The sequence below is a fragment of the Enterobacter cloacae complex sp. CARB60 genome, assembly GCF_036487345.1.
GTDB classification, from domain to species: Bacteria; Pseudomonadota; Gammaproteobacteria; order Enterobacterales; family Enterobacteriaceae; genus Enterobacter; species Enterobacter asburiae_D.
In genome coordinates, this window is sequence record NZ_JAZKLC010000002.1 from 4,069,553 (window position 1) to 4,182,314 (window position 112,762).

Consider the following 112,762-nt stretch of genomic DNA (forward strand, 5'->3'; position numbering starts at 1 on the left):
CAGCCTGGAGAGCCGGGAAGCCGTGGGGGAGATGCTGTTTGCGCTGATCAAAACGCACTTCGCAGAGCTGATGGCCGCCCGCTATCTGGCGCTGTCGTTCGAGCTCGACGAGCTGCATCCGACGCTCAATTACAAACAGAACAACGTGCACGCGTTGTTTACGTAGCCGTCTGCTCGCCCGGTGGCGCTTCGCTTACCGGGCCTACAACGGCCCCGAACGTAGGCCGGGTAAGCGAAGCGCCACCCGGCAACAGCAGCGCCAAACCGTAGGCCGGGTAAGCGCAGCGCCACCCGGCAACAGCAGCGCCAAACCGTAGGCCGGGTAAGCGCAGCGCCACCCGGCAACAGCAGCACCAAACCGTAGGCCGGGTAAGCGCAGCGCCACCCGGCAACAGCAGCACCAAACCGTAGGCCGGGTAAGCGAAGCGCCACCCGGCAAGAACAGGATATCGCCATGCTCGACAAACATACCCATACCCTGATCGCCCATCGTCTGCATCAGGCGGAACAATCCCGGGAGCAGATCCGCGCGATCTCGCTGGACTACCCGACGATCACCATCGACGACGCCTACGCCGTCCAGCGCGAATGGGTCAGCCTGAAAATCGCCGAAGGCCGCGTGCTGAAGGGCCACAAGATCGGCCTCACCTCCAAAGCGATGCAGGCCAGCTCGCAGATTAGCGAACCGGACTACGGCGCGCTGCTGGACGACATGTTCTTCCACGACGGCAGCGATATTCCCGTCGACCGCTTCATCGTTCCGCGCATCGAAGTGGAGCTGGCGTTCGTGCTGGCAAAGCCGCTGCGCGGCCCGAACTGCACGATCTTCGACGTCTACAACGCGACGGACTACGTCATCCCCGCGCTGGAGCTGATCGACGCCCGCTGCCACAACGTTGACCCGGAAACCCAGCGCCCGCGCAAGGTGTTCGACACCATCTCCGATAACGCCGCCAACGCGGGGGTGATCCTCGGCGGCCGTCCGATTAAGCCCGACGCGCTGGATCTGCGCTGGATCTCCGCCCTGCTCTACCGCAACGGCGTGATCGAAGAGACCGGCGTTGCCGCAGGCGTGCTTAACCACCCGGCGAACGGCGTGGCGTGGCTGGCGAACAAGCTCGCCCCGTACGACGTACAGCTTGAGCCCGGCCAGATCGTTCTCGGCGGCTCGTTTACCCGCCCGGTGCCCGCCAGCAGAGGCGACACCTTCCACGTGGACTACGGCAGCATGGGCTCCATCAGCTGCCGCTTTGTTTAGGAGAGGACCATGCAAAACGCATTCAAAGCGGCGCTGCAGGCGGGCCGCCCGCAAATCGGCTTATGGCTGGGGCTGACCAGCAGCTACAGCGCCGAGCTGCTGGCGGGGGCAGGCTTCGACTGGCTGCTGATCGACGGCGAGCACGCGCCGAACAGCGTGCAAACCGTCTTAACCCAATTACAGGCCATCGCGCCGTACGCCAGCCAGCCGGTGGTGCGTCCGTCGTGGAACGACCCGGTGCAGATCAAACAGCTGCTGGACGTGGGCGCGCAAACCCTGCTGGTGCCGATGGTGCAAAACGCCGACGAAGCGCGGCTGGCGGTACGTTCCACCCGCTACCCGCCTGCGGGCATTCGCGGCGTCGGCAGCGCCCTGGCGCGCGCGTCGCGCTGGAACCGCATCCCGGATTACCTGCAGCAGGCTAACGACGCCATGTGCGTGCTGGTGCAGATCGAAACCCGCGAGGCGCTGAAAAACCTGCCGCAGATCCTGGACGTGGAAGGCGTCGACGGCGTGTTTATCGGCCCGGCGGATCTGAGCGCCGACATGGGCTTGGCCGGCAATCCGCAGCACCCGGAGGTGCAGGCAGCCATCGAGCAGGCGATCGCGCAGATCCGCGCCGCCGGTAAAGCCCCCGGCATCCTGATGGCGAACGAGCCGCTGGCGAAACGCTACCTTGAACTCGGCGCGCTGTTTGTCGCCGTCGGCGTCGACACCACCCTGCTCGCCCGCGGCGCGGAAGCGCTGGCAGCGCGTTTTATCGAACAACCGGTTACGTCAGTTAATAACAATAAATCCGTCTACTAAACGTAAGATCTGGAGCGCACCATGACGACCTCTACCCTGCAAACCCATGATAATAAAGCTGTTGAACATCGCGCCATTAACAAGCTGTTCCGACGCCTGATTGTCTTTCTCTTTATCCTGTTTGTCTTTTCGTTTCTCGATCGCATCAACATCGGCTTTGCCGGGCTGACGATGGGCAAAGATCTGGGTCTTACGTCGACCATGTTTGGCCTGGCCGCGACGCTGTTTTACGTCACCTACGTGCTGTGCGGGATCCCGAGCAACATCATGCTGGCGAAAATCGGCGCGCGGCGCTGGATCGCCGGGATCATGGTGGTGTGGGGCATCGCCTCCACCTGTACCATGTTCGCCACCAGCCCGCACACGCTCTATGTTTTACGCATGCTGGTGGGCATTGCGGAAGCGGGCTTCCTGCCGGGGATCCTGGTCTATCTCACCTGGTGGTTCCCGGCCTATCACCGCGCCCGCGCCAACGCGCTGTTTATGATCGCCATGCCGGTGACCATGATGCTCGGCTCGATCCTCTCCGGCTACATTCTGGCGATGGACGGGCTGTGGAACCTGAAGGGCTGGCAGTGGCTGTTCCTGCTGGAGGGGCTGCCGTCGGTGGTGCTCGGCGTGGTGACCTGGTTCTACCTCAACGACACGCCGGATCAGGCCACCTGGCTGGACGATGACGAAAAGCAGGCGCTGAAAACGATGATCGCCCGCGAGCAGGAGGTCGCTATTGCCCAATCCGTCACGCCGCGATCGACGCTGCGCGAAGTGCTGACCCCGGCGGTGCTGCTCTACACGCTGGCCTACTTCTGCCTGACCAACACGCTCAGCGCCATCAACATCTGGACGCCGCAGATCCTGCAAAGCTTTAACACGGGGAGCAGCAATATCGTCATCGGCCTGCTGGCGGCGATCCCGCAGTTTTGCACCATTCTCGGGATGATCTGGTGGAGCCGACGCTCCGACAGGCTGAAAGAGCGAAAAAAGCACACCATCCTGCCGTACCTGTTCGCCGCGGCGGGATGGATGCTGGCCTCGGCCACCGATCACAGCCTGATCCAGCTGCTTGGCATCATCATGGCCTCAACCGGATCGTTTACCGCCATGGCGATATTCTGGACCACGCCGGATCGGGTGATTAGCCTGCAGTCCCGCGCGGTGGCGCTGGCGGTGATCAACGCCATCGGCAACGTCGGATCCGCTGTCAGCCCATTGCTGATTGGGATCCTGCGCGACGCGACCGGCAGCTTCAGCTCCGGCCTATGGTTTGTGGCCGGTCTGCTGGTGGTCGGCGCGCTGGTGCTGACGCGCATTCCGATGACGCAGCGGGATCAACAGAGGAACGAGCATGTGCCAGAGCCCTATCGCCAACATTGATATCAGCAAGGAGTACGACGAAAGTCTGGGCACCGACGACGTGCACTACCAGTCGTTCGCCCGCATGGCGGCCTTTTTTGGCCGCGACATGCAGGCGCATCGTCACGACCAGTATTTTCAGATGCACTTTCTCGATACCGGGCAGATTGAACTCCAGCTCGACGATCACCGCTACTCGGTGCAGGCCCCGCTGTTCGTCCTTACTCCGCCGTCGGTGCCGCACGCGTTTATCACCGAATCCGACAGCGACGGGCACGTGCTGACGGTGCGCGAGGATCTGATCTGGCCGCTGCTGGAGGTGCTCTACCCCGGCACGCGGGAAGCGTTTGGCCTGCAGGGGATCTGCCTCTCGCTGGCCGACAGGCCGGACGAGCTGGCGGCGCTGAAGCACTACTGGCAGCTGATTGCCCGGGAATCGACGGAACAGCTGCCGGGGCGCGAGCATACCCTGGCCCTGCTGGCCCAGGCGGTCTTTACCCTGCTGCTGCGCAACGCGAAGCTCGACGACCACGCTTCGGGCGGTATGCGCGGCGAGCTGAAGCTGTTCCAGCGCTTTACCCAGCTGATAGATGCCCACTACCACCAGCACTGGACGGTGCCCGAATACGCCAGCGAGCTGCACCTGACCGAATCCCGCCTGACCGATATCTGCCGCCGCTTCGCCAACCGCCCGCCGAAGCGGCTGATCTTCGACCGGCAGCTGCGCGAGGCCAGACGGCTGCTGCTGTTTTCCGACAGCGCGGTCAGCGAGATTGCCTGGCAGCTGGGGTTTAAGGATCCGGCCTATTTTGCCCGATTTTTTAACCGCTTAGTGGGGTGCTCGCCGAGCGCGTACCGGGCGCAGAAAGTACCGGTTTCCTGAACGCATCACGTTTCGTAGGGCGGGTAAGCGCAGCGCCACCCGCCGAAAAGCCGCACAGATCACAAATCCCAATCCCGCCCGAAAAGTACCCGTCGTTGTCCCAAACGTCCCTTCACGTTCCGCCCCTCTCAGGCTTCAATTAAACAACAAAAACAAAACATAAATTTAACAACACAATTCCGATACGAGGTCCCTATGAAGCCTGAAGATTTCCGCGCTGATGCCAAACGTCCGTTAACCGGCGAAGAGTATTTAAAGAGCCTGCAGGACGGTCGTGAGATTTATATCTACGGCGAGCGCGTCAAAGACGTCACCACCCATCCGGCGTTTCGCAACGCGGCGGCCTCCATCGCGCAGATGTACGACGCGCTGCACAAGCCAGACATGCAGGACACGCTGTGCTGGGGCACCGACACCGGCAGCGGCGGCTATACCCACAAGTTCTTCCGCGTGGCGAAAAGCGCCGACGACCTGCGCCAGCAGCGCGACGCCATCGCCGAGTGGTCGCGCCTGAGCTACGGCTGGATGGGCCGCACGCCGGACTACAAAGCCGCGTTCGGCTGCGCGCTCGGCGCCAACCCGGCCTTCTACGGCCAGTTCGAGCAGAACGCCCGCAACTGGTACACCCGCATTCAGGAAACCGGCCTGTACTTCAACCACGCCATCGTTAACCCGCCGATCGACCGCCACAAGCCGGCGGACGAGGTGAAAGACGTCTACATCAAGCTGGAGAAAGAGACCGACGCCGGGATCATCGTCAGCGGCGCGAAAGTGGTGGCAACCAACTCGGCGCTGACTCACTACAACATGATCGGCTTCGGCTCCGCGCAGGTGATGGGCGAAAACCCGGACTTCGCGCTGATGTTCGTCGCGCCGATGGACGCCGAGGGCGTGAAGCTGATCTCCCGCGCCTCTTACGAGATGGTGGCAGGCGCAACCGGATCCCCGTACGACTACCCGCTCTCCAGCCGCTTCGACGAGAACGACGCGATCCTGGTGATGGATCACGTGCTGATCCCGTGGGAAAACGTGCTGATCTACCGCGATTTCGACCGCTGCCGTCGCTGGACGATGGAAGGCGGATTTGCCCGCATGTACCCGCTGCAGGCCTGCGTGCGCCTGGCGGTGAAGCTCGACTTCATCACCGCCCTGCTGAAGAAATCCCTGGAGTGCACCGGCACCCTGGAGTTCCGCGGCGTGCAGGCGGATCTCGGTGAAGTGGTGGCCTGGCGCAACATGTTCTGGGCGCTGAGCGACTCTATGTGTTCCGAAGCCACCCCGTGGGTCAACGGCGCGTATCTTCCGGATCACGCCGCGCTGCAAACCTACCGCGTGATGGCGCCGATGGCCTACGCGAAGATCAAGAACATCATCGAGCGTAACGTGACGTCCGGACTGATTTACCTGCCGTCCAGCGCCCGGGATCTGAACAACCCGCAGATCGACCAGTATCTGGCGAAATACGTGCGCGGCTCCAACGGCATGGATCACGTTGAACGCATCAAGATTTTGAAGCTGATGTGGGATGCCATCGGCAGCGAGTTTGGCGGTCGCCATGAACTGTATGAGATCAACTACTCCGGCAGCCAGGATGAGATCCGCCTGCAGTGTCTGCGTCAGGCGCAGAGCTCCGGCAACATGGACAAGATGATGGCGATGGTCGACCGCTGCATGTCCGAATACGACCAACACGGCTGGACGGTGCCGCACCTGCACAACAACAGCGATATCAACATGCTGGATAAGCTGCTGAAATAGCGCAGCGGGAGGTTGCAATGCATTTAGATGAACAATGCCTGCGTTTTCGCGACGCAATGAGTAGCCTGTCGGCGGCGGTCAATGTGATCACCACCGAGGGCGAGGCGGGCCGCTGCGGCATTACCGCCACCGCCGTCTGTTCGGTGACTGACACCCCGCCGTCGGTCATGGTGTGCATCAACGCCAACAGCGCCATGAACCCGGTATTTCAGGGCAACGGCAGGCTGTGCGTTAACGTGCTGAACCACGAGCAGGAGATCATGGCTCGCCATTTCGCCGGGATGACCGGTATGACGATGGAGGAGCGCTTTACCCTCTCCTGCTGGCAGAAAGGTCCGCTGGCGCAGCCGGTGCTGAAAGGCGCGCTGGCCAGCCTGGAAGGGGAGATAAGCCAGGTGCAAACCATCGGCACGCATCTTGTTTATCTCGTTGAAATTAAAAACATCATCCTCAGTGAAGAGGGCCACGGCCTGATCTACTTTAAGCGCCGTTTCCACCCGGTCATGCTGGAGGCGGAAGCCGCCGTGTGATGCCCCCCGCGCTGGCCTTTTTCTTCGGCCAGCGCCGCTTTCTACAAAAATTCCTAAGGTTTCCGCTAAATCACGCCGTTATATAACCATAAGAGAAATTTTCTGTGACTGAATACTGACACCGCCTGTCAGTGCACCCGCATCATTCAGCGCATACCTAAATATACAGGATGACCTTATGGCTAAAACGACGCGGAGCCGCTCGGCTGAACGTCTGGTCGATATTCTGGTTGAGCTACATTTAAACGGTGTGGTAAACCGCAGTGCGCTAATGGAAAAATTTAAAATTACCGAGCGTACCGTCTACCGGGATTTAAATGCCCTCTCTCCCATTGTTGAACATACCGGTAACGGGCTATATCGACTGATCCATTCTGCACAATCGCCCGGTGGACAAGGCTTACATCACAACACCCTTGCTAACTTCCTGAATGCCGACAGCTTTTTCCCTGAAAGAAATACGGAATTCTGGCAGAAGCTTGAAACGCGCGTAGACGAAAACCATATTCTTATTCTTGCGAATGAAGCCGAACACACGGTACAGCGTGATATTCGCCGTCATTTAACGAAAATCGAGAGTTCGATTAAAAACCATAATGTTTGTCAGATTGTTTATAAGGGAAAAACCCGGCTGATTAATCCCTATAAACTCATTAACAAAAAAAATATATGGTATTTACAAGCCACCGAAAATAGCCGTCTGAAATCCTTCTCATTGAGCCAGATTAGCTGGTTTGATATTCAGAAAACGACCTTCACCCCGGAAGAAAATGTCCTTGAGCTGCTGGAAAAAAGTCTCGACCCTTGGGTATCTGAAAATACTTTCGCGGTGAAAATATTCATCAAGGATAATATTTCGCATTACTTCCTTCGCCGCGATCTTCTGCCGGAACAAGAGCTGCTGGAGGAGCAACAGGGTGGCGTCACGCTGCGCTGCCAGGCGGCGCACGAGAACCAGATCCTGCCGCTGCTGTTCTACTGGCTGCCCCATATTCAGATTCTGGAGCCGAGCTGGCTTAAGGAAAAACTGATCGGAACGCTGGAGAACTATCTGGCGGTGGAACGCAACCCGAATAACCAAGTGATCTCAATCACATAATTTCGTCCCTTTGCGGCGAGCCGGAACCGCTCGTCGCCCCCTTTGACCGCTCACCCGGTACTTTCAACCACTCACTCATTTACCGTCCTTTACACGCGCGAGGATCTGGCACGATCGCTCCAGCATTAATCAATACCTCCTCACAACGAACCCTGACCCTTTTTTCTTTACATAAAAAACCAGGTCTTACTATGGATACTAAAAAACTACTGAAGCACGTGCCCTGGGCCTTACTCGGGATCCTCGGCGCTTTTTGTCTGGCGGTTGTCGCATTACGCCGGGGCGAACACGTAAGCGCCCTGTGGATCGTGGTCGCGTCCGTTTCCGTCTATCTTGTTGCTTATCGCTACTACAGCTTGTACATCGCGCAGAAGGTCATGAAGCTCGACCCGACGCGTGCCACCCCGGCGGTCATTAACAATGACGGCCTGAACTACGTGCCAACCAACCGCTACGTGCTGTTTGGTCACCACTTTGCCGCTATCGCCGGTGCAGGCCCGCTGGTCGGCCCGGTGCTGGCCGCGCAGATGGGCTACCTGCCGGGTACCCTGTGGCTGCTCGCGGGCGTAGTGCTGGCGGGTGCGGTGCAGGACTTTATGGTGCTGTTTATCTCTTCTCGCCGTAACGGCGCCTCTCTGGGTGAGATGGTCAAAGAAGAGATGGGCCGCGTGCCGGGGACTATCGCCCTGTTCGGCTGCTTCCTGATCATGATCATCATCCTCGCGGTGCTGGCCCTGATCGTGGTGAAAGCGCTGGCCGAAAGCCCGTGGGGCGTCTTCACCGTCTGCTCTACCGTGCCGATTGCGCTGTTCATGGGGATCTACATGCGATTCCTGCGTCCGGGCCGCGTGGGTGAAGTGTCGGTGATTGGTATCGTGCTGCTGGTAGCCTCTATCTACTTCGGCGGCGTGATTGCGCACGACCCGTACTGGGGCCCGGCGCTGACCTTCAAGGACACCACCATCACCTTCGCGCTGATTGGCTATGCGTTTATTTCCGCGCTGCTGCCGGTCTGGCTGATTCTGGCCCCGCGCGACTACCTGGCGACCTTCCTTAAAATCGGCGTTATCGTCGGTCTGGCGATCGGCATCCTGGTGATTAACCCGGATCTGAAAATGCCTGCGGTAACGCAGTACATCGACGGCACCGGCCCGCTGTGGAAAGGCGCCCTGTTCCCGTTCCTGTTCATCACCATCGCCTGCGGTGCGGTCTCCGGCTTCCACGCCCTGATTGCGTCCGGTACTACGCCTAAGCTGCTGGCGAACGAGAAAGACGCGCGTCTGATCGGTTACGGTGCGATGCTGATGGAGTCCTTCGTAGCGATCATGGCGCTGGTTGCAGCCTCCATCATCGAACCGGGTCTGTACTTCGCGATGAACACCCCGCCGGCGGGCCTCGGCATTACCATGCCAAACCTGCACGAGATGGGCGGTGACAACGCGGCGCTGATTATGGCGCAGCTGAAGGACGCGAGCGCACACGCGGCGGCGACCGTCAGCTCCTGGGGCTTCGTGATTTCGCCTGAGCAGATCATGCAGACCGCGAAGGACATCGGCGAACCGTCCGTGCTGAACCGCGCAGGTGGTGCACCGACGCTGGCCGTAGGTATCGCACACGTGTTCCACAAAGTGCTGCCGTGGGCGGACATGGGCTTCTGGTACCACTTCGGTATTCTGTTCGAAGCGCTGTTCATCCTGACCGCGCTGGACGCCGGTACCCGTGCGGGCCGCTTCATGCTGCAGGACCTGCTCGGTAACTTCGTGCCGTTCCTGAAGAAAACCGACTCTCTGGTCGCCGGTATTCTCGGTACCGCGGGCTGCGTCGGCCTGTGGGGCTACCTGCTGTATCAGGGCGTTGTCGACCCGCTCGGCGGCGTGAAGAGCCTGTGGCCGCTGTTCGGTATCTCTAACCAGATGCTCGCAGCCGTTGCTCTGGTGCTCGGTACCGTGGTCCTCGTGAAGATGAAACGCACCAAATACATCTGGGTAACGGTTGTTCCTGCGCTGTGGCTGCTGCTCTGCACCACCTGGGCGCTTGGCCTGAAGCTGTTCAGCGCCAACCCGCAGCTGGAAGGCTTCTTCTTCATGGCTAACCAGTATAAAGAGAAGATTGCCGCAGGCGGCGCGGATCTGACCGCGCAGCAGATTGCCAACATGAACCATATCGTGGTGAACAACTACACCAACGCGGGTCTGAGCATTCTGTTCCTGGTGGTGGTGTACAGCATCATCTTCTACGGCATCAAAACCTGGATGAACGTGCGCAACGCCGACGGCCGTACGGATAAAGAAACCCCGTACGTACCGGTGCCGGAAGGCGGCGTGAAGACCTCTTCACACCATTAAAAAAATGGCGGGTGGCGCTACGCTGACCCGCCCTACACAGAAACTGTAGGCCCGGTAAGCGTAGTGCCACCGGGCTTTTTCTGTCTGGAACCCACAATGTTTGGTAACTTAGGCGAAGCAAAAAAATACCTCGGTCAGGCGGCGAAAATGCTGATTGGCATTCCGGACTATGACAACTACGTTGAGCATATGAAGACCAACCATCCGGATAAGCCGTACATGACCTACACCGAATTCTTCCGCGAGCGTCAGGAAGCGCGCTACGGCGGAAGTGGAGAAGGCGGCGTCCGCTGCTGCTAAAGGAGAGACCATGACCCCGATTGCCGTTACCCTGCTGACCGGTTTCCTCGGCGCCGGTAAAACCACCCTGCTGCGCCACATCCTGAATGAACAGCACGGCTTCAAAATCGCCGTTATCGAAAACGAATTCGGTGAGGTCTCGGTAGACGATCAGCTGATTGGCGATCGCGCGACCCAGATCAAAACCCTCACCAACGGCTGCATCTGCTGCACCCGCTCTAACGAGCTGGAAGACGCCCTGCTGGACCTGCTCGACAGCCGCGACCGCGGCGAGATCGACTTTGACCGTCTGGTGATCGAGTGCACCGGCATGGCCGACCCCGGCCCGATTATTCAGACCTTTTTCTCGCACGAGATCCTCTGCCAGCGCTACCTGCTCGACGGCGTGATTGCACTGGTGGATGCGGTCCACGCCGACGATCAGATGAACCAGTTCACCATCGCCCAGTCTCAGGTGGGCTATGCCGACCGCATCCTGCTGACCAAAACCGACGTGGCGGGCGAAAGCGTTAAGCTGCGCGAACGCCTGACCCGCATTAACTCCCGTGCGCCGATATTCACGGTGACGCACGGCGACATCGATCTGTCTCAGCTGTTCAACACCAACGGCTTTATGCTGGAAGAAAACGTCACCGCAAAACCGCGCTTCCACTTTATGGGAGATAAGCAAAACGACGTGGCGTCGATTGTGGTCGAACTGGACTACCCGGTGGACATCGGCGAGGTTTCGCGCGTGATGGAAAACCTGCTGCTGTCGTTTGCCGACAAGCTGCTGCGCTACAAAGGGATGCTGTGGATTGACGGCGAGCCGAACCGCCTGCTGTTCCAGGGCGTGCAGCGCCTGTACAGCGCCGACTGGGACAGACCCTGGGGCGATGAAGCGCCGCGCAGCGTGATGGTGTTTATAGGTATCCAACTCCCGGAAGAAGAAATTCGAGCAGCGTTTGCGGGGTTGAAGAAATAACCGCCATGCATCCCCTCTCCCCTATGGGGAGAGGGTTAGGGTGAGGGGTAAACCTATTTCACCGCGTCCGGCAGCGTCACAATCCACAGCTCGCTGTCTGACTCCGGCTTCTTCAGCGGCTTCACGCTGAGCGTGGTCTCAACCGGTTTATCATCAAGCGTCAACTTGCCTTCCGCGTTCACCCGATAATCCTTGAGCTTCTTGCCCTCGACCGGGTTTTGCATCGCCACCTTCACGCCAAAGTCGTTATCGTTCGCCACCGCAAGCCGTTTGCTGTCGATTAGCGCCAGCCCTTCGGCCTTCTCCTGCTGCCAGCCCAGCGCGCGCAGGTCGACGACCTGCGTTTTAGCAGCAAGCGTTATGCCGCGCTGCGCCAGGGTTTTCTCATCATCAAACTCCGGGTATTCGCCCGGCTTGTCGAAGGCGGAAAGGTCGCTCGCCTTGCTGAGATCTACCTTGTAAATCAGGTTGCGCATGCCGTCGTTTTTATCGCTTCCCTGCTCAATCAGCAGGATGTGCTGGTCATCGAGCGCCACGATGTCGCCGATTTTGGCGTCGCTGTTTTTGCCGTAGGCCGCGCTGTCGATTGGGTAACCGTACATCGCGGTTTTGCCGGTCGCCGGGTCGAAGCTCACCAGACGCGTAAACAGCGCCTGCTTTTTGCTCTTACCGTCGATATCCAGCGTGCTTTGCACGGCGGCGATAATCCGCCCGTCCGGCATCCGGGTCAGGCCTTCAAAGCCCCGATTCGCCTGGCGCCATTTGATAATGTTTGGCAGACCGCCCGCGATGGATTTCTCCCCTTCCGCCGCCTGCGGCCCGTGGATCGCCAGGATCTTCCCTTTACCGTCGACGTTAATCAGGAACGGGCCATACTCGTCGCACAGCCAGTAGCCGCCTTTGCCGTCCGGCGTGATGCCTTCCGTGTCCAGCCCGCGGTTGTCGCCCTTCAGAATTTTTAGCGTGTCGCTGAACGCCACTTCATTGGTGGAGCCAATCACGCCGCTTTGCAGCGGCAGGCCGTTAATCTCGCCTTTATCGTCATGCAGCGGGCGGGCATCCGTTGCCTCTGCTTTGCCGTTCTGAACGCGGATGGTCATCAGCAGCGGCGCAAAATCTGGCGTGACAAATATTTTGGCTTCGTTTTTACCCATTTTTGGCGCATCGGCGTTTGGACCGCGATCGGTCACGGTCGCAAAGGTCAGGGCGTCGCCCTGCTTGCCCGTAAACAGCAGGCCAGAACCGATTCCCACGGGCAGTCCATTCGGAAACGCGCTGGCATACGCGCCGCTGTTGCTCACGTGGGAGCCTTCAGGGAAGCTGACGACGTAGCGCTCAGCAGTAGGCTGCGCCGCCAGGCCAGAGAAAGAGAGCGCACAACCGATTAGCACAGGAATAATTTTTCTTTTCATATTGTTAGCATCCAGTTAGTGAAGCCAACAACGTAAAGAATAAACGTGTCAGAAAAATGACATGAAAAGGAAACCGACCTGCACGATTGAACGTATATTCATCACTCGAAATGTAAGGCTTTGTTGTTTTGTGTGACAGGTGAAACATTTTTGGAAATTATTAGAAACCCAATTAATTCATCTCAAATCACTTTCCCCGCCTCGTTCAGTTTATGTTTAGTCAAAAAACTAAACCGTTCCTAAACGCCAAAACATCACCCGTTGACACCCCGACAATCAAACACCACCGCAACAACCTCAATAAAAAATTTAACAATATCAGTATAAAAACGCGATTTACATCACATTTGCAGTCATAAACCTCGCTTGTTAAGGTGTCCTCAGATTAATTTGATGACGAGGAAATACTCATGAAAAAACTTAACATTCTTATCCTTTCTGCTTTGACCGCGGTATCTGGCTCCGCTCTGGCCATGGGCGGCAGCATCGAGCAGGGTAAAAACTTCACCAACCTGAATGTGGAAATGGGTAAATCCTCATCTGGCCTGTATACCGAAGGTAACTGGCTCAAAAATACCGATGACGGCACCCAGACCGGTGGCGTGGGCGCCGGTTACAACCTGGAAGTTGGCCCGGTGATGCTGAATGCGGGCGCGAAAGCCATCTACATCGGCCCGAAAAAAGGCGATAACGGCGTAGCGTTCCCAATCGGTGGCGGCGTGAATGTTGCCCTGACCGACAGCATTAACGTATTCGGCGAAGGATACGTTGCACCAGACGGCCTGAACAACAGCGTGAAAAACTACGTTGAAGCCAACGGCGGCGTCAGCTGGACCCCAATCAAACCTGTGACCCTGAAAGTGGGTTACCGCCACGTGAGCGTTGATGGCAAAGACGGTCGTCCAAACCACACGCTGATTGACGGTGCGTACGTGGGCGGCGGCGTGAGCTTCTAAGGTTCCAATACTGACCAAAAAAAACCTGCCAGATGGCAGGTTTTTTTATGACGGCAATTACTTACGCACCACCACCAGCTTCTGGTTCACAAACTCTTTGATCCCCAGATCCGACAGCTCGCGTCCGTAGCCGGAGCGCTTCACGCCGCCGAACGGCAGTTCTGCCGCGGTATCCGTCAGCCAGTTGATGTAGACCATCCCGGTCTCAATCCGCGAGGCCATTTTCTTCGCGCGCTCGATATTCTGACTGAACACCGCGCCGCCCAAGCCGTAGTGGGAGTCGTTCGCCAGCGCGACCGCCTCGTCATCGTTTTTCACCACATACATCTGCGCCACCGGGCCGAAGAACTCCTCGAAGTACGCCGGGTTATCCCGCGAGATATTCGTCAGGATCGTCGGTTCGAAGAAACTCCCGTCGCGCTGTACAGGCTTGCCGCCATAGTGCAGCGTCGCACCGTTTTTCACCGCCTCGTTAACCTGTTTGGTCAGCGTTTCGAGCGCATCTTTGGACGACAGCGGCCCCAGCGTGGTGCTTTCGTCCAGCGGATCGCCAATCTTCACCTGCTTAAATGCCTCGGTGAATTTACTCAGGAAGGCATCCGCAATCTTTTCATGCAGAATAAAGCGCTTCGCCGCGGTGCAGACCTGTCCGGCGTTGTTGAGTCGCGCATTCACGCCGATCTTCACGGCTTTGTCCAGGTCCGCATCGTCCAGCACCACGAACACGTCGTTACCGCCCAGCTCCAGCGTAGATTTCTTGATGTGCTTCGCCGCCTGCGCGGCCACCACGCTGCCCGCTTTTTCGGAGCCGGTCAGCGCCGCCCCCTGCACGCGATCGTCGGCAATAATGTTCGCCACCTGATCCGAAGAGATAAACAGGTTGGTCCATGCCCCTTCCGGCGCGCCCGCCTCGCGTACCAGATGGGCAAAGGTTTCCGCGCAGTGCGGCACGATGCTGGCATGCTTGGCGATCACCGGGTTACCCGCCGCCAGGTTCGGCGCCAGGACGCGCATCAACTGGTAATACGGGAAGTTCCACGGCTCGACGGCCATCAGCACGCCGATGGGGTGATGCTCCACCCACGCTTCCCCGAGCTCAGAGTCGTACTTCACCGGGGCCAGGAACCGCTTCGCGTTGTCGGCGTAGTAGCGGGCGATTTGCGCGCAAAGCTTCACCTCGCCGCGGCTCTGTTCGATGAGCTTTCCCATCTCCTGGCTGGCGATTTTAGCCAGATCCTCCACGCGCTCGTCGATCAGGTCGGCGAGCTTATGCAGCACCGGCAGACGCTGGCTGATGTCGCCTTTTGCCCAGTCTGAATGATAAAGCGCATCGGCTGCCTTGAGCGCCGCTTCGATATCCGCGTCGGTATGTGAGGGGTATTCTTTGATGAGCTGGTTAGTGGCAGGATTTACTGTCTGATAAGCCATGTCGAATCTCCTTGTTTTACCGCTTAGGGTATTAAGGGTAGTCAACATGACTGGCTCTGGGCGTAAAGTTGGGTATATCCGGAAGGTTCTTAATGAAGCGCTGCCGGACGGTTCGCTGACGTGGTATAAAAAACCTTCAGAAGGAGCGCCCATGACCGATACCCGACACGTCCGGCAGACATTTCACCGCGCCTCAGGCCTTGAGCTGCGCAGCACCTGGAAGAGCACGCAGGCGTACAAACGCCATAGTCACCCTCAGCTCTCCATCGGCGCGATTGTGGAGGGCCAGACCTGCTGCGTGTGTCACGACAGAGAGTACATCCTTAACCCCGGGGACCTCATCGTGATCCCGGCCTGTGCGCCGCACAGCTGCAACCCCGTCGCCGGGCAACCGCGCAGCTACCATATGCTCTATATCGACACCGAGCTTCCGCTGGCGCTACAGGTGATTCGTAGCCCTGATCTGTTTGCCCACTACCTGGAGGTTGTCGAGACAATGTCTCCGGCGTCTGTGGACACACTGCTTTCTGTCCTTCCCCGCGGTGCGGATAGCGCAGACGCGCTTCGCTCAACCAGCCAGCAGGTTCAGGAGGCGTTTCTTTCCGATCTCACCTGCCCGCCTTCCCTCGACGAGCTTGCCCAACGCTTCTCGCTGCGCAAGGAGACGCTGATCCGCACATTCAGGCAGGACACCGGCCTGACGCCGGGCAGCTTCCTCAATATCTCCCGCGTGGAATACGCCAAAGCGCGGCTGCGCGCCGGGGATAATATTGCAGACGTCGGCTACCAGAGCGGCTTTGCAGACCAGAGCCATTTTCATAAGACCTTCGTGAGCTATACCGCCGCCACGCCGCGCCAGTACGCCACGGGCCGATCAATATCAGACAATAAATAGGTTCTGCAGCGCCGTACTCTGACCTCGGATTGTTAACCGAGGTCGCTATGGAACTGTTCTTTCCTTCCGCTTTTCTCGCCCTGGCGCTGGCGCATTTTGTTGCCCTGTTAAGCCCGGGCCCGGATTTCTTCCTGCTGGTGGGCTACGCCGCGCGCTATCGGCTGCGCGGCAGCGCCGGGCTGTGCCTCGGCATCGCCGCGGGTAACGCACTCTATATTGTTCTGGTCATTATCGGCTGGAGCGCTCTGCGCCAGTTTTCGTGGCTGTTTACGCTTATAGAGCTTTGCGGGGCCCTATATCTGCTGTGGATCGGCTCGCATCTGGTGCGCAGCCGACCTCAGGCTTTGGCGCTGAATGAAACTCACCAGCGCTTCCCTTCGCTGCGCAAGCAGATCCTGCTGGGGATCGGTTCGGCGCTGTTAAACCCGAAGAACGCGCTGTTCTATCTGGCGCTGATGACGGCATTGCTGGGGCCGGACGTGACGCTGCTTCAACAGGCGACCTGCGGCGTCTGGATGGTGATGATGGTGCTGGCGTGGGATCTGGCGCTGGTGTCGCTGATGGGGTTACGAGCGGTTCAACAGAAGCTTAGCCGTTCGCTGTGGTGGATTGAGCGCACGGCGGGAGTGGTGCTGATGGGGTTTGGGGGATGGGTGCTGTGGCGGCTACTGGAAATTATACGCTGAGATAGCGGGCAGCCTGACGCCGCCCGTTGCTTATTTTTTATTTTGATCGCGCAGCATTGCTTCACGCAAAATGGCATTGAGCCTCGTCTGGTAACCTTTTCCAGGCCGTTTAAGCCACTCCATCACGTCAGCGTCGATACGTACAGATGCCTGAGTTTTGAGTGGCCGATAGAACTTCCCTCGCACCGCCCCTGACCACTGTTCATCCCCCGTAGCAGGAATATCGCTGTAATCAATCTCTGCTTCCGATTTTTCGGCAAGTGCTTTGAGCTCAGCCTCACGACGAGCACTAACCTCAGGCGCACTACCGCGTTTATGTTTAACCATGCTCATAACGGCTCCTCTCTTTACGGTCCGCCTTTCGTGCGCTAATGATTCGAATGACTTCGTCACCACTTTCAAAACGTACCGTGTGTGCGACCATAATGACAATTAGACCATGTACAAGGCCAATGGTCTGCCAACGAAACTCTCCATTTTCATGACGATCCTGCAGAGATAAATGGTAAGGATCGTCAAACACCAGAACAGCCTCTTCAAAGCGGATCCCATGCTTAATGAGATTACTTTTCGCTTTGTTGGTATCCCATTCAAACTCCGTTGGCATAGTGTACCCTTCCCTTATTGTATATACAAAAAAGCATATACAAAACGTTCGTAAATTGAACCGGTCGACATCGTTCAATTTCATTTTCTGAAGGCGCATTCCAGAATGCTGAAACGCGAAGGTCCTTCTCCTTCTTTGCACTTTTCCCCCGCTTCCCTCTATCCTTAACCCATGGAAAAACATACCGAACTCAAACGCGCCAAGCTGCTGGCGCTGTCGCTGCTGCTGGTTGCCGCCGCGGCGTTTATCACCACCCTGTTCCTGCCGCAGACCTTCTGGGTGCGCGGCGTGAAGGCCATTGCCGAGGCGGCGATGGTCGGCGCGCTGGCGGACTGGTTCGCCGTGGTTGCGCTGTTCCGCCGGGTGCCCATTCCGTTTATCTCGCGCCATACCGCGATTATTCCGCGCAATAAAGATCGGATCGGCGACAATCTCGGCCAGTTTGTGCAGGAGAAGTTTCTTGATACTCAGTCGCTGGTGGCGCTAATCCGCCGCTACGAGCCCGCGCAGATGATTGGCACCTGGTTCAGCCAGCCCGACAACGCCCAGCGCGTCGGGCAGCATTTGATTCAGGTGATGAGCGGTTTTCTCGAACTCACGGACGACGGGCGCATTCAGCGGCTGCTCAAACGGGCGGTGCACAAGGCGATTGATAAGGTCGATTTCACCGAAACCAGCGCCGTGATGCTGGAGAGCATGACCAAAAACAACCGCCACCAGGTGCTGCTGGACGCCATCATCAACCGCCTGATTACCCTGATTCAGCGGGAAAGTACGCGGGAGTTTATCTCCGATCAGATTGTCCACTGGCTGAAGACCGAACACCCGCGCAAAGCGATGGTGCTGCCCACCGAGTGGCTGGGCGATCAAAGCGCGGAGATGGTGTCGAACGCGGTGAACACGCTGCTGGACGACATCAGCCACGACCGCACGCACCAGATCCGCCAGGCGTTCGACCGCGCCACGCTGAAGCTTATCGACAACCTGAAAAACGATCCGGAAATGGCGGCGAAAGCCGACAACATCAAGCACTACCTGAAAAACGATGAGGCATTTAACCGCTATCTGGGAGAGATGTGGGCCGATCTGCGCCAGTGGCTGAAGGCGGATATGCAAAGCGAGGATTCACGCGTGAAGCAACGCATCGCCAACGCCGGGCTGTGGTTTGGCGAAACGCTGTCTAACGACGCCAGCCTGCGGGCGTCGCTGAACGAGCATCTTGAGCAGGCCGCGCACCGCCTCGCACCGGATTTTGCCGCGTTCCTGACCCGCCACATCAGCGACACGGTCAAAAGCTGGGACGCCAAAGACATGTCCCGCCAGATTGAGCTTAACATCGGTAAAGATCTGCAGTTCATCCGCGTCAACGGCACGCTGGTCGGTGGGACGATTGGCCTGATCCTGTTTTTACTCTCGCAACTGCCTGCCGTGCTGGGGCATTAATCTACTTTAGGCGGCGCGATGACGTAGCGCGTCGCCTCGAAGCGGTTCAGGATCAGGTGCACCAGGAAGACCATCGTCAGCGTTGCGACCAGCGAAAAGGTGACGGAGGTGATGCGATAGAGATCGCTGAACACCAGGTCAGTGTCCGGGTGCATGTTCTGCCCGAACATAATGCCGATGGTGGTAATACTGGAAAACCCCACTCCCGCACCCACCTTTTCCATCACGTGCAGGCGCGCGCCAAACGCCAGCCCAAGGCCGATCAGCGGCATCATCAATAGCATATGGCTGCTGTGATCGTAGAGGATCAGCTGCACCACCAGAATATAGAGACAGCCCAGCACCACGCCGACCACGCGCCAGATAGAGCTCATCACCGAACCGCGATAGTGCATCGGGAACAGGATCAAAATCCCCGCCATCAGCGCCGAAAGCGAATCGCTTAAGTCGCTAATCTGGAACACCACGAAAATCAGCGTCGCGACGGTACCGGAGAGCAGCGACTCGTGGCGCACCCGGGCGTCGTCTTTCTCAATCAGCGGCGGCGGCTTGCGGGGCTCTACGTCCGGCAGGAGATAGTTCATCAGCGCGCTCAGGCACACCGCCATCACGCTCGCTTCGATGTTGGAAAACAGCAGCGTGTGCCAGCTGGTAGTGGGGTAGCTCATAAAGTTGAGCATCACGCTCTGGCACACCACGCCCATTGAGCCAAACAGGAACAGCGGCCCCTTGCTCATAAAGCGAAAGCGCATCACGTACAGGGCAAACACCACCAGCGTCATGATGACCGGCCATTGCGACAGATAGCCGATGATGAAGATCATTTCAACGCAGTTTAGCGCGGCACTAAAGATAAACTGCTTCGCCACGTGGCGATTAAATACCGGCACTAGCGACAGCAGCATGATCGGGTAGACCACGAAAAACACGCCGTAGCTGGTGTTGTAAAAGCTGGAGATGCTCAGCGCAATCATCCCGGCAAAGACGATGCGCAGGGTCTGGCGAAAGTCATTTGCCGTGTAAACGATGTTGCCGTGGGGGGTAAAGACCCTCGCCAGGGTGCTAATAGACATCGAACTAATAAACATAGTGAAGCAGGCTCACCAGGTGGATCTGCATCCCGGAGAAGAAGCGCGCAAACGGCCCTTCGCTGTTGTAGAGCTGCACGGTCGCGCGCGCGCCGGTAGGCAGATGCTTCGGCAATTCTTCGTCCAGCGCCACGTGGATGCGCATGCGTTGGGCATCACGCACCCAGCGGTTGGAGGTTTCCGGCTCGGACAGCTGGCCGTTAACGGCCTCCTGACCCGCCAGTATCCCCGCATCGCTGCTGGTCACGTGGGCGCGGAAAACGTGCCCCGGGAAGGCGTCAAACACCACGGCGGCGTCGGTGCCCTGATGGGTGTGGCGCAGGCTCTTCTCACGGAAATCGGCGACGATATCGGTCTGGTTGTTCACCAGCGCCAGCGCGGCTGAACCTGAGGAGGCGTAAAAGCCGGGGCTTAACTGCAGGTTACTGACCGTGCCGTCCGCCTGGGCGTAGACCTTCGTCCAGCCGAGGTTGAGTTCCGCTTCATCCAGCGCGTTACGGTATTTTTGCAGCGTCACGTTGCGGTGCTCGTCCCGCTCGCCGCGCTGAATGCGCAGGTTATGGATATTGGCCTGGATGGAGCTGACGGACTGCTCGCTGCTCTGCCAGGTGGTGCGAACCTTATCCAGATCCGACTGCGAAACGTTCTGCAACGTGCTCAGCTTCTGGTAGCGGTCGAAGGTCACTTTGTCGTTGCGCGCGGTCAGCACGGCGGTTTTCAGGCTGGCCTGCGCGGCGGCGATCTGCGCATCCAGCTGTTCGTTGGAAAGGCGTGCCTGCTCAAGCGCAATTTGCGCCGCTTCCACTTTATTGCGAAACGGCGTGTCGTCGAGCTCAAACAGCAGATCGCCTTTCTTCACCTGGCTGTTGTTGTGGACGTGTACCGCCGCCACATAGCCGGAGACGCGCGGAGAAACCGGCGTCACCACGCGCATCACGGTGGAGTCCGGCGTCAGCGGGATCCAGATATCCGCGACAATAAAGTAGACAAACATCAGCAGGAAAGAGGCAATACTCACCCTTACCCAGCGGGCAAACTTTTGTTCAGGAGTCATTATTTTTCGGTCTTGTTATCTTCTTCGCGGATTGTCCGCAAATTGCAGGCGATTTGATTCAGGGTGGCGCTGAAAATGTCGATATGTTCCGGCGCGATGTTTTGCGATACGCGCGCCTGATAGGTCTCAATCACCTGAGTGAGCCGTTTTAATATGGCTTTTCCCTCAGGCGTCAGCGTCAGAAGCCGGATGCGCTTGTCATAAGGCGATACGGCGCGCAGCAGGTAACCCTGCTTTTCCAGCTGTGTGAGGGTGCGCATCAGCGGCGGCAGTTCAATGCCCTGCACCTCCGCCAGCTCACTCATCGAGACGTTATCCCCGAGCTGATGCAGCTGCATCATCACCGTCCAGCTCGACTGGGTTAACCCGGTATCGAGAATGGCATCGTCAATGACGGCACGCCACTGGCGCACGATCATCGCCATCCGCATACCCATCGGCCTGCGGCAGAACAGTTCTTCTTCACTCATGGGGGAAACCTCTCGTCACACGCGGCCAAGATAATAGTTATCAGGATAAGTATCAAGAAACGAGAGGTAAAAGCGCAGGAATTGCGAAAGGGGTTACGGGAGGCGATTTACACGTAGGCCCGGTAAGCGCAGCGCCACCGGGCTTTTTTTAGCGGCTAAAAAGTCTCTGAACGGCACTTTTCCCGGAAGCCGTCACCACCACCTCCCTGTACCCCGCCACCCGCTGGATCCAGCCTTTACTTTCCAGATAAATCAACAGCGCCGCGCCGGCCTCGCCGCCAAGATGAAACCGCCGCTCGCTCCAGTCCAGACAGGCGCAGCAGGCCTTACGACGGGGGTGAGGCGTTAGCGGAATACCGAGCTTCAGGAACTGCTCGCGGCCATACGGCGTGAGCGCTGAACCGTCTACCTCCAGCCACGCTTCCGCCTGCATGAAATCATAGATTTGTACCGCGACCGTTCCGGCAAGATGGTCGTAGCAGGTTCGCGCTTCGCGCATGGCTTTCGGCGCGGTGGTTTCCGGCGGGGTGATGCGGCTCCAGGAGAGCCCCATCATCTGCTCGACCAGCGCCGCCACGTCATGCCCGGCAAGGCGATAGTAACGATGCCGTCCCTGAGACAGGCAGGTAATCAGTTGCCCTTCCACCAGCCGGGCGAGATGCCCGCTGGCGGTCGACGGCGCAACGTCTGCCGCCGCGCTCAGCTCGGTAGCGGTCCACGCCCGCCCGTCCATCAGCGCGCACAGCATCTTCACGCGCGACGGATCGGCCATTGCCGCCGCCACCGCCGCAACGGCCTGCTCCAGCGCCGCGCTGTTATCAGGGGGTAAGCTCGTCTTTAGCATTCGTCGCCCAGGGTCTGGTTATCTCTGCGGCCAGCTTATCATTATCTGTCGGCAGAATAAGGTGAACGTCATACATCCGCGTGCCTTTCGGTTTCGGAGCTGTACTCCCGCACCAGCTGCGCCACCCGAATACGGTAGAAAGAAAAAATCGACTCCCGCCCTTCGGCCTGCGCGGCCTGATGGAAGACGTTCTGCTTCCAGCGGCGGACGGCCTCTTCATCCCGCCACCAGGAAAGGGAAAGGATTTTGCCGTCGGTGGTCAGGCTCTGAAAACGTTCGATATCAATAAAGCCGTCGATGTCCGCCAGTAGAGGCTTGAGTTCGGCGGCGAGCTGCAGATAGCGCGCCTGATGCGCGGGCTCCGCCTGGGCTTCGAAAATGACTGCAATCATGGGTGTCTCTCCGTTGTGAGGTTGAGGAGAGAATGCAGGAGGAAAAAGCACAATGCTTCGGTAAGGAGCGAAGTGTTGTGCCGGATGGCGCTACGCTCAACTTCTCGTTGCATTCCGGTGATGACGCACCTATGATTAATGTACGGATAAATGCCGTACATTAGTTTTACAGGTAAAACGAGGCGTTAAGCCAGGATAAAGATTGAGAATGAAACCATGTCAGCACTGAAGAAACAGCGCATCGATCTCCGGTTAACCGAAGATGACAAAAACATGATCGAAGAAGCGGCGGCAATGACAAACCAGTCGATTTCACAATTCATGGTCAGCACAGCCTCTGAACGCGCAGCAGAGGTAATTGACCAGCACCGCCGCCTGGTCCTTAGCGAGGCATCCTGGAATACGGTGATGGATGCCATCAGCAATCCGCCTGCGCCAAATGACCGCCTGAAGCGAGCGGCTAAGCGTCTCCTGGATATGGAGTAAAACGTGAACGACGTGAAGATAGGGATTTTTTCAGAAGACGTTGAGTACGACCTAAGCCAGTTCGACTGTGGAGAAGAGAGCCTTAACACTTTCCTGACGGAACACCTGAAACGCCAGCATCGTGGAAAGTTTTTGCGGGGTTATGTCCTCACCACACGAGAGCCAAAACCGCGTATTCTGGGCTATTACACGCTCTCCGGAAGCTGTTTTGAAAAGGCTTACCTGCCCTCTAAAACTCAGCAAAAACGTATTCCTTATAAAAATGTGCCGAGCGTCACCCTTGGCCGTCTGGCGATTGATAAACATATTCAGGGGCAAGGCTACGGAGAATTACTCGTTATTCATGCCATGAGGACCGTTTATTTGGCCTCCTTTGCCGTCGGCATTCACGGCTTGTTTGTCGAAGCACTCAACCATAAAGCCAAAGATTTTTACCTCAAAATGGGGTTCATACCGCTCCTGGCCGAGAATGAATTCACCCTGTTCTTGCCGACGAAAACCTTTGAGAGCGTGTTTGAAGAGTAATCCAGCACGTAACGCCCCGGCTAGCGGGGCGTACTTTACCTTCAGCGGTCTTAACCCAGAATCGACCTCGGCTCCATAAATGCCCGAATCCCCCACTCGCCCATCTCGCGCCCCACGCCGGAGTGCTTAAACCCGCCGAACGGCGCTTTCGGTTCATGGGCAAGCGTGTTCACCAGCACGCGACCGGAAACAATCTGCTGCGCCACGCGTCGCGCGCGGTTCGCATCGCCGCCCAGCACCATCGCGCTCAGTCCGAATTCTGTGTCATTGGCAATGGCGATAGCCTCCGCCTCGTCACGATAGGGGATCGCGCACAGCACCGGGCCGAAAATCTCGTCACGGGCAACCGCCATCTGGTTGTTCGCGTCGGCAAACAGCGTCGGGCGCACAAACCAGCCGTCTCGCGTCCCGTCCGGTCTCCCTTCTCCACCCGCCAGCAGACGCGCCCCCTCTTCGATGCCTTTACGGATATAGCCCTGCACCCGCTGCCACTGCTTTTCGCTGACCATCGGGCCGACGTCCGTCGCGCTATCGCGCGGGTCGCCGGATTTCACCGCCGACACGGCCTGCGCCAGCGCGGTTTCGATCTCCGCCTTACGCGCCTGCGGCACCAGAATGCGCGTTCCGGCCACGCATGCCTGCCCGCTGTTCATAAACCCGGCCTGAATCACCAATGGGATCGCCTGCGCCAGATCCACATCATCCAGCAGGATCGTCGGCGATTTGCCGCCTAACTCCAGGGTCACGCGCTTAAAGCTCTCCGCCGCGTTGCGCAGGATCGCCTTACCGGTATTCGTGGAGCCGGTAAACGAGATTTTTGCCACGTCCGGATGGCGGCTGATGGTCTCACCTACCGTCTCGCCGCGCCCGGTGACGATGTTAAACACGCCCGGCGGCAGCGCGGCATCGCGCAGCGCTTCGGTGACAATCCGGGTTTGCAGGGCGCTCATTTCGCTCGGCTTGATGACTGCCGTACAGCCCGCAGCCAGCGCGGCCGCCAGCTTGCCGCAGATAAACCCCGCGTCGCTGTTCCACGGCGTAATCAGCCCCGCTACGCCAAGCGGCGTCATCTGCACCGTTGCCGCGCCTGCGGGGGTGACGAACTCAAACGCCTCCAGCGCCTCAATGGCCTGAGCAATCACCTCCGCCGGATAGCTGGCCATCCACGCCGAGCGCGAGGCGGGAGCGCCGTACTCTTCAACGATCGCGTCCAGCAGATCGTCGTGGCGAGCGGCCACGGCGGCGTGCATTCGTTTTAGCGCGGCGATGCGTTCCTGCTTTGTGGTCTGCGACCACGCCGGAAACGCCGCTTTTGCCGCCGCAATGGCGCGCTCTGCGTCAATTTCATCCGCCAGACGAACCTGGCCGATGACCTGCGCCGTCGCCGGGTTGTACAAATCAAACCACTCGGTGCCGTGTGGAGTAACAAATTCGCCGTTAATAAAGATCTGTTCGATGGTGTGCATATAAACCTCCTCAGGCTGTGTGAGCACAGTCTGGCACGGCTTCTCCGTTGCGATAATCCACGCTATGCTGCAAGGGTTGTTTCGATTTTCAGGATAATCTATGCATCGTTCAGGTCTGACAGAGCTGGAAGTGGTGATGGCGGTAGTGCGGCGCGGCAGCTTTCGCGCCGCAGCGCAGGAGCTGGGCATGTCCGCCACGGCGGTAAGCAACGCCATCGCCGGGCTGGAGAGCCGCCTTGATACCCGCCTCTTTAACCGCACCACCCGCAGCGTGGCGCTCACCGACGCCGGACAGCGCTACGTGGCGCGTATCGGCCCGGCCCTGCAGGAGATCCGTCTCGCCAGCGAGGAGATCCACAGCGACACCGGAGAACTTACCGGCACGCTGCGTCTGAACGTGCCGAACCATATCGGCACCCTGTTTCTGGACCAGCTGCTGATCGACTTTATGATCCGCTACCCGAAAATGCGCGTAGAGACCGTCAGCGAAGCGCGAATGATCGACATCGTCGCGGAAGGCTTTGACGCGGGGATCCGCCTTGAGGAGTCCGTGCCGCAGGACATGATTGCCGTGCCGCTGACCGGGGATATCCGCCAGCTGGTCACCGCCACGCCGGAGTATTTTGCACGTCACGGCATTCCGCAGACGCCGGACGATCTGCTTTCACATCAGGGGATCGGCATGCGCATGGCCCACGGCGGGATCTACCGCTGGGAGCTGGCGCGTCGGGGGGAAACGTACGCCCTTGCCGTGCCGCCGCGCTTTGCAACGTCCGATCTTTTTGCCTCGATCCGCGCCGTGAAGGCGGGATTAGGGGTGGGATTTTTGCCGGAACTGTATATCCGGGAAGAGCTTGAGCGGGGAGAACTGGTGAGCGTCTTAGACGACTGGGCGCAGCCTTTTGCCGGGCTGCGCCTGTATTACCCCGGCCATCGCCACGTTCCGCCAGGGCTACGGGCGCTGGTGGCGACGATCCGCGAGCGCGGGATTATTCCAGGTTAGCCTTATTCAGCCCGTAAGCCGCGTCCAGCGAGCCGGGTTCCATGCGGGAGGTGATCCCCAGGCGGTTCCAGGCGTTGATCGCCACGATGGCGAAGTTCAGCTCCGAAATTTCCACGTCGGAGAAGTGCTCCGCCACGCTGCGGTAGAGCGCGTCGCTCACGCCGTGAACGCCAATCTGGGTCAGCGCTTCGGTGAAGGCCAGCGCGGCTTTCTCACGGGCGCTGAACAGCGGGGACTCGCGCCAGGCCGCCAGATGGTACAGGCGCAGCTCGCGCTCGCCGGCGATTTTGGCCTCTTTCGAGTGCATATCCAGGCAGAAGGTACAGCCGTTCAGCTGCGATACGCGAATGTCGATCAGGTGCTTCAGCGCCGGGTCGATGGAGGTTTTTGCCACTTCCATACTCAGGGCGGACAGGGCGTTGGCGAGGGCAGGTGTAACTTTATGGTGGTTAACGCGGGTGCTCATTGTCTTTCCTCTAATTTACACGGTATGTGTCATGCGATGAGGCAAATCTACGCCGTTCATGACATAGTAAAAAGATACAAAAAGCGTGAAACGAGGTAGGACATGAAGCCGGGCTATCACGAGATTTATTCCCGCTATCGCGACAACATCACGCGCGGCGTGCTGAAGCCGGGCGATAAGGTGCCTGCCATCCGCGTGCTGGCGGAAGAGCTGAAGGTGGCGCGTAAAACCGTCGAAACGGCGTATGCCATTCTGACGGGCGAAGGGTATCTGGTGAGCCAGGGCGCGCGCGGCACCCGGGTCAACCCGGATTTACTGCTGCCGGATAAGACTGCCCCTGCGGAACAGCCCACCGGCGCGCTCCCGGCATCGCTCATCAGCCAGCGCGAGCGGGCGGGGTTTCTGCGCCCCGGCATCCCCGCCCTCGACAGCTTCCCGTACAAAAAATGGCTGCTGCTGGCAGGCCAGGCGACGCGCGCCATGCGTCAGGAGGAGATGCTCAATCCGCCCGTCCCGGGCTGGTATCCGCTGCGCCAGGCCATCGCCCGCTATCTCAATATCTCACGCGGGCTGTCCTGCAGCGCCGAACAGGTGCTGATCACCAGCGGCTACAGCGGCAGCCTGCGGCTGATCCTCGACACGCTTGCCAGCCGCAGCGACAAGGTGGTGTTTGAAGATCCGGGCTATTTTATGGGCCAGCAGCTGCTCAAGCGGATCGTGCCGCGCCTGCACACGGTGCCGGTCGACCGTTCAGGTATCGACACGGACTACCTGCTTCGTCACCATCGCGACGCGCGTTTTGCCATCGTCACTCCGTCGCACCAGAGCCCGCTGGCGGTCACCCTCTCCCTGCCGCGCAAGCAGCAGCTGCTCGACTGGGCCAGCCAGAACGAGGCGTGGATCATTGAAGACGATTACGACGGGGAGTTTCACTACACCCGCAAGGTGCTGCCGTCGCTGAAAAGCCTCGACCAACACGACCGGGTGATTTTTATGGGCACCTTCAGTAAAACCATCATGCCGTCGCTGCGCATGGGCTACGTGGTGATGCCCGCCAGCACCGTCGGGGCCTTTACCGACTGCGCGGACATTACCACCAGCGGCCAGCCGGTGCTGACGCAAAAGATCCTCACCGCGTTTCTCAACGAAGGGCATTTTTTCCGTCACCTGAAAAAGATGCGCACGCTGTATCAGACCCGCCGCGACTGGATGATTGCCGCCCTGCGAGAGGTGTATGGCGATCTGTTTTTCACCGAGCAAAACGACGGCGGGATGCATGTTGTGGCGTTTCTGACCAGAGGAAGCTGTGACCGGGAAGTGGCGCGCTGCTGGCAGGAACAGCAGCTGCAGGTGAATGCGCTTTCGGAGTGGTATCGCGGGTCGGGCAAACGCTACGGGCTGGTGATGGGCTATAACAACGTGCGGTCGTATCAGGAGGCGGTGGATTTGCTGGAAAGGCCGAAGCGGCAGACGCTTGGGCTGTTGAGCTGAAAATAGCCGGGTGGCGGCTACGCCTTACCCGGCCTACGGTTTAAATATCATTGCGGGATAAACCAACGTCCTTGAGCTGCTCGTCGCTCATCTGGCTCAGAATGCGGCGGGTACGGTTGATGCGATACCAGTTGCAGATCGTTTTGCCGATCCAGACAAACACGACGAACGGACGTTTTGAACGATTCTCATAGAATTCCATGATGCTCTCCTCACTGTACCAGTGGGGTTATCATCCTGGAAATCGGTCTGTGCAATACAGACTCAAAAACAACTTTTGTTTAACATACAGATCCGCTAAAACAGTATCTGCATGCCAATTTTTACGGCAATCTGTACTGGTTTTACAATCTGTATGGTGAAAACAAAGGATACAGCATGACGCGCTATCAACATCTCGCCAACCTTCTGGCAGAACGCATTGAACAAGGGCTGTATCGCAGCGGCGAACGTTTGCCGTCGGTACGCGCGCTGAGCCAGGAGCACGGCGTGAGTATCAGCACCATACAGCAGGCCTATCAGATCCTCGAAAACCTCCAGCTGATCACCCCTCAGCCGCGCTCCGGCTATTTTGTTTCGCAGCGCAAAGCCCAGCCGCCCGTCCCGGCCATGACGCGCCCGGTGCAGCGCCCCGTCGATGTGACCCAGTGGGATGAGGTGATGATGCTGCTGGACGCCCGCGCCGACAAAGAGATGATCTCCTTTGGCGGCGGCTCGCCGGATATTAACCAGCCGAGCCTGAAGCCCCTGTGGCGCGAGATGAGCCGCATCGCGCAGCATAATCCTGCCGAGATGCTGAGCTACGACGTGCTCGACGGCCGCCTGGAGCTGCGCGAGCAGATCGCCCGCCTGATGCTGGACGGCGGCTCGACGGTGGCAGCGAACGAGATTGTCATCACCAACGGCTGCCACGGCGCGCTGTCGATCGCCCTGCTCTCGGTGTGCAAGCCGGGGGATATCGTGGCGGTGGAGTCGCCGTCGTTTCACGGCACCATGCAGATGCTGCGCGGGTTTGACATCAAGGCGATTGAAATTCCCACCGATCCCGAGACCGGGATCAGCATCGAGGCGTTAGAGCTGGCGCTGGAGCAGTGGCCGATCAAGGCGGTGATCCTGGTGCCCAACTGCAATAACCCGCTCGGGTTTATCATGCCGGAGGCGCGGAAAAAGCAGGTTTTAGCCCTCGCCCAGCGGCACGATATCGTGATCGTGGAGGATGACATTTACGGCGAGCTGGCGGCGGAGTACCCGCGCCCGCGCACCATTCATTCGATGGATATCGACGGCCGCGTGATCCTATGCAGCTCGTTTACCAAAACCGTGGCGCCGGGCCTGCGCGTCGGCTGGATTGTGCCGGGGCGCTATTACGACCGGGTGATGCACATGAAATACGCCGCGGGCGGGTTTAACGTTCCGGGCACGCAGATGGCGGTGGCGGCGTTTATTCGCGACGGCCATTATCATCGTCACGTGCGCCGTATGCGCCAGATTTATCAGCAGAATATGGAAACCTACACCTGCTGGGTGCGGCAGTATTTTCCGGCAGAGATTTGCGTCACGCGCCCGCAGGGCAGCTTCCTGCTGTGGATTGAGCTGCCGGAGAAGGTCGACATGGTGTGCGTCAGCAAGCAGCTGTGTCGGCTGAAGATCCAGGCCGCGGCCGGGTCGCTGTTCTCCGCCTCCGGGAAGTACCGCAACTGTCTGCGGATCAACGTGGCGCTGCCGCCGACGGATAAAAATCGCGAGGCGTTGAAGAAGATTGGCGAGGCAATTGTGATTGCGATGGAGGGGTAGTGTTTTGCCGGGTGGCGGCTTCGCCTTACCCGGCCTACGTTCTTGCCGTTGTAGGCCCGGTAAGCGCAGCGCCACCGGGCAACAGGCCGCACTACTCGTCGAAGTACCAGTACCCCTGGTTAATCAGCCCGGTGAGCTCTTCAACAAACGCCGGGTTATTCAGCGCATCGCCCAGCTCGGCCTGGCCGAGTTCGGTGTAGCGGCACAGCGCATCCGCCGCCTTCGCGTCTACCGTCTCCAGCTGTTCGCTGTTGATGAAGAAGCTGCCGTTAACGTTCAGCACGCGCAGGCCGCTCAGGCGGGACAGCGTTTCGCCGCCCTGCAGCGCGTCCAGCACCTCTTCCGGCGCGTACGGCGGCTCGGCGGTGGCGATATCCAGCTCGTGGCGCGGCGTGGAAACAAAGCTGCCGAACCATTTTGTGAAATCTTCCGGCTTGCCGATCATGTCGATCATCATCTGACGAATGCGATCGAGCTCGTACTGCTCCACGCGGCCCGGGTGTTCGCGACAGGTCAGATCCGGATCGCTGTAGTGCTCGCCGCCCAGATCGTTTTCCAGCGCGTAATCGGCGAAGCTGCTGATCAGATCGCGACCGTTCGGCCCGCGGAAGCCGACGGAGTAGTTGAGCGCCGTCTCATGGGTAAAGCCGTCGTGCGGGAATCCAGGCGGGATGTAGAGGATATCGCCCGGGGCCAGATCTTCGTCGATGATCGGCTCAAACGGATCCACATGCAGCAGCGCCGGATGCGGGCAGAACTGACGCATCGGCAGCTTGTCGCCCACGCGCCAGCGGCGGCTGCCCATTCCCTGAATGATAAACACGTCATACTGATCGATATGCGGACCCACGCCGCCGCCCGGCACGGAGAAGGAGATCATCAGGTCATCCAGACGCCAGTCCGGCAGGACGCGGAACGGACGCACCAGCTCCGCGGCGGGCATATGCCAGTGATTCACCGCCTGCGCCAGCAGCGACCAGCCGGTTTCGCCCAGATCGTCAAAGTGCTCAAACGGACCATTGCTGGCCTGCCATTTGCCGTTGAAATGGCTCACCAGACGGCTATCGACTTCCGGCTCCATCGCCAGCCCTGCCAGCTCGTCCGGGGTAATCGGGTCGACAAAATTCGGGAAGGCATTTTTCAGCACTACGGGTTGTTTTTGCCAGTATTTCTCAAGAAATTCCGGCCAGTTCAGGTTCAGTTGATACGCCATGGGTAGCACCAGTGAGAGGGGAAACAGGCGCGATTATAGAAGAGACGGTACGAGGGGAACTTGTCATGGGTCAAACGAGGGCGTGTAGGTCGGGTAAGGCGAAGCCGCCACCCGACACGTACACGACGTAAATCTTAATCCAGCTTCAGCTCGTCATAATGGGTAATCAGTTTACCCACGATGCCGTAGTCCAGCGCTTCTGCCGGGGACATCCAGAAGTTGCGATCGGTGTCTTTTTTCACTTTTTCCAGCGGCTGGCCGGTGGCGTCGGCGATCAGCTTGTTCACGCGATCCAGCATGCGGATGATCTCGCGCGCTTCGATCTCAATATCCGTTGCCTGACCGCGCACGCCGCCCAGCGGCTGGTGGATCATAAAGCGGGTATTTGGCAGCGAGTAGCGGTGCTCTTTCTTCGCTGCCAGGAAGATGGTGATCCCGGCGCTCGCCACCCAGCCGGTGCCGATAACGTGCACTTCCGGACGGATGAACTTGATGAAGTCGTGGATGGTATCGCCCGCTTCCACGTGGCCGCCCTGGCTGTTGATGTACAGCTTGATCGGATCGTTGCTGACGCTTTGCAGCAGGATCATCTGGGTGATGACCTTCTGCGCCAGCTCCTGGTTGATCTCACCGGAGATCACAATCGAACGGGACTCCAGCAGTTTTTGCTGCAGAGCGCCCGCGCCGTTTGACCCTTCCGCTTTATCCTTGTCGCTTTCTTTCAGTGTGTAGTGCATTGTTATTTCCTCAGCTTGTAGCGCTCAAAACCAGAGTGTAGCCTGTTTTACCGATCAAAGTCCTCACAGACAAATAACGAGGGAGCATATGAATATTGCCCATGTCGCACTCTGGACCCGCAGCCTGAACGCACAGGTTCAGTTCTGGGAAACGGTTTTTAATGGCCGCAGCAACGAACGCTACGTCAGTAAAAATCGTCCCGGTTTCGAATCACACTTTATTACGCTGGATAACGGGCCGACCATCGAGCTGATGACGCTGCCGGATCTGCCCGACGCCCCTGCGCACCCGGAGTTTATCGGCTGGGCGCATATCGCCATCAACGTTGGCAGCAGGGCGCAGGTCGACAGCATGGCCGAGCGGGCGCAGGCAAACGGCACGCTGCTCAGCGCCCCACGCATGACCGGGGACGGCTTCTATGAAGCGGTCATAGCGGATCCGGACGGCAACCGCATCGAGCTTGTGGGTGCATAAAATCAGCGTTTCGCTGCTTAACCGCCCCGGCCACGTATCGCTATACTTCATCTTCATACGGTTATCATATTGTGAAATGATAATGATAGTTAATGTGTTAAGATGAAAGTCAGCATAAACAGTCCCTTACGTAACGGTCGGGATTGTTTGCATCCTCGACATGTAAATCAGCACCGGGGCGGTGAATGGAACACATTGTGTATGTGGTTGATGACGATGACGCCGTCAGGCAGTCCGTGATCGGACTGCTGGACTCGGCAGACCTGAACGCCGTCGGCTTTTCATCGGCAGAAGCGTTTCTTCAACACCGCTTTGAGGAGCTACCGTCGTGCGTGGTCCTCGATATGCAAATGCCCGCCATCTCGGGCTTTGAGGTGGCTGACGCGCTCAAGGACAGCGGGCGCGAGATCCCGATTATTTTTCTTACCGGCCACGGCACTATCCCGATGTCGGTGCGCGCCATTAAAGGCGGTGCGTACGAATTTCTCACCAAGCCCGTCGAATCCACCGCGCTTATCGACGCCATCGAGTCCGCGCTTCAGCTGGCGGAACACAACGCCGCGCGCAATAAAGAGCACTACGCCCTGAAGCAGCGCCATCTGTCCCTCACCCCGCGCGAACACGAGGTGCTGACGCTGGCGATAACCGGCATGCTGAACAAGCAGATTGCCGCCGAACTGGGCGTCAGCGAAATCACGGTTAAGGTGCACCGCCGCCGCGTGATGGAGAAAATGCAGGTGCGCTCCGTGGCGGAGCTGGTCAGGGCCGTTGAGCGTCTGACCAATAGCCTGCCCGCAGAGTAACCTTTACCCTTCCTGCGCCGCCAGCGGCAGCGCAAACGCAAACACCGTGCCGTACGGCTCCCGGCGGCGCGCGCTCAGCTTCCCGCAGTGGCGCTCGATGATGCTGGCGCTGATGGTCAGCCCCATCCCCATCCCCTGCGCCTTGGTGGAGTAGAACGAGTCAAAAATCTGCTCCAGCCGCTCGGGCTCAATGCCGCTCCCGGTATCGGCGATCTCGACGATCACTTTCCCGTCCGCGTTGGCGGTGCTGAGGGTAATGGTGCTGGCGCGATCCTTCACCTCGGCCATCGCCTCTACCGCATTCATCACCAGATTGAGCAGCACCTGCTGGATCTGCACGCTATCGCCGGTGATAAAGCTGTCCTGCGCCCTTAACAGGTAATCAACGCTAATGTGTCTCTGCTCCAGCTCGCTGCGCGAAAGCGTGATGATATGGTGGATCAGGTAGTGCATGTCGATGCGCGAGAAGGTGGGATCCTGCTTGCGCGTCAGGGACTGGATGCTGCGAATGATCTCCCCCGCCCGCGCGCCTTCCGCGGCGATCTCCTCCAGCCCTTCGCGCACTTTATCCAGCCGGGCGGGCTCGCGGCTGAGCCAGCGCAGGCTCGCCCCGGCGTTCGAGACGATCGACATCAGCGGCTGGTTGATCTCGTGGGCGATGGAGGAGGTCAGCTGCCCGACGGTGGTGGCCCGGGACACCCGCGCCAGATCCGCCTGCGCGACCCGCATGGCATCCTCCGCGGCGCGCTGGCTGGTGATGTCGGTAATGATGCCGTAATACTCGTTCACCTCGCTGCCCACGCCCACCGGATCGCCAATCCCGAGGAGGTAGCGCGTTGAGCCGTCGGTACGCTTAACCCGAAACTCCGCGCGCATGGAGAGCCCGTCGCGCACGCTCCGGGTGACGATGGCGCTGATGCGAGCGTAATCATCCTCATGGACGAAGGTTAAAAACTCCGCCATGGAGATCATCTTTTGCTGCTCGGGCAGGCCGAGAATGCGGGCATACTCTTCCGAGACAAACATCAGATCCTGCTCCAGCTCCCAGCGCCAGCTGCCGGTGTGGCTGATCTGCTCGCCGAGCATCAGCGAGGTCTGGCTGGATCGCAGCTCTTTCTCCACCCGTCGGCGCTGGATGTTCTCCGCCAGCAGCTCGGCGTACAGGCGCGCCGTCTCCAGGGATACCGCGGCCTGCGCGCCCAGCAGGCTCACCACGCGCGAGTGCTCGGCGGTGAAGACCTCCGGCATCAGGCGGTTTTCCAGGTAGAGCACGCCCACCAGCCGCGCCTGTTTGAACATCGGAACGCACATGACCGCCGCCCCCGAGGTCACCAGATAGGGGTCCTGGCTGAAGGGATGGAACTCCTCCGGCCTGCCGGTGCGGATCTCCTGTCCGGTACGGATCACCGCCGCCAGCACCGACAGCGGCAGGTCGGTCGCCGTCGGCACGTCTTTCAGGATCCGCACCCGCACGCCCTCGGTGCTGGTCCAGGCGCTGGCCTCAATTTCCGGGATGAGGTTATCGCTCACGCGCAGCAGCAGGCCGCGCTGCGCCCCGGCGCGTTCGAGCAGGATCGTCATCAGGTTTTCGATTAAGCGCTCAAGGTTAATCTCTTCCGACAGCGCGCGGGAGGCTTTGATCACGCTTTGCAGATCGCGGATGGTCTCGTTCTGGGCGAACGCCACCGTGTCGTAGGCGCTGGCCTGCCCGGAGGCCAGCAGATGCGGGAAATCCTGCTCCAGCTGGCGCACCTTGGCCTGCGCCCCCGCGCGTCCCCAGGCGGCAATCGAGCCGCGGAAGTGGGCGTCAGAGGCGGTCGGGTAGCCGCAGGCCAGCGCGAAGCGCCCCGCCAGCTCGTGGGCCAGAGCGTTAATCGGGTTAAACCCGCCCTCGCGGGAGAGCCGGACCGCCTTCTCATACTGCTCGAGCGCAATGCTGTTCATCCCGTCCAGACGCACGATTTCGGCGTAGATCAGCGCCTCTTTATCCGCGAACGTGCCCGGATTAATGCGCGCCCAGAGGGCAATTTTGTCGTAGTGGGCGTGAATGCTGCGACGGTGGTTCGCCGAGAAGGTCTCCGGCGTCAGCTGACGGGACAGCGCCAGGGCGCTGTAGAGATGGTAATCCAGCAGATGGATATGCCCCGGCGCGGACCACGCGTACCAGCCCGCCATCTCAAGATCAGCCTGCGCGTCGGCATATTCGCCGCAGGTAAAGTGCGCCATGCCGCGATACAGCCAGTACCAGAACAGCATGGTGGCGTTCTTCTCCGGCGCCTGCTCCGGCGACGCGGGAAGCAGCGCCTCCGGCAACACCTGCGATGCCGTCCAGGTGCCGATGACCGGCGTGCGCAGGAACTCGACGTAGCCGCGCTGGACCATCAGAATGGTTTCCACGTCCTGGAAGTGGGTTTTACGCACGAACGCCAGGCCGCGATCGATGCTGGTCAGCACCCCGTCCAGGTGATCGCCCCGCGAGAGGAAGTTAATCACCTGATGGCAGGCCGCAAAGCAGGCCATCGTCATATCCCCGTGGGTCACCGCCGAGGTGAAGCAGGCCTTCGCGCACTCGATGGTAAACGATAAAGGCTGGGTCCAGACGCTGAGCTGGTCGAGCGGCAGCAGGGTTTTGGCTTCAAACGCGTCGTAGCCGTGGCGATTGACCAGCTCGCGGGCCAGGGTGCCGTACTGGAACCCGAGGCGGTACTCGGCGTAGCGGTGGCCAATCAGCACGCCAAACCAGGCCATCGCGGTGGTGGACGCGCCGGTAATGCCGTGGTCGAGGGTCAGGTGCATCATGCGGCAAAGCAGCAAAAAGTGCAGGCGCGGGCAGATGAAGCTGGCGCAGATGCTGGCGCTGTAGAGCAGGTTCATCACCGCTTCGGTTTCCGGGTTATCCATCCGCGACGGCTGGGCAAACAGGTTTTGCGGCGCGTCGGCCGTGCGGTTGCAAAACAGCGCCCAGGCCTCGTCGCAGTCGGCATCTTCCGGATAGCGGCTAATCTGGATCCCGAAAATCCCCAGCCAGCAGAGCGCCGCCTCCAGCGCCAGGCGGCTGTCCGACTGGCGAATGTACACCTCCACCAGCAGGTTGGCCGCCAGCGCCTTTTCGGTCAGCCCGCCGGGGCAGCCGAGAATGGCGTCACACAGCTCGCGGGTGCGCTCCAGATGGCCCAGCGCAAACTCGCAGCCCGCCTCTTCGATGTCGAGCATAAAGTCCGATACCGTCCCGGCGTTGCCCAGCGCTCTGGCGGTCTGGATATAGCCGAGCGCCGAAAGATAATCTCCCGAACGCTTCGCGCGTCGCGCGGCCAGCAGGCTCAGCTCGCGGAACATCTGCCGCTGCGGCGCGGGCTGGATGCTGTCCAGCGCGGCCGTGACGTGGTGAACGGCGCGGAACAGCAGCTCGTTCCCTGCCGCCTGACGCGCGGCGTCGGCCAGCAGGCTGGCGGTGGTCAGGTGAATATGGCTTTTCTCATGCCGTTCGAGCAGCGCAAAGGCCGCCTCCTGCACCCGGTCGTGGGTGAAGGCGTACTTTTTTTCCGTCAGCACGATGAGCTGGGCCATCACCGCCGGGTGCAGCGCATAGCGCATTTCCGCCATCGATATGCCGACCACGCGGCAGATCATCTCCATCTCGCCCGTCCCGCCGAGGCAGGCGATGCTGCCCAGCAGCCGGCGCGTCTCGTCGGGCAGCTCTTCAAGCTGCTCCAGCACCAGGGTGACGACGTTTTCGGTGTAATGCCTGGCGCGGATCGCCTGCAGATCGTAGTGCCACTTGTCCTGATATTTGTTGTGCACCACCAGGCCGTCATCAACGATGCGGCGGAAAAACTCATGCACAAAGAGCGGGTTGCCGCCCGTCTTCTCGTGGATCAGCGTGGCGAGGTCGGTCGTCGCCGCGCTGCGGGTGCGAAATACCGTCGCCAGCCAGCGCGCCACCGCTTTCACGGAAAGCGCCTGCGGGACAATCTCGCTCGCGTTTTGCGCCGCTTCCGGCAGGCTCGCCAGCAGCGCCTGCAGGGCGGCGTCGGATACGGTGCTGATATCCCGGTGGGCCGCGACGACCAGCAGCGGAACAGCGGCGCAGTTCATCAGCAGATATTTAAGCGTTTGCAGGCTGGCGGCGTCGCTCCACTGGAGATCGTCGAGCACCAGCACCAGCGGGCAGCCCTGCGAGGCAAAGGTTTTTACCAGCGCCAGCACCATATGGCTGAAGCGCGCCCGGGCATCAATGGAAAACGTATCCGCCGAGAAGCGCGGCTTGCTCTCCAGCAGCAGGCCCAGCTCGGGCACCAGGCTGACGGCCAGCGCCTCGTGCCCCTCCAGGGCGCGTGAGAGGCGGATTTTCCACTTCGCCACGTCCTCTGCGGGCAGCCCCAGCAGGTGCAGCGTCAGGGTGCGGAACGCGGAGCTTAATACGCCGTAGGGCAGCGACGGTGAAAACTGATCGACTTTGCCCACCGCCAGCAGCACCGTACGCTGCTGCAGCGTTTTGAGCGCCGTCGCGATAATTGAGGATTTGCCGATCCCCGACGGCCCACCGATCGTCACCAGCTCCGGCACCAGGTTCTGCCCCACCCGCTCAAACGCGGCAATGACGTCGTTCGCCTGCGGATGCGTCGCGAACAGGGAGTCCGCCAGATGGATCGCCGGGGTGCGGTCCTGCTGGCCGGGCGTAAAGGCGGCAATCTCGCCCTCGCAGGTCAGCGTCGCCTGACAGCGGCGGAGGTCGGCAATCAGCCCGTCGACCGTCTGGTAGCGGTTATCGGGGTGCTTTTCCAGCAGCTTCAGGATGATCGTCGACAGCATTCCCGGCACGTCCGGGCGGATCGCGTCCGGGGCCAGCGGCGCCGAGGCAATATGGTAGTGCGCCCAGTTGGCCCGATCGTCCTCCCCCAGCTCAAACGGCAGGCGTCCGGTCAGGAGTTCATACAGCACCATGCCGAGGCTGTAGAGATCGCTGCGGCCGTCAACGGGGCGCTGGGTGCGGGTGGTGTGCTCCGGCGACATATACGCGGGCGTACCGCCTGAAACGGGAAGCCGGGTCTGGGAGACGGCTTCGGAGAGACTGCTGGAAAGGCCAAAGCTGCCCAGACGGCAGGTGACATCGTGATGAACAAAAATACTGCCGGGCTTGATATCGCCGTGGATCAGGTTTTGCAGATGCATCTGGCGCAGGGGAACGCAGATCTGGATCGCCATCTCGATAAAGCGCGCGATCCCCGAGATCGCCCTGCCCGCGCGCCGCGCCAGCAGCTCAAACGCAAACGGGGCATACACCAGCGCGAAGCGCCCCCGATACTGGGTAGAGGCAACGGCGCGAATGGCCCAGCTGTCCAGCAGCACGTCGCGCAGCGCAAACTCGTTTTTAAGCAGCCGGGTGGCCCGCTCTTCCTCTTCGTCGCTCACCGCGGTGGCGATAATGAACGAGCCTCCGGAATGGGGATGTCGCGCGTGCATCCAGGCGATACCGCCCTCCTGTGCCAGCACGGTAAAAATCACATCCTCTTTAAGGACAAAAACCCGCCCCTGGTGAAGATTCCCCGGGGCGGGCCAGAATGCAGGCTGCTCGTGTTCGTTCATCCGCGATCCTTATTGTCGGCGGGCCAGCTCCCGCTGAATATGCTCCAGCAGAATATCGATGTTAATGGGCTTACGCAAAAATGCAGCGGCGCCCAGACTGAGAGCGTACCGCTGCATATTTTCATCAGCATGACCGGAGATAAAGAGCACGGGCGGCGGCGGTACGGCCAGCAGCCGCAGCTTGTCAAACAGCTCCAGGCCGCTCATGCCCCGCAGCTTGATATCGGTGATCACCAGCGCCGCGCCGGACAGGGCGAAAGGATGGCTCAGAAATACCTCTGCCGAATCAAACGTATCGGTCGAATAGCCTTCCGACTCCAGGAGATTACTCAGCCCGCTGCGGACGGAACGTTCGTCATCAATGATGGCAATGCGCCACGGCAGCGTCATGCTGTCTTTCCTCTAACAAATCATTAAACGTCGCGATCGTCCTTCGCGGGCGCAGGGGGCGCCGTGCCGCTGATTTTCGGCACGCATTCGTGACGAAACCAGGCGAGGGTAAGCGGTTCGCGACTCAGTAAACGCCGACCCACCGGGATGAGCTGTTCGCCCACCAGCATGCCAAACAGGCCAAGCAGGGCGACAACCGGCGGCGCCGGGGAATGGACGTCGAGCAGAGCGTAAATTACCCCAGCAGCCACGCCGCACACCAGCGAAATTATCCATGCTTTCATGACGACGCTCCCGTCTGCGAGTTGGCCTGCGGAACGGTCACATGAGGAGGGGGCGCGGCGTCGCGGGATAACAGATGGCGCGTCGCCTGTTCACCCGCCAGCATCCCGAGCAGGCCAATCAGCGCCAGCGCGGGCGGCGCGGGGGAGCGCACCTTCAGCACGGCATACATCAGGCCAATCAACACGGCTGCGGCAAGGGATATCAGCCCAGTACTCATTGTGAACTCCAGAGAAAGAGGCGGCGGCGAGCCGGATGAGGGACCAGCCCGCCAGCGGAACTTAGCGAGCCGGGACCGGCGCTAGGGTGCGGTGCTCGCTCTTCTGGCGAGACGGCGCTTTGTGCACCATGGTGTAGGCGTAATCCACGCCCATGCCGTACGCGCCGGAGTGCTCGCGCACGATATCCATCACCGCGGTGTAGGTATCTTTACGCGCCCAGTCGCGCTGCCACTCCAGCATCACCTGCTGCCAGGTCACCGGGATCACGCCCGCCTGGATCATGCGCTGCATCGCGTAGTCGTGGGCTTCTTTGGAGGTGCCGCCGGACGCGTCCGCCACCATATAAATTTCGTAGTCGCCTTCCAGCATCGCGCACAGGGCAAAGCTGTTGTTGCACACTTCGGTCCACAGGCCGGCAACCACCACCTTCTTCTTGCCGTTGGCCTTCAGCGCGTCGCGCACCTTCTGGTCGTCCCAGGAGTTCATGGAGGTACGCTCCAGGATGTCCTGGCCCGGGAACACGTCCAGCAGCTCCGGATAGGTGTTACCGGAGAAGCTTTCGGTCTCAACGGTGGTGATGATGGTCGGGATGTTGAACACTTTGGCCGCTTTCGCCAGCGCCACGGTGTTGTTTTTCAGCACCTGGCGGTCAATAGACTGCACGCCAAACGCCATCTGAGGCTGGTGATCGATAAAGATTACCTGACAGTTCGCAGGGGTTAACACTTCGAGCTTTGAAGAGGTCATAGCATTTTCCAGTGGTTAAGGGTGAAATCGCCGCGAGCGCCGCGACGATAAAATCACTCTCATCCTGCGGTTTTCCGTCCCTGGGCGTAATTATCTCTTCGTATAGTTAACCTTAGGTATAGTTATACTTTGGTATACCTATCCTATTGTATAACTGGATCTTTGCCGAAACCGGTTCCCATAATCCTGACCATTCCCCTCTCAGTCAGGAGCAGTTTATGGTTACCCTCGGTAAAGCCGATCTCATTCTGGTTAACGGCCAGTTTCACACCGTCGATCGCGAAAACCCCGTCGCGGAAGCCGTTGCCGTGCGCGACGGAAAATTTCTGGAAGTGGGTACCGTCGCCGAGGTGATGCAACACCACTGCGACGGCACCAAAGTGGTGGATTTGAAAGGCCACACCGCCATCCCCGGCCTGAACGACTCGCACCTGCACCTGATCCGCGGCGGGCTGAACTACAACCTCGAGCTGCGCTGGGAGGGCGTGCCGTCCCTGGCCGACGCCCTGCGGATGCTGAAAGAGCAGGCCCTGCGCACGCCATCGCCCCAGTGGGTGCGCGTGGTGGGCGGCTGGACCGAGTTCCAGTTCGCCGAGCGCCGCATGCCGACCCTGGACGAAATCAACGACGCCGCGCCGGACACCCCGGTCTTCATCCTGCACCTGTACGACCGCGCCCTGCTCAACCGCGCCGCGCTGAAGGTGGTCGGCTACACCAAAGACACGCCGAACCCGCCGGGCGGGGAGATCCAGCGCGACGCCAACGGCAACCCGACCGGGATGCTGATTGCCCGTCCGAACGCCATGATCCTCTACGCCACGCTGGCGAAAGGGCCGAAGCTGCCGCTGGAGCAGCAGGTCAACTCCACGCGCCAGTTCATGCGCGAGCTGAACCGCCTGGGGCTGACCAGCGCCATCGACGCGGGCGGCGGCTTCCAGAACTACCCGGAAGATTACAAGGTGATTGCCGAACTGCACGAGAAAAAGCAGATGACCATCCGCATCGCCTACAACCTGTTTACCCAGCGTCCGGGTCACGAGCTGGAAGACTTTGAAAAATGGACCGACATGCTCACGCCGGGCCAGGGCAGCGACTTCTTCCGCCACAACGGCGCGGGCGAGATGCTGGTCTTCTCCGCCGCCGATTTTGAAGACTTCCTCGAGCCGCGCCCGGACCTCGCGCCGGGCATGGAGGACGAGCTGGAGCGCGTGGTGCGCCATCTGGTGGAGCACCGCTGGCCGTTCCGCCTGCACGCCACCTATAACGAATCCATCAGCCGCATGCTGGACGTGTTCGAGAAGGTGAACCGCGACATTCCGTTCAACGGCCTGCACTGGTTCTTCGACCATGCGGAAACCGTCACCCAGGCCAACATCGACCGCATCAAAGAACTGGGCGGCGGCATTGCCGTCCAGCACCGCATGGCCTTCCAGGGGGAATACTTTGCCGAGCGCTACGGCATCGAAGCCACCCGCCACACGCCGCCGGTGGCGAAAATGCTCGAGACCGGCGTGCCGGTGGGCTTAGGGACGGACGCCACCCGCGTGGCGAGCTACAACCCGTGGACCGCGCTCTACTGGCTGGTCTCCGGCCGCACCGTCGGCGGGATGCAGATGTACGACCACAGCGCCCGTCTGGACCGCGATACCGCCCTGATGCTCTGGACCCAGGGCAGCGCGTGGTTCTCCAGCGAGCAGAACCAGAAGGGGCAGATCAAGATCGGCCAGCTTGCCGATCTGGCGGTGCTGAGCAAAGACTACTTCCGCGTGCCGGAAGAGGAGATCAAGGGCATCGAGTCCGTCCTAACGGTGGTCAACGGCGACATCGTTTACGCCGCAGGCAGCTTTGGCCCGCTCGCGCCGCCTTCCATTCCGGTTCTGCCCGAGTGGTCGCCGGTGGTCAAGGTGCCGGGCCACTACCGCAGCGCGCCGCCGCAGGCCGCACGCGTCGGCATGAGCGCCGTCCACCACTGCAGCGGCCCGTGCGGGGTTCACAGCCACCAGCATGATTTCGCCCGCACGTCAGAGATGCCGGTGTCCGACGATAACGCTTTCTGGGGGGCGCTGGGCTGCAGCTGCTTTGCATTCTGATGAAAAACACTTTTACCCCGCCCCGGGTCGACCTGGGGCTGTTCTTCCTGCGCCTGACCGGCAGCCTGCTGCTGCTGTACGTGCACGGCCTGCCGAAGGTGCTGCACTTCAGCGAAGAGCTGACGCGCATTGAGGATCCGTTCGGCTTCGGGCCTTACGCCAGCCTGATCCCGGCGATTGTCGCCGAAGTGGTTTGCCCGCTGTTTATCATTGCGGGCGTGTACACCCGCCTGGCGTGCCTGCCGATTATCGCCGTGCTGCTGGTGGCGATGCTGGCGGTCCACCCCAACTGGTCGATTGCCGAAGGGCAGTTTGGCTGGCTGCTGCTGATTATCTTCACCACCCTTGCCCTCACCGGGCCGGGCCAGTGGCGGCTGCAGCGTAAGGCAGCGGAGAGGTTCGCATGACCCAGGTTAACGACGTTCGCGACGCACACGTCGAGACGACGCCCGCATCGACGGTTTCGCCCTGGCAGCCGCTGAGCCAGCCGGTGTTCCGCATGCTGTGGATCGCCACGGTGGTCTCTAACGTCGGCTCATGGATGAGCGACGTCGGCATCAACTGGAGCATGCTGACCCTGAGCGCCGACCCTTTAGATATCGCGCTGGTGCAGGCGGCCAGCAGCCTGCCGATGTTCCTCTTCGCCCTGCCGTCCGGGGTGATGGCGGACATCGTCGACCGACGTAAATACCTGCTCTTCTCCCAGCTGTGGGTGTTCATCGCCGCCGCCGGGCTGACGGTGCTCTCCTTCACCGGACACGTTACCCCCGCCGTTCTGCTGGTGGCGACGTTCCTGCTGAGCGTGGGCGCGGCGATGAGCTCGCCGCCGTTCCAGGCCGTGGTGCCCGATCTGGTGAGCAAGCCGGAGCTGGGCGCCGCCGTGGCGCTGAACTCGCTGGGGGTAAACATCAGCCGGGCGATTGGCCCCGCGCTGGGCGGTTTCCTGCTGTCGCTCGCCGGACCGTGGATGGTGTTTGCCCTCAACGCGCTGTCCGTGGTCGGCGTGGCGTGGGTGCTGTGGCGCTGGCGTCCGGCGCCGTCCGTGCAGCGTCTGCCGCCGGAGCACTTCTTCTCCGCGGTGCGCTCCGGGATTCGCTACGTGCACGCCGCGCCGGTGCTGCGCAACGTGCTGGTGCGCACCGTGGCCTTCTTCGTTTTCGGCAGCGCGGGCTGGGCGCTTCTGCCGCTGGTGGCGCGCCGCGAGCTGGGCCTGGGCCCGGCGGGCTACGGCGTGATGCTGGCGTGCATTGGCCTGGGGGCGATTGCCGGGGCTATCCTGCTGCCGCGCCTGCGCCAGCGGCTGAACGCCGACCGCCTGATGGTGGCCGCCAGCCTGACGTTTGCCCTCACCATGCTGGCGCTGGCGTTCGTGCGCCACGTCTGGCTGCTCAACCTGTTTGAGTTTTTCACCGGCTTCGCGTGGATTGCGGTGCTCTCCACCCTTAATCTCGGCGCGCAGCGCAGCGCCGCCCGCTGGGTGAAGGCCCGCGCGCTGGCGGTCTACCTGACGGTGTTCTTCGGCTCGATGACCGCAGCAGCGCCATCTGGGGGCAGATCGCTTCCCGGTTCGGCACCCCGACCTCGCTGGTGGTCGCCACCCTGGGGATGGTGCTGGCGAGCGCGACGGTGTTCCGCTGGAAGCTGGGAAAAGATCCGGACCTGAACCTCGACCTCAGCGGCCAGCCGCTGGACGGCGTGGAGATTGACCTGCCGAACGAGCGCGGCCCGGTGCTGGTGTCGCACGAGTACATCATCGACCCGCAGAACACCAAGGCCTTCCTGGAGGCGGTTCACGAGCTGCGCCGGGTACGCCGCCGCGCCGGGGCGATGAGCTGGGCGGTGTACGAGGATATTGAGCGTCCCGGCCTGTTTATCGAGACCTTCCTGATGGGCTCGTGGATTGAGCATCTGCGCCAGCAGGAGCGCCACACCATGAATGACCTCCTGCTGCAGAGCCGCGTTCTGGCTTTTCATCAGGGCACAACATCACCGGCTATTCGCTACCTGGTCGCGCCGGTATAACCCTAACCATCACCTGCACAGGAACACACTATGGCAACGTTTAAGGCAAAAGACGGCACGCAGATTTACTACAAGGACGGCGGCGCGGGCAAACCGGTTCTCTTCAGCCACGGCTGGCCGCTGGACGGCGACATGTGGGACAGCCAGCTGAACTACCTGGCGGAGCGCGGCTTCCGCGCCATCGCCTTTGACCGTCGCGGGTTTGGCCGCTCGGATCAGCCGTGGAACGGCTACGACTACGACACCTTTGCGTCCGACATCAACGACCTGATTACCACCCTGGACCTGCAGGACGTGACGCTGGTGGGCTTCTCCATGGGCGGCGGCGACGTGACGCGCTACATCAACAACTACGGCAGCGCGCGCGTGGCCGGTCTGGCGCTGCTGGGCGCGGTGACGCCGATCTTCGGTAAATCCGATACCTTCCCGCAGGGCGTGGATCAGAGCGTGTTCGACGGCATTCGCGACGGGCTGCGTAAAGATCGCGCCCAGTTCATCAGCGACTTCGCGACGCCGTTCTACGGCATCAACGCCGGGCAGACCGTCTCTGCCGGTGCGCTGACCCAGACGCTGAACATCGCCCTGCTGGCGTCGCTGAAGGGCACCATCGACTGCGTGACCGCGTTCGGCGAAACCGACTTCCGCCCGGATATGGCGAAAATCGACGTGCCGACGCTGGTGATCCACGGCAGCAACGACCAGATCGTGCCGTTTGAAACCACCGGCAAGCTGGCGGCAGAGATGATCAAAAACGCCACGCTGAAGGTGTACGACAACGCGCCGCACGGCTTCGCGCTGACCCACCAGGACCAGCTCAACGAAGACCTGCTGGCGTTTGTGAAGTCGCTGTAAGTTCCCTGGGCTGACGCCAGAAGGCGTCAGCCTGAATATGCACTTCCGGACATACCAAATTTGAGCGTAGAACTCCCTCTCCCTTGTGACTAGTATTCCTTCATTTCAAAGGGAGACTACATAAGATGAATATCCAGTTTCATAAGCGGCTAACTCGAAAGTTTATCATCGCTATTTTAACATCCTCTTCATTTGTCACAGCCTGTACATTTAGCGTTATATGGTTCTATCTTGCGAATATTGACCGGCTTGATATTTTATATGATGCATTGAGCGTGAGTAGTGCAGTAGGAATAATATTTGGGTTTACCCTTGTCTCACTACTTGGCTTCAGCCTTGTCATTTTTATCTCATCTTTCCTTGCTTACTTAATTTACACCGCACATGAGAAAGAGTTTGTTAAATACGAAGGTTTGACACATAGCTTTACCTCAGTCTGTTTTGGTAATAGCGTTGTGATGTGCGTTGTGCTTATCGGAGCGTTCTGCTTACAATTTTTTCTGCATGTAAATGGTTTTATCGTTCTTGCCTTAGCGATAGCAATAATACTGGCCGCATCGTATGGCTTATGCTACAAGCTTATGTTCAACGTTCAGTCATATAAGGATGTTGATGATACGCGTGATGTAAAATATTTGCAGAAAAACGCCGTCAGGAACTGGCTGCCTCTATTATTGATTGCCCCTGCTTTTACACAAATCTTCCCACTCATTTTTATCGCGGGTCAGCTAGATTTTAACGAAGAAAGTAATACGTTCTTACAGGTTATCATTTTCCTTGCACTCTCGGTCGCGATGATTATTGTGGGTATCTTCCCAGGAATGATCCTGATAAACGAAAAGAAAAATAAAAATTTATTGCAAATAATCATTTATACACTAATCATTATTCCTGTCAGCATGCTTGTCCTGACAATGATTTTCCGCCCCACCCCCAATATGATCATTAACATGACCATGAACCTTTCCGGCATTAGCGACTGGCGCACACATCAATATTACATAGATACTCACACTCACCCGCCAGCGATGTTTGATGGTTTAACATGGAACACACGTTACTATAAAGATATCCCTTCGAGATTCTTTATCACCGGCGTAAACATTTTCTCGCTTGGAAACATTCAGCTTATTTGCCCTACGCAAATCAATCATGCCAGATCGCTGAGCCTGAAAACTACGCCAGACAACTTTGACGAATATGACCTTCGCATAAAACGGTTAAAAAACACCGCTATGAAATGTATCCCGTTTAAGAAGGATGAGATACACCAATGGGATTCGCCTATAGCTGAACCTGTTTATTTTCAGAAAATTAAATCTACCGGTGATAGCCTTTTATTAAAGTTGCTTCATGATATCAAGTAGCTTTTTAAGAAACGCCCGCAGCGCGGGCGCTACTTAATCAATTCACCGTAAGCGGAGGATCATGCTTCTGCCCGGGCTCAACGCGTTATGGCCAAATTCGACGTGACGACGCTGGTGATTCACGGCAGCAACGACCAGATCGTGCCGTTTGAAACCACCGGCAAGCTGGCGGCAGAGACGATCAAAAACGCCACGCTGAAGGTGTACGATAACGCGCCGCACTGCTTCGCGCTGACCCACCAGGACCAGCTCAACGAAGATCTGCTGGCGTTTGTGAAGTCGCTGTAAGTCATTACGCGAAGCCTGATGGCGCTTCGCTTATCAGGCCTACAAGGGCTGATTTTGTAGGCCGGGTAAGGCGCAGCCGCCACCCGGCGCTTTCGCAGACGCGTTCCGCTCCGCCAGCAGCCGACAAATCTCCGCATGCTTCTCCTCGGTAAAGGTAAAGCGCGACATAAACACGATGCGGATCAGCGACCCAATCGCCGGCAGCAGGCAAATCCCGAAGAACAGCCCCGACAGCACGCCTTCGCTCTGGATTTGCGCCTGCGGCACGTAGCCAATCATCGTCAGAAACACCCCGATTAACCCGCCGCCCACCGCCACCGACATCTTGCCGGTAAAGGTCTGCCCGGAGAAGGTGATCGCCGCGCAGCGCTTGTTCGTGTGGTACTCCGCGTACTCGATGGTGTCGGCAATCATCGACGAGGTGAGGATGTTGGTCATCATCACGAACAGCGTGCTCAGGCCGAGCAGAATAAACAGCATCGTCACCTGCTGATACCCGACAAACCACATCACCACGCGCACCGCCACGTCCAGCCCGCAGAGGATCATAAACAGCTTCCGCTTCTGCATCCGCCGCGTCAGCATCGGCGCGACCAGGCACAGCACCGCCGCCACGATCCCCATCACGCCAATCGCCATCTGCATGCTGCCGTCGCCCAGGTTGTTGATAAAGAAGTAGATATACAGTCCGCCCGCCACGTTATGGAACACGCAGAAAAAGAACGACAGCAGGACGATAAACAGCGGCTTGTTCTGACGTAGGTTGTGGAAGGTATCGCGGATGGTCACCTTTTCCGGGCTCGGCGGCACGCGCTCTTTGATCTGCATAAAGCCGTTGAGCATCAGCGGCAGGCCCACCAGCATCATCACCAGCGCCGCCATAAAGTAGCCTTTATCGTTGCTGTACTGGGCGAAGAACGCCGCCAGCTTCGGGAAGAAGATGTTGGCGCAGGCGATCCCCGCGTTGACCCCGAGCATCGCCGCCGTCACCGCGCGGGTGCGCTGGGCGGAGTCGTTGGTCATCACCGACGACATCGACCAGAACGGGATATCGGAGATGGCGTACAGCGTCCCCCACAGGATGTAAGTCACCCCGGCGTAGAGGATTTTGGTGGTCATGTCCGCTTCGATTTTATAGAACGACAGCAGCGTGACGCCGGTGATCAGCAGCGGCGCGATCAGCAAAAAGTGGCGAAACTTGCCGAACCGGCTGTTAATGGTGTCCATAATGCTGGCAAACAGCGGATCGTGAACCGCGTCCCACGCGCGGGCAATCAGGAAGATGGTGCTCGCCGCTAGCGCAGAGATCCCCAGCACGTCGGTATAAAAATAGTTAATAAACGAACCCACTAAACCAAAGCTAAAACACTGACCTAAACCATAGCCAAAATAAGACCACAACTCGCGAGACGGTATTTTCATTGTCGTTGCCATTGTTATATGCCTGCCTGGTTGCCCGGCGGTGGTCCGCCGGGTCGATATTATTAGCCCTTAACTTTCGGGGCGATCTTGCGCAGCTGCTGCATTAATGCGATTTCACGGCGCGAGAACGGAATGCCGTTCTCCTCGAACACGTCGTGGAACCACAGGCGGCAGTAGTCCGTGGACTCCTTCATCACCACCGGCCACGGCAGCCACGTCTGGGTTTTCCCGCGCACCAGCCCCCACTGGTACGGCGCGACCTTCGCCGCGTACATCAGCGGGAGCTGCTCTTCGATGGTGCTGCCCACGTGGCGCGCCAGCCATTCGGTGCAGAACAGCGGACGACCGAGCTTTTGCAGCTGCTGGATAATCGCCGTCATGCGCCCCGTGTGGGTGTAGGCGTGGAAGCTCACCACGTCCGAGAGCGCCAGCGCGGTCTGGTCCAGCGGGTGCTGGAAGAACGTCTCGCCCTCCTCTTCCGGCGGCAGACGCCACGCGCAGACGGTGAGCGGCTGGGTCGGGTCTTCTTCGCGCACCCACCGGAACGCCAGCTTCATCAGCGCGTGCGCGCAGGTCTCCAGCTTCGCGTCGTACTGCACCTCCTGCGTGCCGGTTGCGAAAATGCCGCGGTTGCCCGGCTCGTTATAAAGATCCCACAGCAGCACGCGCTTATCGCCGCGGAACTGGCGGACAACGTCGCGGATATAGCGCTCAATGTCTCCCCAGCAGTCGGGATCGCACACCTTGTTGCGCCCCGGGCTCGCCGCCGCCTGGCTATTGTGCTTGCCCGGCACCGGCGACTTCTGCGGGCCGAGGTACGGCTCGTCGCCGGAGAAGCCGCAGTCGTCCATCAGGGTCAGCATGGTGCTGAACCCGCGGCCGTCGGCAATCGTCAGAAACCGGTCGATGCGCGCCATCAGCCCGTCGCGGTCGTGCTCCCAGACGATAAACGGCAGGTTGATGCGCAGGGTGTTGTAGCCCGCCTCCGCCGCCCAGCCCAGCTCGCGCTCGATGGTTGCAGCATCGAAGGTCTCTGCCTGCCAGATATCGGTCCAGTTCACCGCCGTCGACGGCAGATAGTTAAACCCGCACAGCCAGCCTTTTTGCTCATACCACGCCTGTACTTGCTCCCTGCTCCACTGCTCTTTCATTACGCGTCCTCTTACTGATAATATTTAGCTAATAAATATTAGTTGCGGGATAAATGCGCAAATCACGGCGTTTAGAAAAGCGATGCCCCTCACAAAGTTCACGCTTCGATGAATGAGAAACGTGATCGACGGCGCTAAAGCGCGCGGTTAGGGTATGATGCGAAGTCGCGAAAGGGAGAGGACGGATGAAGCGAAAAACGAAAGTGACGATGAACGATATTGCGCGGGCGGCGGGCGTGTCGCAGGCGACGGTATCGCTGGTGCTTAACCAGTCCCGCAACATCAAGCTCAGCGACGATACCCGCCAGCGGGTGATTGGCGTTGCCACCGAGCTCGGCTACGACCGCCTCCCCGCCGTTCACGCCCCGCGCAACCAGGAAGAGATCGCCCTGCTGGTCAGCTCCATGCAGAGCTTCGACCCCTTTATCGACGCCATCAGCCAGGCGCGGGAAGCGGCGTGGCGCAACGAGACCCTGCTCACCGTCTACGACTACGGCGACGACATCGAGCTGGCGCTGAACATCATCCGCCAGCTGGAGAAGCGCAACTGCATCGGGATTATTCTCGCCTCTCCGGTCACCACGCTGGTGGACATGACGGCATTCCAGGACTGCACCCGCATTCCGCTGGTGCTGCTCAACCAGCGCGACCCCGGCTCGCCGCTGCTGCCGTCGTTTATCCCAGACGACTACGCCAACGCCTTCCAGGTCACTAAACACCTCATCGCCTGCGGGGCCACGCGCATCGCCCACATCACCGGGGAGAGCTGGATGGAGGCCTCGCGCCAGCGTCTGGCGGGCTACCAGGCGGCATTACAACAGGCCGGACTCGCGTGCGACGACGGCCTGGTGCGCCAGACCAACTGGCAGTTCAGCGAGTCCTTTACCGCGACGGCTTCCCTGCTGGAACTGGCCGAGCGCCCGGACGCCATCTTCTGCGCCAGCGACTGGCTGGCGATTGGCTGCTATCAGGCGCTGGCGGTGAACGGCGTGCGCATCCCGCAGGACATGCTGCTGGCGGGCTACGACGACCAGAAGATCTCCGAGCAGCTCACCCCGCCGCTGACCAGTATCCAGCTGCCCTACAGCGAGCTGGGACGGCTGGCGGTGGAGTACCTGTGCAATCAGGAAGATGCCGCCACGCACGTGACGCTGGCGGGCAGGCTGAAGGTGCGCGCCTCAAGCCTCGTCTGAGGTAAACACCATGCCCGCGTAGGGCTTCTCGCGACACGCCGCCAGCCGCGCGGCGAGGCTGCCCACGTGCAGCTCCAGCTTGTGCCCGTCCGGGTCGAGAAAATAGAACGACGCCCCCTCGCTTTTGTTCTGCTTCCAGACGGTGACGCCCGCCTGCTCGAGCCTTTGCGAGAACGGTTCAAAATCCGCTTCCGCCACGGTAAACGCGTAGTGGGTGTAGTCGCTCTCCTGCGGCGGCACGTGCTGGCGCGCCTCGTCGTACGACAGGCAGACCCACAGATCGCCGCAGGTGAGATAGGCCCCGGTATTCCAGCGGGCGTGCAGCGTCAGGCCCAGCAGCTCGTGCCAGAAGGTGACGCTTTTTTGCAGGTCGCTGACCGCGAGGGTCAGGTGGTTGAGTGATTGCAGCATGACGTGCCCTTTTGTTTTTCGCGCCGGACGTGATACGGTAAAGAGATGAACATAAACCACGCCGTGCTCACCGTAAACCGCTGGTGGCTGCCTTCTTAAAGGCGGCACGGAGTAGTTTTCCCCATTTTCAGATAGCCGCCGAAAGGCGGCTTTCACATTTTTAAGACCCCTTTCGGCAACTGCACATTAAGGAGTCTTTATGAACGCACCCACCATCCTCACCGGCGACCGCCCAACCGGCCCGCTGCACCTTGGCCACTTCGTCGGATCGCTGCGTCAGCGCGTGGCGCTCCAGCAAACGCACAACCAGTTTGTGCTGATTGCCGACCTGCAGGGGCTGACCGACAACGGCAGCAACCCGCAGAAGATCCGCGACAACATCCCCGAAGTACTGGCCGACTACCTCGCCGCCGGCATCGACCCGAACCTGACCACGATCTGCCTGCAGTCCGCCCTGCCCGCCCTCGCCGAGCTGACGATGCTGTATATGAACATCGTCACCGTCGCCCGCGTGGAGCGTAACCCGACGGTGAAAAACGAGATTGCGCAGAAGGGCTTTGCCCGCTCGCTGCCGGTCGGATTTATGGCCTACCCCATCAGCCAGGCGGCGGACATCACCGCGTTCAAGGCCGAGTGCGTGCCCGTCGGCGACGACCAGCTGCCGATGATTGAGCAGACCAACGAGATTGTGCACAAGATGAACAGCCTGCTGCCCGCCCCGGTGCTGCGCCACTGCAAGGCGATGCTGAGCGACACCAGCCGCCTGCTCGGCATCGACGGCAGCGCCAAGATGTCGAAATCGCTCGGCAACACGCTGCACCTTTCGGCCAGCGAAGAGACGATTCACCGTGCGGTCAGCGCCATGTACACCGACCCGAACCACCTGAAGGTGAGCGACCCGGGGCAGATTGAGGGGAACGTGGTGTTTACCTACCTCGACGCGTTTCATCCGGACAAGGAGAAAGTGGCGGCGATGAAGGCGCACTATCAGGCGGGCGGGCTGGGTGACCGGGTTTGCAAGAACGAGCTGGAGGGGTGTTTGCAGGAACTGATTGCGCCGATGCGGGAGCGGAGGGCGATGTATATGCAGGATAAGGGAGAGTTGATGGCGATGCTGAAGCGCGGGACCGAGCGGGCGCAGGGGGTGACGCAGGAGACGTTGAGGGAGGTGAAGGTTGGGCTGGGGGTGCCGGTGTTTTGAACGCAGATTAAATAATAATCCCGGCGCAGGGCCGGGATATTTATCAGGCGTTGCGCTTAATCACCGGAATATCGCCGGTGTCATTTAACGCGCCCGGAAACGTTTTTAACCACTGTGCGACTTTCTGTTTATTTATATTCACCACGCTCATCCCTTCCAGGCATCCCCATAATTCTCTTGTATGCTGCGGCGTAATCACGATGCAGTCTTTCATGGCGCGGATTTTTACCGGCATACCGTTGATAAAGCCTGCACGGGTTAACCAGTCGCCGCCCAGCAGAAGGTATTTCATGTCTATGCGTGCATACAGTTCGCAGCAGGCGGCGCTGTCCTGCGGCGTTTCCGCGCGGGGATGGACGGGGGCCACATTGGTCTGGTTGCCGTGAAGACGGCGGGCGCTGTTTTTGCGTACCAGCTCGCGGTTTTCAATCATGCCGGTGAAAGCGTCTGATTCTGTTTTGCAAACAGTAAACTCTGGCTTAAAATTCGTCGCAGCCATTTTCAACTCCCTATAAGTTGTTGGTGGTTAGCGGTATGGGGGTGTTGCAGCACCTTCATATCGCGAATTCCTCGTTAAATTTTCTCTGATACTTCCTTTCGCCGGTTGGCGTAATTTCTGGTGACCATTATACAGGGCTGAATATAAATACAGCGGTTTGGTGTGGGGTAAATTTGGAATTTGCGAGGGGGATTCAGGAAATAGAGTTCTTTGCGGTAAGGTCATGTTTTTGTTGATTGCGGGTTGATTGGTCTGGGTTTTGCGAGCATCATCGCAATTATTTACTTTCTTCCGTAACGCGATGGCTTCCAGCAAAACTCTCGAACTGGCGATTGCCGACATCACCATCTGGCGCAAAGGCGAACAGCGTGCGCCGCATAAGCCTTTATTGCTTCTGTACGTGCTGGCTAACTATCAGCAGGGGCATGCGCGATTGTTTGATTACGGTACTGAGGTCCACGAACAGTTGCTTAGCCTGCTAGAACGCTTTGGCCCACAGAGGAAGGCGCATTACCCAAATATGCCCTTCTGGCGGCTCAAAGGGGACGGATTTTGGGATCTGAAGAATACAGAGTTTTGTTCGACCACTGGCAGTAAGCAGCCGCCCGTTAAAGAACTTGTGGAACATAACGTCGCAGGCGGGTTTGATGAAGAACACTTTGCGCTGCTGAATAAGAACAAAAATCTGATCGGTTCGCTGGCGCAGCAGATCCTTGAAGCGCATTTTCCTGATATTATTCAGGAAGATATCGCTGATGAGATGGGTTTTGATATCCAGCAGATCCGTAAGGTTCGCGATCCGCTGTTCCGTCAGCAGGTGCTGCGTGCTTATAACTACGAGTGCGCAATCTGCGGATTCAATATGCGGCATGATAATGCCACCGTTGGACTTGAAGCCGCGCATATTAAATGGAAGCAGTTTGGTGGACCGTGTGAGATCCCGAACGGACTGGCGCTATGTGCAATTCATCATAAGGCGTTTGATAAGGGGTCAATTGGGCTGGATGAGAGTATGCGGGTGCTGGTGTCCGAGGCGGTGAATGGGGGCGGGATTGTTGGGCAGCTGTTCTGGGATTTTGCCGGGAAGCAGATTGCGTTGCCGATGGTGGAAGGGAACTATCCAAGGGAGGGGTTTGTGGAGTGGCATCGGACGGAGGTTTTTAGGGGGTGAGTGCGAAGGCCGGACTCGAACCGGCACGTATTTCTACGGTCGTTCGCTTGCCTGGCAAGCTCCTGTAATGCTTTGAATCAACTGCAAAAACAGGGAAAGACTTCGACATTTCACACTATTCAAAATCAAGTGCAAAAGCCCTGACAAAATAGCTGGGGTTTGCATGATTTACAAGAGAGATCGTTACTTAGTTTTAGATCCATGCGGAAACTATCTGGTGAGGATCGCCATACCAAAGTACATGCGTCACCTGTTCGGAGGACGACATAACTACGTGAAGAGCACAGGGACACGCGATGTGCGCGAAGCCCGTCTTTTTCGTGATGCGGTTGCTCTGGAGTGGTTTAAGATTCGTAACCTGATAAAGCCGCAGCGTGATCGAGGCTCGAAGGTAGAGCAAATCCTCAATGAACTACGTCAAGTTGGTACGTATGCACATGAAGCGCCGGAGCCATTAAGCGCCCCTGTAATGAGTTGCCCTTCCCTCTTGAGGATGCGGGATCAGTACATTCTCCAGTTCAGCGAGAAGCGCAAGCTCACCACCCTATCGAAGACAAACAAAGCCGTAGAAGTGCTCTTAGAACATCTGAAAAAGCGCGATGTTCAGCTTCGTGACATTAACAGAACCACCGTTACAGGCTGGCTTGATAAGCTCAAGACGGAGAAAGCACCACAGACCATACAAAACTACGTCAGTGCATTGGCTCAGATCTGGGATTTGGCTCGTAACAGATATCACGATGCACCACAGGAAAACATCTGGCGTGGTCATGCACTGGAAGCCAAAAGTAGCAAGGTGAGCTATGAGGTGTTTGAACCTGGAGAATTGGCGAAGGTATTCGCTGTAATGGCAGATGATGAAGAGATGCTGAATGTAACACTGATCGGCATGTATAGCGGTATGCGTCTTAATGAAATCTGTTCACTACGAGCAGCCAACATTAAGGAGATCGAGGGGGTGCTCTGCTTCGAAGTTACCGAAGGTAAAACCAAATCAGCAGCCCGTATTATTCCGGTGCATAGCCTGATCACTCCGTTGGTATTGTCGCTACGTGAGAAGCCTCACGACGGCTTTTTATTCTATCGTGCGTCAATCACTGACCGTGCAGACGGAAAGCGCTCTACGTGGCATTCACAGCGTTTTACGAGGGCTAAACGAAAGGCTTTAGGCGAAGCGGGATCAGAGTTGAAAGTTTTCCACAGTTTACGCCACCAAGTGGCGCAAACACTCGATAGAAATCAAGTTGTTGAGGATAGAATTGCGCTGCTACTCGGTCATGAGCGTGGAAGTACAGAAAGTTTCAAGACGTACAGCAAGAATGCTGCCTCTCCTGTTGAGCTACAGGAGTACATCGAATTGCTACGCTATCCAGAGATTGAGAACCAATGAAAAAAGGGGGCGCAAGCCCCTTATTTTTTCTTAAACTCCGTAGTAACCGTATCACCCTCGGTTTTCTTAGGTGCATTGTTCACTACTTTCTGTTTCACCGTACCGCCTACAGATTTATTTCCCTGCGTTTTAGTTGCAATCACATTAACCGTAGCTTTACTGACAAGCCTGATCTGTTCAAATTCAAGATCGAATTGCATTGCGTATTCAGATTTATAATCGTAGGAGATGCCGGAGAGAATAACATTCTCGTACACTTTATGTTCTGTCACTAATGTGATGGGCTGACGACTGTCAAATATTTGATCGAGATAGGTGATAGCTTGTGATATTCGCGTACCATTAACACCAGCACTGTATAATAAATCCCTCTCAAGTCTGATCGGAGTTTCCGTGATTACTCCAGACATTTTGAATGTATTATTCTTAATCTGAACGTGGTCGCTCACCTCAGCCCCGCTCTCAACGGGATAACTGGTAATATCAGCCTGTCTACGAACTCCCGTATCTGTCACAGCATCAAAAACTATCGCCTGATAGTTACGAATATAGTTATCAGAGGCTGGGTTATATACCGATGCAAGAATGGTGAATCCGTTTTCACCTTTGGTACGGGTAGCGCTGCTGTTATTACTGTTCTGAGTTGAATTGATTCGGGAGGAATCGCCCCCGATTGTTAAACTTCCTGGTGTTGCCATTTTATTTTATTCCTTACGAAGAGGGGCATTAGCCCCCCGCCCCTTGTCCAGATGAAACAGCCAGCACCATACGCTGATTGTTATCATTGATACGCTGATCAACGGTAGCATTAAGCATGTTTCCAAACGTTGGATCAGGAGAAATAGTTAGATGGATAAGCCCTTCCGGTAGCTGATTCTGCAACACTACAGGCTGCATGATCGGCGTACTGGCTGGCTTAGCTGGCGCTGCTGCACTCTGTTTCAACATTGAGACAGGAGAATAATCACCGTTGGCGCTCTGTGCGTAGCTGCTCACGTCTTTAGCGTCGCTTGTGCCGTTCCACCAATCATGGAATGTATCGAATATGTTCGGCTCATGTGTGCCGTCTGATTTAGGCTGGCTGGCTCCGTAAGCGTTAGCCACAGGATTACTTCCAGGCAGTGCAGGTGCTGAGGTAGTGCCGTAATGCTGACTAACGGCCTCTTTAGAGGTGTTATCCCCATTGAGTAGGTTTAGCTTGCCTGTGATCCAGTTGGTTAGCTTCATCAAGCCGGATACAAGGTCACCGGCTGCTGCCCCTGCTCCCTTGAAGAAGGGTAACGCCTCCTGCATAGCTTCCTTAAACTCTCGCATGGTTTCAGGGTCAATCTCTGACATAAACCCTTCGAAGAATGCCAGCTTTTGGCTATCGGAGAGAATGCTAAGTTCCTGGTTAAACTTACGGTAGGCCACAAGCTGATCCTGCTGTGCTTCATCCAGCCACTGCCCGTTACGCTTGAGCACGTCCACCTGATCAGTGATCGCTTTTCCTTGATTAGAAAATGCCTTGTGATACAAGCCTAAATCGTCTGCAAGGTCTTCCAGGTTATGAAGGATTTGCTCTTGTGAATACCCTTTCCCCTGCATGGTGTTGGTGTAAGCAGAAACGAAGCCAAACGGGTTTGATTGAAAGCCTTTCAGGGCTTCTTTAGTGAATCCCATGTTCAGGGCTGTATCCACAGCAGCGTTACCGCCTTTCCATTTTCCAGACTTCTTATCAAAGGTGCTGTTGGTGTAACTGTCTGCCAGCTTTTCTGAAATGTCCTTTCCGTTATCCAATAGCTTACGCTGTCCTTGCAGCCCCATCCCGCTATCGATCCCGTTAGCCGTGGCATACTGAGAAAGCGCCTGTAACACGTTATAATCCACCCCGCCCAATCTGGCACGCTGCACAATCTCGCTACGCTCTTCCTGTGCTGTAACAGCCTCTTTGCCCCATGAATAAGCGCCATAAGCCGCCGCCCCGATACCAGCGCCAGCAAGCGCACCAGTGCCTAAGCCCATCAGAGAGCCAGAGATAGCCCCTGTAGCCTTACCACCGCCACCAAGAGCGTTAGCCCCTCCCGCCTTTGCTGCTGCCCTACGCTCTGCGTTAATGCGTCTGTAGCTCTGCTGCAAGCGCTTAATCTCGCTGTTCTGGCGTTGTAGAGAGATAGTTCCTGCTGCATAAGCCTTAGTGATCCGTGACGCTGCCTATTAGACGTCAACTAGTTTTGCCGACTGGCGCCAACTACTCTGGCCGCATCCATTGAGCGAGGTTTTAAGCCACGCTGGTTACTGCCTTCGATGTCTTCTTCCGGTAACTTTCTCCTTTTAGCTCGAACATATATCCGTGATGGATCAGCCTGTCCGCTGCCGCCACCGCCATCGTTTCATCCACGAAGATGCTGCCCCACGTGCTGAACGGATGATTGCTGGTTATGACCAGACTGCCGCGCTCATAACGATGGGCGATCAGCTCGAACAGCACACCCGTTTCCGCGTTGTCGCGTTTGACATACCCGAGGTCGTCTATCACTATCACCCGGTAGCGATCCAGTTTCAGCAGAAGCTCGTTCAGTTTCAGTTGTGTCCGCGCTTTTCGCAGCTCCTGCAGCAGCTCTCCGGCACTGTAGAACCGGGCCCGGTAGCCCAGTCCTACAACGCCATCCACGATCGCTGCCGCCAGATGGCTTTTCCCCAGGCCGCTGGCACCGAACAACAGGACATTTTCTCCGGCATCAACCCAGTCTGTCGTTTCGCAGAGCTGCCGGAACTGAGCGTTATTCAGTTCCGGCACCTGGCTGAAGTCATACTCACCCAGCGTTTTCGCCACCGGCAACCGGGCTTCCTTTTTATAGCGGCGCAGTTTTTCGCTCTCGCGCCACAGGAGTTCTTCATTGCACAGCGTCAGCAGATAGCGTGACGGGGTCCAGCCCTCTGCCAGAGCCCGTTTCTCCAGCGCATGCCATTCAGCGCTGACGCGGGTCAGACGCAGTTTGCGCAGACTACGCTCAAGGTGGTGGATATTGCTCACTGCAGACCTCCTTTGCCGCGCAACAGCTGTTCATAACTACTCAGGTTGTGCTGAACCACACTGACTGTCGGCAGCTCCTTTTCCTTTATCCCCAGGAACCGCATCAGGCGGTGCAGATCCAGCTCACCCGGGGTATTCAGCATCTGTTCCATCCCCCGTGCCACGATCGAGATATCGTCATAGCCCGCCGCCAGTTTCAGGGCGTGTACCATCAGGCGACCAGCCATCTCTGGCTCCAGATGATTGCACAGGCGACGCCACAGTTTTCGCCATTCATCGTCCGGCAGGATGTCATTTCTCAGCGTGGCATGGCAGAACGCACCAGGCTTTTTCGCCAGACTGTCGATCACATGCCGGAAGTCGATGCACCTGGCCCGGGTTTTCCCTTTTTCTGGCCTGACGCGGGCGCAGCTCATCACTTCACTGCTACCCACGTAACAGCTCAGGCGATCATCCCACAAGCGGACGCGTAACAGCTGACCGACAAGTCTGGAAGGGACGCTGTAGACGACGTGCCTGACGTTGATGGTACTGCTGCTACTGACCCTCACCGTCAGTTCGTCATAGTCGGCGCTGCGACGCAGCGGCAGTGGTTTCAGATGGGGGCGCTCTTCTTTCACCAGATCCTGGTTGTTGCGGTTGTGGCGCATGACCTGCTGAGTGATGAAGGCCTGGTATTCTTCCACGGTGCTGAAGTCGTTACTGCCCCTAAGCATCAGCGCCTGGCGGATCCGTCTTTTCAGATGCCCGTGGGCGCTTTCAACTGAACCATTTTCGTGGCCACGACCGGCGTTATTGTGCACGCCCTGCATACCGTAGTGCTGGCAGAGGGCAGCATAGCGCTCAGTCAGCTCGCGGCGACCGTCTTCACCCTGGTGTTTCCATGCTGCCCGCAGGCTGTCCGTTTTATGCTCTGTTGGTACGCCACCCAGTTGCCCGAGGGCTTCCTGCAGGCCTTCAGCCAGGGCAGAGAAGCTCTCACCACCCAGTACAACCCGCATCCAGCTCCAGTGGCTCCACTCCAGGCGGAAGTGATACAGCTTATGCGTCAATAACTTGCCACCGATGGTGACAACTACACCTTTCAGCTCGGTAAAGTCCGACAGGCCGCGCAGGCCAGGCTGATGAAGTTGCCGGAACATCACTTCCTGCTCGGCACCATACTGCAGCTTCCACTCGCGCACCCGCCGTTGCATCGTCCTGCGAAGGCTGCTGGGGTACTGACCGGGATATTTATCCTGCAGCATTTCCAGCAGGGTCGTGGGCATCAGAGCAGGTCTTTCCTTCAACAGGGGAACAAGCTCGCTGTCCCAGACGGCCTCAAGCGGATCTTTACGTGTCCGCCAGTGACGATTACCGGTTTTAGACCACTGATCTTTTTCGATCCTGCGACCTGAGCGAACAGAGATACCGGCCTTCATGGCCGAGATATGCTGGGTTACACCTTTTTTACGCTGAGTCATGTAATAACTGACCTGATGAGTATTGAGCGTCACGCCATTTCCTGTGGGATCATGAACATGGTGCTCAGATTACAAAATCGGCCAGAATAATCAGCGCTAACCGGACTGAGTTATTGTCGCCTAATACGCTGCCAGTGCTGCCTGTGTAAGCTCAACATTGGTAAGGTGCTGCATTGATTTAAAGCTGCTGGCTGTATCTAAGAGCTTCAACTCAGCCCGTTCACGACGAGCCGCCGAACGTGCGGCCTCTTTCGCTGCCTGAGCCTCTACACGGGCTTGCGCCTTAGCTGCCCTTGCCTTTTCTCGTTCATCGCTATTACGTGGCTTAGAGGCTTTCTTATTCAGCTTGTCTAATTCTCTCTCAGCAGATTTAAGCCCCTGGCTGAATCTCTTCATGTTCAACGTAGGGTCTTTAATGCCTTTGGCTTTCTTCTGAATTTGATCGAAAGCGTCCATAGCTTCCTTCATTGAATTACGATCAACGCTGAATGTCACCGTGTTATTAATTTTACTGGTCTGAATTTCAAGCATGATTATTCACCGCCTTTCTTTTCGTTCACAAGATAATTAAGTGCATCTGATACACTCATTCCTTTGAAAATAAGTTGTCTTAAATGTGAATAGCTCACATCAAGCGCTCTCGATACGGCTGCTAAATTCAGTAGTTGCTCGGCATTTGTATCATTTAGTTGTAAATGCAAGCCTCGACTCTTTAGGATAAGTTCCAATTTCATCTTTCCTCATTCTGGAAATAAAAAAAGGGCGGGAACACTGGGGAGATTTGCGCTCTCTTAGTTCCCAACGTTCACACGCCCTATTCAAAAGTTCTTCTTTATTTCAGACGTGAAGAGCTAACGTCTATCGCTCGTTATTCGGAAACGCTACCGAAGATGATCGCTTGTGGAATATTCACAATTGGCAGATAACTGCATTCAGTTGCGATCTCTGGGAATCCCCAACGCTGATCAACAATTACATACTGATGATATAGCTCTGCGCCTTTGCCTTGTGTCGCATGGCGAACACCAACACCAGAGTGAAGAACGTAGGCATTAGACTGTTCAGACATAACAGGAAGACTCACAAAGCCATCAACCCCGATTTTGTCAGTGATCAGTGAGTAGCCCGTCACATCAATCACCGTTACGCCGTTTAGCGTCCAGGTTTCGAAAGCAGGGTTTGCACCTTTAGTGCGGGTGTAGAAGTTGTCTCCCTGCTCCAGAGGGAGCGTATACACCATGAAGTCTCTCACTGATGGGTGATAGCGTAGCGCTACGGCTGCTTTACCGGAGGCCAGGATCACTACGCCCTGTTTAGCCTGTGCCAGTCCTGAGCCAAGTTTCACATTCTGAATTCGCCCAATCTCGCTTAGTTGCTGGAACACGTTAGCACCTGCGCTGATATCCATCGTGTATGTGGTTTTGCTACCACCTGCAAGGAAATCTAAATTACCCTGTCCGGCGTATTGTGACTGCACACGAAGCCCTAACAGCGCCTCTACAAGGTCAACCTCTACGGTGTTGCTCACCTGTGCGTACTGTGCATCGCTGAAATCAGAAATAGCCAGGGTGATTTGATCAGCAGTGTCTACTGTTCCACGCGCTTTATACTGCTCAAGGTCGCGAGAGGTGACGGAGTTAAGGGAGTTAGTATATTTAAGCTGATACAGCACATTGCTGAATTCTGGACGTTCTGCACTGTTCCAATCGCTTTGAGCGTAGGGCATCTTTTCAGGTGCAACGAGATTTTTCACATCGGTGATTTTCTCAAGAGCGATTGTATTGACGTCGTGGTTCTCAATTTTAAATAACCCAAGATTAGTTACAATCTGGTTTAGTTGAGTAGAGAATGTAAACGGGCTGGCAAAATCGTACATGTTGCCAGAAAATAGATCTGAATAAGCCATTCTTATTATTATCCTTAATTAGGTTGTGCGTAGGGCTACTGTGTCGTAGTCAGTGAAAGTAAAGCCAAGAGTTGCTAATTGCGCTTGAGCCAGAGATTTATCCAGACTTCCAAATTCAATGCCAACCAGGGCTAAAATAGTATGCTCTGGAGAAGCTACAATAAACGCCTTATCGCCAGCGCGTGCAGGTTCTACGACAACATACGCAATATTGCCAGGAGCAGTAGCTTTCTTGCCTGTAGCGTCTACAAGATCACCTACGATAAGGGAATCTGGGATTCCTGTAGCTGTCTTGATCAGCTTATCCTGCATAATTGCATTAGATACGTAAGCCACCACTTTATAACGGGCGTGACTGTTATTCCCGTTCAGAGTTTGAAATGTTCCAAATTGCATTGGTTATTTTCCTTTTGCTATTGCTTTTAGTTTTAATCGTTCCTCAAGCCCTGATGATGGGTGAGAACCTTCTTTTGATTTGGTGATAATGGCGGTAGGCCAGAATTTCTCTGTAGCCTCTCGAATCTCTTCGAAACTTACGCCTAATACATAAGCCGCTTGTTTCATCATCTTTTCAGAGAGAATAAGAGAAGCACCTTTGTGTGTTATTACACGATCATAATTCATAAGGAACATGAGATTTCCTTCGTATTGTTACTGCGTTCATTAATAACGGAAGTGTTACATGCAGATTGTTAAAAAGGGGCAATTAAGCCCCTGGAGAGTATGCCCCTTGTTAGAAAGCATTGTTTAACGTCATCGTTTGGGAGGATTATGAAGTTAAAGAATGGATTCTTGAAAAAATGAAGGGCGCAACTGTTACGAATAACAGCAGTAGGATCGCCCGTCATTGCTCCCACTTCAAAACAGAAGCCCTTCTGTCATGGCGAGAAGTGGGAATGGAATCTCAATATCACCACTGGAATAGTAATAAGAGATTGCCAGCCTGAACGTAACTACCGCTGACGGCGTTTATTCAGTCTGACTACATTCATCCTAACGGAATGAATGAGCAAAGAGCGAATGCTCTTTCTGAAAAAGTCGGAGATGCGCGGTGATTGCGATGCAATACCAACACAACGAGATATTACATCCCGCGCATTCCTTCGGAACTAAACAAGACAAAAAGGAAGACGAAAAAACCAACACTTTTCAGAAATAGCATTCAGAGGGAGAGAATGCCGCTATGGGAACGGCATTCTCAAGGAGTGCGTATTGACATACGAGGGTGATTCGAATACTTACCCTATACTTTCATAGTAACATAAAAGTTATGCACATGTCAAGCATTTTATGCACTATTAGTGAATATTTATTCACTCTAAATCATGCCATAAACCTTGGCAAGGTCGAGGCTAAGCTCTCCGAGTTCAGCGGTGATGTATTGCAAAGAGCAAGCAAGCTCCTCAAGGTCATTAGCTACACGCCACGCCTCTTCTGGTGTGATCGTACTGCCGTCACGCTGCACCAAACGAGCTACAGACGTTTGCAGATGTTCAAGGGCAGTAATTGCCTGTTCAGCTCCTCCCAACGCTTCCAGAAGCGCGGAGCGCGTTCTCTCACGCCACGCTGCATTAACAAGCTGTAAGGTTGGTAAATGCCAGTTGTCGTGGAAGGAGTTAATTAGGGTGTTCACGGTGTCCATAGTTTTATTATTCATTGTTTTCCTTGTCGTCAAAGAGAATATCAAAGTCTTGTGTGTGCTGGGATAGTCCCCAGGTTTGACAATACCCAACATAATCAGCGTAATGTTCAAATCCTGCTATTTGCCATTTCTTGAGATGGCTACTATCTATAATATATTCGCGTCTGCATCGTGGTTTGTAATAAACGTTATCCGTTGACGATAGAACATCCTGCAATAGATCAAACTCTAATCCAGTTGGTACTACTGCGGGATATTCTTTAATAGTTGTCACCATCTCACCAGGAATAGACTCTCGTGCGAGGTCTTGTAGAGAAGAGGTGTATTTACGTTTGCTGATGCGTGTTGCTTGTTCTATCCGTTTAATTGGATTTCGTTCTTTTCGTCCCATTCATTCCTCGTAGAGGGGAAACTCCTTGTCTGGTTAAGACGTAAACGCCATAGAATATGGTGAACCACCATAAAGCAGTAATCATAAAGTTTCCCGATTGTGTGTTTTAGAAATTAGTGTAGATAAATTCTACATTGTCTCGTTCGATGTGTTTCAGCGTGAAGGATAGATAATGGCTTTCATCGTCTATCTCAATCACACCAATGTTGCGCAGCGCACGAAGCCAGAATCTGATCCCGTTATCACTTACACCGGATTTATCAGATAGCTCTCCGTAAGAAATTTTAATTTTTCTGCCTTTCCAGAACCAGACAAGTGCATAATAAACACCCTTCCCACTATCGTTGATCTGTATCTGGTTTGTGTTGTTCAGTTTTATATATTGTATCAATTAGGTCTCCTGATTAGTTCCAGTTTCGTTTGATTGTTGCTATTCCAACATTCATAACTTCTTGAGTTTGTTTCTGAGTAAGCCCACTGGCTTTATGTTTCTGCACTTCGGCGCGGGTGTTGTCGCCTTTCCTTGTATCGCGTCTCTTTCTCACTTTCCCAAATTTCAGACATTCAATCTTTGCACCAGGGAAATAATGCTCTTTGATGTATTCAGCAGTTGCCAGATCCGGCACTACGAACGCCAGAGGGTGATCAGTGTCAGCATTACGGATAGATGTACGGCTAATAAACTGGTAGCACCGTTCATAGTTCATCGCGGCGCGTTGCTTCTGTTCAAATTCTTCAACATCCCATCCGTTAATCTCCGCATACTGCCGCCATTTACCCTGGAAATCTCGATCAAGATTACTACATCCGAGAAATACAGCATTGTGTATGTGCTGGTAATGGTTCAGTCCATAGGAAGCCATTGAAACACGGATACCACGGGAAGCATCGGTAAGAATTTCATCCCCTATCGTAGTAAACTGACACAGGGATTTATCTCTGTTAGTGGCAAAGATGAATTCACCAGGCACGCGCTGGATGATTTCCTGGAGATGTTCATGAAAAACTTTCTGTAATGCTGTCAAGGTGCATCTGTTTTCACATACGGCGACCAGGGAGATCGGTACATGTTTATGTTTACATCTTTCAAGTGGCGGCTGTAAATCTTCACCAGCTTCCTCAACTTCGTATTTCGCCAGATGTTCAGCAGCCCAGACAAACAAACTTCGAGAAGAGCCAGCACCTAAGAGTGTAAGTTGTTCAGCCCATTCTACCGATCTGATAATTGGTGAAGCAGTGAAAGCAAACAGGTGTTTATTCTCTTCGTAGAGAAGTCCAGCACCTTGCATTATCGCCCAGAGCAGGCGCTTTAACTCAGCACCATTCGCCTCTGTTTCGTGCCAGTATGCGTAGAAATCTTCACGCTTATCCTCTCGAAGGAATAACAATCCGTCCCGCTCTTCCAGCATATCCAAGAATGGGAAATTTTGTTCCGTCCGATTTGTATGCTGCACTTTGATGTAAGCGCCAAACATTGCATCAGGGATTTCATCAACAAAGATAGTGAAACCACGGAGAAGGTTTTGAAGTTCCGTTTCAAGCGCTGCGCGATAGCAGTAATGAATGAAACATTGATGTGTGCAGATAATCACCGAATGCTGGAAATCGTATTCCAGGGTGGAAATTAGGTGTCTTACCGCTTCTGTTTCGGTGTCTACGTGATAACTCTTCACCCTTCGGTTTTCAAGTTCTTCCTTCACTTGATTACATAAATCATGTGTTGGCATCACGAGAAGATAACGAGGGGGAATTGCTTCGGAATTTGCTAATAAACTTGACTTGATGTAGTGCTGTAACGTGGTGGACTTTCCAGATCCGCAAATTGCATCAACGAAGGTTATTACTTTTCTTCTTTGGTTCATTGGTTTCCTCTTGTTGTAGGATAGTGTGTTTGACAATGGAGTTAACCAGGGCCGGAATACTTACGCCTTTAATTGTGGCGGCTTCACGGAGTGCCTCGTAAACTTCTGGACTAAAACGAATGTTCATCATTGGTTAATTTCCTTACGGTGTTGGTCATAACGGGCGAGAGCGTCAGCGAACATTTTCATTCGGTCTGTATACTCCCTCGATTTTGCTGCTTGCATGGATGCGTAAATAACGTGGCGTTTCACCTTACCACTCACCAGATCATTAAAAACCTGGTCACTGCTGAAATACTTCAATAACGGCCTCCTTCGGATTTTGGATGCAAAAAGCCCCAGGCAGTTACCCCGCCCAGGGCCAAAAGTTTCAGAAGGTTTTCTCCCCTTCATACTTACCATAATACACTATTTTAATAACGTTTGTCAACCCCTACCACGAAATTAATCTGCTGTCAACAATTTTTTATAATAGGATAAGACGGCTTCTCAAGGGAGGGTATCATTTCCGGCTCTTCATGCGAGTGAGCCGATCTTATGGCTACGCCATTTGCACAATCAAGCTGATTACGAGGGTATCACGTAAGAGGGGGTATCATTTTAAATGATAAGCCCTTTTACATTTATTTTGATACCTTCGGAAAGTGTAGGCTCACAATGAACCAGCAATCAGCGGGTGAATGTCGCATGAAAAAGTATCTGCTCATGATCATCTTGCACAATGATGTATGTTCGAGGAATACGAGAACATAAGAGAGATAATTAATAACCTTAATTTAATTAAGGGTATTTAGTAGTTGGTTTCTGTCAGTGAGTGAAGCGAACATGACAAGTTATCTCTAACAGGAGAAACACTTCTCATCAATAACTCTATGCAAAGGTAACTCTCCTGTGTAGCTATCTTCCATGCGCTGATCACGCGCATATCAAATTGTACATTCCACTTTATGGAGAATTAACCCTACATCCCTCGTTTCACTCATGATTGCGTGTTAATCGCGAATACTCGCCTCCATAGCGCCGGAAATTTCCCCGTTATATCCACGGTAAATCCCTGCTTAATCTACCTTAAATGACAGGTAAAGATTGCCGTTGTTACAGGGGTAAAGTTACCGTAGTGAGCAAATAGTAACTATCACTCACTTTGCGTAAAGCCTTGCGCCATGCGGCTCACAGCGATCATTGTCCACAATGAGCACTTTCATGACAGGTGCCATGTGCCGAACGAGTTTTTCATTTTATTGTTATAATATAACAATTCGATTTTTTCCATGCAAAACCCGCCAATTGGTTAGCATTCTAATCATTTCTTGGTGCAATCAATTCATATGAGAATCATTATCATCTACGGTACAATATCTCTACCTCAAGGTTCTGTAGAAATGTGAGGTAGAATACCTAACCTATTGTTTTAATTATCACTCTACGCTTTATCTTCGCCCTTCGCCTCTCTGGTATTCAATGAATCTGCATAAACCGTGCATAACGTCGCCAGTATTTGGCAACATTCAAACATCTATTTAGACTTGCCAACATCATGATTTTGTTAATGATATTCCGTATTTGTGCGAGTTTTGAACAGGGAGCCGTGCTTATTCGCGTTCAGTAGTGCTGGAAATGGCGCAACCTTCCACCACCCCTTCAAAAAATGTGAGATTGAATAGTTGTAACTTACTGAAAATGATCATAATCTTATTTCACAGTTTCAAGATTGACGGAGATCAGCAGATGGCGACCACGAAGATAATCACACAGGCAGAAGCATTTAAGCTGGTTAGCTGGCTTGAGTGTCATAACAAACAGCTATTCGCAGACGTAGCGATCACTATGGCCTCTTTATGCTTACGTGTCGGGGATACGGTGAATTTGAAGTTCAACCAGTTCAAGGAGGGAAACACGCTGGAAGTGTTGGAGAGTAAGACAGGTAAGAAGAAGGAGATCATCGTCCCTACAAAGGTGTGGGAGATCGTAGAACGCCGCCGTCAGGCATTCCCGAAAGACGAATACGTTTTCACGTCACACAGCAACCGTGCATCAGGAAAAACCCCTGTGAGTCGTGAGCAAGTGAACCGTGAGATCAAACAGGCTGCGGAGAATGTCGGGATTAAAGGAACGGTAGGCTGTCACAGCTTTAGGAAATTTTCTGCAACGGCGGTCTATGAGAAGTCTAACGGAAATCTGGCGTTAGCCATGAAGACGCTGAACCATTCAGATCCTAAAGTCACCATGAACTATTTGAAGATTGACGTTAAGAGCGTGGGCGCTGCCCTTGCAAACATTTGGGAGTGATCAACTTGAAACGCTTGCTTTTGCTGTCGCTGGTAATGCTGCCAGCCCTGGCGACTCACGCCGGACAAATTACCCTGATCCTTAGTGATGAACAGGAGACAGACAACACGAGGATTTGCATCTATTCCAATGCCAATTACACGGAGACAGCGACGATTAGAAAGGCGCAGCAATGCCGCTACACAATGACCTTTGAAGAAGAATAATGATTTAGTACTTCTCTTCGTTCATCAAACTTCTCAGATAACGCAGCTCATTTGCAAAACTTCCGGCCTCTCTAACGTCTGACTCTAACGCCTCAATTTCTTTTTCGCTTTCAGCATCATCAAATACAGCAGACGCATGAATAGCTGTTTTGTACAAAGTACATGCTGAAATAATGGCTAAATCAAGGAGAGGTTCTCCTACATAAGCATCACCTGGTTTTTTATTTCTTACTTCGCCGTTCCAGCTTGGGTTTCTTAAGAAACAAGGGTTTGTTTCAAATGGCATAAGATAACCGTGCATAAGGCTATTTCTGTAGTTGGACAAATCAATGGCAGTTAATGAAGCGGCTTGTAATACCGAGTTGCATTTTTCGCTTAACTTCGCATTCCCAGCACCAAAGGCATTGAACATACCCTCAGCATTCAATTTCTCTGTAAAAGGTCTTACACCCTGCACATCAGTTTCAGTTAATGTCCAAACTGCTCGCTCAAGTGTCGTTTCAAACAACCCATACTGAACCACAAATGCTCCAATTTTCATCAAACGGTCTGGAGTAAGATGTAAAGCGAAAAGTCGCCCCATAACTAAAGCGGATCTCTCTTCATAATTGTTAGGCATTTAAGGTACTCGTAACTCATTGCTATCGGTGGAAATAGCATAATAGATAATGATCATAACGGATAGCGCCGTATCGGTTTGCACTCAGAAGAAATAACTGAAAAGGGGCTTACGCCCCTGAATTCAAAATTTTAGCCACTCGCTTCAGGCGTCATGTTTTAAAGATTAGTAGTATCGCTCACTACCCTACTGTTTGGAATGTAACGAACAACTGTTTGGGCCATGATCCCAGAAATGACCATCTTACTTAACTCAACCGTAGTGTCAGGAAGTTTCCAGGTTGCTTTATCTGAATCTGAAAACTCAGGTTTCCCATACTTCTGAGTTAACAATTGACTCAATGTGTCAAATTGACTCGCAGCGATACCTTCATTTTTTTTCTCATTACTGGCTACATTCGTTTGTACAAGACGATCTGCGCTATTAAAAAGGAATGTGACAGTATAAAGACCGCTACCGATCGATACATTATCAATCCGCACTTTCCCAAAATTATCCTTATACTTCTCTGGTGAGATCAGATGTGCGCCATTGCCCTGAGCCGCAACAACTTCTGACGGATTCATGTCCCATTTAGTATTTCCATAACCAATACCCTTAGCGAATGAGAGCAGAGGTAAAGTTAGAATCACGAAAGCCATTAGTAATTTTTTCATTCCATCCCCACGAATTGAGTTTATTAATTGTGAACCAGTTTACAATTATCCCATTGCTCGGTGCTTCTTGCGATGCGGTCACTAATTGCAAAGTTTCCCAGCGACGGATCATAGGCGTACACCTTGCTTTTATCATCTGCCATCATCAACTTACCGTTAGTTTTCAGCTTTGGTGAGATCAGGTATGTACCGTTTAAACGGTTAGCTTTGAAGCTATCGACATACAACGTTACCTCTGCACTACCCAGCACACGTAAAGCACCTATTCTACCATTCTGTACTGCTGCAATAGCGTACTGACAGAGATAGGTTTTCGCAGTTGAAGCTGTGTTTTTTCCCTCAACCTTCGCTGATGGGGAAGGGGGAGAGGATTTAGGGATTGAACTATGAAGAGAAGATGACGGGTAAGAGTAAGAATAATTTTTATAAGCCGATGAGGTACTTGATCCAATCCGACACGTTTTTCCAACCGCAATGCACGAATTACCGCATGGTATACCTTTCTTGCAGTTCTTCGCGTATGCAGAGAACGACAACCCAGCTAATAGAAATGTACCAATGGTTATCCTAACCAACGAAGACCAGCCCATAAACCACCCTTCTTTTAAGATTTTCCCTACATGATACCATACTTAAATTAAGGGAATAGCAGCCAATAAGCCCGTTGGTGGTAAGACAACACGCGGAGCCGTTAGGCGACAACATCAGGGTATGTCAAACAGTGAAGTTTATCAGGATGACCATGTACCCGAAGGAGCGAGGCCGAACCGCTGGCAGAGCCGGATCTGTAGCTACCGGAGCATCACCACCATAAACCTGTTTATTCCCTGCAACGTCATCTCGACGTGTGGCATGTGGGAGCATCGGCAAAAAATGCGCTTCACTGTAAGCGTTTGGTATGGAGTTTAGAGACGGCGGCACGTCTTCCAGCTTCAAAGGGAAAAGCGATACGAGGTTGAGCCTGGGAACTACTCGCCACTATGTGCTAACATACCAAAGCCATTAACATTCACAGTGGCTTTTGTACTTGATGAGTAACTGACATTTCTTACATGCAAATGAGGCGGGTTATTGACACTAACTCATTGATTTATAAGAAAATAAAGTGATTGGTGCCGAAGGCCGGACTCGAACCGGCACGTATTTCTACGGTTGATTTTGAATCAACTGCGTCTACCGATTTCGCCACTTCGGCACTGAAGGGGATGCGGAAACGTTGTGGATTATACCTGTCGCGCGCCGCCATGCAAGCGACGACGCGCTAAACCCGCGCTAAGTGCCCAAAAAACCAGCGCCCTTCGTCACTCCAGCTCGGACACCGCCAGACGAATCACCCCCGCCGCCTTCTGCTCCGGCAGCGCCAGCACCTTCGCCCACATCTCCTGCACCATATCGCAGGAAAGCTTCTCTTTGCCCGCCGCCTTCTCCGGCATCTGCAGCAGCTGGATGTCCTCGCCGTACTTATCGGCAAGCGCCTTCATAATCGGCCGCACGTCCTCGACAGCCGCCTCGCGTTCGGCCGGGGTCACGGTGTGGCGGTTTTTGCCGTAGGCCGCGCGCATCATGTCGGCGTCGGCCTGCATGCGCCGCGCCATCAGGTCTTTATCCAGCATGCGCATCGGGTTCACGCCGCCCTTCACCGTCGGGTAGAGGAAGCGGAAGCAGGCGTCGTCGCTCACCTTCTGAATGGCGGCGGTCTGCTCCATGTTGATGGTCATGTAGTTCACCACGTTGGCGTCCGGGGCGTTCTGCAGGCGCGACGTCTGCAGATGCAGGATCTGCGGCTGGATGGTGTCGATAATTTGCTGCTCCGGCTCGCCCGCTTTTTGCAGGGCAGCCATCTGGTCGAGGATGCGCTGATGCAGCGCGGGCTCCTGCTCCTTAATCACCTGCCAGGCGGGCATCGCGTTAAGGGCGGAATCCATCTGCCGTTCCGGAGCGCGCTGCCTGTCGAAGAACACCCAGAACGCCACGGCGGCGGCCACCACAACAACCATCACGGTACGGGTCCACGTTTTATTCATCTCGCATCCTTATCCTTGAGTTGTGCCGGTTTACACCGGCACGCCGCTGTGGAAGCGAAACTCGTGGTCCGGTGTCGAGATAAGTGTGGCTTCAATTTCGCCAAAAAGCTGTATGCGCGGTGAGATATCGTCGTCGCTCACCTGCTGGGCCAGCGTCAGGTAGTCCTGATAATGGCGCGCTTCCGAGCGCAGCAGCGAGAGATAGAACTTCTGCAGGTCGTCGTCGAGGAACGGGGCCAGCGCGGCGAAGCGTTCGCAGGAGCGGGCTTCGATGTAGGCACCGCAGATGAGCTTGTCGATCAGCGTCAGCGGCTCGTGGGTGCGCACTTCCTTCAGCATCCCTTTGGCGTAGCGGCTGGCGGTGATTTTGACGTACGGAATGTCGCGGGACTGCATCGCCTCGCGCACCTGCCAGAAGTGGTGCAGCTCCTCTTTGATCAGCAGGACCATGCTGTCGATGAGCGCCTGTCCCCACGGGTCGTCGGTTTTGGGCATCACGCTTTTGCCAATCTGCTTATGCAGGGCGATGAAGTCCGGCTCCGGGCCGTCGCGGAAGGTGAACTGTTCGTAGGGTTTGAGCCAGTCGAGCAGCGCGTCGGCACCGCTTTCGTCGGCGACGTATTTACGCACCAGCAGCAGCGCGGTCTGGGCGGCCTTGAGCTCGCACACCATGTGGTCGGTGAGCAGCAGCGGCAGGTTCGCCGGGTCGCGGGCTTTATCAATCCATGCTTGCGGGGTCGGGCACTTAAGGAAGTTGAGTACGGGGGCGAGTATCTGCGGGTAATCCATGGTTCTGCCTTGAAAAAGCGGTGGCGCGCGCCACCGCCTGAAACGCTTAGTGACGCACGCCGTCGTCGTCTTCGTCGACGTAATCTTCGTCGTCGCCTTCTTCGCCGTCTTCACCGTTCGGATCTTCGAAGTAGGTTCCCCAGCCGTCGTATTCCACTTCAAACTTCTCGGCCAGGTTCATCAGCTGTTCTACCTGCGCGTCGATCAGCTCCGCCTTCAGCGCGCCTTCGCTCAGGATGTCGCAGCAGATGACGGTGTCGCCCTCTTCCACTTCCAGCTCTTCCGGCTCGGTCACTTCGTAACCCAGCTTGAAGGCTTCCACGGCCAGTTTTTCCAGCGCCTCGAAATCGTCAGCAGAGAAATGGTGCTCGATGGTGTACAGCGCGTCCGGATCGCTACCGTCTTCCAGCAGTTCTTCAATAATAAGACGCGTCTCTTCGCGTTGCTCTTCCAGGTGTTCCGGGTTTGCCATGGCTCAATCCTCTTTAAAGTGCGGCAGATACTTCTATTTTCACACACGGACGGGTTTGCCTCCACCTTTGTAAGAAAGAATTGTGAAACGGGGTTGCAAATGAATAATTACACATATAAAGTGAATTTTAATTCAATAAGTGGCGTTCGCCATGCGAGGATAAAATGTCCGATTTATACAAGAAACACTTTCTGAAATTGCTCGACTTTACCCCTGCACAGTTCACTTCTCTGCTGACCCTTGCCGCACAGCTCAAAGCCGATAAAAAAAATGGCAAGGAAGTACAGAAACTTACCGGTAAAAACATCGCGCTCATCTTCGAAAAAGACTCGACCCGTACACGTTGCTCTTTCGAAGTTGCCGCATTTGACCAAGGCGCGCGCGTCACCTATTTAGGGCCGAGCGGCAGCCAGATTGGGCATAAAGAGTCAATTAAGGACACCGCGCGGGTTCTCGGGCGGATGTATGACGGCATTCAGTACCGCGGCCACGGCCAGGAAGTGGTCGAGACACTGGCGCAGTATGCGGGCGTGCCGGTGTGGAACGGGCTGACCAACGAGTTCCACCCGACCCAGCTGCTGGCGGACCTGCTGACCATGCAGGAGCACCTGCCGGGCAAGGCGTTTAACGAGATGACGCTGGTGTACGCGGGCGACGCGCGCAACAACATGGGCAACTCGATGCTGGAAGCGGCGGCGCTGACCGGGCTGGATCTGCGCCTGGTGGCTCCAAAAGCCTGCTGGCCGGAAGAGAGCCTGGTCGCGGAGTGCAGCGCGCTGGCGGAGAAGCACGGCGGGAAGATCACGCTGACGGAAGACGTGGCGGCAGGCGTGAAGGGCGCGGACTTTATCTATACCGACGTCTGGGTGTCGATGGGCGAAGCCAAAGAGAAGTGGGCGGAGCGGATTGCGCTGCTGCGCGGGTATCAGGTGAATGCCCGGATGATGGCGCTCACCGGCAACCCGGACGTGAAGTTCCTGCACTGTCTGCCGGCGTTCCATGACGACCAGACCACGCTCGGCAAGCAGATGGCGAAGGAGTTCGATCTGCACGGCGGGATGGAAGTGACGGACGAGGTGTTTGAGTCGGCGGCGAGCATCGTGTTCGACCAGGCGGAAAACCGGATGCATACGATTAAGGCGGTGATGGTGGCGACGCTTGGGGAGTGATGGACTCCTCTGCGGGCTGGTGCCCTCACCCTAACCCTCTCCCACGGGGAGAGGGGACTTTTACACCCTCTCCCTTTAATGAGGGGAAATTACTCAACCAGCATTTTAACAACCACTTTCCTGACCTGCGCCGGTGCCCCCACCGCGCACAGCGGCTTGTGCACTTCACCCGGCCAGAACACCACAAAATCCCCTTCGCTCAGCATCACGGTTTTCTCCTGCTCGCCTTCCGGCAGGAACGCGATGTCTTTGTCCGCCAGCCAGTCGGTGTCCGGCACGCCGTGCGGCAGGGTGCTGAAGGTCATCCCTTCCTGGCCCTTCATCACGATCTGAATATCCAGATAGCGCGCGTGGTACTCGGCGCGGCGCTCGGCAAACGGCTGGGTCACGTCTTCAGAGACCAGATAAAACAGGCTGTTGCCGTTGATGTCGTGTTTCCCGAGCGGCGAGGCGTCGGTGACGTGGGCTTTAACGTGCTCAATGGCCTGGCGCAGATCGTCAGGCAGCCAGGACTGCAGATGGTGGATATTGCCGATAATCATGTTTCAATCCTCAATATAAAACGATGTTTCATTTTTCATCTTTTATACGAGAATCCCGGCTGCCATACCAGCCCTTTTTCGAAGAGGTTTGCGCGAGCGCATGTTTATCGGGAAAGGTGTTAATTCTCTGTTAATCCTGCCCAGGCATTTATGCAGGGGTTATGCATAACCTCGATCCGCGCTTATCGCACGGCTGTTCTAACCTCTTGATCATGCTCTCTAATTAACAAAAACCGTTGCCGTCTCACACTTTGCTGTTTTGATAATTTGCTCTAAAAAACCATAATTATTTATTGATTGTTCTTAAGTCAAAAATAGTTAATTACGTTAATTGCATAGCCATTCTTTCTCATTATTTTTATCATTTAAAATCAATCACATAACAAGATATTTCAAAAGATTAAAATCTACAAAATAATAACAACCTCAAATAATGCCACCGGATCCTGCTTAGCTATTCATCCCTCAATAATATGAAATTAATCATTATCTGATGCGAATCATGCAAATGAAAACAAACCCCTGAATATCCGGTTTCGCGTGAGCAACATCACAATACGGGTTATTTAACTGCCTAGTATGAATCACGAAATCAATTGAGCTTAGCCGCCATGCAATTAAATACATCACATGGCGCATGCCCTTTTTATTCTGAAAAACAGTTAAAGGAATAATTATGGAAAAGCATTACGTCGGTTCTGAAATTGGTCAATTACGTAGCGTTATGCTGCACCGCCCAAATTTAAGTCTGAAACGCTTAACGCCATCAAACTGTCAGGAGCTGCTTTTCGATGACGTGCTCTCGGTTGAGCGGGCGGGTGAGGAGCATGACATCTTCGCCAACACGCTGCGCGAGCAGGGTGTGGAAGTCCTGCTGTTGACCGACCTTCTTACACAAACCCTTGATATTGCAGAAGCGAAAGCCTGGCTGCTGGATACGCAAATCTCCGACTATCGCCTCGGCCCGACCTTTGCCGGCGACGTGCGCGGCTGGCTTGCGGATATGCCGCATCGCGAACTGGCGCGCAGATTAAGCGGCGGATTAACCTACGGTGAAATTCCGGCGGCCATTAAAAATATGGTGGTGGATACCCACACGGCGAATGATTTTATTATGAAGCCGCTGCCGAACCATTTATTTACCCGCGATACCTCGTGCTGGATTTATAACGGCGTCTCTATTAACCCGATGGCGAAAGCTGCGCGCCAGCGTGAAACCAATAACCTGCGGGCAATATATCGCTGGCACCCGGCGTTTGCCGACGGCGATTTTATTAAGTATTTCGGCGACGAGAATATTAATTACGACCACGCCACCTTAGAAGGCGGCGACGTATTGGTGATTGGACGCGGAGCGGTACTGATCGGCATGTCCGAGCGCACGACGCCGCAGGGCGTGGAGTTTCTCGCCAACAGCCTGTTCAAACACCGTCAGGCCGAGCGCGTGATCGCCGTTGAGCTGCCAAAACACCGCTCCTGCATGCACCTCGACACCGTCATGACCCACATCGACGTGGACACCTTCTCCGTTTATCCGGAAGTGGTGCGCAAGGACGCCCAGTGCTGGACGCTCACCCCGGACGGACGCGGCGGCCTGCTGCGCACCCAGGAAACCGACCTGCTGCACGCCATTGAGAAAGCCCTCGGCATTAACCAGGTGCGCCTGATCACCACCGGCGGCGACGCCTTTGAAGCGGAACGCGAGCAGTGGAACGACGCCAACAACGTGCTGACCATTCGCCCGGGCGTGGTGATCGGGTACGAGCGCAACGTCTGGACCAACGAGAAGTACGACAAAGCGGGCATCACCGTGCTGCCCATCCCTGGCGACGAACTCGGACGCGGCCGCGGCGGCGCGCGCTGCATGAGCTGCCCGCTGGAACGTGACGGAATTTAAAGGAGCCATCATGGAACGAAAACCCACTCTGGTTGTGGCCCTTGGCGGCAACGCGCTGCTCAAGCGCGGCGAGCCGCTGGAAGCGGAGATCCAGCGCCAGAACATCGAGCAGGCAGCCCGCACCATCGCCGGGCTGACGGCGCAGTGGCGCGTGGTGCTGGTGCACGGCAACGGGCCGCAGGTCGGGCTGCTGGCGCTGCAGAACAGCGCCTACGACAAAGTGACGCCCTACCCGCTGGACGTTCTCGGCGCCGAAAGCCAGGGAATGATCGGCTACATGCTCCAGCAGGCGCTGAAAAACAACCTGCCGCAGCGCGAGGTGAGCGTCCTGCTCACGCAGGTGGAAGTGGACGCCGCCGACCCGGCATTCAGCAACCCGACCAAGTACATCGGCCCGGTGTACAGCGAAGCCCAGGCGAAAAGCCTGGCCGCGGAAAAAGGCTGGGTGTTTAAGGCCGACGGGAGCTACGTCCGCCGCGTGGTGCCGTCGCCGCAGCCGAAGCGCATCGTCGAGAGCGACGCCATCACCGCGCTGATTCAGCGTGACCACCTGGTGATCTGCAACGGCGGCGGCGGCGTGCCGGTAGTGGAAAACGCCAACGGCTATCGCGGGATTGAGGCGGTGATCGACAAAGACCTCTCCGCCGCCCTGCTGGCGAGGCAGATCGAGGCCGACGCCCTGCTGATTTTGACCGACGCCGACGCGGTGTACCTCGACTGGGGCAAGCCGACCCAGCGCCCGCTGGCGCAGGTCACGCCGGAGCTGCTCAGAGGCATGCAGTTCGACGCCGGATCGATGGGGCCGAAAGTGGCCGCCTGCCGCGAGTTTGTTGAAGCCTGCAACGGCATTGCCGGGATCGGCGCGCTGGCCGACGGCGCGGAGATCCTGGCAGGCGAGAAAGGCACGTTGATTCGCAATTGAGCACACTCTCCCCTCACCCTAACCCTCTCCCCAAAGGGGAGAGGGGACTTGAAACACCCTCTCCCCTTTGGGGAGAGGGCTGGGGTGAGGGGTAAGGTTTTAGACACTAATTTTAAAAAGGATTTCCCACATGACCATCAACCTGAAAAACCGCAACTTCCTGAAACTGCTGGACTACACCCCGGAGGAGATCCAGTACCTGATCGACCTCGCCATCGAGCTGAAGGCCGCCAAAAAAGCCGGGCGTGAGAAGCAAACCCTGGTCGGGAAAAACATCGCCCTGATCTTTGAAAAAACCTCCACCCGCACCCGCTGCGCCTTCGAAGTGGGCGCGTTCGACCAGGGCGCGCAGGTCACCTACCTCGGCCCAAGCGGATCGCAGATTGGCCATAAAGAGTCGATGAAAGACACCGCCCGCGTGCTGGGCCGCATGTATGACGGCATCGAATACCGCGGCTACGGCCAGGCTATCGTCGAAGAGCTGGGCGAATACGCGGGCGTGCCGGTCTGGAATGGCCTGACCGACGAGTTCCACCCGACGCAAATCCTCGCCGACCTGATGACCATGCTGGAGCACGCGCCGGGCAAAACCCTGCCGGAGCTGAGCTTTGCCTACCTGGGCGATGCGCGCAACAACATGGGCAACTCGCTGATGGTCGGCGCGGCCAAGATGGGGATGGATATCCGCCTCGTCGCGCCGAAATCCTTCTGGCCGGAAGCCGGGCTGGTTGAGCAGTGCCGCGCCATCGCGAAAGAGACGGGCGCGCGCATTACCCTCACCGACGACGTGGAAGAAGGCGTGCGGGGCACCGATTTCCTCTACACCGACGTGTGGGTCTCCATGGGCGAGCCGAAGGAAGCCTGGGCCGAGCGCGTCAGCCTGATGAAGCCGTATCAAATCAACGCGGACGTGATGAAGGCCACCGGCAACCCGAACGTCAAGTTCATGCACTGCCTGCCGGCGTTCCACAACGAGCACACCAAAGTGGGCCGCGAGATCGAGATGGCGTACGGCCTGAAGGGGCTGGAGGTGACGGAAGAGGTCTTCGAATCACCGAACTCCATCGTCTTTGACGAAGCAGAGAACCGCATGCACACCATCAAAGCGGTCATGGTGGCGACACTCGGCGACTAATCACCGCCCGGCGCGCCACGGGTGCGCCGGGTTAAGGAGCACATCATGGGCAAGTTTAAGTTTCCCTCCGCTTACACCATTCTCTTTTTTCTGATTGCCGTTGTGGCGGCGCTGAGCTGGGTCGTCCCTGCCGGTCAGTACCAGATGGCGATGAACGAAACCCTCGGTAAAGAGGTCCCGATTGCCGGAACGTACGCCCACGTGGCGGCGCATCCGCAGGGGCTGGTTTCCGTCCTGATGGCGCCCATCGCCGGGCTGTACGATCCGGTCTCCGGCCAGGCCGGGGCGATCGACGTGGCGCTGTTTATCCTGATCATCGGGGGATTTCTCGGGATCGTCACCAAAACCGGGGCGATTGACGCCGGGATCGAGCGCGTCACCACCCGGCTGCGCGGGCGCGAGGAGTGGATGATCCCGATCCTGATGGCGCTGTTTGCCGCAGGCGGCACGATTTACGGCATGGCCGAAGAGTCGCTGCCGTTCTACACCCTGCTGGTACCGGTGATGCTGGCCGCGCGCTTCGATCCGGTTGTCGCCGCCTCCACCGTGCTGCTCGGGGCGGGGATCGGCACGCTCGGCTCTACCATCAACCCGTTCGCCACGGTGATCGCCGCCAACGCCGCCGGGATCCCCTTCACCAACGGTATCGCCCTGCGCGTGGCGCTGCTGGTCATCGGCTGGATCATCTGCGTGGCGTGGGTGATGCGCTACGCCCGCAAGGTGCGCCAGGATCCGTCGCTGTCGATCGTGGCGGATAAGCAGGAAGAGAACCGCGCCCACTTCCTCGGCAACAAGGGCGAACAGTCGCTGGAATTTACCCCGGTGCGCAAAATCATCCTGGTGATTTTCGCCCTCGCCTTCGCGGTGATGATCTACGGCGTGGCGGTGCTGGGCTGGTGGATGGCGGAGATCTCGGCGGTGTTTCTCGCCAGCGCGATTATCGTCGGCCTGATTGCCCGCATGAGCGAAGAGGAGCTGACGTCGACGTTTATCAACGGCGCGCGAGATTTGCTGGGCGTCGCGCTGATTATCGGCATCGCGCGCGGTATCGTAGTGATCATGGATAAGGGCATGATTACCCACACCATTTTGCACAGCGCGGAAGGACTGGTCAGCGGGTTGTCCACGGTGGCGTTCATCAACGTGATGTACTGGCTGGAGGTCGTGCTGTCGTTTCTTGTGCCTTCTTCGTCCGGCCTGGCCGTTCTGACGATGCCGATCATGGCGCCGCTTGCCGATTTCGCTAACGTCAACCGCGACCTGGTGGTTACGGCTTACCAGTCGGCCTCCGGCATCGTTAACCTGGTCACTCCCACCTCTGCCGTCGTGATGGGCGGTCTGGCTATCGCCCGCGTGCCCTACGTGCGTTATCTGAAATGGGTGGCGCCGCTGCTGGGGATATTAACGGTGGTGATTATGGCGGCGTTAAGCCTGGGGGCGTTGTTGTGATGTTTTGAAGTTGTAGGCCCGGTAAGCGTAGCGCCACCGGGCGTTTTGTTTCAGCCACTTACATGGGAAATAGTTATGACGGAATATGGTGATTACTCTCCAAAAGAACAGCTTCAGCTGACGGTCTGCCAGCGTCTGATCGCAGAAAAGAGTTATCTCTCTCAGGAGGAGATCCGCCGGGATTTGCAGGAGCGTGGTTTTGAGACCATCAGCCAGTCCACCGTTTCACGTCTGCTTAAATTGCTCGGTGTCATAAAAATTCGAAATGCCAAAGGGCTAAAGATTTATTCGCTGAATCCCCAGTTGCGCCCTGCCCCCGACGCCGCGCGTACCGTGTCCGAAATGGTGGTCAGCGTCGAGCACAATAGCGAGTTTATCCTTGTTCATACCGTCGCCGGATATGGCCGCGCGGTGGCGCGTATTCTGGATTATCACCAGCTACCGGAAATTTTAGGCGTGGTGGCTGGCAGCAGTATCGTCTGGGTCGCGCCCCGGGTCGTGAAGCGCACCGCGCTGGTGCATAAGCAAATTAATTATTTACTCAGAACGCATTAATATTCATAAAGAACCGTTTGCATTGAGTAAAGCGTGCATTAAATCGCTTGATCCGAAAAGCGAGCTGCGTATAATGCCCGACAATTTGCCGGGAGGAAGCATGGTCAAGCGTGTACGACATAACGTCTTACCGCGTCTGAAATCAGACGCTGGCCTGCCGTTTTTCTTCCCGTTGCTAAACCTATTCCCAGAGCCCCTCATTTGAGGGGCTTTTTTTTGCCCGGCGTCAGGAGATAAACATGAATCCGCTTTATCAAAAACACATCATTTCCATAAACGACCTCAGCCGCGAAGAGCTGGAACTGGTTCTGGAAACCGCGGCAAAACTGAAGGCCAATCCGCAACCGGAGCTGCTGAAGCACAAGGTGATTGCGAGCTGCTTCTTCGAAGCCTCGACCCGCACCCGCCTCTCCTTTGAGACCTCCATGCACCGCCTGGGCGCGAGCGTGGTGGGCTTCTCGGACAGCAGCAACACGTCGCTGGGTAAAAAAGGCGAGACCCTGGCGGATACCATTTCAGTGATCAGCACCTACGTCGACGCGATTGTGATGCGTCACCCGCAGGAGGGCGCGGCGCGTCTGGCGACCGAGTTTTCCGGCGGCATTCCGGTACTGAACGCCGGTGACGGTGCCAACCAGCATCCGACGCAGACCCTGCTGGATCTGTTCACCATTCAGGAGACGCAGGGCAAGCTTGAGAACCTGAATATCGCCATGGTCGGCGACCTGAAATATGGCCGCACCGTCCACTCCCTGACCCAGGCGCTGGCGAAATTTAACGGCAACCGCTTCTTCTTCATCGCGCCTGACGCGCTGGCGATGCCGCAGTACATTCTCGACATGCTGGACGAAAAAGGCATTCAGTGGAGCCTGCACGCCAGCATCGAAGAGGTGGTGGGCAACGTGGATATTCTCTACATGACCCGCGTGCAGAAAGAGCGTCTGGACCCGTCCGAATACGCCAACGTGAAGGCGCAGTTCGTGCTGCGCGCCAGCGACCTTGAGGGCGCGCGCGACAACATGAAGGTGCTGCATCCGCTGCCGCGCATTGATGAGATCGCCACAGACGTGGATAAAACGCCGCACGCCTGGTACTTCCAGCAGGCCGGAAACGGCATCTTCGCCCGCCAGGCGTTACTGGCACTGGTTCTGAATCGCGAATTGGCACTGTAAGGGGAAACGACCATGACACACGATAACAAACTCCAGGTTGAAGCCATCAAGCGTGGCACCGTGATTGACCACATCCCTGCGCAGGTGGGCTTTAAGCTGCTGACGCTGTTCAAACTGACCGAAACCGACCAGCGCATCACCATCGGCCTGAACCTGCCGTCAGGCGAAATGGGCCGCAAGGACCTGATTAAAATCGAGAACACCTTCCTGACCGACGAGCAGGTTAACCAGCTGTCGCTGTACGCGCCGGACGCCACCGTCAACCGCATCGACGAGTATGAAGTGGTTGGCAAATCCCGCCCGAGCCTGCCGGATCGCATCGAAAGCGTGCTGGTCTGCCCGAACAGCAACTGCATCAGCCATGCTGAGCCGGTTTCCTCCAGCTTTGCAGTGAAAAAACGCGCCGATGACATCGCGCTCAAATGCAAATACTGCGAAAAAGAGTTTTCTCATTATGTGGTGCTGGCCAACTAATTGAGGTTGGTAAAGGATCCCGGCCTCCCTATAATGGCCGGGACTCTTAAATCAGCTGTTATTCTGGAGAAATCATGACCAAAGTACTCGCGACGGAAAATGCACCAGCGGCTATCGGCCCATACGTTCAGGGCGTTGATCTGGGCAGCATGATCATCACCTCTGGCCAGATCCCGGTGAACCCAAAAACCGGTGAAGTACCGGCCGACGTGGCGGCACAGGCGCGTCAGTCGCTGGAAAACGTGCAGGCGATCGTGGAATCCGCGGGCCTGAAAGTGGGCGACATCGTGAAAACCACCGTTTTCGTGAAGGATCTGAACGATTTCGCGACCGTGAACGCCACCTACGAAGCGTTCTTCACCGAGCATAATGCCACCTTCCCGGCGCGCTCCTGCGTGGAAGTAGCCCGTCTGCCAAAAGACGTGAAAATTGAAATCGAAGCGATTGCCGTACGTCGTTAATCTGTTTCAGTAAATACAGGGCAGCTCAGGCTGCCTTTTATTTCGCCTATTTTTATCCTCGCGATAAAATGACCTTCCCCCCGTCCATAAATACACTCACGCGGTATATTGATTATTATGGACAGAGAATGAAACTTTCAAAAATTGCGCTGGCGATAGCGGCATTGACCGTTACCTCTTCCGCACTGGCCCATGGCTATATTGAATCTCCAGCCAGCCGCGCCTATATGTGCAAGCTCGGCCAAAATATCGATTGTGGTTTAGTACAGTACGAACCGCAGAGTGTAGAAAAAAGTTCCGGTTTCCCGGCTGGCGCTATGCCGCCGGATGGACAACTCGCCAGTGCCGGCATTGCCCAGTATTCTCAACTGGATAAACAGAGCCTGAATGCCTGGACAAAAACGCCGATGACGGCAGGGCCGCATCAATTTGTCTGGCACCATACCGCCCCACACAAAACCGCCAACTGGCGTTATTACATCACAAAGCAAAACTGGGATCCGAATAAACCCCTGACCCGCGCTCAGTTTGAATCTACCCCATTCTGTACTGTAAACGGGAATGGCCTTGCCCCCGCGATGACGCAGTCCATGAATTGTAATGTTCCTGAACGCACCGGATATCAGGTCATTTATGGCGTGTGGGAAATTGCCGATACGGCAAACAGTTTCTATCAGGCTATTGATGTTGATTTTGGTAATAGCGCAAGCACCTCGACTGACGAGGCAACAGCGGGCGTATCGGAATGGAGCAAAATGATCTCCGGCCAAATCGCGGGCAATAACCTCCATACGGGCGACAAAATCATTGCACGCTTCTTCGACGCTAACGGGGAAGTTGCCGCCCTGCGTACCGAGTTGACCATCGGCTCGGCTACCCAAGGGGATGCAAACCAGTGGTCATACGATCTGGCGCAGAAGATCAACGCCGAGCACAGCGACGTTCGCGTCGGGGTGAAGGATGAAGCGGGTGAAATCAACCCGGTTCACGGCGCGAACAGCGTATTCGTGAAGGACGGCAGCACGCTGCAGTCCGTCGCGATATCGTATGAAGAGCAGAAAGCGGAAGTGAATGAAACGATTGCCGTTTCTAACCTGCAGTACAGCAAAATCGAACATGACAGCGCGACCGTGACGTTCCACGTGAGCACCAAAGGCGACGTGAATATGGAAGCACACGTGATGAACCACAGCGGTGCGGAAAAAGGCTATCTGAAACAGGATATGAACAACGCCAGCCAGGACGTGACCATAACCCTGAATGACGTGACGCCGGGCCACCACATGCTGAAATACTACGCCACCAACAAAGACGGCACCCTGTTTGCCCAGGACGTGCTGAACCTGATGCTGGAAGGCGAAGCGGCGGCGGACAACGCCGGTCAGCATGACTATATCTTCCCGGACAATGTCGCGTCTTACAAAGCAGGTACCGTAGTGTTACAGCCTAAAGACGGTAAGACCTACGAGTGTAAACCTTTCCCGTACAGCGGCTACTGCATGCAGTACAGCAGAACGTCTACCCAGTTTGAGCCTGGGGTTGGCGCACACTGGAAAGAGGCGTGGGTGTTCAAGAACTGAGTTGCCTTTACGCCTGGCGGCACTTCGTTTGCCGGGCCTACACGTCACGTAGGCCCGGTAAGCGTAGTGTATGACCGGATACATAGGTGACAGATCAGACCGGGAACATAGGTAACACTTTTTAGTCTATCCGGAGCACACTCTGGGTTTTTCGGTCATAGTACGCAAGCGTTATTCCGTTAAAGATGATGGCCTCAAGGCCATCATCTTGTTCTTCCAGCATGATGTACTCATCAGTCAGCGCTTCACTCAGGAACACCGTCCCCTTTTTCCCCATATAGAGTGTCCCCCTCGATTTCACCCTGTAGACCGTCCCTCCTTCCGGATAAACATATTCAGGAACCCTGCCATCCCAGTGACGGCCTGAGGGTTTCCATACCGTTCCAGGCGTTGCACCCGCCAGGGCTTCATGCGGCCTTTCGTGGTTAAACTCTTCCCGGTAGTCACTGAACCACCGCTGTTGTTCTTCCATCGTCATGAAGGTGTTGCCCTGTTTCACTGCACTTTTCAGCGAGCGGTGCATTCGCTCATGACGGCCGTTTTCTTCCGGATGCCCCTTTCTGATACGTTCCGGTCTGATGCCCAGCTTTATCAGCCAGACGGCAAGGCGACTTAACCCGGCGATACCTGTTCCCGCGAACGGCTGACCGTTATCCGTTCTCAGGACTTCCGGCAGACCGTACTCCAGGAATGCATCCGTCAGGCACTGCCTGACGAAGGGCTCGCTCTCCCGGTCCGTTCCCCGGCAGCTCAGAAGATACCGGCTGTGATTGTCGGTCAGGGTGAAGGGATGGCAGTACTCTCTGCTCAGCAGCCTGAACTTGCCTTTAAAATCAGCGCTCCAGACCTGATTGTTCTCACTGATGGTGGTCAGGGGCTGGCGATTACCCGGGGTTCTGCGTTTTCGCTTTTTATCCGGAACCAGGCCTTCACGCTTGAGGATATCGCCGATAGTGCTGGCAGCAGGGACGGTAAAATCGACGTGATGATTGAGCAGCCACATCCGCAGTTTTTTGGGGCCCCAGTCAGGGTGTTTTTGACGCAGGGCAGTCAGGTGTCCGGCGATATCATCAGTAACCGTCCGGGAGTGGGAGTGTGGCGCGCGCGACCGGTCAGAGAGAGATGACAGGTCAGAGGGGTCAAAACGCTGAAGCCATTTATAGCCGGTTTTACGGCTGATACCAAAAAGACGGCAAAGAGCGGAGAAGGAGTCCGTACCTGCATGGCAGGCACGGATAAAATCAAGGCGTTGCATAGGTCGGGTCTCAGTCCAGGGCATAGCGAGTCTCCTCTTCTATGCCAGTTATAACTGTTACCCATGTATCCGGTCTAAAGTGTTACCCATGTTTCCGGTTCATACCGTAGCGCCACCGGGCGCTTTTGTTACTGATTCCGCGTCGCGCGCAGCAGCGTCTCCAGCGGATAGACTGCCGCAATCACCACCTCGTCCTGAACCTTCGCCGCGTTATCCAGCTCGCTCTGAATCGAGGCGATCTCTTTGTCATCCAGCGTGCCCTGGCGCGCCACCAGATCCGTCAGCCGCAGGCCAATCGAGGCCAGCTTATCGACCTCCTGAATCACCGGCTTCATCGCCTTCAGCTGATAGCTGTTTTCGCTTAGCGCCAGCGCGTCGCTGGTGTTGCTCTGCCAGCGGTTAAAGACGTGGCGCAGCGCGTCGGCGCTTTCCGTGTCTTCCGCATCGCTCACCAGGCGGTCCGCCCATTTGTGCATCTGGCGCACGGTGGCGCTTTCGGCGTTCAGCGCATCCGCGAAGCGGTTGAGCGGCTCGAACTGATGATAATTTCCGGCCTGGAACTTCAGGTGCTGACGGGTGTAATACTGCGCAGGCTCCACCGCCTGAGCGAGGATTTGCAGCGGCAGCGTGTCGGCATTCCCGGCGAGGCGCGTGAACTGTACCTGCTGCTGGGTATGCTGCTGCAGCCCGACCGACACCGTTGACCAGCTGTCCATCGCCTGCAGGCGGGTGTACATGTTGTCGACGTCGTTGACGTCCTTCGCGGACCATAAGCGTTCCGCCACCGCAAAGGCGCGCGGCCACAGGCGGATATCCAGCACCGGCGCGACCACGTTCTCCGCCCACAGCGCGGCCTCACCGCCGAGCAGGTTGGCCTGATTCGCCACGTCCGGCACGACCGGCGGAATGCCTTTCGGCACCTCGTCCAGACGCGTGCCGCTAATCGGGTAGCGGGTGTTCCCCACCAGGAAATAGCCGGTGAGCTTATCGTTATCGACGGAAACCACCGGGCGCGTCTCGCCCATCCAGGTGTCGACGCTAAACGTGACCTGATTGTCGTCACGCCATTCAATATCCTGCACCGCGCGGCGGGATTTCCCGGCAAAATCAATAAATCCGCGCCAGCCGGCATCCCCTTTCACCAGCGTGAAGCTCCCCTCCACCGGCTTGCCCTTCAGGCGCGGCATAGTGAAGGCCCAGCTCTGGGCGCTGTCGGTGTCTGCAATCACATCCACGCCGTTCAGCCCCTGCGGGACGATTTCGTTGCGGTAGTGATAGGCGGTGGACTGGGGCTGGTCGAGATAGAAGCCCGTCGAGAGAATCCCTTTGTAGCCGTTCTGCGCCACCTGTCCCAGCGCGTCCTGCCCCTGCCAGGACTGGATCAGAATGCTTTTCGGCAGGTCAGGATGGTAGATCTCATCCCAGCCGACCATCTGCCGGCGGTGTTTCTCGAGGATCGTCTCCAGCTTGCGGTTGAAATAGGCCTGCAGCGCGTGGCTGTCCGCCAGCCTGTTATCGCGCATGAAATTCTGGATCGCGGCGTTCGCTTTCCACTGGCTGTCGTCCACCTCGTCACCGCCGATATGCAAGTACGGATCGGGGAAGATCGCCGCCAGTTCGCTGACCATCGCGTCGGCGAAGGCGTAGGTTGCGTCTTTGGTCGGATCCAGCACCGGCTTCAGCACGCCCCAGTGGCGCTCCATTGCGTACGGCCCCGGGGCGCTCATCAGCTCCGGATAGGCCACGGCAATCGCCGAGGCGTGACCCGGCATGTCGATCTCCGGCACCACGCGAATGCCGCGCTCGGCGGCGTAACGCACCACCTCACGCATCTGTTCAGGGGTGTAGAACAGCCCGTCGCTGGCAAGCTGCGTCAGCTTAGGGTAGCGCTTCGAGCTGAAGCGCCAGCCCTGATCGTCGGTCAGGTGCCAGTGCAGGACGTTGAGCTTTGCCGCGGCCATGCCGTCGATTTGACGTTTGATATCCGGCAGCGGGATAAAGTGGCGCGCCGAATCGAGCAGAAGCCCGCGCCACGGGAAGCGCGGCGAATCTTCAATGGTGACCCACGGCAGCGAGGTATTTTCCGCTCCGTTCTGCATCAGCTGGAGCAGCGTTTCCATGGCGCGCAGCGCGCCGAAGCGGGTGTTGGCGGAGATATCGACGCCGTTGGCGTCCACCGTGAGCCTATAGCTTTCATCGCTGTCCGGCAGCGGCTGCGGTTTTACCTTTTTGGCAATCGCGATGCGGATGGTCGGTTTGTCTGGCTTTTCAGCCTGAGGCTGCAGCGTCCAGCCGGTTTGCAGGGCAATGCGCTGGCGCAGGCGGTTGACCGCGTCGCCGAGATCGTCCCCGCTGACGCTGACAGAGATTTTATCGTTAAGCACCAGCGCGCCCTGGGTCGTCGGGCGCTCGACCTTGGCAGGCCAGGGCATTAAGGGGAGATCGCCTGCCGGGGCGGCGAAGGCAGAGGCGCCGAGCATTAGCCCGGCGGTTAAGAGACTGTACCGTAACATGAATGTTCCTTATCTGACGGGCCAAATAAAGGCAAAACATTCTGTTAACATGCGCTCAATTTGTCGTCAAGCGAATGCGCCGACGGAGATCACAGGTTGTTGAATTTGGGAGGAAAGCTAGTGCCGGGTGGCGGCTTCGCCTTACCCGGCCTACATTCTGATCGTAGGCCCGGTAAGCGCAGCGCCACCGGGCTTGCCGTTACTGCCACCCGTACCGGCGCGCATAGAATCCTTTCACCATCTGCGTCAGCACCATATAGCCCGCGAGGATCGCCACCAGCCACGGGAAGTAGCTCAGCGGCAGCGCCTGCAGCTGCAGGTAGCCTGCCAGCGGGGAGAACGGCAGCGCGATGCCGAGCGCCATCACAATCCCCGTCATCACAATCAGCGGCCACGCGGCGCGGCTCTGGATGAACGGAATGCGGCGGGTGCGGATCATGTGCACAATCAGCGTCTGCGACAGCAGACCTACCACGAACCAGCCGGACTGGAACAGCGTCTGGTGTTCCGGGGTATTAGCGTGGAACACAAACCACATCAGGCAGAAGGTCAGGATGTCGAAGATGGAGCTGATCGGACCAAAGAACAGCATAAAGCGCCCCAGATCCGCCGGGTTCCAGTGCTGCGGCTTCTGGATCTGCTCGTCGTCCACGTTATCAAACGGGATCGCCACCTGAGACACGTCGTACATCAGGTTCTGGATCAGCAGGTGCAGCGGCAGCATCGGCAGGAACGGCAGAAACGCGCTCGCCACCAGCACGCTGAAGACGTTACCGAAGTTGGAGCTGGCGGTCATTTTGATGTACTTAAGCATGTTGGCAAAGGTACGGCGACCTTCGATCACGCCCTCCTCCAGCACCATCAGGCTCTTTTCCAGCAGGATGATATCTGCCGCTTCACGGGCGATATCCACCGCGCCGTCCACCGAGATACCGATATCCGCCGCACGCAGCGCGGGCGCGTCGTTGATGCCGTCGCCCATAAAGCCGACAACGTGCCCTTCGCGCCGCAGCAGCGTGACAATGCGCTCTTTGTGCATTGGCGTCAGGCGGGCAAACAGCGTGGTGTGCAGTGCAAGTTTCGCCAGCTCGTCGTCGGAGAGGTGCTCGATGTCGCTCCCCACCACGACCTCCCCCGCGTCCAGCCCCACTTCATGGCACACTTTAGCCGCCACCAGCTCGCTGTCGCCGGTGAGAATTTTGACGGTAATACCGCTCGCCTTCAGCGCCTTCAGCGCCGGCGCGGTGGTCTCTTTCGGCGGATCGAGGAATGCGATGTAACCCTCGAGGATCAGATCGGATTCGTCGATACGCTGATAGTCACCCTCGCGCGCGGGCAGGAACTTGCTCGCAACCGCCACGACGCGCAGCCCCTGACGGTTCAGGTTGTCGGTGACGCGCTTGATGCGGCGCAGCATGGTGTCGTCCAGCGGCACGATGTCGCCGTTATAGCGAACCTGCGTCGACACGTTGAGGATCTCCTGCAGCGCGCCTTTGCAGATCAGCTGATGCACGTCCGTCTGCTCGCTCACCACCACCGACATACGGCGGCGCTCGAAGTCGAACGGGATCTCATCCACTTTCTGCCAGCGGCCGGAGAGCGTGCGGGCTGACTCTTCATCCACCCCTTCCAGCACGGCGACATCGAGCAGGTTTTTCAGCCCGGTCTGGTAATGGCTGTTCAGCCACGCGCTGTGCAGGACGCGCTCGCTGGTTTTGCCGGAGATATCGGTGTGGTTCTCCAGCACGATTTTATCCTGCGTCAGGGTGCCGGTTTTATCGGTGCAGAGGATGTCCATCGCGCCAAAGTTTTGAATGGCGTCTAGGTGTTTAACGATCACCTTCTGTTTAGAGAGCTTGACCGCCCCGCGCGCCAGCGTGGAGGTGACGATCATCGGCAGCATTTCCGGCGTCAGGCCAACGGCCACGGAGAGCGCGAACAGCGCCGCTTCCCACCAGTCGCCTTTAGTGTAGCCGTTGATCAGCAGCACGATCGGCGTCATCACCATCATAAAGCGGATCAGCAGCATGCTGACGCGGCCAATGCCTTTCTGGAAGGCGTTCGGCTCGCTCTCCTGCTCGCTGACGCGCCCGGCAAGCTGACCAAACCAGGTGTTGCCTCCGGTGGCGGTAACAATCGCCTGCGCGGTGCCGCTGACGACCGTGGTGCCCATAAAGCACAGGGTATCGCACTCGAGCGGGTTCATCTGCTGCGGGTCGCGGCTGCGCGCCACCTTTTCAACGGGCAGGGATTCCCCGGTCAGGGAGGCCTGCGCGACGAACAGATCGCGCGCCTGGATGATGCGTAAATCCGCCGGGATCATGTCCCCCGCCGCCAGCTTCACCAGATCGCCCGGCACCAGCTGGTCGATAGGCAGCTCCACCCAGGCGTTTTCGCCGAGATCGTTAATCACGCGCGAGACGGTCGCGGTGTTGCTGACCATCGCCTTCAGGGCGTCGGCCGCTTTGGTGGAGCGGGCCTCCTGAATAAAGTTCAGCAGCGTGGAAATGCCCACCATCAGGGCAATCACCCCTGCGGCAAACAGATCTTCCGTCGCGTAAGAGATGAGGCCGAGCACGGTCAGCAGCAGGTTGAACGGGTTGCGGTAGCAGAGCCACAGGTGTACCCACCACGGAGAGGGCTTCTGCGCCGGGATCTGGTTATCGCCGTGCACGGCGCGGATTTTTTCCACTTCGGACGCGTTTAGCCCTTCCGGGTGCCCGCCGAACGCGCGCCAGACTTCGTTTTCATCCATTGCCGCCACGTTCAGGCAGCGTTCGGTCAGGGACGCGGGGATCGCCGCCCCCGCCATATTTTTGGCGTTTGGCAGCGGGTCGCGCTGAACAAGACGGTGTGGCAGGTGGCGGCTCAGCAGGGCCTGCAGCTGCCGGGTGATATTTTTAAACATAGTCATTCCTCCGCATCCGCGAATGCGAACGCAGCATTTCCTTCAGGCGTGGCAAGGCCGTACCTGAGAGGCACTCAATTTTTCAAGCAGGAACGTTTAGGACGTTGCTGCCTCACATCACCGGTGAGTCAGCAACAGGCTGGCTTACCGGATAGAACGCATTCTCCCGTTCAGGAGAGGTGTGGGATCGGGATCCATGAAGCCTCCGGTAAGTAAAAAGTAGGGTGTCGCCGCGCAGTATAAGGATTTAAGCGTACCCTTTGTGACGATTCGGGCGGTATTATACCCCCCTGCAAATAAACCGAACGTAAACCAGACTTTGCCCATAGCGAAATCACGCTATGGCATTAGGCTCAATTCACTACATCGTCGTTGTTACAGGGAATACAGCATGCAGAACCGCCTAACAATTAAAGACATCGCACGTTTAAGCGGCGTGGGGAAATCGACCGTCTCACGCGTGCTGAACAACGAAAGCGGCGTCAGCGAACGCACCCGCGAGCGCGTTGAGGCGGTCATGAATCAGCACGGCTTTTCCCCTTCCCGCTCCGCGCGCGCCATGCGCGGGCAAAGTGACAAAGTCGTCGCCATTATTGTCTCGCGTCTGGATTCTCTGTCTGAAAACCTCGCCGTGCAGACCATGCTGCCCGCCTTCTACGAGCAGGGGTATGATCCAATCATGATGGAGAGTCAGTTTTCTCCGCAGCTGGTTGAAGAGCATCTGGGTATGCTCCAGCGCCGCAACATTGATGGCGTGGTGCTGTTCGGTTTTACCGGCATTAAAGACGAGATGCTGAAACCCTGGCAGCCTTCGCTGGTGCTGCTGGCGCGCGATGCCCACGGCTTTGCCTCCGTCTGCTATGACGACGAGGGCGCGATCATCACCCTGATGCAGCGCCTGTTTGACGAAGGCCATCGCCACATCAGCTTCCTCGGCGTTCCGCACGCGGACGTCACCACCGGCAAGCGTCGCCATGAGGCCTACCTGACCTTTTGCAAAAAGCACAACCTCTCCGCCGTGGCCTCTCTGCCGGGGCTGGGCATGAAGCAGGGCTACGAGCAGGTCGCCAGCGTCCTGACGCCGCAGACCACCGCGCTGGTGTGCGCCACGGATACCCTTGCGCTGGGTGCCAGCAAATATCTGCAGGAGCAGCGCATTGATAACCTGCAGGTGGCGAGCGTCGGCAGCACGCCGCTGATGAAGTTCCTGCACCCGGAGATCATCACCGTCGATCCGGGCTACGCCGAGTCCGGCAGACAGGCCGCTACGCAGCTTATCGAGCAGATCAACGGGCGCGCTGAGCCGCGTCAGATCGTCATTCCCGCTCACCTTTCGTAACCCCCTTAAAACAGATTATTGTGATCTTCGCCTGATTTCGGGAACGTTCCCATTTTCGCCGTCACGCTGAAGGAGTAGGCTTGCGCTCAGGTCATTACACCCCCTCACCATCTGTCATGAGGTTTCATGATGAGTAAAGTTAAACAAGCAGATATTGATCAGTTGATTGTCTTGGTCGGCGGCCGCGAGAACATCGCCACCGTCAGCCATTGCATCACCCGCCTGCGCTTCGTGCTGAACGATCCGGCCAAAGCCAACCCGAAGGCCATTGAAGAACTTTCCATGGTCAAAGGCTGCTTTACCAACGCCGGTCAGTTCCAGGTCGTTATTGGTACCGAAGTGGGCGATTACTATCAGGCTCTGCTGGCGACAACCGGGCACTCCTCCGCCGATAAAGAGCAGGCGAAGAAGGCCGCGCGCCAGAATATGAAGTGGCACGAGCAGCTGATTTCGCACTTCGCGGAGATCTTCTTCCCGCTGCTGCCGGCGCTGATCAGCGGGGGCTTAATCTTAGGCTTCCGTAACGTCATCGGCGATGTGCCGATGAGCGACGGCAAAACGCTGGCGCAGATGTACCCGGCGCTGCAAAGCATCTACGACTTCCTGTGGCTGATTGGCGAAGCGATCTTCTTCTATCTGCCGGTCGGGATTTGCTGGTCCGCGGTGCGCAAAATGGGCGGTACGCCGATTCTCGGTATCGTACTGGGCGTCACGCTGGTCTCTCCGCAGTTAATGAACGCTTACTTACTTGGTCAGCAGGTGCCTGAGGTGTGGAACTTCGGCCTGTTTACCATCGCCAAAGTGGGCTATCAGGCGCAGGTTATTCCGGCACTTCTGGCCGGTCTGGCGCTGGGCTTTATTGAAACGCGCCTGAAGCGCATCGTGCCGGATTACCTCTATCTGGTGGTGGTGCCGGTCTGCTCGCTGATTATTGCCGTGTTCCTGGCACACGCCTTTATCGGTCCGTTTGGCCGCATGATTGGCGACGGCGTGGCCTTCGCGGTGCGTCACCTGATGACAGGCAGCTTCGCGCCAATCGGTGCCGCGCTGTTCGGCTTCCTGTATGCCCCGCTGGTGATCACCGGCGTACACCAGACCACGCTGGCCATTGATATGCAGATGATCCAGAGCCTCGGCGGCACGCCGGTCTGGCCGATTATCGCCCTGTCTAACATTGCACAGGCCTCTGCGGTGACCGGCATCATCATCGTCAGCCGTAAGCACAACGAGCGTGAGATCTCCGTTCCGGCGGCCATCTCCGCCTACCTCGGTGTCACCGAACCGGCGATGTACGGTATCAACCTGAAATACCGCTTCCCGATGCTCTGCGCGATGATCGGTTCCGGTCTGGCGGGCCTGGTGTGCGGTCTGAACGGTGTGATGGCGAACGGGATTGGCGTCGGCGGCCTGCCGGGCATTCTCTCCATCCAGCCCGCTTACTGGCAGGTGTTTGCCCTGGCGATGGCCATCGCGATTATCGTCCCAATGGCGCTCACCACCGTGGTTTACCAGCGCAAGTTCCGTCAGGGCTCGCTGCAGATTGTTTAATTCTCTCTTTCGGGGCGCAGTTGCGCCCCTTCGCATTTGCAGGAACGCATTATGAATACTCTCCCTCACTGGTGGCAGAACGGCGTCATCTATCAGATTTACCCAAAGAGTTTCCAGGACACCACCGGCAGCGGCACCGGCGATCTGCGCGGCGTGACGCAGCGCCTGGACTACCTGAAAACCCTCGGCATTGACGCCATCTGGCTGACGCCGTTTTATATCTCCCCGCAGGTGGATAACGGCTACGACGTGGCAAATTACACCGCCATCGACCCGTCCTGCGGCACGCTGGATGATTTCGACGAGCTGATTGCCCGGGCGCACGAGCGCGGCATCCGCATCGTGCTGGACATGGTGTTTAACCACACCTCTACGCAGCACGCCTGGTTCCGCGAGTCGCTGAACAAAGCGAGCCCGTACCGCCAGTTCTACATCTGGCGCGACGGCACGCCGGAGCAGCTTCCCAACAACTGGCGCTCCAAGTTTGGCGGCAACGCCTGGCGCTGGCACGCCGAGAGCGAGCAGTATTACCTGCACCTGTTTGCGCCGGAGCAGGCGGACCTCAACTGGGAAAACCCTGAAGTGCGCGCCGAGCTGAAAAAGGTGTGCGAGTTCTGGGCCGATCGCGGCGTGGACGGCCTGCGTCTGGACGTGATTAACCTGATTTCAAAAGACCAGGATTTCCCGGACGACAACATCGGAGACGGCCGCCGCTTCTACACGGACGGGCCGCGCGTTCACGAATATCTGCAGGAGATGAGCCGCGACGTTTTCACCCCGCGCAACCTGATGACGGTGGGCGAGATGTCCTCGACCTCGCTGGAGAACTGCCAGCAGTACGCGTCGCTCGACGGAAGCGAGCTGTCGATGACCTTTAACTTCCATCATCTGAAGGTGGACTACCCCGGCGGCGAAAAGTGGACGAAGGCCAAGCCGGACTTCGTGGCGCTGAAAACCCTCTTCCGCCACTGGCAGCAGGGGATGCACAACAAAGCGTGGAACGCGCTGTTCTGGTGTAACCACGATCAGCCGCGCATCGTGTCGCGCTTTGGTGACGAAGGCGAATACCGCGTTCATGCCGCGAAGATGCTCGGCATGGTGCTGCACGGCATGCAGGGCACGCCGTATATCTATCAGGGCGAAGAGCTGGGGATGACTAACCCGCACTTCAGCCGCATCACCGACTATCGCGACGTGGAGAGCCTGAACATGTTCGCCGAACTGCGCGCCAGCGGCCGCGAGCCGGATGAACTGCTGGCGATTCTGGCGAGTAAGTCACGCGATAACGGGCGAACCCCAATGCAGTGGGACGCATCGCACAATGCGGGCTTTACCGAGGGCGAGCCGTGGATTGGCGTCTGCGACAACTACGAAACGGTGAACGCCCGCGCGGCGCTGGACGACCCGGATTCGGTGTTCTACACCTACCAGTCGCTGATTAGCCTGCGCAAAACCCTGCCGGTGCTGACGTGGGGGGATTATGAAGACCTCCTGCCGGAACATCCTTCCCTGTGGTGCTACCGTCGTCAGTGGCAGGGGCAGACGCTGATAGTGGTGGCAAACCTAAGCCATACGCCTCAGGAATGGCAGACAGACGCTCTCAGCGATAAGCCGCAGGTGCTGATGAGTAACTACCCGGCACCGCAAACGACGTCGCTCCGTCCGTTTGAAGCCGTCTGGTGGTTGCAGCAGTAACGCTCCCTGCCGGGTGCCGCCCAGCACCCGGCTTATTTTACTGTTTTTGTTGAATAATTAATCAGATTTTTCTCGTACGCCTTTACAATCGCTGAAGCGCCCGCCGTTTGTACTCTCGTCTTTTTACTTTGTTCTGCATCAAATAAATCGCAAACATGTTTGATGCAAATCACTATATGTAGCACTTAAAATGCACGCCGACCCAACATCTTGTATTTATCGTCTACTATTCCAACAACAAGACGGCGCTTACGCTGGCCGGAATTGTGGATAACACGAGCTGGGAACGCGGGAAGTCTTTGGCCCGGCGGGGAATACGCCCGGTGAATACTTCTCCACCTCTGTGGATAACCTGTTTTCAAAAAATGGAGTGATCATGACACCGCATGTGATGAAACGTGATGGCTGTAAAGTGCCGTTTAAATCAGAGCGCATCCAGGAAGCCATTCTGCGTGCAGCTAAAGCAGCGGGAGTCGATGACGCAGATTACTGCGCCACCGTCGCAGAAGTCGTTAGCAGTCAGATGAACGAACGCAGCCAGGTCGATATCAATGAGATCCAGACCGCGGTTGAGAACCAGCTGATGGCGGGGCCTTACAAGCAGCTGGCGCGCGCCTACATTGAGTACCGTCACGATCGTGACGTGCAGCGTGAGAAGCGCGGTCGTCTGAACCAGGAGATCCGTGGCCTGGTGGAGCAGACCAACTCCGCCCTGCTCAATGAAAACGCCAACAAAGACAGTAAAGTGATCCCGACCCAGCGCGACCTGCTGGCCGGTATCGTCGCCAAACACTATGCCCGTCAGCACCTGCTGCCGCGCGACGTGGTATCGGCGCACGAGCGCGGTGAAATTCACTACCACGATCTCGACTATTCGCCGTTCTTCCCGATGTTCAACTGCATGCTGATCGACCTGAAAGGCATGCTGACCCACGGTTTTAAAATGGGTAACGCCGAGATTGAACGGCCTAAGTCGATCTCCACGGCCACCGCCGTCACCGCGCAGATTATCGCTCAGGTCGCCAGCCACATTTATGGCGGTACCACGATTAACCGCATTGATGAAGTGCTGGCCCCGTTCGTGACGGCCAGCTTCAACAAGCATCGTAAAACGGCCGAAGAGTGGCAGATCCCGGACGCTGACGGCTACGCGCACTCCCGCACCGAAAAAGAGTGCTACGACGCCTTCCAGTCGCTGGAATATGAAGTGAACACGCTGCACACCGCCAACGGCCAGACGCCGTTTGTGACCTTCGGTTTTGGCCTGGGCACCAGCTGGGAATCACGCCTGATCCAGCAGTCCATCCTGCGCAACCGTATTTCCGGCCTCGGCAAGAACCGCAAAACGGCGGTGTTCCCGAAACTGGTGTTCGCCATCCGCGACGGTCTGAACCACAAGTTTGGCGATCCGAACTACGACATCAAACAGCTGGCGCTGGAGTGCGCGAGCAAGCGTATGTACCCGGACATCCTGAACTACGATCAGGTCGTCAAAGTGACCGGTTCGTTTAAAACGCCTATGGGCTGCCGCAGCTTCCTCGGCGTGTACGAAGATGAAAACGGCGAGCAGATCCACGACGGGCGTAACAACCTGGGCGTCATCAGCCTGAACCTGCCGCGCATCGCGCTGGAGGCGAAAGGTAATGAGGCTGAATTCTGGACGCTGCTGGACGAGCGTCTGCAGCTGGCGCGCAAAGCGCTGATGACCCGTATTGCGCGCCTTGAAGGGGTCAAGGCCCGCGTCGCGCCGATCCTCTATATGGAAGGGGCCTGCGGCGTGCGCCTGAAGGCGGACGATGACGTGTCGGAGATCTTCAAAAACGGTCGCGCGTCCATTTCGCTGGGCTATATCGGCATTCACGAGACCATCAACGCATTGGCGGGCGATACGCATATGTACGACAGCGAGGCCCTGCGCGAAAAAGGCATCGCCATCGTTCAGCGCCTGCGCGACGCGGTTGACCAGTGGAAAGAGGAAACCGGCTACGGGTTTAGCCTCTACAGTACGCCGAGCGAGAACCTGTGCGACCGCTTCTGCCGTCTGGACACCGCCGAGTTCGGGATTGTGGAAGGCGTGACCGACAAAGGGTATTACACCAACAGCTTCCACCTCGACGTGGAGAAAAAGGTGAACCCGTACGACAAGATCGACTTCGAAGCGGCCTATCCGCCGATCGCCAGCGGCGGCTTTATCTGCTACGGCGAGTACCCGAACATTCAGCACAACCTGAAGGCGCTGGAAGACGTGTGGGATTACAGCTATCAGCACGTGCCGTATTACGGAACCAACACGCCAATCGACGAGTGCTACGAGTGCGGCTTTACCGGTGAGTTCGAGTGTACGAGCAAAGGCTTTACCTGCCCGAAATGCGGTAACCACGACGCGGCCCGCGTCTCCGTGACCCGTCGCGTATGCGGCTATCTCGGCAGCCCGGACGCGCGTCCGTTTAACGCCGGCAAGCAGGAAGAGGTGAAGCGCCGCGTGAAGCATTTGGGGAATGGGCAGATCGGGTAAGTTCTGCGCAGGGTTCTCCCCCTCACCCTACCCCTCTCCCTCAAGGGAGAGGGAACTCCTCCCCCTCTCCCTGTGGGAGAGGGCCGGGGTGAGGGCATCAGCGCGCACACATTCTCTGGACATTTTCTATGCGATACCATCAATACTACCCCGTCGACATCGTCAACGGTCCCGGCACCCGCTGCACCCTGTTCGTCTCAGGCTGCGTTCATGAGTGCCCCGGCTGCTACAACAAAAGCACCTGGCGTCTGAACTCCGGCATGCCGTTTACCGCTGAGATGGAAGACAGGATCATTAACGACCTGAACGACACGCGCATCAAACGCCAGGGGATTTCCCTCTCCGGCGGCGATCCGCTGCACCCGCAAAACGTGCCGGATATCCTGAAGCTGGTGAAGCGCATTCGGGCAGAGTGTGCGGGAAAAGATATCTGGGTCTGGACGGGCTACAGGCTGGAAGAGCTGAACGCGCAGCAAATGGAAGTGGTGGATCTGATTAACGTCCTGGTCGACGGCAAGTTCGTGCAGGATTTAAAAGACCCTGCGCTGATTTGGCGCGGCAGCAGTAACCAGGTTGTGCATCATCTGCGTTGATCGTTAGAGCCGTTTGTTTGCATCATGATAAACGGCTGCTTTCTCTCTCTTACCGATAGCGATAACAAATACCGTTACAACGTTATCCTGAACCTGATAGACCAAACGATAACCCTGGGATCTGAGTTTTATTTTGTAGCAATCCGGTAGACCATGCAGGCGGGCCGATTCAACCCTGGGGTTCACCAATACGCCCGCAAGTTTCTTCTTAAACTGGTCTTTTACAGTTTCCCCTAGCTTGCTCCACTCCTTTAACGCCCTCGGATCAAATGCCAGTTCATAAGTCATCCAGACTAACCTTGATTCCCTTTTGCGGATTAGCCAGCCGATCCCGGACTGCCTGTATCAGTTCATCTTCACTGTCGCTAATGGTGACCGTTTTCACGGGCATGCGTCCCGTCTCCGCGACGTACTGAAACAGTAATCGCACGGCTTCCGTTGGGGTGATATTAAGTTTTTCCAGCACGGCATAAGCCTCGTTTTTGAGTTTGTCATCCAGTCGGACGTTCAGCGTGGCCATTATGCCTCCGGTAAAATCGAATGTGTAATGCAGCTTAGCATTACATTCGCATTACATCGAATTATGGATAACGCTTCTCAAAAACGGCTCAAACTCTCCATTGCCACCGCCTTAAACTCGGCAAAATCTCCGCAGCTACACAGCCGCGACATCGCCCGTTCGCGCAGGAAGGTGACGAAGATATCGTAAATCGCCATCGCCTCTTCGTATTCGCTTTTGCTGATGGCGAGCAGGAAGATGACGTGCGCGGTTTCGTCGCCCCACTGGACGCCGTGCGGAGCGAGTACGGTATAGACTACCGTTTTCTGCGCCAGCAGGCCGAGGGAGTGCGGGAGCGCAATACCGTCGCCGAGCATGGTGCTGACGATGGCTTCACGCTCGACGACCGAATCCAGGAACTCCGCGCCGACAAACCCCTCGCCTTCAAGCTGCGCGCACAGTTCCCGGAACAGCGTTTGCTGATCAACGGGCTTGTCGATGATGCGGAAATGGGCCGCGTCGAAGTATTTATCCAGCATCCACGGGCGGGTGCGGTCCACCAGCACCAGCTTGCCGATCTGCTCTAACTGATAGTCGGTCGGGAATGGGGCGATCGTCACCACCGGTTTCGACTTTTCGCTGACGCGGGCGGTGGCGATCACAAAGTCTTCGCCAATCGTTTCCGCCAGCTCGTACTCGCGCAGGGTGAGCGTGCGCGTGACCTCAATTTGCGGGTATTTACGCTGCAGTACCGCCTCAATCATGCGGACCATGGCATTACCGGCGTCGCACACCAGCAGCACGCGCGGCTGGCGCTGGTAGCCGATGTTGTAGTGGCGCTCCAGCCCGACGCCGATATGCAGCACCAGGAAGCCAATCTCGTTTTCGCTGATCACATACGGCGTGTATTTTCCCCAGCTCGACACCGCCGCGAGGGTCATATCCCACGCCATCGGGTAGTGCTGCTTGATGTTATCCAGCAGCGGATTGGGGATCATGATTTGATACCGCACGCGGGTGATCATGGTTTTGATGTGCGTAAGCAGGTCCGCGTGCAGCTGCGCGTCGCTAAGCAGGTTGTAGTTATAGTGGGTGTTGATGTAGCGCAGGATGTAGTTGACCAGCGCTTCGTCGTCATCGGCGTTAATGGCGCTCGGGGCAATCTCCTGGATCTGCCGCGCCGCAATGTGCACGCACAGCCAGCTCTCCTCCGAAGGCGAAAGCGCTTTGCCCGCCAGCTGCTGGATGGTAACGGCGATATCTTTTGCCGCCTCGCGCACGTTCTCTTCCACGTCTTCGGCGTGGAATTCCGGCAGCGGATAGCCCTCGCTGATGCGCCGCACCGACACCGCGCAGTACAGGCGCAGGAACAGCTCGCCTTCATCGGTCAGACGGATGTGATGACGCGTCAGCGCCTCGTGCAGCACGGGCACCATCTGCTCCGCCACGCCCGCATTCAGCGCCACGTCGGTCACCAGCGGGTTCAGGCTGTCCTGCTGAGCCAGCTCCCAGAGCAGATCGGTCAGGCACGCGCGGGTCGACATCTCGCTGCCAAACAGCTTCATGCCGTGGCGCGGACGCGTTTCCAGCGTCAGGTTATAGCGGTGGAACCACTCGCGGACTTCCGCCATGTCGCTTTGCAGCGTGGCGCGGCTGACGAACCACTCGTCCGCCAGATCATCGAGCTTAAGAGAAAATGCCGAGGTGAGAAAACGCACCACCAGATAATGCACGCGCTCCGGCCCGGTCCGGGGAATACGCAGCGCGCGCGGGTGGGAGGCCTGTAGCTGCTGGTAGCGCTGGGCATCATCAATTTTAAGCTGATAGCCGTTGCCCCGGCTCAATATAAACTGCGCGCCGTGGCTGGCCAGCAGCGCGTTCAGGGCGGTGATATCAGCACGGACGGTTCGCGTGGAGACCGACAGCCGCTGCGCCAGCTCGTCCTGCGGCAGCGTCTCGTTTTGCAACAGATCGAACAGTTGCGCTAAACGTTGGTTCGGAAATCGCACGGGTTTGTCCTCTTACGGCTTAAGGTGAAATGACCATCTGGGATGGGCTGCCGACCGGGGTGTAGTCCGGTTCGAAGCTGAGCTTGCCGTCCTGACCGACGCGGAAACAGGTAATGTTGTCGCTGCGCTGGTTCATGACGTACAGCCAGCGACCCTGCTTATCAAGCGTCAGGGTGCGCGGATAGTCGCCGCGCGTCCAGATATCGTCCTGATGGGTCAGCGTTCCTTCCGCTGTTACGGTAAAGTGCCCGATGCTGTTATGCAAACGGTTAGCCACATACAGCTGTTTACCGTCGGCGCTTAATGCAAGCCCGGCAGCAAAGCTGGTGCCTTTGTAACCTTCCGGCAGGGCGGAAAGCGTTTTGCCCTCTTTTAAGGTGCCGTTGGCGCTCACGGTATAACGGGTGAGCGTAGACGCCTCTTCGTTAATCAGCCACAGGGCATCGCCTTTTGGCGTAAAGACAAAGTGGCGCGGCCCGGCGCCTTTTGAGGAGGCGCTGATAAACGGCGGATCGTTCGGCGCCAGCTTCCCTGTTCGATCGTCAAAACGGTACTGGTAGAGGCGATCCAGCCCAAGATCGGTGGAAAAGACGTATTTCCCGCTCGGATCGGCGGCGATCATGTGCGCGTGGGGGCCGTTATGATCGCTGATGGCAAAGCTGCCCTCCGCTGCCGCTTCCGGCTTCGCCGCGCCCGGTTCACCTTGATCCTGATGTGTGTCCGTGGCGTCCCCCAGGCTGCCGTCTGCGTTAACGGGCAGCACTGCGATCGATCCGCTGACGTAGTTTGCCACCAGAAGATGGCGACCGTTCGGCGTCAGGGAAAGATAAACCGGCCCCGCGCCGCCGGAGGCCACCTGATTCAGCTCGCTCAGCGCGCCGTTATCCCCCACCCGCAGCGCCTGCACCACGCCCTGCTCGACTTCGCTTGCCAGATAGAGCGTTTTGCCGTCGTGCGAGACGGCCAGCTGCGCGGCGTTCGGCAGCTTGCTCACCAGCGTTTTATTCCCCAGCGCGCCGCTTTGCGGGTCAACGGTAAAGCGGTACAGCCCTTCGCCGTTGGGGTTGTAGGTGCCCACCCAGGCGTACTGCGTCTGGGCGATGGCGGTGGTGGCGAACATTGAGAGTGAAGCAACAAGCAGGGTACGGGTGTGCATGGTGGCTCCTTCAGGTGTGTGCGGTGTGTTTCCCCTCACCCCGGCCCTCTCCCAAAGGGAGAGGGGGGTAAAGGTTCCCTCTCCCTTTGGGAGAGGGTTAGGGTGAGGGGCAGGTTTTACTTCACCAGCTTCTTCGTCATCGCCAGCAGCGTACGCACGTCTTCCGGGCGCGTATCGCCGCTGGCTTTGTCGATAATCGAGCTATAGATATGCGGGATGATTTTGCTCACGCCCGCATCGAGGGCGATCTGCAGGATCTCCTCATAGTTTTCCAGATCGATACCTCCGGTCGGCTCCAGCCAGAAGTCGTGACGGGCGCAGGCTTCCGCTACCGCTTTGTACTCGTCACGGCACTTCAGGCCGCCCATCGGGAAGTATTTGATGGAGCTGCCGCCGAAATCCTTCAGCAGGGCAATCGCGGTTTCTACCGGTACGATGCCGTCAGGCGCGGCGCTGCTCAGCGGTCCGGTAGAGATCTTGACCATCCCGACGGTGCCGGTCGGAGAGACCAGACCGTTCACCACGGAGTCGTTCTGCCCCAGCAGCGCGCGGCTGGTGGCCACGCCGGTGAAGACCTGGTTAACGTGCTGCGGCTGCACCTGACGGGAGATTTCGCTCACCATCGCTGACTGGTTCGGATCCCCCGCGCCGAGGCCTACGGAGAGCGCGTTATCAATCAGCGCGGCGTATTCGCGCATATCGGCGACGGCGCTCGCCACGTCCGGGTAATTTTTGGAGAGCACGCCCACCAGCACGTGACCTTCCGCCGCCTCGTAAATGGCGCTGGCGTTGGCTTTCGATCCTGCCAGCACGTTCAGGCAGACGCGGTCACGGTAAAAGTTGGGGGTCAGTTTCATGCTTTTTTCTCCTGTCCTAATACTTCGCTAATGCGGCGGTACACAATGTTCAGCTGGTCTGCGTTCACGCTGCGCACGTCCGCCTCGATAATCCCTTCGTTGGCCTTGTAGCCACGGAAGTAAATGGCGTATTCGCCCTGTTTCAGCTTCGCCACCAGATCGCCCGTGCCGATGCCCGTTGCGGCTTCGTCGAACTTAATCTCGGTGCGGGCGATATCGCGACCGGCGCTGTCCCAGACCACGCGCGCGGTCACGCCGTTCAGGGTGTTGAGCGCCTCGATAAACGGCGTCATCTTCGCCACCATCTCGGCCCCGCTCTCTTTGGTCGCCGTCAGGTAGTGTTCGATGGCGCAGGTCAGGCCAAGAATGCCCTCTTTGCCCACCTTCATCGCGCGGCCAATGCCCGCCGTCTGGCGCTTCACCCACTCGACGTACTGGGTTTTGCCGATCACCAGCCCGCTGGTTGGCCCTTCAATGGCTTTTGCGCCGCTGTAGATCACCAGATCGGCACCGGAACGGTAATAGGTATGCAGATCTTCTTCCGCCGCCGCATCGACGATCAGCGGGAGATCGTGCTTGCGCGCCACGACCGCCGCCTGCTCGACGCTGAGCATGCTTTTCTGCACGCAGTGGTGCGATTTGATGTAAAGGATCGCCGCGGTGCGCGGGCCGATCGCCGCCGCCAGCTGATCGGCGGAGCATTCGTTGGCGTAGCCCGCCTCCACCAGCTTGCCGCCGCCCAGCGCCACCATGGTGCCCACCGGCGCGCCAAAGTTCACGTTGTGGCCTTTCGGCAGGACGATTTCGTTGTTCTCAATCGGGGTCACGTGCAGGTTTTCCAGCAGCCAGTCGCTGTCTTTCACCAGCACCGCAGCCACGGACTGGGCAATGCCCGCCGACGCGCAGGAAACTACCGTCGCGCCTTCCACATCCAGCAGCTTCGCGATGTATTCCCCGGTTTTGTTGACCAGATCCTTCATCTCGAAATAGTGATTCATGCCGTCCATCGCCGCCTGCACCACTTCCGGGCGCGGCGTGGAGACCCCCAGCGCCGTCATGCGGCCAGAGGTATTGATCACCTGCTTTAAGTTGTACTTCTCATAAATCGAAGGCATGTTCCGTGCTCCCTTGTTCGGTCATGTAGCCCTTGCCCACGCGGATCGCGGCAAGCGGCACCAGAATGTGTTCAGCCTGCAGGCTGTCGTTTTCGGCATCCGTCAGCACCGTCGGCTGGCGCTTAAGCGTAAATAGCGTCAGGTCGGCGTCGAGACCCGGCTGAATGCGGCCCTTGCGCGCCAGGCGCAGGCCGTCGGCGGCGTTCGCGGTCACGCAGTCAATCACCTGCGGCAGCGACATGCCGATGGCGAGGAATTTCGACATCACGCTTGCCAGCGAGCCGACCGGGCCGTTGATGCGGTTGCGGCAGTAGATATCCGAGCTGATGGTGTGCGGCAGAATGCCCATCGCGATGGCGCGTTTCGCCACCTCAAAGCTGAAGCTCGCCGTACCGTGGCCGACGTCCAGACGCACGCCGCGCTTCAGGGCGGAGGTAATGGAGGCGCGCAGCTCGCCGGAGGGCGTCAGAATGCGGTTGGGTTTGCCGTTGTAGCAGTGGGTGATGATGTCGCCGGAGCTCAGCAGCTCGGCAATTTCGTCGAGGTTCGGCGGGTTGTTGCCAATGTGCACCATCAGCGGCAGGTCGCCGTTCTCTTTCTGAATGGCCTTGGCGCGCTCCAGCGGCGTAATGCCGTTTTCACCGACCACGCTGCTGCTCATGCGCGCCTTCAGGCCGACGATAAAATCAGGGTGGCGCTTCACCGCCTGCTTCACCGCGTCGGCGTCAATATTCGCCATGTTGGCCAGCTCGTTCTGGGCGATCAGCCCCACGCGGGAGATATTCAGCAGGGCAAAGACGTCCGTTGTCGCTTTACGGGTGATTTCATAGAAATCGTCCACGTCGTCGGCGCCGGTGCTGCCCGCGTCCACCACGGAGGTCACGCCGGTGGCAATGCCCACGCTGTCCGGCTCGTCGTGGTAAATCGGGGAATTCGGGTAGCAGTGAACGTGGGAGTCAATCCAGCCTGCGCTGACGAACACGTCGCCGTTCAGCTCAACCGTTTTATGCGCGGGGGCGTCAATGTCGCCCAGCGCCGCGATCTTCCCGTCCTGAATGGCGATATCGGTCAGGGTATCGTCGGCAAGGCGCGCACGGCGCAGGAGTAAATCAAACATGAGGATCTCCTGATAAGGCGGGCGCCTGAGCGCCCGCGGGTATTAAAGGGCGACCGGGAACAGCCAGCCCAACAGCATTGCGCCGAGAATGGCGCCACCGGTAATCGGCTTTTGCCAGATGTAGAACACCAGCGCCCCCAGCAGGGAACCGACGCCGATAGGAATGGAGGCGGTCATGGCGCTGAGGATAATCAACGGCCCGAGGAAGCGGCCGGAGGCGTTACCCGCGCCCATCATCACGTCTGCACCGTAGGTAGAGTTGCTCTGGTTGATGGTGAACTTACGCGCCAGGATGATGACGTAGCCAATAGCCAGACCAATCACCAGGCCGGTAATCAGCGCGGCAATGAAGTTGGTCACCGGGAACATGATGCCCGCGCCCAGCAGCAGCGCCGGAACGCCGAGGCCCACGCCGGTCTGGATCGCACCGCCGATATCAAGAATACCGACCAGCGACCCTTCGATAATACGGGCGAACAGGAAGCTCGCGCCGAACGCCGCCACCGCGCCGTAGACGCCGGTATCCATCCCCGCTTTCAGCATCGCCACGAAGGCCACTTCGTTAAACGCGCCGATGCCGTAGAGGTAGTACATGTGCGTCCCGGCAAAGACGCCGGAGGAGAGCAGGCCAACGAAGATCGGGAACGACCAGTCGGCATACCAAAAACCTTTATTCTGTTCCATTTAGAGGCTCCTGTTATTTACCGCTGAGCGAGTTGTGGATCATGTCGAGCCAGTTCGGCACGGTCAGATGGAAGGATTCGATCATCTTCATGTCGAAGCCGCGGAAGAAGCCGCTCAGCACGAAAAGCAGAACGATCGCCGCCATCATCACTTTGGTGACGTGGTTCCAGCCGCTCTCTTCCACGCCTTTACCGATCAGGATCCCCAGCACCAGGCCCGGTACGGCGTTGCCCATGATCAGCTGCGCCGCGCCGCCAAAGATGGTGGCCCAGAAGCCCGATTTTTTACCCGCGTCAATGGCCGCCAGCCAGAAGATCACCGGCATCACGGTGTTGACCAGCAGGTTTGCCGCCGGCACCAGCACCTTCACGGCGGTGACCTGAAGCGCAGCCGGCACGGAGGAGGCGGTCAGGTTCAGGAAGGTCACGACAACCATGCCGATCAGGCCGCAGGCAATCGCCATTTTGCGCGGGTCGTGCAGCGTTTCGCCGACGTTACGGTTCTTGATCATCAGTGCAGCAGCACCCCAGTTCGGGATGATGCGGTGGTCAACGTCCTGTGTGAAAGCCCCTGCGGCCACGGAAGAGGCCCAGGCGTTAAAGAAGAAACCTAACCCAAAGGAGAAGTGGGATGCCGGATCCCCTTCACAGGAGTTCAGTTCCCCCAACGTACGAAACGCGCCCATACCCTGTGTGGTAGGCGCATGAAACATGCGTGCAGCCCCGGCTCCGACACCGACGCCAACCAGGCCGCCAATGATGAGCGATTTTATTAATATAATTAAGAACATCAGTCTGCCCTTTTATGAATAATCAGCGTTGCGTGACGAAATCCACCTGGTCAAGATTGATAGCGGTCACGTTGACGGTCACATCCAGCTCCACGCTGTAGGTGCGTCTTTCCCGGCGCAGAAAGAAGAACAGAAAGGCTTCTTTACGCACCGCTTCTTGCGCCTGAACGACCTGCACATCCTGTGGCTCAATACGCAGTAAGATATGCGGTGAGGCTTTCATCACCGCGGCCTGAACGTGGTTGAGCGCGTCGGCAAAGGCGCGCGCTTTGGCGTCGCCTTTGCCCTTCACTCTCACCGTGGTTGTGAACTGTTCTTTCATGCTTATGCGCCGTATTTCTTCTGCCACGCCTGTACCAGACGCTCGCCCAGCTCTTCTTTATCCATAAAGCCAAAGCCCAGCACGTTGCAGCCTTCGTTGATGGCGGTCACGCCCTCTTCCACGGAACGCATGCCGTATTTGGCCTTGTAGCCATATTTAGTTTGGGCAGTGATGGCACCCGCGCCGCCGCTGCCGCAGAAGGAGATGCCGAAGGTGGCGTTCTCCGCCTTCATCATGTCGCCCAGCTTCATATCCGCCGCCATGCCCGGCACAACCACCGCGCGTCCACCTGCTTTTTCCACACCGGCAGCCACTTTCTGACCTTTACCCAGGCGATCGCCAATCACGACTGTAATCTGTTCCATGTGTTGCTCCTTAAAGGTTGTCTTTCGCGACTTCAAAGTGAACGGAGAGCAGCCAGGCTTCTTCATCAGGAAGATTGCCAAACTGCGCGACCACTTCACGGGCGAGCCGCATTGAATCCGGTGAAATTTCGTCAAACAGCTCTGCTTCAACCTCCGGCAGCGGCTCGCCGGTCACGGACCGGTGCGCCATTGCGCGCACGTGGGAAGTGAGCATCTGCTCCTGTACCGCATTGGGGATGATGTTGTTCCGGGCCAGCAGGGCATAAACCTGCTGCAGCATGGTGTTCGCGAGCTGTTCTGTTTGCTCCGCCTGTTCCCCAACGTCGTTCATTACCGCTCCGTTAATCACTGGTCTTACCCCGTTAATGGCTCTGGAATAAAACTAACGTTGGGGGGGAATTGTTTGTAGCGAGTTGTTTTCCACTTCGAAGTGGAAAGGCGAGCCGCGGCAGTGATCTGTGCCACATAAATGCGGTGAATCTGGATTAATCGCGGTATTTACGTGATGAATATCACGTATTCCAGCGGCAAAACGCGCGCCGGGGAAACGAAAACATTCAGGCGTGGTGACGCAAAAATGTGATGGCGATAGGGTTTACTTATTACCGCGTAAAAAAAACGGGGGCCACTGGCCCCCGCTGATTGTTTGTCAGATGCGCGATCGGTTAACGGTATTTCTGGTGATACGTGTTGCGGGTCGTCGCAAACTGCTCGGCCGCCGCCTGGGCTTCCTTCACTTTGCCTTCGTTAGCCAGCTTCAGCGCGCCGTCGATCTGGCCGACCAGCACGTCAAAGCCGTGACGATAGTCTTTCATCTCTGCGCTGTCTGCCGCTTTGCTTTCCAGCTTCGGAGGCGTCGCTTTTTGCGCGTCCAGCGCCGCTTCACGCATTTTGGTCAGCGCGTCTTTCATTTCAGCCGCATTGTCCGTCTTCTGCACCACCTTCAGGTTTTGACCGAGGATGCCCATGTCGTCTTCAAGATCGGCAGCAAACGCAGAAGATCCAAGAACCAGCGTTGAAGCCGCGACGATCGCTAACAGGTGTTTACGCATTGCTCACTTCCTTTTTTATTATTAAAACGCCTTTACGGGTATTACTGGCCGGCGATTTTCATTTCCGGCAGAAGTACAGAACCACACTGTATATTGCTACGTGTTTCAATATCGTTACCGACCGTAACGATATTGCGCCACATGTCCTTCAGGTTACCCGCAATCGTAATTTCGCTTACCGGATACTGGATTTCGCCGTTTTCTACCCAGAAGCCCGCCGCGCCGCGAGAGTAGTCGCCGGTGATGCCGCTTACGCCCTGGCCCATCAGTTCCGTTACGACCAGGCCGGTGCCCATCTCTTTCAGCATCTGCTCAAAGTTCAGGCCCTGTCCGGCAATGCGCCAGTTGTGGATGCCGCCCGCGTGTCCGGTACTTTTCAGCCCCAGCTTGCGCGCGGAGTAGTTGGTCAGCAGCCACTGGGTCAGAATACCGTCTTTGATGATATCGCGACGTTCGGTGCGTACGCCTTCGCTGTCGAACGGCGTGGAGGCCAGCCCTTTCAGCAGGTGCGGATGCTCTTCGATGGTCAGCCATTCAGGCAGGATTTGCTTGCCCAGCGAGTCGAGCAGGAAGGTCGATTTACGGTAAACCGAGCCGCCTGCAATCGCGCCGACCAGATGGCCAAACAGGCCGGTCGCCACTTCGTTGGCAAAAATGACCGGAGCCTTCATGGTGGAGAGTTTGCGCGGCGACAGGCGAGACAGCGTGCGCTCGGCACACTCTTTCCCCACCCACTCAGGAGACTGCAAGTCCCCCAGCGCGCGGCCAATGGTGTAGGCGTAGTCGCGCTCCATGTCACCGTTTTCTTCGGCGATGACGCAGCTGGAGAGCGAATGGCGGGTGGAGCAGTAGCCCTGCAGCATCCCGTGGCTGTTGCCGAAGACTTTGATGCCGTAGTGGCTGTTGAAGCTGCCGCCTTCGGTATTGGTGATGCGCTTATCAGCCTGCAGGGAAGCCTGCTCGGCGCGCGCGGCCAGTTCGATCGCTTCGTCCGGGGTCACTTCCGCCGGGTGGAAAAGATCGAGATCCGGCGCATCAAACGCCAGCAGGTCTTTATCCGCCACGCCTGCGTAAGGATCCGGGGAGGTATAGCGGGCGATATCCAGCGCCGCCTGCACCGTACGGGCAATGGCATCCGGGCTGAGATCGGTGGATGACGCGCTGCCTTTGCGATTCTGGTGATACACCGTGACCCCAAGCGCGCCATCGCTGTTGAATTCGACGTTCTCCACTTCACCATAGCGGGTGCTCACGCTGATGCCGGTGGTTTTGCTGACCGCCACTTCGGCGCCATCTGATTTTTCTGAAGCAAGCATCAGCGCGGTGGAGACGGCTTCTTCAAGAATCTTACGCTGCGCTTCAACTTGTGAGGTTACTTTCATCGCAAATGCCATACTGTAAGAGAGAGTTATCTGAAGTCTAACAGAGAACCGTTTTTCAGTGCGCGTCTTAACTGGTAACATTAGCCTCTTTTTTTAAGGAGCCTGACATGACTAAGCAGCCCGAAGACTGGCTCGACGACGTTCCCGGTGATGACATCGAAGACGAAGATGATGAGATCATCTGGGTCAGTAAAAGTGAAATTAAACGTGACGCCGAAGAGTTAAAACAGCTTGGCGCAGAAATGGTAGAACTGGGTAAAAACGCGCTGGACAAGATCCCGCTCGACCAGGATCTGCGTGATGCCATTGAACTGGCACAGAAAATCAAAAAAGAAGGCCGTCGTCGCCAGCTTCAGCTTATCGGGAAAATGCTGCGTCAGCGCGACGTTGAACCGATCCGCCAGGCGCTGGACAAGCTGAAAAACCGCCACAACCAGCAGGTTGCGTTTTTCCACAAGCTTGAGCAGATCCGCGATCGCCTGATTGAACAGGGTGATGATGCGGTACCGGAAGTGCTGAACCTGTGGCCGGATGCCGACCGCCAGCAGCTGCGTTCCTTGATCCGCAACGCGAAGAAAGAGAAAGAAGGGAATAAGCCGCCGAAGTCTGCGCGCCTGATTTTCCAGTATCTGCGCGAGCTGTCTGAGAACGAAGAGTAATCCGTGCGGTTTTGCGCCGGATGGCGGCGTAAACGCCTTATCCGGCCTACAAGGTCGTGCAAAATGTAGGCCCGGTAAGCGCTAGCGCCACCGGGCTTTTTTTTACTCTGCGGCTGCCGCTTCCGCTTTCTTCGCCAGACCGTCCAGCAGCTTCTGATGGATCCCACCAAAACCGCCGTTGCTCATCACCAGAATGTGGTCACCGGGCTGAGCGGCTTTCACCACCATATCCGCGAGCGCATCCACATCCGCACTCCAGTGCGCAGGCTGAATGCAGGCATCGGCCACTTCGGCCACCTGCCACGGAATATGCTGCGGCTGCAGCAGGAAGACCTCGTCGGCGCGTCCTAACGACGGCGCGAGATCGTCTTTGCAGATACCCATCTTCATGGTGTTCGAGCGCGGTTCCAGCACTGCCAGAATGCGGGCAGTGCCGCCGACCTTGCCACGCAGGGCGGCAAGCGTTGCCAGAATAGCCGTTGGGTGGTGCGCGAAATCGTCATATACGGTAACGCCGTGGGCTTCACCGCGCAGTTCCAGACGGCGGCGGGCATTGATAAACGAGCCCAGCGCATTGGCCGCATCCGCAGGCAGTACGCCCACGTGACGCGCCGCAGCAATGGCCATCAGGCCGTTGTGCATGTTGTGCTCGCCCACCAGGCCCCACTTCACCTCACCCACCTTTTCACCGTCGAGCAGCACTTCCCACTCGGAGGCATCGGCGTTGAGTTTCTTCGCCTGCCAGTGGCCCTGCTCGCCCACCAGCTCCTGCTCGCTCCAGCAGCCCATCGCCAGAGTCTGCTTCAGGTTGATGTCGTTCTCCGGCAGGATGATGCGCCCCTGGCCCGGCACGATGCGCACCAGGTGGTGGAACTGTTTCTGAATCGCTTTCAGGTCGTCAAAAATATCCGCGTGGTCGAACTCAAGGTTGTTGAGGATCAGCGTGCGCGGGCAGTAATGCACGAACTTGGAGCGCTTGTCGAAGAACGCGCAGTCGTATTCATCGGCTTCGATCACAAAGAACGGGCTGTCACCCAGACGCGCAGAAACGTCGAAATTACCCGGTACGCCGCCAATCACGAAGCCCGGCTTGTAGCCGCAGGCTTCGAGGATCCAGGTTGCCATGCCCGCGGTCGTGGTTTTGCCATGGGTACCGGCAACGGCAACCACCCAGCGGTCACGCAGGACGAAGTCATGCAGCCACTGCGGGCCGGACATGAACGGAATATTGCGTTCCAGTGCCGCCTCGACGCACGGATTGCCGCGGGTCATGGCGTTGCCGATGATCACCAGGTCCGGCTCGGGATCCAGCTGGCTGGCATCGTAGCCCTGAATTAACGAGATGCCCTGTTTCTCCAGAAGCGTGCTCATTGGCGGATACACATTGGCGTCCGAACCTGTCACTTCGTGGCCCAGCGAGCGCGCCAGCATTGCCAGTCCGCCCATGAAAGTGCCACAAATCCCCAATATATGAATGCGCATACGTCACTATCCTTCTTCAATGTGGCGCACATTTTACTCACATGTCAGCGGGTGTGAAACGCATTTCAGGAAAATCCGTATCCTGCTGGCGCGATTCACCTCTGCGCTACTATTTGAATATTTGTTAAGATTGTTGGGCTTTAGTCGTTTTAGTGAACATACAATCGCTCTACTCACAAAGATGCAGGGAAAGTGTTATGAAAACGTTAGGTGAATTTATTGTCGAAAAGCAGCACGAGTTCTCTCATGCTACCGGTGAACTCACTGCTTTGCTGTCGGCAATAAAGCTGGGCGCTAAGATCATCCACCGTGATATCAACAAGGCCGGTCTGGTCGATATCCTGGGTGCCAGCGGTGCCGAGAACGTTCAGGGCGAGGTTCAACAGAAACTCGATCTGTTCGCAAATGAAAAATTGAAAGCTGCACTGCGCGCGCGCGACATCGTTGCGGGTATCGCCTCCGAAGAAGAAGATGAGATTGTTGTTTTCGAAGGGTGTGAACACGCGAAATACGTTGTTCTGATGGATCCGCTCGACGGTTCCTCAAACATCGACGTTAACGTTTCTGTCGGTACCATTTTCTCCATCTACCGCCGCGTCACGCCTGTTGGCACGCCGGTAACCGAAGAAGATTTCCTGCAGCCGGGCATTAATCAGGTTGCTGCCGGTTACGTCGTTTATGGCTCCTCCACCATGCTGGTGTATACCACCGGGTGCGGGGTTCACGCCTTTACGTACGATCCTTCACTGGGCGTTTTCTGCCTGAGCCAGGAACGCATGCGCTTCCCGGAGAAGGGCAACACCTACTCCATCAACGAAGGCAACTACATCCGATTCCCGAACGGCGTGAAGAAGTACATTAAATTCTGCCAGGAAGAAGATAAAGCGACTCAGCGCCCTTAC

The 112,762-nt window shown here is 57.2% G+C and carries 112 protein-coding genes, 1 tRNA gene and 3 pseudogenes (2 of these 116 cut by a window edge); 53 read left to right on the forward strand and 63 right to left on the reverse strand.

The window, feature by feature from the left end:
• The 11 genes from V4835_RS20550 to yjiA form a co-directional block, all read left to right on the forward strand.
• Positions 1-166 carry the final stretch of a 5-carboxymethyl-2-hydroxymuconate Delta-isomerase gene (locus tag V4835_RS20550; protein ID WP_331413491.1) on the forward strand. It extends 215 nt beyond the left edge of the window, so only the last 166 of its 381 coding nucleotides appear in the window; its start codon lies off the left edge, out of view; its stop codon occupies positions 164-166.
• A 288-nt stretch (positions 167-454) separates the two neighbouring features.
• Positions 455-1,258, forward strand: a complete 804-nt coding sequence (hpaH, locus tag V4835_RS20555) for a 2-oxo-hept-4-ene-1,7-dioate hydratase (protein ID WP_331413492.1) — start codon at positions 455-457, stop codon at positions 1,256-1,258.
• Positions 1,259-1,267: 9 nt separating this feature from the next.
• On the forward strand, positions 1,268-2,065 hold the full coding sequence (gene hpaI / locus V4835_RS20560; RefSeq protein ID WP_331413494.1) for a 4-hydroxy-2-oxoheptanedioate aldolase: 798 nt from the start codon (positions 1,268-1,270) through the stop codon (positions 2,063-2,065).
• 21 nt (positions 2,066-2,086) lie between these two features.
• Complete coding sequence (gene hpaX, locus V4835_RS20565; RefSeq protein ID WP_193940839.1) at positions 2,087-3,439, forward strand: 4-hydroxyphenylacetate permease; 1,353 nt, start codon at positions 2,087-2,089, stop codon at positions 3,437-3,439.
• Entirely contained in the window at positions 3,411-4,301 is an 891-nt protein-coding gene (hpaA, locus tag V4835_RS20570; RefSeq protein ID WP_331413497.1) for a 4-hydroxyphenylacetate catabolism regulatory protein HpaA, read from the forward strand. Before hpaX ends, hpaA begins: the two co-directional genes overlap by 29 nt.
• A 195-nt stretch (positions 4,302-4,496) precedes the next feature.
• Positions 4,497-6,059, forward strand: a complete 1,563-nt coding sequence (hpaB, locus tag V4835_RS20575) for a 4-hydroxyphenylacetate 3-monooxygenase, oxygenase component (protein ID WP_014168483.1) — start codon at positions 4,497-4,499, stop codon at positions 6,057-6,059.
• A gap of 17 nt (positions 6,060-6,076) precedes the next feature.
• Complete coding sequence (locus tag V4835_RS20580) at positions 6,077-6,589, forward strand: 4-hydroxyphenylacetate 3-monooxygenase reductase subunit (RefSeq protein ID WP_331413499.1); 513 nt, start codon at positions 6,077-6,079, stop codon at positions 6,587-6,589.
• 178 nt (positions 6,590-6,767) lie between these two features.
• The gene (locus V4835_RS20585) at positions 6,768-7,688 is read left to right on the forward strand and encodes a helix-turn-helix transcriptional regulator (RefSeq protein ID WP_331413501.1); all 921 of its coding nucleotides are present in this window, start codon (positions 6,768-6,770) and stop codon (positions 7,686-7,688) included.
• A gap of 191 nt (positions 7,689-7,879) precedes the next feature.
• On the forward strand, positions 7,880-10,033 hold the full coding sequence (locus V4835_RS20590; RefSeq protein WP_100165532.1) for a carbon starvation CstA family protein: 2,154 nt from the start codon (positions 7,880-7,882) through the stop codon (positions 10,031-10,033).
• A 96-nt stretch (positions 10,034-10,129) separates the two neighbouring features.
• Complete coding sequence (locus V4835_RS20595; protein WP_003856610.1) at positions 10,130-10,333, forward strand: YbdD/YjiX family protein; 204 nt, start codon at positions 10,130-10,132, stop codon at positions 10,331-10,333.
• Positions 10,334-10,343: 10 nt separating this feature from the next.
• Complete coding sequence (gene yjiA / locus V4835_RS20600) at positions 10,344-11,297, forward strand: GTPase (protein WP_331413506.1); 954 nt, start codon at positions 10,344-10,346, stop codon at positions 11,295-11,297.
• Positions 11,298-11,350: 53 nt separating this feature from the next.
• Here the strand turns inward: yjiA and V4835_RS20605 are convergent, their stop codons facing one another.
• Positions 11,351-12,709, reverse strand: coding sequence for an esterase-like activity of phytase family protein (locus V4835_RS20605; RefSeq protein ID WP_331413507.1), 1,359 nt, complete (start codon positions 12,707-12,709; stop codon positions 11,351-11,353).
• A 410-nt stretch (positions 12,710-13,119) separates the two neighbouring features.
• Between V4835_RS20605 and V4835_RS20610 the strand changes: the two genes are divergently transcribed.
• Positions 13,120-13,665 carry a YfaZ family outer membrane protein gene (locus V4835_RS20610; RefSeq protein WP_063143257.1) on the forward strand — a complete coding sequence of 182 codons (546 nt, stop codon included), beginning with the start codon at positions 13,120-13,122 and terminating at the stop codon, positions 13,663-13,665.
• A 57-nt stretch (positions 13,666-13,722) separates the two neighbouring features.
• Here the strand turns inward: V4835_RS20610 and V4835_RS20615 are convergent, their stop codons facing one another.
• Positions 13,723-15,093, reverse strand: coding sequence for an NAD-dependent succinate-semialdehyde dehydrogenase (locus V4835_RS20615; RefSeq protein WP_331413509.1), 1,371 nt, complete (start codon positions 15,091-15,093; stop codon positions 13,723-13,725).
• A gap of 151 nt (positions 15,094-15,244) precedes the next feature.
• Here V4835_RS20615 and V4835_RS20620 point away from each other — a divergent pair, with 151 nt between their 5' ends.
• Positions 15,245-15,988, forward strand: coding sequence for an AraC family transcriptional regulator (locus V4835_RS20620; protein WP_331413510.1), 744 nt, complete (start codon positions 15,245-15,247; stop codon positions 15,986-15,988).
• Positions 15,989-16,035: 47 nt separating this feature from the next.
• Positions 16,036-16,674 (forward strand): LysE family translocator, encoded by a 639-nt coding sequence (locus V4835_RS20625; protein ID WP_331413511.1) that lies wholly within the window; start codon positions 16,036-16,038, stop codon positions 16,672-16,674.
• Positions 16,675-16,704: 30 nt separating this feature from the next.
• Here the strand turns inward: V4835_RS20625 and V4835_RS20630 are convergent, their stop codons facing one another.
• Entirely contained in the window at positions 16,705-17,007 is a 303-nt protein-coding gene (locus V4835_RS20630; protein ID WP_116342305.1) for a BrnA antitoxin family protein, read from the reverse strand.
• Positions 16,994-17,281: a BrnT family toxin gene (locus V4835_RS20635; RefSeq protein ID WP_010427219.1), complete on the reverse strand. Its 288-nt coding sequence runs from the start codon at positions 17,279-17,281 to the stop codon at positions 16,994-16,996. The genes V4835_RS20630 and V4835_RS20635 overlap by 14 nt, the downstream gene beginning before the upstream one ends.
• A gap of 171 nt (positions 17,282-17,452) precedes the next feature.
• On the opposite strand from V4835_RS20635, the gene V4835_RS20640 reads away from it, so the two are divergent.
• Positions 17,453-18,724, forward strand: a complete 1,272-nt coding sequence (locus V4835_RS20640) for a DUF445 domain-containing protein (protein WP_331413514.1) — start codon at positions 17,453-17,455, stop codon at positions 18,722-18,724.
• Here the strand turns inward: V4835_RS20640 and V4835_RS20645 are convergent.
• The 5 genes from V4835_RS20645 to V4835_RS20665 all read right to left on the reverse strand — a co-directional run bounded on the left by V4835_RS20645 (position 18,721) and on the right by V4835_RS20665 (position 22,572).
• Entirely contained in the window at positions 18,721-19,797 is a 1,077-nt protein-coding gene (locus V4835_RS20645) for a DUF2955 domain-containing protein (protein ID WP_048976410.1), read from the reverse strand. The genes V4835_RS20640 and V4835_RS20645 overlap by 4 nt on opposite strands.
• A 4-nt stretch (positions 19,798-19,801) precedes the next feature.
• Positions 19,802-20,869 carry an HlyD family secretion protein gene (locus V4835_RS20650; protein WP_154816112.1) on the reverse strand — a complete coding sequence of 356 codons (1,068 nt, stop codon included), beginning with the start codon at positions 20,867-20,869 and terminating at the stop codon, positions 19,802-19,804.
• The gene (locus V4835_RS20655) at positions 20,866-21,336 is read right to left on the reverse strand and encodes a MarR family winged helix-turn-helix transcriptional regulator (protein WP_063143248.1); all 471 of its coding nucleotides are present in this window, start codon (positions 21,334-21,336) and stop codon (positions 20,866-20,868) included. Before V4835_RS20655 ends, V4835_RS20650 begins: the two co-directional genes overlap by 4 nt.
• Before the next feature lie 148 nt (positions 21,337-21,484).
• On the reverse strand, positions 21,485-22,180 hold the full coding sequence (locus V4835_RS20660) for an ArsR/SmtB family transcription factor (protein ID WP_331413516.1): 696 nt from the start codon (positions 22,178-22,180) through the stop codon (positions 21,485-21,487).
• Between the two features lie 68 nt (positions 22,181-22,248).
• A complete protein-coding gene (locus V4835_RS20665) occupies positions 22,249-22,572 on the reverse strand; it encodes an antibiotic biosynthesis monooxygenase family protein (RefSeq protein ID WP_331413517.1) in 324 nt (107 codons plus the stop codon).
• Positions 22,573-22,788: 216 nt separating this feature from the next.
• Here V4835_RS20665 and V4835_RS20670 point away from each other — a divergent pair, with 216 nt between their 5' ends.
• A complete protein-coding gene (locus V4835_RS20670; RefSeq protein WP_063143245.1) occupies positions 22,789-23,058 on the forward strand; it encodes a type II toxin-antitoxin system TacA family antitoxin in 270 nt (89 codons plus the stop codon).
• 3 nt (positions 23,059-23,061) lie between these two features.
• Positions 23,062-23,583: a GNAT family N-acetyltransferase gene (locus V4835_RS20675; protein WP_331413519.1), complete on the forward strand. Its 522-nt coding sequence runs from the start codon at positions 23,062-23,064 to the stop codon at positions 23,581-23,583.
• Positions 23,584-23,633: 50 nt separating this feature from the next.
• Here the strand turns inward: V4835_RS20675 and V4835_RS20680 are convergent, their stop codons facing one another.
• The gene (locus V4835_RS20680; RefSeq protein WP_331413520.1) at positions 23,634-25,049 is read right to left on the reverse strand and encodes an aldehyde dehydrogenase family protein; all 1,416 of its coding nucleotides are present in this window, start codon (positions 25,047-25,049) and stop codon (positions 23,634-23,636) included.
• Between the two features lie 100 nt (positions 25,050-25,149).
• Between V4835_RS20680 and V4835_RS20685 the strand changes: the two genes are divergently transcribed.
• Positions 25,150-26,052, forward strand: coding sequence for a LysR family transcriptional regulator (locus V4835_RS20685; protein ID WP_331413521.1), 903 nt, complete (start codon positions 25,150-25,152; stop codon positions 26,050-26,052).
• Here V4835_RS20685 and V4835_RS20690 read toward each other — a convergent pair.
• Complete coding sequence (locus V4835_RS20690) at positions 26,039-26,518, reverse strand: carboxymuconolactone decarboxylase family protein (RefSeq protein ID WP_023334367.1); 480 nt, start codon at positions 26,516-26,518, stop codon at positions 26,039-26,041. The genes V4835_RS20685 and V4835_RS20690 overlap by 14 nt on opposite strands.
• Positions 26,519-26,620: 102 nt before the next feature.
• Between V4835_RS20690 and pdxR the strand changes: the two genes are divergently transcribed.
• Positions 26,621-28,009: a MocR-like pyridoxine biosynthesis transcription factor PdxR gene (gene pdxR / locus V4835_RS20695; RefSeq protein ID WP_063143241.1), complete on the forward strand. Its 1,389-nt coding sequence runs from the start codon at positions 26,621-26,623 to the stop codon at positions 28,007-28,009.
• 40 nt (positions 28,010-28,049) lie between these two features.
• On the opposite strand, the gene V4835_RS20700 is transcribed toward pdxR, so the two are convergent.
• Positions 28,050-28,211: a DUF1127 domain-containing protein gene (locus tag V4835_RS20700; RefSeq protein ID WP_045357378.1), complete on the reverse strand. Its 162-nt coding sequence runs from the start codon at positions 28,209-28,211 to the stop codon at positions 28,050-28,052.
• 176 nt (positions 28,212-28,387) lie between these two features.
• Between V4835_RS20700 and V4835_RS20705 the strand changes: the two genes are divergently transcribed.
• Entirely contained in the window at positions 28,388-29,803 is a 1,416-nt protein-coding gene (locus V4835_RS20705) for an aminotransferase-like domain-containing protein (protein ID WP_331413525.1), read from the forward strand.
• Between the two features lie 91 nt (positions 29,804-29,894).
• On the opposite strand, the gene V4835_RS20710 is transcribed toward V4835_RS20705, so the two are convergent.
• Positions 29,895-31,016, reverse strand: coding sequence for a ribosomal protein uL16 3-hydroxylase (locus tag V4835_RS20710; RefSeq protein WP_214594782.1), 1,122 nt, complete (start codon positions 31,014-31,016; stop codon positions 29,895-29,897).
• Between the two features lie 134 nt (positions 31,017-31,150).
• A complete protein-coding gene (locus tag V4835_RS20715) occupies positions 31,151-31,753 on the reverse strand; it encodes an ATP-dependent Clp protease proteolytic subunit (protein ID WP_008501342.1) in 603 nt (200 codons plus the stop codon).
• Between the two features lie 88 nt (positions 31,754-31,841).
• Between V4835_RS20715 and V4835_RS20720 the strand changes: the two genes are divergently transcribed.
• Both V4835_RS20720 and V4835_RS20725 read left to right on the forward strand, forming a co-directional pair.
• Positions 31,842-32,228, forward strand: a complete 387-nt coding sequence (locus V4835_RS20720) for a VOC family protein (protein ID WP_063143238.1) — start codon at positions 31,842-31,844, stop codon at positions 32,226-32,228.
• 185 nt (positions 32,229-32,413) lie between these two features.
• Positions 32,414-33,031 (forward strand): response regulator transcription factor, encoded by a 618-nt coding sequence (locus V4835_RS20725; protein WP_331413531.1) that lies wholly within the window; start codon positions 32,414-32,416, stop codon positions 33,029-33,031.
• Between the two features lie 3 nt (positions 33,032-33,034).
• Here V4835_RS20725 and V4835_RS20730 read toward each other — a convergent pair whose 3' ends face one another.
• The 5 genes from V4835_RS20730 to V4835_RS20750 form a co-directional block, all read right to left on the reverse strand.
• Positions 33,035-38,617, reverse strand: coding sequence for a trifunctional serine/threonine-protein kinase/ATP-binding protein/sensor histidine kinase (locus tag V4835_RS20730; RefSeq protein WP_331413532.1), 5,583 nt, complete (start codon positions 38,615-38,617; stop codon positions 33,035-33,037).
• Between the two features lie 9 nt (positions 38,618-38,626).
• Positions 38,627-39,007 (reverse strand): response regulator transcription factor, encoded by a 381-nt coding sequence (locus tag V4835_RS20735; protein WP_063143235.1) that lies wholly within the window; start codon positions 39,005-39,007, stop codon positions 38,627-38,629.
• A 23-nt stretch (positions 39,008-39,030) separates the two neighbouring features.
• Complete coding sequence (locus V4835_RS20740; protein WP_023334358.1) at positions 39,031-39,291, reverse strand: XapX domain-containing protein; 261 nt, start codon at positions 39,289-39,291, stop codon at positions 39,031-39,033.
• Positions 39,288-39,509 (reverse strand): DUF1427 family protein, encoded by a 222-nt coding sequence (locus V4835_RS20745; protein WP_331413533.1) that lies wholly within the window; start codon positions 39,507-39,509, stop codon positions 39,288-39,290. The genes V4835_RS20740 and V4835_RS20745 overlap by 4 nt, the downstream gene beginning before the upstream one ends.
• 61 nt (positions 39,510-39,570) lie before the next feature.
• Positions 39,571-40,257, reverse strand: a complete 687-nt coding sequence (locus V4835_RS20750; RefSeq protein ID WP_331413534.1) for a hydrolase — start codon at positions 40,255-40,257, stop codon at positions 39,571-39,573.
• A gap of 218 nt (positions 40,258-40,475) precedes the next feature.
• Here V4835_RS20750 and V4835_RS20755 point away from each other — a divergent pair, with 218 nt between their 5' ends.
• From V4835_RS20755 to V4835_RS20780, 6 genes and pseudogenes are all read left to right on the forward strand, one after another.
• Positions 40,476-42,347, forward strand: coding sequence for an amidohydrolase (locus tag V4835_RS20755; protein WP_331413535.1), 1,872 nt, complete (start codon positions 40,476-40,478; stop codon positions 42,345-42,347).
• On the forward strand, positions 42,347-42,754 hold the full coding sequence (locus tag V4835_RS20760) for a DoxX family protein (protein ID WP_063143232.1): 408 nt from the start codon (positions 42,347-42,349) through the stop codon (positions 42,752-42,754). The genes V4835_RS20755 and V4835_RS20760 overlap by 1 nt, the downstream gene beginning before the upstream one ends.
• Positions 42,751-44,369 (forward strand): annotated as a pseudogene (locus V4835_RS20765) (MFS transporter). Before V4835_RS20760 ends, V4835_RS20765 begins: the two are co-directional and overlap by 4 nt.
• Positions 44,370-44,399: 30 nt before the next feature.
• Positions 44,400-45,221: an alpha/beta fold hydrolase gene (locus tag V4835_RS20770; RefSeq protein ID WP_331413537.1), complete on the forward strand. Its 822-nt coding sequence runs from the start codon at positions 44,400-44,402 to the stop codon at positions 45,219-45,221.
• Positions 45,222-45,346: 125 nt separating this feature from the next.
• Entirely contained in the window at positions 45,347-46,588 is a 1,242-nt protein-coding gene (locus tag V4835_RS20775) for a hypothetical protein (protein WP_047646544.1), read from the forward strand.
• A 75-nt stretch (positions 46,589-46,663) separates the two neighbouring features.
• Positions 46,664-46,876, forward strand: a pseudogene (locus V4835_RS20780) (alpha/beta fold hydrolase); the annotation flags it as partial.
• 39 nt (positions 46,877-46,915) lie between these two features.
• Here the strand turns inward: V4835_RS20780 and V4835_RS20785 are convergent.
• Both V4835_RS20785 and V4835_RS20790 read right to left on the reverse strand, forming a co-directional pair.
• Positions 46,916-48,310: an MFS transporter gene (locus tag V4835_RS20785; protein ID WP_331413538.1), complete on the reverse strand. Its 1,395-nt coding sequence runs from the start codon at positions 48,308-48,310 to the stop codon at positions 46,916-46,918.
• A 50-nt stretch (positions 48,311-48,360) separates the two neighbouring features.
• Positions 48,361-49,449, reverse strand: a complete 1,089-nt coding sequence (locus V4835_RS20790; RefSeq protein WP_331413540.1) for a cellulase family glycosylhydrolase — start codon at positions 49,447-49,449, stop codon at positions 48,361-48,363.
• A gap of 185 nt (positions 49,450-49,634) precedes the next feature.
• On the opposite strand from V4835_RS20790, the gene V4835_RS20795 reads away from it, so the two are divergent.
• Positions 49,635-50,642, forward strand: coding sequence for a LacI family DNA-binding transcriptional regulator (locus tag V4835_RS20795; RefSeq protein WP_262800273.1), 1,008 nt, complete (start codon positions 49,635-49,637; stop codon positions 50,640-50,642).
• Here the strand turns inward: V4835_RS20795 and fosA are convergent.
• A complete protein-coding gene (fosA, locus tag V4835_RS20800; RefSeq protein WP_163281779.1) occupies positions 50,628-51,053 on the reverse strand; it encodes a FosA/FosA2 family fosfomycin resistance glutathione transferase in 426 nt (141 codons plus the stop codon). The genes V4835_RS20795 and fosA overlap by 15 nt on opposite strands.
• Before the next feature lie 199 nt (positions 51,054-51,252).
• Here fosA and trpS point away from each other — a divergent pair, with 199 nt between their 5' ends.
• Entirely contained in the window at positions 51,253-52,254 is a 1,002-nt protein-coding gene (trpS, locus tag V4835_RS20805) for a tryptophan--tRNA ligase (RefSeq protein WP_331413544.1), read from the forward strand.
• Between the two features lie 43 nt (positions 52,255-52,297).
• On the opposite strand, the gene V4835_RS20810 is transcribed toward trpS, so the two are convergent.
• The gene (locus V4835_RS20810; protein ID WP_331413546.1) at positions 52,298-52,753 is read right to left on the reverse strand and encodes a SymE family type I addiction module toxin; all 456 of its coding nucleotides are present in this window, start codon (positions 52,751-52,753) and stop codon (positions 52,298-52,300) included.
• A gap of 301 nt (positions 52,754-53,054) precedes the next feature.
• Between V4835_RS20810 and V4835_RS20815 the strand changes: the two genes are divergently transcribed.
• Positions 53,055-53,924 (forward strand): phosphorothioated DNA-binding restriction endonuclease, encoded by an 870-nt coding sequence (locus V4835_RS20815; RefSeq protein WP_331413548.1) that lies wholly within the window; start codon positions 53,055-53,057, stop codon positions 53,922-53,924.
• 163 nt (positions 53,925-54,087) lie between these two features.
• A complete protein-coding gene (locus V4835_RS20820; protein ID WP_320703642.1) occupies positions 54,088-55,314 on the forward strand; it encodes a site-specific integrase in 1,227 nt (408 codons plus the stop codon).
• A gap of 20 nt (positions 55,315-55,334) precedes the next feature.
• Here V4835_RS20820 and V4835_RS20825 read toward each other — a convergent pair whose 3' ends face one another.
• The 13 genes from V4835_RS20825 to V4835_RS20885 all read right to left on the reverse strand — a co-directional run bounded on the left by V4835_RS20825 (position 55,335) and on the right by V4835_RS20885 (position 65,724).
• Positions 55,335-56,012, reverse strand: a complete 678-nt coding sequence (locus tag V4835_RS20825; RefSeq protein WP_320703641.1) for a phage baseplate protein — start codon at positions 56,010-56,012, stop codon at positions 55,335-55,337.
• A 28-nt stretch (positions 56,013-56,040) separates the two neighbouring features.
• Entirely contained in the window at positions 56,041-57,432 is a 1,392-nt protein-coding gene (locus V4835_RS20830; protein ID WP_331413550.1) for a hypothetical protein, read from the reverse strand.
• A gap of 142 nt (positions 57,433-57,574) precedes the next feature.
• Positions 57,575-58,330, reverse strand: a complete 756-nt coding sequence (istB, locus tag V4835_RS20835; RefSeq protein WP_039817893.1) for an IS21-like element ISEc10 family helper ATPase IstB — start codon at positions 58,328-58,330, stop codon at positions 57,575-57,577.
• Positions 58,327-59,826: an IS21 family transposase gene (istA, locus tag V4835_RS20840; protein ID WP_039817891.1), complete on the reverse strand. Its 1,500-nt coding sequence runs from the start codon at positions 59,824-59,826 to the stop codon at positions 58,327-58,329. The genes istB and istA overlap by 4 nt, the downstream gene beginning before the upstream one ends.
• A gap of 87 nt (positions 59,827-59,913) precedes the next feature.
• On the reverse strand, positions 59,914-60,324 hold the full coding sequence (locus V4835_RS20845; RefSeq protein WP_331413553.1) for a hypothetical protein: 411 nt from the start codon (positions 60,322-60,324) through the stop codon (positions 59,914-59,916).
• 2 nt (positions 60,325-60,326) lie between these two features.
• Complete coding sequence (locus tag V4835_RS20850) at positions 60,327-60,527, reverse strand: hypothetical protein (protein WP_224310681.1); 201 nt, start codon at positions 60,525-60,527, stop codon at positions 60,327-60,329.
• 134 nt (positions 60,528-60,661) lie between these two features.
• On the reverse strand, positions 60,662-61,699 hold the full coding sequence (locus tag V4835_RS20855; protein ID WP_320703637.1) for a major capsid protein: 1,038 nt from the start codon (positions 61,697-61,699) through the stop codon (positions 60,662-60,664).
• An 18-nt stretch (positions 61,700-61,717) separates the two neighbouring features.
• Complete coding sequence (locus V4835_RS20860; protein WP_320703636.1) at positions 61,718-62,095, reverse strand: hypothetical protein; 378 nt, start codon at positions 62,093-62,095, stop codon at positions 61,718-61,720.
• A 3-nt stretch (positions 62,096-62,098) separates the two neighbouring features.
• On the reverse strand, positions 62,099-62,332 hold the full coding sequence (locus tag V4835_RS20865; protein ID WP_320703634.1) for a hypothetical protein: 234 nt from the start codon (positions 62,330-62,332) through the stop codon (positions 62,099-62,101).
• 685 nt (positions 62,333-63,017) lie between these two features.
• Positions 63,018-63,356 carry a hypothetical protein gene (locus tag V4835_RS20870; protein WP_320703633.1) on the reverse strand — a complete coding sequence of 113 codons (339 nt, stop codon included), beginning with the start codon at positions 63,354-63,356 and terminating at the stop codon, positions 63,018-63,020.
• Positions 63,349-63,732 carry a hypothetical protein gene (locus V4835_RS20875; RefSeq protein WP_320703632.1) on the reverse strand — a complete coding sequence of 128 codons (384 nt, stop codon included), beginning with the start codon at positions 63,730-63,732 and terminating at the stop codon, positions 63,349-63,351. Before V4835_RS20875 ends, V4835_RS20870 begins: the two co-directional genes overlap by 8 nt.
• Positions 63,733-64,136: 404 nt before the next feature.
• On the reverse strand, positions 64,137-65,594 hold the full coding sequence (locus tag V4835_RS20880; protein ID WP_320703631.1) for a DEAD/DEAH box helicase: 1,458 nt from the start codon (positions 65,592-65,594) through the stop codon (positions 64,137-64,139).
• Positions 65,560-65,724: a hypothetical protein gene (locus V4835_RS20885; RefSeq protein ID WP_154299608.1), complete on the reverse strand. Its 165-nt coding sequence runs from the start codon at positions 65,722-65,724 to the stop codon at positions 65,560-65,562. Before V4835_RS20885 ends, V4835_RS20880 begins: the two co-directional genes overlap by 35 nt.
• A 1,598-nt stretch (positions 65,725-67,322) precedes the next feature.
• Here V4835_RS20885 and V4835_RS20890 point away from each other — a divergent pair.
• Both V4835_RS20890 and V4835_RS20895 read left to right on the forward strand, forming a co-directional pair.
• The gene (locus tag V4835_RS20890) at positions 67,323-67,883 is read left to right on the forward strand and encodes a tyrosine-type recombinase/integrase (protein ID WP_320703629.1); all 561 of its coding nucleotides are present in this window, start codon (positions 67,323-67,325) and stop codon (positions 67,881-67,883) included.
• A 5-nt stretch (positions 67,884-67,888) separates the two neighbouring features.
• Complete coding sequence (locus tag V4835_RS20895) at positions 67,889-68,089, forward strand: hypothetical protein (RefSeq protein WP_320703628.1); 201 nt, start codon at positions 67,889-67,891, stop codon at positions 68,087-68,089.
• A 4-nt stretch (positions 68,090-68,093) separates the two neighbouring features.
• Here the strand turns inward: V4835_RS20895 and V4835_RS20900 are convergent, their stop codons facing one another.
• From V4835_RS20900 to rraB, 7 genes are all read right to left on the reverse strand, one after another.
• Positions 68,094-68,708 (reverse strand): hypothetical protein, encoded by a 615-nt coding sequence (locus tag V4835_RS20900; RefSeq protein ID WP_320703627.1) that lies wholly within the window; start codon positions 68,706-68,708, stop codon positions 68,094-68,096.
• 158 nt (positions 68,709-68,866) lie between these two features.
• A complete protein-coding gene (locus tag V4835_RS20905; RefSeq protein ID WP_320703626.1) occupies positions 68,867-69,364 on the reverse strand; it encodes a hypothetical protein in 498 nt (165 codons plus the stop codon).
• A gap of 23 nt (positions 69,365-69,387) precedes the next feature.
• On the reverse strand, positions 69,388-69,954 hold the full coding sequence (locus tag V4835_RS20910; protein ID WP_320703625.1) for a hypothetical protein: 567 nt from the start codon (positions 69,952-69,954) through the stop codon (positions 69,388-69,390).
• 520 nt (positions 69,955-70,474) lie between these two features.
• Positions 70,475-70,559, reverse strand: a tRNA-Leu gene (locus V4835_RS20915).
• A gap of 106 nt (positions 70,560-70,665) precedes the next feature.
• Complete coding sequence (locus V4835_RS20920; protein ID WP_331413562.1) at positions 70,666-71,388, reverse strand: topoisomerase II; 723 nt, start codon at positions 71,386-71,388, stop codon at positions 70,666-70,668.
• 30 nt (positions 71,389-71,418) lie between these two features.
• Positions 71,419-72,177, reverse strand: a complete 759-nt coding sequence (gene miaE, locus V4835_RS20925; RefSeq protein ID WP_331413564.1) for a tRNA isopentenyl-2-thiomethyl-A-37 hydroxylase MiaE — start codon at positions 72,175-72,177, stop codon at positions 71,419-71,421.
• A 46-nt stretch (positions 72,178-72,223) separates the two neighbouring features.
• Positions 72,224-72,649, reverse strand: a complete 426-nt coding sequence (gene rraB / locus V4835_RS20930; protein WP_063144036.1) for a ribonuclease E inhibitor RraB — start codon at positions 72,647-72,649, stop codon at positions 72,224-72,226.
• Positions 72,650-72,748: 99 nt separating this feature from the next.
• Between rraB and argL the strand changes: the two genes are divergently transcribed.
• Complete coding sequence (argL, locus tag V4835_RS20935) at positions 72,749-72,844, forward strand: putative translational regulatory protein ArgL (RefSeq protein ID WP_213328991.1); 96 nt, start codon at positions 72,749-72,751, stop codon at positions 72,842-72,844.
• A complete protein-coding gene (gene argF, locus V4835_RS20940; RefSeq protein WP_211448425.1) occupies positions 72,814-73,818 on the forward strand; it encodes an ornithine carbamoyltransferase in 1,005 nt (334 codons plus the stop codon). Before argL ends, argF (V4835_RS20940) begins: the two co-directional genes overlap by 31 nt.
• Before the next feature lie 89 nt (positions 73,819-73,907).
• Here the strand turns inward: argF (V4835_RS20940) and V4835_RS20945 are convergent, their stop codons facing one another.
• Positions 73,908-74,360, reverse strand: coding sequence for a YhcH/YjgK/YiaL family protein (locus tag V4835_RS20945; protein WP_331413569.1), 453 nt, complete (start codon positions 74,358-74,360; stop codon positions 73,908-73,910).
• Between the two features lie 676 nt (positions 74,361-75,036).
• Between V4835_RS20945 and arcA the strand changes: the two genes are divergently transcribed.
• The 5 genes from arcA (at position 75,037) to V4835_RS20970 (ending at position 80,318) form a co-directional block, all read left to right on the forward strand.
• On the forward strand, positions 75,037-76,257 hold the full coding sequence (gene arcA, locus V4835_RS20950; protein ID WP_331413571.1) for an arginine deiminase: 1,221 nt from the start codon (positions 75,037-75,039) through the stop codon (positions 76,255-76,257).
• 10 nt (positions 76,258-76,267) lie between these two features.
• Positions 76,268-77,179: a carbamate kinase gene (gene arcC, locus V4835_RS20955; RefSeq protein ID WP_331413572.1), complete on the forward strand. Its 912-nt coding sequence runs from the start codon at positions 76,268-76,270 to the stop codon at positions 77,177-77,179.
• Positions 77,180-77,309: 130 nt separating this feature from the next.
• Positions 77,310-78,314 carry an ornithine carbamoyltransferase gene (gene argF, locus V4835_RS20960; protein WP_208584587.1) on the forward strand — a complete coding sequence of 335 codons (1,005 nt, stop codon included), beginning with the start codon at positions 77,310-77,312 and terminating at the stop codon, positions 78,312-78,314.
• Positions 78,315-78,359: 45 nt separating this feature from the next.
• Positions 78,360-79,763, forward strand: coding sequence for a YfcC family protein (locus V4835_RS20965; RefSeq protein ID WP_063144041.1), 1,404 nt, complete (start codon positions 78,360-78,362; stop codon positions 79,761-79,763).
• 75 nt (positions 79,764-79,838) lie between these two features.
• Positions 79,839-80,318 (forward strand): arginine repressor, encoded by a 480-nt coding sequence (locus tag V4835_RS20970; protein ID WP_023334317.1) that lies wholly within the window; start codon positions 79,839-79,841, stop codon positions 80,316-80,318.
• A 3-nt stretch (positions 80,319-80,321) separates the two neighbouring features.
• On the opposite strand, the pseudogene V4835_RS20975 reads toward V4835_RS20970, so the two are convergent.
• Positions 80,322-80,439 (reverse strand): annotated as a pseudogene (locus V4835_RS20975) (hypothetical protein).
• Between V4835_RS20975 and V4835_RS20980 the strand changes: the two are divergent.
• From V4835_RS20980 to gbpA, 5 genes are all read left to right on the forward strand, one after another.
• Entirely contained in the window at positions 80,419-80,523 is a 105-nt protein-coding gene (locus V4835_RS20980; RefSeq protein ID WP_022646880.1) for a pyrBI operon leader peptide, read from the forward strand. The pseudogene V4835_RS20975 and the gene V4835_RS20980 overlap by 21 nt on opposite strands.
• Positions 80,524-80,557: 34 nt before the next feature.
• Positions 80,558-81,490 (forward strand): aspartate carbamoyltransferase, encoded by a 933-nt coding sequence (pyrB, locus tag V4835_RS20985; RefSeq protein ID WP_063144042.1) that lies wholly within the window; start codon positions 80,558-80,560, stop codon positions 81,488-81,490.
• Between the two features lie 12 nt (positions 81,491-81,502).
• Entirely contained in the window at positions 81,503-81,964 is a 462-nt protein-coding gene (pyrI, locus tag V4835_RS20990) for an aspartate carbamoyltransferase regulatory subunit (protein WP_023310197.1), read from the forward strand.
• Positions 81,965-82,038: 74 nt separating this feature from the next.
• Positions 82,039-82,425 (forward strand): 2-iminobutanoate/2-iminopropanoate deaminase, encoded by a 387-nt coding sequence (ridA, locus tag V4835_RS20995; protein ID WP_014882305.1) that lies wholly within the window; start codon positions 82,039-82,041, stop codon positions 82,423-82,425.
• A gap of 128 nt (positions 82,426-82,553) precedes the next feature.
• On the forward strand, positions 82,554-84,005 hold the full coding sequence (gbpA, locus tag V4835_RS21000; RefSeq protein ID WP_331413575.1) for an N-acetylglucosamine-binding protein GbpA: 1,452 nt from the start codon (positions 82,554-82,556) through the stop codon (positions 84,003-84,005).
• 121 nt (positions 84,006-84,126) lie between these two features.
• Here the strand turns inward: gbpA and V4835_RS21005 are convergent, their stop codons facing one another.
• The 3 genes from V4835_RS21005 to mgtA form a co-directional block, all read right to left on the reverse strand.
• Positions 84,127-85,284 carry a DDE-type integrase/transposase/recombinase gene (locus V4835_RS21005; protein ID WP_331411093.1) on the reverse strand — a complete coding sequence of 386 codons (1,158 nt, stop codon included), beginning with the start codon at positions 85,282-85,284 and terminating at the stop codon, positions 84,127-84,129.
• A gap of 104 nt (positions 85,285-85,388) precedes the next feature.
• Entirely contained in the window at positions 85,389-87,773 is a 2,385-nt protein-coding gene (locus V4835_RS21010) for a beta-N-acetylhexosaminidase (protein ID WP_331413577.1), read from the reverse strand.
• 199 nt (positions 87,774-87,972) lie between these two features.
• On the reverse strand, positions 87,973-90,681 hold the full coding sequence (mgtA, locus tag V4835_RS21015; protein ID WP_331413579.1) for a magnesium-translocating P-type ATPase: 2,709 nt from the start codon (positions 90,679-90,681) through the stop codon (positions 87,973-87,975).
• 391 nt (positions 90,682-91,072) lie between these two features.
• On the opposite strand from mgtA, the gene treR reads away from it, so the two are divergent.
• From treR to nrdG, 5 genes are all read left to right on the forward strand, one after another.
• Positions 91,073-92,020 carry a trehalose operon repressor TreR gene (gene treR, locus V4835_RS21020; RefSeq protein WP_063144046.1) on the forward strand — a complete coding sequence of 316 codons (948 nt, stop codon included), beginning with the start codon at positions 91,073-91,075 and terminating at the stop codon, positions 92,018-92,020.
• 129 nt (positions 92,021-92,149) lie between these two features.
• Complete coding sequence (gene treB / locus V4835_RS21025) at positions 92,150-93,568, forward strand: PTS trehalose transporter subunit IIBC (protein WP_063144121.1); 1,419 nt, start codon at positions 92,150-92,152, stop codon at positions 93,566-93,568.
• 51 nt (positions 93,569-93,619) lie between these two features.
• On the forward strand, positions 93,620-95,263 hold the full coding sequence (gene treC, locus V4835_RS21030; protein WP_331413582.1) for an alpha,alpha-phosphotrehalase: 1,644 nt from the start codon (positions 93,620-93,622) through the stop codon (positions 95,261-95,263).
• 376 nt (positions 95,264-95,639) lie between these two features.
• Entirely contained in the window at positions 95,640-97,778 is a 2,139-nt protein-coding gene (gene nrdD, locus V4835_RS21035) for an anaerobic ribonucleoside-triphosphate reductase (RefSeq protein ID WP_331413584.1), read from the forward strand.
• 128 nt (positions 97,779-97,906) lie between these two features.
• A complete protein-coding gene (gene nrdG / locus V4835_RS21040) occupies positions 97,907-98,371 on the forward strand; it encodes an anaerobic ribonucleoside-triphosphate reductase-activating protein (protein ID WP_331413585.1) in 465 nt (154 codons plus the stop codon).
• Between the two features lie 3 nt (positions 98,372-98,374).
• On the opposite strand, the gene V4835_RS21045 is transcribed toward nrdG, so the two are convergent.
• From V4835_RS21045 to pmbA, 14 genes are all read right to left on the reverse strand, one after another.
• Positions 98,375-98,659 carry a type II toxin-antitoxin system RelE family toxin gene (locus V4835_RS21045; protein ID WP_331413587.1) on the reverse strand — a complete coding sequence of 95 codons (285 nt, stop codon included), beginning with the start codon at positions 98,657-98,659 and terminating at the stop codon, positions 98,375-98,377.
• Entirely contained in the window at positions 98,649-98,891 is a 243-nt protein-coding gene (locus V4835_RS21050) for a type II toxin-antitoxin system RelB/DinJ family antitoxin (protein WP_063144050.1), read from the reverse strand. The genes V4835_RS21045 and V4835_RS21050 overlap by 11 nt, the downstream gene beginning before the upstream one ends.
• A gap of 77 nt (positions 98,892-98,968) precedes the next feature.
• Entirely contained in the window at positions 98,969-100,879 is a 1,911-nt protein-coding gene (locus V4835_RS21055; RefSeq protein WP_331413590.1) for a BglG family transcription antiterminator, read from the reverse strand.
• Between the two features lie 19 nt (positions 100,880-100,898).
• The gene (locus V4835_RS21060) at positions 100,899-102,035 is read right to left on the reverse strand and encodes a lactonase family protein (protein WP_331413591.1); all 1,137 of its coding nucleotides are present in this window, start codon (positions 102,033-102,035) and stop codon (positions 100,899-100,901) included.
• A 116-nt stretch (positions 102,036-102,151) separates the two neighbouring features.
• Positions 102,152-102,892, reverse strand: coding sequence for a 2-dehydro-3-deoxy-phosphogluconate aldolase (gene dagF, locus V4835_RS21065; protein WP_023334305.1), 741 nt, complete (start codon positions 102,890-102,892; stop codon positions 102,152-102,154).
• Positions 102,889-104,007 (reverse strand): DgaE family pyridoxal phosphate-dependent ammonia lyase, encoded by a 1,119-nt coding sequence (locus V4835_RS21070; protein ID WP_331413593.1) that lies wholly within the window; start codon positions 104,005-104,007, stop codon positions 102,889-102,891. Before V4835_RS21070 ends, dagF begins: the two co-directional genes overlap by 4 nt.
• Complete coding sequence (locus V4835_RS21075; protein WP_331413595.1) at positions 103,991-105,124, reverse strand: amidohydrolase/deacetylase family metallohydrolase; 1,134 nt, start codon at positions 105,122-105,124, stop codon at positions 103,991-103,993. Before V4835_RS21075 ends, V4835_RS21070 begins: the two co-directional genes overlap by 17 nt.
• Positions 105,125-105,166: 42 nt before the next feature.
• Positions 105,167-105,808 (reverse strand): DUF4310 family protein, encoded by a 642-nt coding sequence (locus tag V4835_RS21080; RefSeq protein WP_010427370.1) that lies wholly within the window; start codon positions 105,806-105,808, stop codon positions 105,167-105,169.
• A 13-nt stretch (positions 105,809-105,821) separates the two neighbouring features.
• Complete coding sequence (locus V4835_RS21085; protein WP_331413596.1) at positions 105,822-106,598, reverse strand: DUF4311 domain-containing protein; 777 nt, start codon at positions 106,596-106,598, stop codon at positions 105,822-105,824.
• Positions 106,599-106,620: 22 nt separating this feature from the next.
• Positions 106,621-106,920 (reverse strand): DUF4312 family protein, encoded by a 300-nt coding sequence (locus V4835_RS21090; protein ID WP_006810338.1) that lies wholly within the window; start codon positions 106,918-106,920, stop codon positions 106,621-106,623.
• A 2-nt stretch (positions 106,921-106,922) separates the two neighbouring features.
• Entirely contained in the window at positions 106,923-107,285 is a 363-nt protein-coding gene (locus tag V4835_RS21095; RefSeq protein ID WP_010427372.1) for an SFCGS family glycine-rich protein, read from the reverse strand.
• Between the two features lie 10 nt (positions 107,286-107,295).
• Positions 107,296-107,634: a glycine dehydrogenase gene (locus V4835_RS21100; protein ID WP_025911967.1), complete on the reverse strand. Its 339-nt coding sequence runs from the start codon at positions 107,632-107,634 to the stop codon at positions 107,296-107,298.
• Positions 107,635-107,950: 316 nt separating this feature from the next.
• On the reverse strand, positions 107,951-108,337 hold the full coding sequence (gene cybC / locus V4835_RS21105) for a cytochrome b562 (protein WP_032651443.1): 387 nt from the start codon (positions 108,335-108,337) through the stop codon (positions 107,951-107,953).
• A gap of 41 nt (positions 108,338-108,378) precedes the next feature.
• Entirely contained in the window at positions 108,379-109,731 is a 1,353-nt protein-coding gene (gene pmbA / locus V4835_RS21110; RefSeq protein ID WP_331413598.1) for a metalloprotease PmbA, read from the reverse strand.
• Between the two features lie 95 nt (positions 109,732-109,826).
• Between pmbA and yjgA the strand changes: the two genes are divergently transcribed.
• A complete protein-coding gene (gene yjgA, locus V4835_RS21115; RefSeq protein ID WP_063144058.1) occupies positions 109,827-110,378 on the forward strand; it encodes a ribosome biogenesis factor YjgA in 552 nt (183 codons plus the stop codon).
• A gap of 102 nt (positions 110,379-110,480) precedes the next feature.
• On the opposite strand, the gene mpl is transcribed toward yjgA, so the two are convergent.
• Positions 110,481-111,860 carry a UDP-N-acetylmuramate:L-alanyl-gamma-D-glutamyl-meso-diaminopimelate ligase gene (mpl, locus tag V4835_RS21120; RefSeq protein ID WP_331413599.1) on the reverse strand — a complete coding sequence of 460 codons (1,380 nt, stop codon included), beginning with the start codon at positions 111,858-111,860 and terminating at the stop codon, positions 110,481-110,483.
• A gap of 197 nt (positions 111,861-112,057) precedes the next feature.
• On the opposite strand from mpl, the gene fbp reads away from it, so the two are divergent.
• Positions 112,058-112,762, forward strand: the 5' portion of a protein-coding gene (gene fbp, locus V4835_RS21125) for a class 1 fructose-bisphosphatase (protein WP_023310178.1). Its footprint extends 294 nt past the window's final position; the window shows 705 of its 999 coding nt (coding positions 1-705); it begins with the start codon at positions 112,058-112,060; the stop codon falls past the right edge of the window.

Excerpts from the sequence above, each read along its gene's own strand:
- V4835_RS21085 (WP_331413596.1), bottom strand. The coding sequence starts at position 106,598 with ATGTTCTTAATTATATTAATAAAATCGCTCATCATTGGCGGCCTGGTT.
- V4835_RS20905 (WP_320703626.1), bottom strand. The coding sequence starts at position 69,364 with ATGAAAAAATTACTAATGGCTTTCGTGATTCTAACTTTACCTCTGCTC.
- V4835_RS20740 (WP_023334358.1), bottom strand. The coding sequence starts at position 39,291 with ATGAAAGCATGGATAATTTCGCTGGTGTGCGGCGTGGCTGCTGGGGTA.
- V4835_RS20910 (WP_320703625.1), bottom strand. The coding sequence starts at position 69,954 with ATGGGCTGGTCTTCGTTGGTTAGGATAACCATTGGTACATTTCTATTA.
- V4835_RS20880 (WP_320703631.1), bottom strand. The coding sequence starts at position 65,594 with ATGAACCAAAGAAGAAAAGTAATAACCTTCGTTGATGCAATTTGCGGA.
- nrdG (WP_331413585.1), top strand. The coding sequence starts at position 97,907 with ATGCGATACCATCAATACTACCCCGTCGACATCGTCAACGGTCCCGGC.
- trpS (WP_331413544.1), top strand. The coding sequence starts at position 51,253 with ATGAACGCACCCACCATCCTCACCGGCGACCGCCCAACCGGCCCGCTG.
- V4835_RS20770 (WP_331413537.1), top strand. The coding sequence starts at position 44,400 with ATGGCAACGTTTAAGGCAAAAGACGGCACGCAGATTTACTACAAGGAC.
- gbpA (WP_331413575.1), top strand. The coding sequence starts at position 82,554 with ATGAAACTTTCAAAAATTGCGCTGGCGATAGCGGCATTGACCGTTACC.
- hpaA (WP_331413497.1), top strand. The coding sequence starts at position 3,411 with ATGTGCCAGAGCCCTATCGCCAACATTGATATCAGCAAGGAGTACGAC.
- arcA (WP_331413571.1), top strand. The coding sequence starts at position 75,037 with ATGGAAAAGCATTACGTCGGTTCTGAAATTGGTCAATTACGTAGCGTT.
- V4835_RS20750 (WP_331413534.1), bottom strand. The coding sequence starts at position 40,257 with ATGACCTCTTCAAAGCTCGAAGTGTTAACCCCTGCGAACTGTCAGGTA.
- V4835_RS21050 (WP_063144050.1), bottom strand. The coding sequence starts at position 98,891 with ATGGCCACGCTGAACGTCCGACTGGATGACAAACTCAAAAACGAGGCT.
- V4835_RS20785 (WP_331413538.1), bottom strand. The coding sequence starts at position 48,310 with ATGGCAACGACAATGAAAATACCGTCTCGCGAGTTGTGGTCTTATTTT.
- V4835_RS20870 (WP_320703633.1), bottom strand. The coding sequence starts at position 63,356 with ATGAATAATAAAACTATGGACACCGTGAACACCCTAATTAACTCCTTC.
- pyrB (WP_063144042.1), top strand. The coding sequence starts at position 80,558 with ATGAATCCGCTTTATCAAAAACACATCATTTCCATAAACGACCTCAGC.
- V4835_RS20690 (WP_023334367.1), bottom strand. The coding sequence starts at position 26,518 with ATGAGCACCCGCGTTAACCACCATAAAGTTACACCTGCCCTCGCCAAC.
- V4835_RS21060 (WP_331413591.1), bottom strand. The coding sequence starts at position 102,035 with ATGCACACCCGTACCCTGCTTGTTGCTTCACTCTCAATGTTCGCCACC.
- hpaI (WP_331413494.1), top strand. The coding sequence starts at position 1,268 with ATGCAAAACGCATTCAAAGCGGCGCTGCAGGCGGGCCGCCCGCAAATC.
- pmbA (WP_331413598.1), bottom strand. The coding sequence starts at position 109,731 with ATGGCATTTGCGATGAAAGTAACCTCACAAGTTGAAGCGCAGCGTAAG.
- V4835_RS20855 (WP_320703637.1), bottom strand. The coding sequence starts at position 61,699 with ATGGCTTATTCAGATCTATTTTCTGGCAACATGTACGATTTTGCCAGC.
- V4835_RS21010 (WP_331413577.1), bottom strand. The coding sequence starts at position 87,773 with ATGTTACGGTACAGTCTCTTAACCGCCGGGCTAATGCTCGGCGCCTCT.
- argF (WP_211448425.1), top strand. The coding sequence starts at position 72,814 with ATGTCCGATTTATACAAGAAACACTTTCTGAAATTGCTCGACTTTACC.
- pyrI (WP_023310197.1), top strand. The coding sequence starts at position 81,503 with ATGACACACGATAACAAACTCCAGGTTGAAGCCATCAAGCGTGGCACC.
- V4835_RS20825 (WP_320703641.1), bottom strand. The coding sequence starts at position 56,012 with ATGGCAACACCAGGAAGTTTAACAATCGGGGGCGATTCCTCCCGAATC.
- V4835_RS21090 (WP_006810338.1), bottom strand. The coding sequence starts at position 106,920 with ATGAAAGAACAGTTCACAACCACGGTGAGAGTGAAGGGCAAAGGCGAC.
- hpaH (WP_331413492.1), top strand. The coding sequence starts at position 455 with ATGCTCGACAAACATACCCATACCCTGATCGCCCATCGTCTGCATCAG.
- V4835_RS20590 (WP_100165532.1), top strand. The coding sequence starts at position 7,880 with ATGGATACTAAAAAACTACTGAAGCACGTGCCCTGGGCCTTACTCGGG.
- V4835_RS20760 (WP_063143232.1), top strand. The coding sequence starts at position 42,347 with ATGAAAAACACTTTTACCCCGCCCCGGGTCGACCTGGGGCTGTTCTTC.
- V4835_RS20735 (WP_063143235.1), bottom strand. The coding sequence starts at position 39,007 with ATGACGCTGCCGTGGCGCATTGCCATCATTGATGACGAACGTTCCGTC.
- V4835_RS20875 (WP_320703632.1), bottom strand. The coding sequence starts at position 63,732 with ATGGGACGAAAAGAACGAAATCCAATTAAACGGATAGAACAAGCAACA.
- V4835_RS20845 (WP_331413553.1), bottom strand. The coding sequence starts at position 60,324 with ATGCTTGAAATTCAGACCAGTAAAATTAATAACACGGTGACATTCAGC.
- V4835_RS20680 (WP_331413520.1), bottom strand. The coding sequence starts at position 25,049 with ATGCACACCATCGAACAGATCTTTATTAACGGCGAATTTGTTACTCCA.
- V4835_RS20640 (WP_331413514.1), top strand. The coding sequence starts at position 17,453 with ATGGAAAAACATACCGAACTCAAACGCGCCAAGCTGCTGGCGCTGTCG.
- V4835_RS20630 (WP_116342305.1), bottom strand. The coding sequence starts at position 17,007 with ATGAGCATGGTTAAACATAAACGCGGTAGTGCGCCTGAGGTTAGTGCT.
- V4835_RS20665 (WP_331413517.1), bottom strand. The coding sequence starts at position 22,572 with ATGATTGCAGTCATTTTCGAAGCCCAGGCGGAGCCCGCGCATCAGGCG.
- V4835_RS20790 (WP_331413540.1), bottom strand. The coding sequence starts at position 49,449 with ATGAAAGAGCAGTGGAGCAGGGAGCAAGTACAGGCGTGGTATGAGCAA.
- V4835_RS20705 (WP_331413525.1), top strand. The coding sequence starts at position 28,388 with ATGACGCGCTATCAACATCTCGCCAACCTTCTGGCAGAACGCATTGAA.
- hpaX (WP_193940839.1), top strand. The coding sequence starts at position 2,087 with ATGACGACCTCTACCCTGCAAACCCATGATAATAAAGCTGTTGAACAT.
- V4835_RS21005 (WP_331411093.1), bottom strand. The coding sequence starts at position 85,284 with ATGCCCTGGACTGAGACCCGACCTATGCAACGCCTTGATTTTATCCGT.
- rraB (WP_063144036.1), bottom strand. The coding sequence starts at position 72,649 with ATGGCAAACCCGGAACACCTGGAAGAGCAACGCGAAGAGACGCGTCTT.
- arcC (WP_331413572.1), top strand. The coding sequence starts at position 76,268 with ATGGAACGAAAACCCACTCTGGTTGTGGCCCTTGGCGGCAACGCGCTG.
- V4835_RS20865 (WP_320703634.1), bottom strand. The coding sequence starts at position 62,332 with ATGTTCCTTATGAATTATGATCGTGTAATAACACACAAAGGTGCTTCT.
- V4835_RS21070 (WP_331413593.1), bottom strand. The coding sequence starts at position 104,007 with ATGCCTTCGATTTATGAGAAGTACAACTTAAAGCAGGTGATCAATACC.
- V4835_RS20615 (WP_331413509.1), bottom strand. The coding sequence starts at position 15,093 with ATGGCTTATCAGACAGTAAATCCTGCCACTAACCAGCTCATCAAAGAA.
- V4835_RS20700 (WP_045357378.1), bottom strand. The coding sequence starts at position 28,211 with ATGGAATTCTATGAGAATCGTTCAAAACGTCCGTTCGTCGTGTTTGTC.
- V4835_RS20885 (WP_154299608.1), bottom strand. The coding sequence starts at position 65,724 with ATGATGAACATTCGTTTTAGTCCAGAAGTTTACGAGGCACTCCGTGAA.
- argL (WP_213328991.1), top strand. The coding sequence starts at position 72,749 with ATGAATAATTACACATATAAAGTGAATTTTAATTCAATAAGTGGCGTT.
- V4835_RS20685 (WP_331413521.1), top strand. The coding sequence starts at position 25,150 with ATGCATCGTTCAGGTCTGACAGAGCTGGAAGTGGTGATGGCGGTAGTG.
- argF (WP_208584587.1), top strand. The coding sequence starts at position 77,310 with ATGACCATCAACCTGAAAAACCGCAACTTCCTGAAACTGCTGGACTAC.
- V4835_RS20670 (WP_063143245.1), top strand. The coding sequence starts at position 22,789 with ATGTCAGCACTGAAGAAACAGCGCATCGATCTCCGGTTAACCGAAGAT.
- V4835_RS21045 (WP_331413587.1), bottom strand. The coding sequence starts at position 98,659 with ATGACTTATGAACTGGCATTTGATCCGAGGGCGTTAAAGGAGTGGAGC.
- V4835_RS20605 (WP_331413507.1), bottom strand. The coding sequence starts at position 12,709 with ATGAAAAGAAAAATTATTCCTGTGCTAATCGGTTGTGCGCTCTCTTTC.
- yjiA (WP_331413506.1), top strand. The coding sequence starts at position 10,344 with ATGACCCCGATTGCCGTTACCCTGCTGACCGGTTTCCTCGGCGCCGGT.
- V4835_RS20900 (WP_320703627.1), bottom strand. The coding sequence starts at position 68,708 with ATGCCTAACAATTATGAAGAGAGATCCGCTTTAGTTATGGGGCGACTT.
- V4835_RS20820 (WP_320703642.1), top strand. The coding sequence starts at position 54,088 with ATGATTTACAAGAGAGATCGTTACTTAGTTTTAGATCCATGCGGAAAC.
- V4835_RS20755 (WP_331413535.1), top strand. The coding sequence starts at position 40,476 with ATGGTTACCCTCGGTAAAGCCGATCTCATTCTGGTTAACGGCCAGTTT.
- treB (WP_063144121.1), top strand. The coding sequence starts at position 92,150 with ATGAGTAAAGTTAAACAAGCAGATATTGATCAGTTGATTGTCTTGGTC.
- V4835_RS20730 (WP_331413532.1), bottom strand. The coding sequence starts at position 38,617 with ATGAACGAACACGAGCAGCCTGCATTCTGGCCCGCCCCGGGGAATCTT.
- V4835_RS20815 (WP_331413548.1), top strand. The coding sequence starts at position 53,055 with ATGGCTTCCAGCAAAACTCTCGAACTGGCGATTGCCGACATCACCATC.
- V4835_RS20920 (WP_331413562.1), bottom strand. The coding sequence starts at position 71,388 with ATGAATAAAACGTGGACCCGTACCGTGATGGTTGTTGTGGTGGCCGCC.
- V4835_RS21095 (WP_010427372.1), bottom strand. The coding sequence starts at position 107,285 with ATGGAACAGATTACAGTCGTGATTGGCGATCGCCTGGGTAAAGGTCAG.
- V4835_RS20610 (WP_063143257.1), top strand. The coding sequence starts at position 13,120 with ATGAAAAAACTTAACATTCTTATCCTTTCTGCTTTGACCGCGGTATCT.
- nrdD (WP_331413584.1), top strand. The coding sequence starts at position 95,640 with ATGACACCGCATGTGATGAAACGTGATGGCTGTAAAGTGCCGTTTAAA.
- V4835_RS20745 (WP_331413533.1), bottom strand. The coding sequence starts at position 39,509 with ATGAGTACTGGGCTGATATCCCTTGCCGCAGCCGTGTTGATTGGCCTG.
- V4835_RS20795 (WP_262800273.1), top strand. The coding sequence starts at position 49,635 with ATGAAGCGAAAAACGAAAGTGACGATGAACGATATTGCGCGGGCGGCG.
- V4835_RS20860 (WP_320703636.1), bottom strand. The coding sequence starts at position 62,095 with ATGCAATTTGGAACATTTCAAACTCTGAACGGGAATAACAGTCACGCC.
- V4835_RS20595 (WP_003856610.1), top strand. The coding sequence starts at position 10,130 with ATGTTTGGTAACTTAGGCGAAGCAAAAAAATACCTCGGTCAGGCGGCG.
- V4835_RS20810 (WP_331413546.1), bottom strand. The coding sequence starts at position 52,753 with ATGGCTGCGACGAATTTTAAGCCAGAGTTTACTGTTTGCAAAACAGAA.
- cybC (WP_032651443.1), bottom strand. The coding sequence starts at position 108,337 with ATGCGTAAACACCTGTTAGCGATCGTCGCGGCTTCAACGCTGGTTCTT.
- V4835_RS20720 (WP_063143238.1), top strand. The coding sequence starts at position 31,842 with ATGAATATTGCCCATGTCGCACTCTGGACCCGCAGCCTGAACGCACAG.
- miaE (WP_331413564.1), bottom strand. The coding sequence starts at position 72,177 with ATGGATTACCCGCAGATACTCGCCCCCGTACTCAACTTCCTTAAGTGC.
- V4835_RS20775 (WP_047646544.1), top strand. The coding sequence starts at position 45,347 with ATGAATATCCAGTTTCATAAGCGGCTAACTCGAAAGTTTATCATCGCT.
- V4835_RS20945 (WP_331413569.1), bottom strand. The coding sequence starts at position 74,360 with ATGATTATCGGCAATATCCACCATCTGCAGTCCTGGCTGCCTGACGAT.
- V4835_RS21075 (WP_331413595.1), bottom strand. The coding sequence starts at position 105,124 with ATGTTTGATTTACTCCTGCGCCGTGCGCGCCTTGCCGACGATACCCTG.
- pdxR (WP_063143241.1), top strand. The coding sequence starts at position 26,621 with ATGAAGCCGGGCTATCACGAGATTTATTCCCGCTATCGCGACAACATC.
- hpaB (WP_014168483.1), top strand. The coding sequence starts at position 4,497 with ATGAAGCCTGAAGATTTCCGCGCTGATGCCAAACGTCCGTTAACCGGC.
- V4835_RS20645 (WP_048976410.1), bottom strand. The coding sequence starts at position 19,797 with ATGTCTATTAGCACCCTGGCGAGGGTCTTTACCCCCCACGGCAACATC.
- V4835_RS20890 (WP_320703629.1), top strand. The coding sequence starts at position 67,323 with ATGGCGACCACGAAGATAATCACACAGGCAGAAGCATTTAAGCTGGTT.
- V4835_RS20965 (WP_063144041.1), top strand. The coding sequence starts at position 78,360 with ATGGGCAAGTTTAAGTTTCCCTCCGCTTACACCATTCTCTTTTTTCTG.
- V4835_RS20710 (WP_214594782.1), bottom strand. The coding sequence starts at position 31,016 with ATGGCGTATCAACTGAACCTGAACTGGCCGGAATTTCTTGAGAAATAC.
- V4835_RS20585 (WP_331413501.1), top strand. The coding sequence starts at position 6,768 with ATGGCTAAAACGACGCGGAGCCGCTCGGCTGAACGTCTGGTCGATATT.
- V4835_RS20625 (WP_331413511.1), top strand. The coding sequence starts at position 16,036 with ATGGAACTGTTCTTTCCTTCCGCTTTTCTCGCCCTGGCGCTGGCGCAT.
- yjgA (WP_063144058.1), top strand. The coding sequence starts at position 109,827 with ATGACTAAGCAGCCCGAAGACTGGCTCGACGACGTTCCCGGTGATGAC.
- V4835_RS20725 (WP_331413531.1), top strand. The coding sequence starts at position 32,414 with ATGGAACACATTGTGTATGTGGTTGATGACGATGACGCCGTCAGGCAG.
- V4835_RS20620 (WP_331413510.1), top strand. The coding sequence starts at position 15,245 with ATGACCGATACCCGACACGTCCGGCAGACATTTCACCGCGCCTCAGGC.
- mpl (WP_331413599.1), bottom strand. The coding sequence starts at position 111,860 with ATGCGCATTCATATATTGGGGATTTGTGGCACTTTCATGGGCGGACTG.
- V4835_RS20635 (WP_010427219.1), bottom strand. The coding sequence starts at position 17,281 with ATGCCAACGGAGTTTGAATGGGATACCAACAAAGCGAAAAGTAATCTC.
- treC (WP_331413582.1), top strand. The coding sequence starts at position 93,620 with ATGAATACTCTCCCTCACTGGTGGCAGAACGGCGTCATCTATCAGATT.
- V4835_RS20660 (WP_331413516.1), bottom strand. The coding sequence starts at position 22,180 with ATGCTAAAGACGAGCTTACCCCCTGATAACAGCGCGGCGCTGGAGCAG.
- V4835_RS20980 (WP_022646880.1), top strand. The coding sequence starts at position 80,419 with ATGGTCAAGCGTGTACGACATAACGTCTTACCGCGTCTGAAATCAGAC.
- V4835_RS20850 (WP_224310681.1), bottom strand. The coding sequence starts at position 60,527 with ATGAAATTGGAACTTATCCTAAAGAGTCGAGGCTTGCATTTACAACTA.
- V4835_RS20580 (WP_331413499.1), top strand. The coding sequence starts at position 6,077 with ATGCATTTAGATGAACAATGCCTGCGTTTTCGCGACGCAATGAGTAGC.
- mgtA (WP_331413579.1), bottom strand. The coding sequence starts at position 90,681 with ATGTTTAAAAATATCACCCGGCAGCTGCAGGCCCTGCTGAGCCGCCAC.
- treR (WP_063144046.1), top strand. The coding sequence starts at position 91,073 with ATGCAGAACCGCCTAACAATTAAAGACATCGCACGTTTAAGCGGCGTG.
- dagF (WP_023334305.1), bottom strand. The coding sequence starts at position 102,892 with ATGAAACTGACCCCCAACTTTTACCGTGACCGCGTCTGCCTGAACGTG.
- ridA (WP_014882305.1), top strand. The coding sequence starts at position 82,039 with ATGACCAAAGTACTCGCGACGGAAAATGCACCAGCGGCTATCGGCCCA.
- fosA (WP_163281779.1), bottom strand. The coding sequence starts at position 51,053 with ATGCTGCAATCACTCAACCACCTGACCCTCGCGGTCAGCGACCTGCAA.
- V4835_RS20655 (WP_063143248.1), bottom strand. The coding sequence starts at position 21,336 with ATGAGTGAAGAAGAACTGTTCTGCCGCAGGCCGATGGGTATGCGGATG.
- V4835_RS21080 (WP_010427370.1), bottom strand. The coding sequence starts at position 105,808 with ATGGAACAGAATAAAGGTTTTTGGTATGCCGACTGGTCGTTCCCGATC.
- V4835_RS20715 (WP_008501342.1), bottom strand. The coding sequence starts at position 31,753 with ATGCACTACACACTGAAAGAAAGCGACAAGGATAAAGCGGAAGGGTCA.
- V4835_RS20970 (WP_023334317.1), top strand. The coding sequence starts at position 79,839 with ATGACGGAATATGGTGATTACTCTCCAAAAGAACAGCTTCAGCTGACG.